Origin of the sequence: Aeromonas sp. (genome assembly GCF_051657805.1) — a bacterium.
Lineage (GTDB): Bacteria > Pseudomonadota > Gammaproteobacteria > Enterobacterales > Aeromonadaceae > Aeromonas.
In genome coordinates this window covers 1-113,941 of record NZ_JBOFLJ010000010.1, presented here as the reverse complement: position 1 = coordinate 113,941, position 113,941 = coordinate 1, and the positions used below count along the sequence as shown (strand labels likewise).

Annotated in this window: 104 protein-coding genes, 4 tRNA genes and 1 pseudogene (1 of these 109 cut by a window edge); 44 read left to right on the top strand and 65 right to left on the bottom strand. The window is 62.6% G+C overall.

Going from position 1 to position 113,941, the window contains the following annotated elements; genetic code table 11:
• The 39 genes from ACRCYW_RS03240 to befA form a co-directional block, all read right to left on the bottom strand.
• Positions 1–460: the 5' portion of a cytochrome c-type biogenesis protein gene (locus tag ACRCYW_RS03240; protein WP_438548742.1), read on the bottom strand. It extends 23 nt beyond the left edge of the window; 460 of the gene's 483 nt are visible here — the first part of the coding sequence; its start codon is at positions 458–460; its stop codon lies off the left edge, out of view.
• A gap of 11 nt (positions 461–471) precedes the next feature.
• Positions 472–1,002 carry a DsbE family thiol:disulfide interchange protein gene (locus ACRCYW_RS03235; protein WP_438548741.1) on the bottom strand — a complete coding sequence of 177 codons (531 nt, stop codon included), beginning with the start codon at positions 1,000–1,002 and terminating at the stop codon, positions 472–474.
• Complete coding sequence (locus ACRCYW_RS03230) at positions 999–2,954, bottom strand: heme lyase CcmF/NrfE family subunit (protein WP_438548740.1); 1,956 nt, start codon at positions 2,952–2,954, stop codon at positions 999–1,001. Before ACRCYW_RS03230 ends, ACRCYW_RS03235 begins: the two co-directional genes overlap by 4 nt.
• An 82-nt stretch (positions 2,955–3,036) precedes the next feature.
• Positions 3,037–3,528, bottom strand: a complete 492-nt coding sequence (gene ccmE / locus ACRCYW_RS03225) for a cytochrome c maturation protein CcmE (protein ID WP_438548739.1) — start codon at positions 3,526–3,528, stop codon at positions 3,037–3,039.
• Positions 3,525–3,731 (bottom strand): heme exporter protein CcmD, encoded by a 207-nt coding sequence (ccmD, locus tag ACRCYW_RS03220; protein WP_438548738.1) that lies wholly within the window; start codon positions 3,729–3,731, stop codon positions 3,525–3,527. Before ccmD ends, ccmE begins: the two co-directional genes overlap by 4 nt.
• A gap of 2 nt (positions 3,732–3,733) precedes the next feature.
• Positions 3,734–4,474 (bottom strand): heme ABC transporter permease, encoded by a 741-nt coding sequence (locus ACRCYW_RS03215; protein WP_438548737.1) that lies wholly within the window; start codon positions 4,472–4,474, stop codon positions 3,734–3,736.
• A 164-nt stretch (positions 4,475–4,638) separates the two neighbouring features.
• Entirely contained in the window at positions 4,639–5,307 is a 669-nt protein-coding gene (ccmB, locus tag ACRCYW_RS03210; RefSeq protein WP_438548736.1) for a heme exporter protein CcmB, read from the bottom strand.
• A gap of 3 nt (positions 5,308–5,310) precedes the next feature.
• Complete coding sequence (gene ccmA, locus ACRCYW_RS03205; protein ID WP_438548735.1) at positions 5,311–5,946, bottom strand: cytochrome c biogenesis heme-transporting ATPase CcmA; 636 nt, start codon at positions 5,944–5,946, stop codon at positions 5,311–5,313.
• 164 nt (positions 5,947–6,110) lie between these two features.
• Positions 6,111–6,497: a DUF2802 domain-containing protein gene (locus ACRCYW_RS03200; RefSeq protein ID WP_438548734.1), complete on the bottom strand. Its 387-nt coding sequence runs from the start codon at positions 6,495–6,497 to the stop codon at positions 6,111–6,113.
• Positions 6,498–6,559: 62 nt separating this feature from the next.
• Positions 6,560–7,048 carry a chemotaxis protein CheW gene (locus ACRCYW_RS03195; protein WP_349918831.1) on the bottom strand — a complete coding sequence of 163 codons (489 nt, stop codon included), beginning with the start codon at positions 7,046–7,048 and terminating at the stop codon, positions 6,560–6,562.
• Between the two features lie 69 nt (positions 7,049–7,117).
• A complete protein-coding gene (locus tag ACRCYW_RS03190; RefSeq protein WP_438548733.1) occupies positions 7,118–7,987 on the bottom strand; it encodes a chemotaxis protein CheW in 870 nt (289 codons plus the stop codon).
• On the bottom strand, positions 7,984–8,778 hold the full coding sequence (locus ACRCYW_RS03185) for a ParA family protein (RefSeq protein ID WP_438548732.1): 795 nt from the start codon (positions 8,776–8,778) through the stop codon (positions 7,984–7,986). The genes ACRCYW_RS03190 and ACRCYW_RS03185 overlap by 4 nt, the downstream gene beginning before the upstream one ends.
• A 4-nt stretch (positions 8,779–8,782) precedes the next feature.
• Positions 8,783–9,691: a flagellar motor protein MotB gene (locus ACRCYW_RS03180; RefSeq protein ID WP_438548731.1), complete on the bottom strand. Its 909-nt coding sequence runs from the start codon at positions 9,689–9,691 to the stop codon at positions 8,783–8,785.
• A 2-nt stretch (positions 9,692–9,693) separates the two neighbouring features.
• Positions 9,694–10,431: a flagellar motor protein gene (locus ACRCYW_RS03175; RefSeq protein WP_438548730.1), complete on the bottom strand. Its 738-nt coding sequence runs from the start codon at positions 10,429–10,431 to the stop codon at positions 9,694–9,696.
• 2 nt (positions 10,432–10,433) lie between these two features.
• Positions 10,434–11,567 (bottom strand): protein-glutamate methylesterase/protein-glutamine glutaminase, encoded by a 1,134-nt coding sequence (locus tag ACRCYW_RS03170; protein ID WP_438548729.1) that lies wholly within the window; start codon positions 11,565–11,567, stop codon positions 10,434–10,436.
• A 32-nt stretch (positions 11,568–11,599) separates the two neighbouring features.
• Positions 11,600–13,759, bottom strand: coding sequence for a chemotaxis protein CheA (locus tag ACRCYW_RS03165; protein ID WP_438548728.1), 2,160 nt, complete (start codon positions 13,757–13,759; stop codon positions 11,600–11,602).
• 11 nt (positions 13,760–13,770) lie between these two features.
• Positions 13,771–14,511, bottom strand: coding sequence for a protein phosphatase CheZ (locus ACRCYW_RS03160; RefSeq protein ID WP_438548727.1), 741 nt, complete (start codon positions 14,509–14,511; stop codon positions 13,771–13,773).
• A gap of 12 nt (positions 14,512–14,523) precedes the next feature.
• Positions 14,524–14,895, bottom strand: coding sequence for a chemotaxis response regulator CheY (gene cheY / locus ACRCYW_RS03155; RefSeq protein WP_425266319.1), 372 nt, complete (start codon positions 14,893–14,895; stop codon positions 14,524–14,526).
• Between the two features lie 123 nt (positions 14,896–15,018).
• Complete coding sequence (locus ACRCYW_RS03150) at positions 15,019–15,735, bottom strand: RNA polymerase sigma factor FliA (RefSeq protein ID WP_438548726.1); 717 nt, start codon at positions 15,733–15,735, stop codon at positions 15,019–15,021.
• The gene (locus ACRCYW_RS03145) at positions 15,728–16,603 is read right to left on the bottom strand and encodes a MinD/ParA family protein (RefSeq protein ID WP_438549020.1); all 876 of its coding nucleotides are present in this window, start codon (positions 16,601–16,603) and stop codon (positions 15,728–15,730) included. The genes ACRCYW_RS03150 and ACRCYW_RS03145 overlap by 8 nt, the downstream gene beginning before the upstream one ends.
• Position 16,604: 1 nt before the next feature.
• Positions 16,605–18,023 carry a flagellar biosynthesis protein FlhF gene (gene flhF, locus ACRCYW_RS03140; RefSeq protein ID WP_438548725.1) on the bottom strand — a complete coding sequence of 473 codons (1,419 nt, stop codon included), beginning with the start codon at positions 18,021–18,023 and terminating at the stop codon, positions 16,605–16,607.
• 16 nt (positions 18,024–18,039) lie between these two features.
• Entirely contained in the window at positions 18,040–20,142 is a 2,103-nt protein-coding gene (gene flhA / locus ACRCYW_RS03135) for a flagellar biosynthesis protein FlhA (RefSeq protein ID WP_438548724.1), read from the bottom strand.
• Positions 20,143–20,566: 424 nt separating this feature from the next.
• Positions 20,567–21,697, bottom strand: coding sequence for a flagellar biosynthesis protein FlhB (flhB, locus tag ACRCYW_RS03130; RefSeq protein ID WP_438548723.1), 1,131 nt, complete (start codon positions 21,695–21,697; stop codon positions 20,567–20,569).
• A gap of 186 nt (positions 21,698–21,883) precedes the next feature.
• Positions 21,884–22,681, bottom strand: a complete 798-nt coding sequence (gene fliR / locus ACRCYW_RS03125) for a flagellar biosynthetic protein FliR (protein WP_438548722.1) — start codon at positions 22,679–22,681, stop codon at positions 21,884–21,886.
• Between the two features lie 13 nt (positions 22,682–22,694).
• A complete protein-coding gene (gene fliQ, locus ACRCYW_RS03120; protein ID WP_438548721.1) occupies positions 22,695–22,964 on the bottom strand; it encodes a flagellar biosynthesis protein FliQ in 270 nt (89 codons plus the stop codon).
• Between the two features lie 26 nt (positions 22,965–22,990).
• Positions 22,991–23,737, bottom strand: a complete 747-nt coding sequence (fliP, locus tag ACRCYW_RS03115; RefSeq protein WP_438548720.1) for a flagellar type III secretion system pore protein FliP — start codon at positions 23,735–23,737, stop codon at positions 22,991–22,993.
• Entirely contained in the window at positions 23,724–24,098 is a 375-nt protein-coding gene (fliO, locus tag ACRCYW_RS03110; RefSeq protein WP_438548719.1) for a flagellar biosynthetic protein FliO, read from the bottom strand. Before fliO ends, fliP begins: the two co-directional genes overlap by 14 nt.
• On the bottom strand, positions 24,095–24,490 hold the full coding sequence (gene fliN, locus ACRCYW_RS03105) for a flagellar motor switch protein FliN (protein WP_025326247.1): 396 nt from the start codon (positions 24,488–24,490) through the stop codon (positions 24,095–24,097). The genes fliO and fliN overlap by 4 nt, the downstream gene beginning before the upstream one ends.
• Before the next feature lie 67 nt (positions 24,491–24,557).
• Positions 24,558–25,628: a flagellar motor switch protein FliM gene (gene fliM / locus ACRCYW_RS03100; protein WP_438548718.1), complete on the bottom strand. Its 1,071-nt coding sequence runs from the start codon at positions 25,626–25,628 to the stop codon at positions 24,558–24,560.
• Between the two features lie 32 nt (positions 25,629–25,660).
• Positions 25,661–26,167, bottom strand: a complete 507-nt coding sequence (gene fliL, locus ACRCYW_RS03095; RefSeq protein ID WP_438548717.1) for a flagellar basal body-associated protein FliL — start codon at positions 26,165–26,167, stop codon at positions 25,661–25,663.
• 57 nt (positions 26,168–26,224) lie between these two features.
• The gene (locus ACRCYW_RS03090) at positions 26,225–28,234 is read right to left on the bottom strand and encodes a flagellar hook-length control protein FliK (RefSeq protein WP_438548716.1); all 2,010 of its coding nucleotides are present in this window, start codon (positions 28,232–28,234) and stop codon (positions 26,225–26,227) included.
• A gap of 90 nt (positions 28,235–28,324) precedes the next feature.
• Positions 28,325–28,765: a flagellar export protein FliJ gene (fliJ, locus tag ACRCYW_RS03085; protein WP_434663442.1), complete on the bottom strand. Its 441-nt coding sequence runs from the start codon at positions 28,763–28,765 to the stop codon at positions 28,325–28,327.
• A gap of 26 nt (positions 28,766–28,791) precedes the next feature.
• Entirely contained in the window at positions 28,792–30,123 is a 1,332-nt protein-coding gene (fliI, locus tag ACRCYW_RS03080; protein ID WP_438548715.1) for a flagellar protein export ATPase FliI, read from the bottom strand.
• Positions 30,124–30,232: 109 nt separating this feature from the next.
• A complete protein-coding gene (gene fliH, locus ACRCYW_RS03075; RefSeq protein ID WP_438548714.1) occupies positions 30,233–31,036 on the bottom strand; it encodes a flagellar assembly protein FliH in 804 nt (267 codons plus the stop codon).
• Between the two features lie 64 nt (positions 31,037–31,100).
• Complete coding sequence (fliG, locus tag ACRCYW_RS03070) at positions 31,101–32,162, bottom strand: flagellar motor switch protein FliG (RefSeq protein ID WP_438548713.1); 1,062 nt, start codon at positions 32,160–32,162, stop codon at positions 31,101–31,103.
• The gene (gene fliF / locus ACRCYW_RS03065; protein ID WP_438548712.1) at positions 32,155–33,861 is read right to left on the bottom strand and encodes a flagellar basal-body MS-ring/collar protein FliF; all 1,707 of its coding nucleotides are present in this window, start codon (positions 33,859–33,861) and stop codon (positions 32,155–32,157) included. The genes fliG and fliF overlap by 8 nt, the downstream gene beginning before the upstream one ends.
• A 53-nt stretch (positions 33,862–33,914) precedes the next feature.
• Positions 33,915–34,232 (bottom strand): flagellar hook-basal body complex protein FliE, encoded by a 318-nt coding sequence (gene fliE / locus ACRCYW_RS03060; protein WP_349918868.1) that lies wholly within the window; start codon positions 34,230–34,232, stop codon positions 33,915–33,917.
• Positions 34,233–34,361: 129 nt separating this feature from the next.
• Positions 34,362–34,748 (bottom strand): hypothetical protein, encoded by a 387-nt coding sequence (locus ACRCYW_RS03055; RefSeq protein ID WP_438548711.1) that lies wholly within the window; start codon positions 34,746–34,748, stop codon positions 34,362–34,364.
• Between the two features lie 146 nt (positions 34,749–34,894).
• Positions 34,895–35,671 (bottom strand): beta cell expansion factor BefA, encoded by a 777-nt coding sequence (gene befA, locus ACRCYW_RS03050; protein WP_438548710.1) that lies wholly within the window; start codon positions 35,669–35,671, stop codon positions 34,895–34,897.
• 354 nt (positions 35,672–36,025) lie between these two features.
• Here befA and rimO point away from each other — a divergent pair, with 354 nt between their 5' ends.
• From rimO to ACRCYW_RS02995, 11 genes are all read left to right on the top strand, one after another.
• Complete coding sequence (gene rimO / locus ACRCYW_RS03045; protein ID WP_438548709.1) at positions 36,026–37,354, top strand: 30S ribosomal protein S12 methylthiotransferase RimO; 1,329 nt, start codon at positions 36,026–36,028, stop codon at positions 37,352–37,354.
• 605 nt (positions 37,355–37,959) lie between these two features.
• Positions 37,960–39,642, top strand: coding sequence for an ABC transporter substrate-binding protein (locus ACRCYW_RS03040; protein ID WP_438548708.1), 1,683 nt, complete (start codon positions 37,960–37,962; stop codon positions 39,640–39,642).
• A gap of 116 nt (positions 39,643–39,758) precedes the next feature.
• A complete protein-coding gene (locus tag ACRCYW_RS03035) occupies positions 39,759–40,742 on the top strand; it encodes an ABC transporter permease (protein ID WP_438548707.1) in 984 nt (327 codons plus the stop codon).
• Between the two features lies 1 nt (position 40,743).
• On the top strand, positions 40,744–41,664 hold the full coding sequence (locus ACRCYW_RS03030; RefSeq protein ID WP_438548706.1) for an ABC transporter permease: 921 nt from the start codon (positions 40,744–40,746) through the stop codon (positions 41,662–41,664).
• Entirely contained in the window at positions 41,661–42,683 is a 1,023-nt protein-coding gene (locus ACRCYW_RS03025) for an ABC transporter ATP-binding protein (RefSeq protein ID WP_438548705.1), read from the top strand. The genes ACRCYW_RS03030 and ACRCYW_RS03025 overlap by 4 nt, the downstream gene beginning before the upstream one ends.
• 11 nt (positions 42,684–42,694) lie before the next feature.
• A complete protein-coding gene (locus ACRCYW_RS03020; RefSeq protein WP_438548704.1) occupies positions 42,695–43,687 on the top strand; it encodes an ABC transporter ATP-binding protein in 993 nt (330 codons plus the stop codon).
• 82 nt (positions 43,688–43,769) lie between these two features.
• Entirely contained in the window at positions 43,770–45,503 is a 1,734-nt protein-coding gene (locus tag ACRCYW_RS03015) for a glycoside hydrolase family 9 protein (protein ID WP_438548703.1), read from the top strand.
• Complete coding sequence (locus ACRCYW_RS03010) at positions 45,496–46,368, top strand: BadF/BadG/BcrA/BcrD ATPase family protein (RefSeq protein ID WP_438548702.1); 873 nt, start codon at positions 45,496–45,498, stop codon at positions 46,366–46,368. The genes ACRCYW_RS03015 and ACRCYW_RS03010 overlap by 8 nt, the downstream gene beginning before the upstream one ends.
• The gene (locus ACRCYW_RS03005) at positions 46,353–48,218 is read left to right on the top strand and encodes a beta-N-acetylhexosaminidase (RefSeq protein WP_438548701.1); all 1,866 of its coding nucleotides are present in this window, start codon (positions 46,353–46,355) and stop codon (positions 48,216–48,218) included. The genes ACRCYW_RS03010 and ACRCYW_RS03005 overlap by 16 nt, the downstream gene beginning before the upstream one ends.
• Before the next feature lie 199 nt (positions 48,219–48,417).
• A complete protein-coding gene (locus tag ACRCYW_RS03000; RefSeq protein ID WP_438548700.1) occupies positions 48,418–49,971 on the top strand; it encodes a methyl-accepting chemotaxis protein in 1,554 nt (517 codons plus the stop codon).
• A gap of 67 nt (positions 49,972–50,038) precedes the next feature.
• The gene (locus ACRCYW_RS02995) at positions 50,039–50,395 is read left to right on the top strand and encodes an MGMT family protein (protein ID WP_438549019.1); all 357 of its coding nucleotides are present in this window, start codon (positions 50,039–50,041) and stop codon (positions 50,393–50,395) included.
• Between the two features lie 9 nt (positions 50,396–50,404).
• On the opposite strand, the gene ACRCYW_RS02990 is transcribed toward ACRCYW_RS02995, so the two are convergent.
• Both ACRCYW_RS02990 and topA read right to left on the bottom strand, forming a co-directional pair.
• Positions 50,405–50,575 carry a hypothetical protein gene (locus tag ACRCYW_RS02990; RefSeq protein WP_438548699.1) on the bottom strand — a complete coding sequence of 57 codons (171 nt, stop codon included), beginning with the start codon at positions 50,573–50,575 and terminating at the stop codon, positions 50,405–50,407.
• A 114-nt stretch (positions 50,576–50,689) separates the two neighbouring features.
• Entirely contained in the window at positions 50,690–53,314 is a 2,625-nt protein-coding gene (gene topA / locus ACRCYW_RS02985) for a type I DNA topoisomerase (RefSeq protein WP_438548698.1), read from the bottom strand.
• Between the two features lie 361 nt (positions 53,315–53,675).
• Here topA and astB point away from each other — a divergent pair, with 361 nt between their 5' ends.
• Positions 53,676–55,013 (top strand): N-succinylarginine dihydrolase, encoded by a 1,338-nt coding sequence (astB, locus tag ACRCYW_RS02980; RefSeq protein WP_438548697.1) that lies wholly within the window; start codon positions 53,676–53,678, stop codon positions 55,011–55,013.
• Between the two features lie 64 nt (positions 55,014–55,077).
• Here astB and sohB read toward each other — a convergent pair whose 3' ends face one another.
• Positions 55,078–56,085, bottom strand: coding sequence for a protease SohB (gene sohB, locus ACRCYW_RS02975; protein ID WP_438548696.1), 1,008 nt, complete (start codon positions 56,083–56,085; stop codon positions 55,078–55,080).
• Between the two features lie 220 nt (positions 56,086–56,305).
• Here sohB and ACRCYW_RS02970 point away from each other — a divergent pair, with 220 nt between their 5' ends.
• Positions 56,306–57,061: a YciK family oxidoreductase gene (locus ACRCYW_RS02970; protein ID WP_438548695.1), complete on the top strand. Its 756-nt coding sequence runs from the start codon at positions 56,306–56,308 to the stop codon at positions 57,059–57,061.
• 89 nt (positions 57,062–57,150) lie between these two features.
• Positions 57,151–58,038: a LysR family transcriptional regulator gene (locus ACRCYW_RS02965; RefSeq protein ID WP_438548694.1), complete on the top strand. Its 888-nt coding sequence runs from the start codon at positions 57,151–57,153 to the stop codon at positions 58,036–58,038.
• A 3-nt stretch (positions 58,039–58,041) separates the two neighbouring features.
• Here the strand turns inward: ACRCYW_RS02965 and ACRCYW_RS02960 are convergent, their stop codons facing one another.
• The gene (locus ACRCYW_RS02960) at positions 58,042–59,214 is read right to left on the bottom strand and encodes an MFS transporter (RefSeq protein ID WP_438548693.1); all 1,173 of its coding nucleotides are present in this window, start codon (positions 59,212–59,214) and stop codon (positions 58,042–58,044) included.
• A 161-nt stretch (positions 59,215–59,375) separates the two neighbouring features.
• Between ACRCYW_RS02960 and ACRCYW_RS02955 the strand changes: the two genes are divergently transcribed.
• Positions 59,376–60,518, top strand: coding sequence for a MalY/PatB family protein (locus ACRCYW_RS02955; RefSeq protein ID WP_438548692.1), 1,143 nt, complete (start codon positions 59,376–59,378; stop codon positions 60,516–60,518).
• A gap of 125 nt (positions 60,519–60,643) precedes the next feature.
• Positions 60,644–62,008: a TAXI family TRAP transporter solute-binding subunit gene (locus ACRCYW_RS02950; RefSeq protein WP_438548691.1), complete on the top strand. Its 1,365-nt coding sequence runs from the start codon at positions 60,644–60,646 to the stop codon at positions 62,006–62,008.
• Between the two features lie 54 nt (positions 62,009–62,062).
• On the opposite strand, the gene ACRCYW_RS02945 is transcribed toward ACRCYW_RS02950, so the two are convergent.
• Complete coding sequence (locus tag ACRCYW_RS02945; RefSeq protein ID WP_438548690.1) at positions 62,063–62,971, bottom strand: LysR family transcriptional regulator; 909 nt, start codon at positions 62,969–62,971, stop codon at positions 62,063–62,065.
• Between the two features lie 167 nt (positions 62,972–63,138).
• On the opposite strand from ACRCYW_RS02945, the gene ACRCYW_RS02940 reads away from it, so the two are divergent.
• From ACRCYW_RS02940 to ygjK, 4 genes are all read left to right on the top strand, one after another.
• Positions 63,139–64,395 (top strand): adenylosuccinate synthetase, encoded by a 1,257-nt coding sequence (locus tag ACRCYW_RS02940; RefSeq protein WP_349918911.1) that lies wholly within the window; start codon positions 63,139–63,141, stop codon positions 64,393–64,395.
• A 219-nt stretch (positions 64,396–64,614) separates the two neighbouring features.
• A complete protein-coding gene (locus ACRCYW_RS02935) occupies positions 64,615–65,157 on the top strand; it encodes a YbhB/YbcL family Raf kinase inhibitor-like protein (RefSeq protein WP_438548689.1) in 543 nt (180 codons plus the stop codon).
• A 4-nt stretch (positions 65,158–65,161) separates the two neighbouring features.
• A complete protein-coding gene (locus tag ACRCYW_RS02930; RefSeq protein WP_438548688.1) occupies positions 65,162–65,965 on the top strand; it encodes a helix-turn-helix transcriptional regulator in 804 nt (267 codons plus the stop codon).
• A 184-nt stretch (positions 65,966–66,149) separates the two neighbouring features.
• The gene (ygjK, locus tag ACRCYW_RS02925) at positions 66,150–68,630 is read left to right on the top strand and encodes an alpha-glucosidase (RefSeq protein ID WP_438548687.1); all 2,481 of its coding nucleotides are present in this window, start codon (positions 66,150–66,152) and stop codon (positions 68,628–68,630) included.
• Positions 68,631–68,697: 67 nt separating this feature from the next.
• Here ygjK and tyrS read toward each other — a convergent pair whose 3' ends face one another.
• Positions 68,698–69,897, bottom strand: coding sequence for a tyrosine--tRNA ligase (gene tyrS / locus ACRCYW_RS02920; RefSeq protein ID WP_438548686.1), 1,200 nt, complete (start codon positions 69,895–69,897; stop codon positions 68,698–68,700).
• A gap of 113 nt (positions 69,898–70,010) precedes the next feature.
• Between tyrS and ACRCYW_RS02915 the strand changes: the two genes are divergently transcribed.
• Together ACRCYW_RS02915 and ACRCYW_RS02910 are read left to right on the top strand one after the other, a co-directional pair.
• The gene (locus tag ACRCYW_RS02915) at positions 70,011–71,318 is read left to right on the top strand and encodes a peptidoglycan DD-metalloendopeptidase family protein (protein WP_438548685.1); all 1,308 of its coding nucleotides are present in this window, start codon (positions 70,011–70,013) and stop codon (positions 71,316–71,318) included.
• 21 nt (positions 71,319–71,339) lie between these two features.
• Positions 71,340–72,449, top strand: coding sequence for an anhydro-N-acetylmuramic acid kinase (locus tag ACRCYW_RS02910; protein ID WP_438548684.1), 1,110 nt, complete (start codon positions 71,340–71,342; stop codon positions 72,447–72,449).
• Positions 72,450–72,623: 174 nt separating this feature from the next.
• Here the strand turns inward: ACRCYW_RS02910 and ACRCYW_RS02905 are convergent, their stop codons facing one another.
• The 4 genes from ACRCYW_RS02905 to ACRCYW_RS02890 all read right to left on the bottom strand — a co-directional run bounded on the left by ACRCYW_RS02905 (position 72,624) and on the right by ACRCYW_RS02890 (position 76,497).
• Positions 72,624–73,487, bottom strand: a complete 864-nt coding sequence (locus ACRCYW_RS02905) for a patatin-like phospholipase family protein (RefSeq protein WP_438548683.1) — start codon at positions 73,485–73,487, stop codon at positions 72,624–72,626.
• 391 nt (positions 73,488–73,878) lie between these two features.
• Positions 73,879–74,337, bottom strand: coding sequence for a hypothetical protein (locus tag ACRCYW_RS02900; RefSeq protein ID WP_438548682.1), 459 nt, complete (start codon positions 74,335–74,337; stop codon positions 73,879–73,881).
• Between the two features lie 437 nt (positions 74,338–74,774).
• The gene (locus ACRCYW_RS02895) at positions 74,775–75,647 is read right to left on the bottom strand and encodes a hypothetical protein (protein ID WP_438548681.1); all 873 of its coding nucleotides are present in this window, start codon (positions 75,645–75,647) and stop codon (positions 74,775–74,777) included.
• Positions 75,648–76,038: 391 nt separating this feature from the next.
• Entirely contained in the window at positions 76,039–76,497 is a 459-nt protein-coding gene (locus ACRCYW_RS02890) for a GNAT family N-acetyltransferase (RefSeq protein WP_438548680.1), read from the bottom strand.
• 819 nt (positions 76,498–77,316) lie between these two features.
• Here ACRCYW_RS02890 and ACRCYW_RS02885 point away from each other — a divergent pair.
• Complete coding sequence (locus tag ACRCYW_RS02885) at positions 77,317–78,582, top strand: Rid family detoxifying hydrolase (RefSeq protein ID WP_438548679.1); 1,266 nt, start codon at positions 77,317–77,319, stop codon at positions 78,580–78,582.
• A 190-nt stretch (positions 78,583–78,772) separates the two neighbouring features.
• Here ACRCYW_RS02885 and ACRCYW_RS02880 read toward each other — a convergent pair whose 3' ends face one another.
• Together ACRCYW_RS02880 and tkt are read right to left on the bottom strand one after the other, a co-directional pair.
• Positions 78,773–79,219, bottom strand: a complete 447-nt coding sequence (locus tag ACRCYW_RS02880) for a hypothetical protein (protein WP_438548678.1) — start codon at positions 79,217–79,219, stop codon at positions 78,773–78,775.
• 356 nt (positions 79,220–79,575) lie between these two features.
• A complete protein-coding gene (gene tkt, locus ACRCYW_RS02875) occupies positions 79,576–81,567 on the bottom strand; it encodes a transketolase (RefSeq protein ID WP_434663503.1) in 1,992 nt (663 codons plus the stop codon).
• A 329-nt stretch (positions 81,568–81,896) separates the two neighbouring features.
• Between tkt and metK the strand changes: the two genes are divergently transcribed.
• From metK to ruvX, 8 genes and pseudogenes are all read left to right on the top strand, one after another.
• The gene (metK, locus tag ACRCYW_RS02870) at positions 81,897–83,048 is read left to right on the top strand and encodes a methionine adenosyltransferase (RefSeq protein ID WP_438548677.1); all 1,152 of its coding nucleotides are present in this window, start codon (positions 81,897–81,899) and stop codon (positions 83,046–83,048) included.
• 77 nt (positions 83,049–83,125) lie between these two features.
• Positions 83,126–83,644 carry a SprT family zinc-dependent metalloprotease gene (locus ACRCYW_RS02865; protein WP_438548676.1) on the top strand — a complete coding sequence of 173 codons (519 nt, stop codon included), beginning with the start codon at positions 83,126–83,128 and terminating at the stop codon, positions 83,642–83,644.
• 70 nt (positions 83,645–83,714) lie between these two features.
• Positions 83,715–84,422 (top strand): endonuclease, encoded by a 708-nt coding sequence (locus tag ACRCYW_RS02860; RefSeq protein WP_438548675.1) that lies wholly within the window; start codon positions 83,715–83,717, stop codon positions 84,420–84,422.
• A 61-nt stretch (positions 84,423–84,483) separates the two neighbouring features.
• A complete protein-coding gene (gene rsmE, locus ACRCYW_RS02855) occupies positions 84,484–85,215 on the top strand; it encodes a 16S rRNA (uracil(1498)-N(3))-methyltransferase (protein ID WP_438548674.1) in 732 nt (243 codons plus the stop codon).
• A gap of 124 nt (positions 85,216–85,339) precedes the next feature.
• Entirely contained in the window at positions 85,340–86,290 is a 951-nt protein-coding gene (gene gshB, locus ACRCYW_RS02850; RefSeq protein WP_438548673.1) for a glutathione synthase, read from the top strand.
• A gap of 205 nt (positions 86,291–86,495) precedes the next feature.
• The gene (locus ACRCYW_RS02845) at positions 86,496–87,050 is read left to right on the top strand and encodes a YqgE/AlgH family protein (RefSeq protein WP_438548672.1); all 555 of its coding nucleotides are present in this window, start codon (positions 86,496–86,498) and stop codon (positions 87,048–87,050) included.
• A 115-nt stretch (positions 87,051–87,165) separates the two neighbouring features.
• Positions 87,166–87,252, top strand: a pseudogene (locus ACRCYW_RS02840) (YqgE/AlgH family protein); the annotation flags it as partial.
• 53 nt (positions 87,253–87,305) lie between these two features.
• Positions 87,306–87,728, top strand: coding sequence for a Holliday junction resolvase RuvX (gene ruvX, locus ACRCYW_RS02835; RefSeq protein ID WP_438548671.1), 423 nt, complete (start codon positions 87,306–87,308; stop codon positions 87,726–87,728).
• 51 nt (positions 87,729–87,779) lie between these two features.
• On the opposite strand, the gene yidZ is transcribed toward ruvX, so the two are convergent.
• The 4 genes from yidZ to ACRCYW_RS02815 all read right to left on the bottom strand — a co-directional run bounded on the left by yidZ (position 87,780) and on the right by ACRCYW_RS02815 (position 93,044).
• Positions 87,780–88,787 carry an HTH-type transcriptional regulator YidZ gene (gene yidZ / locus ACRCYW_RS02830; protein WP_438548670.1) on the bottom strand — a complete coding sequence of 336 codons (1,008 nt, stop codon included), beginning with the start codon at positions 88,785–88,787 and terminating at the stop codon, positions 87,780–87,782.
• A gap of 12 nt (positions 88,788–88,799) precedes the next feature.
• The gene (locus ACRCYW_RS02825; protein WP_438548669.1) at positions 88,800–89,972 is read right to left on the bottom strand and encodes an MdtL family multidrug efflux MFS transporter; all 1,173 of its coding nucleotides are present in this window, start codon (positions 89,970–89,972) and stop codon (positions 88,800–88,802) included.
• 264 nt (positions 89,973–90,236) lie between these two features.
• On the bottom strand, positions 90,237–91,418 hold the full coding sequence (gene ampC / locus ACRCYW_RS02820) for a class C beta-lactamase (RefSeq protein ID WP_438548668.1): 1,182 nt from the start codon (positions 91,416–91,418) through the stop codon (positions 90,237–90,239).
• 186 nt (positions 91,419–91,604) lie between these two features.
• Positions 91,605–93,044: an alanine/glycine:cation symporter family protein gene (locus ACRCYW_RS02815; RefSeq protein ID WP_438548667.1), complete on the bottom strand. Its 1,440-nt coding sequence runs from the start codon at positions 93,042–93,044 to the stop codon at positions 91,605–91,607.
• A 732-nt stretch (positions 93,045–93,776) separates the two neighbouring features.
• Here ACRCYW_RS02815 and tal point away from each other — a divergent pair.
• A complete protein-coding gene (gene tal / locus ACRCYW_RS02810) occupies positions 93,777–94,727 on the top strand; it encodes a transaldolase (RefSeq protein ID WP_438548666.1) in 951 nt (316 codons plus the stop codon).
• Between the two features lie 236 nt (positions 94,728–94,963).
• Positions 94,964–95,143, top strand: coding sequence for a DUF3545 family protein (locus ACRCYW_RS02805; protein ID WP_438548665.1), 180 nt, complete (start codon positions 94,964–94,966; stop codon positions 95,141–95,143).
• Between the two features lie 89 nt (positions 95,144–95,232).
• On the opposite strand, the gene ACRCYW_RS02800 is transcribed toward ACRCYW_RS02805, so the two are convergent.
• Both ACRCYW_RS02800 and ung read right to left on the bottom strand, forming a co-directional pair.
• Entirely contained in the window at positions 95,233–95,781 is a 549-nt protein-coding gene (locus tag ACRCYW_RS02800; protein ID WP_438548664.1) for a hemerythrin domain-containing protein, read from the bottom strand.
• Between the two features lie 196 nt (positions 95,782–95,977).
• Positions 95,978–96,661 carry a uracil-DNA glycosylase gene (gene ung, locus ACRCYW_RS02795; RefSeq protein ID WP_438548663.1) on the bottom strand — a complete coding sequence of 228 codons (684 nt, stop codon included), beginning with the start codon at positions 96,659–96,661 and terminating at the stop codon, positions 95,978–95,980.
• A gap of 646 nt (positions 96,662–97,307) precedes the next feature.
• Here ung and grcA point away from each other — a divergent pair.
• Positions 97,308–97,688, top strand: a complete 381-nt coding sequence (gene grcA, locus ACRCYW_RS02790) for an autonomous glycyl radical cofactor GrcA (RefSeq protein WP_438548662.1) — start codon at positions 97,308–97,310, stop codon at positions 97,686–97,688.
• A 75-nt stretch (positions 97,689–97,763) separates the two neighbouring features.
• Here the strand turns inward: grcA and ACRCYW_RS02785 are convergent, their stop codons facing one another.
• The 7 genes from ACRCYW_RS02785 to hemA form a co-directional block, all read right to left on the bottom strand.
• Positions 97,764–99,047 (bottom strand): dicarboxylate/amino acid:cation symporter, encoded by a 1,284-nt coding sequence (locus ACRCYW_RS02785; RefSeq protein ID WP_438548661.1) that lies wholly within the window; start codon positions 99,045–99,047, stop codon positions 97,764–97,766.
• Positions 99,048–99,371: 324 nt separating this feature from the next.
• The gene (gene kdsA, locus ACRCYW_RS02780; protein ID WP_438548660.1) at positions 99,372–100,226 is read right to left on the bottom strand and encodes a 3-deoxy-8-phosphooctulonate synthase; all 855 of its coding nucleotides are present in this window, start codon (positions 100,224–100,226) and stop codon (positions 99,372–99,374) included.
• Positions 100,227–100,263: 37 nt separating this feature from the next.
• Complete coding sequence (locus ACRCYW_RS02775; protein WP_438548659.1) at positions 100,264–101,064, bottom strand: SirB1 family protein; 801 nt, start codon at positions 101,062–101,064, stop codon at positions 100,264–100,266.
• 11 nt (positions 101,065–101,075) lie between these two features.
• Positions 101,076–101,459, bottom strand: a complete 384-nt coding sequence (locus ACRCYW_RS02770; protein ID WP_438548658.1) for a SirB2 family protein — start codon at positions 101,457–101,459, stop codon at positions 101,076–101,078.
• Entirely contained in the window at positions 101,459–102,331 is an 873-nt protein-coding gene (gene prmC / locus ACRCYW_RS02765) for a peptide chain release factor N(5)-glutamine methyltransferase (protein ID WP_438548657.1), read from the bottom strand. Before prmC ends, ACRCYW_RS02770 begins: the two co-directional genes overlap by 1 nt.
• Positions 102,331–103,419 carry a peptide chain release factor 1 gene (prfA, locus tag ACRCYW_RS02760; RefSeq protein ID WP_438548656.1) on the bottom strand — a complete coding sequence of 363 codons (1,089 nt, stop codon included), beginning with the start codon at positions 103,417–103,419 and terminating at the stop codon, positions 102,331–102,333. The genes prmC and prfA overlap by 1 nt, the downstream gene beginning before the upstream one ends.
• Positions 103,420–103,486: 67 nt before the next feature.
• Positions 103,487–104,746, bottom strand: coding sequence for a glutamyl-tRNA reductase (gene hemA, locus ACRCYW_RS02755; RefSeq protein ID WP_438548655.1), 1,260 nt, complete (start codon positions 104,744–104,746; stop codon positions 103,487–103,489).
• A 119-nt stretch (positions 104,747–104,865) separates the two neighbouring features.
• Here hemA and lolB point away from each other — a divergent pair, with 119 nt between their 5' ends.
• From lolB to ychF, 7 genes are all read left to right on the top strand, one after another.
• Entirely contained in the window at positions 104,866–105,450 is a 585-nt protein-coding gene (gene lolB, locus ACRCYW_RS02750; RefSeq protein WP_438549018.1) for a lipoprotein insertase outer membrane protein LolB, read from the top strand.
• A 23-nt stretch (positions 105,451–105,473) separates the two neighbouring features.
• The gene (ispE, locus tag ACRCYW_RS02745; protein ID WP_438549017.1) at positions 105,474–106,343 is read left to right on the top strand and encodes a 4-(cytidine 5'-diphospho)-2-C-methyl-D-erythritol kinase; all 870 of its coding nucleotides are present in this window, start codon (positions 105,474–105,476) and stop codon (positions 106,341–106,343) included.
• Positions 106,323–106,397: transfer RNA gene (locus ACRCYW_RS02740), tRNA-Gln, on the top strand. The genes ispE and ACRCYW_RS02740 overlap by 21 nt, the downstream gene beginning before the upstream one ends.
• A gap of 230 nt (positions 106,398–106,627) precedes the next feature.
• Positions 106,628–107,575, top strand: a complete 948-nt coding sequence (locus ACRCYW_RS02735) for a ribose-phosphate pyrophosphokinase (protein ID WP_349918973.1) — start codon at positions 106,628–106,630, stop codon at positions 107,573–107,575.
• Positions 107,576–107,667: 92 nt separating this feature from the next.
• On the top strand, positions 107,668–109,653 hold the full coding sequence (locus ACRCYW_RS02730; RefSeq protein ID WP_438548654.1) for a bifunctional metallophosphatase/5'-nucleotidase: 1,986 nt from the start codon (positions 107,668–107,670) through the stop codon (positions 109,651–109,653).
• A 203-nt stretch (positions 109,654–109,856) separates the two neighbouring features.
• Positions 109,857–110,453: an aminoacyl-tRNA hydrolase gene (gene pth / locus ACRCYW_RS02725; RefSeq protein WP_438548653.1), complete on the top strand. Its 597-nt coding sequence runs from the start codon at positions 109,857–109,859 to the stop codon at positions 110,451–110,453.
• Between the two features lie 79 nt (positions 110,454–110,532).
• Positions 110,533–111,624, top strand: a complete 1,092-nt coding sequence (gene ychF, locus ACRCYW_RS02720) for a redox-regulated ATPase YchF (RefSeq protein ID WP_438548652.1) — start codon at positions 110,533–110,535, stop codon at positions 111,622–111,624.
• A 228-nt stretch (positions 111,625–111,852) separates the two neighbouring features.
• Here the strand turns inward: ychF and ACRCYW_RS02715 are convergent, their stop codons facing one another.
• A complete protein-coding gene (locus tag ACRCYW_RS02715) occupies positions 111,853–113,103 on the bottom strand; it encodes a BamA/TamA family outer membrane protein (RefSeq protein ID WP_438548651.1) in 1,251 nt (416 codons plus the stop codon).
• A 502-nt stretch (positions 113,104–113,605) separates the two neighbouring features.
• On the opposite strand from ACRCYW_RS02715, the gene ACRCYW_RS02710 reads away from it, so the two are divergent.
• The 3 genes from ACRCYW_RS02710 (at position 113,606) to ACRCYW_RS02700 (ending at position 113,880) form a co-directional block, all read left to right on the top strand.
• Positions 113,606–113,682 (top strand) — tRNA-Met (locus ACRCYW_RS02710).
• An 8-nt stretch (positions 113,683–113,690) separates the two neighbouring features.
• Positions 113,691–113,765: transfer RNA gene (locus ACRCYW_RS02705), tRNA-Gln, on the top strand.
• Between the two features lie 40 nt (positions 113,766–113,805).
• Positions 113,806–113,880 (top strand) — tRNA-Gln (locus ACRCYW_RS02700).
• The last annotated feature ends 61 nt before the right edge of the window (positions 113,881–113,941 follow it).

The window sequence follows — 113,941 nt, the reverse complement described above, 5'->3', positions numbered from 1 at the left end:
GCAGGGCGGCCAGCCGGGCCTGCTCCTCTGGGCTCAGGGTAGGCTCGGGCCGTTGTTCGGTGGCGGGAACACGGCGGCGGCTTCGCACCACCACGGTAGCGGTGCCGATGACGATGACCAGCAATGGGCCGAGCCAGAGGATCAGGGTCGAGGCCATCAGAGGGGGATCGTAGAGGATGAAGTTGCCGTAACGGGCCACCATGTAATCTACCACCTCCTCCTTGCTCTTGCCGTCCCGCACCATCTGGTAGGTCTTGTCACGCAGGTCCTTGGCGAGCCCGGCGTTGGAGTCGGCGATGTCCTGGTTCTGACACTTGGGGCAACGCAGCTCCTTGGTCAGCTCGCGGAAGGTCTGCTCCTGGGCGTCGCTGTCGAAGGTGTAGACATCGATGGCGGCGCGGGCCTGACCGGCGCCAAACAGTCCCGCCATCAGCAGCAAGGACGCAATAAGCGTTTTCATCGGTCGCTCCCTTATTTCATGGCGTTATAGATGGGTTTGAGGGTCGAGGCCCAGATCTCGGGATTGACGTCCCCCACGTGGCGGTAGCGGATGATGCCCTGGCTGTCGATGAAGAAGGTCTCGGGGGCGCCGTAGACCCCGAGATCCAACCCCAGCATGCCATCGGGATCGTAGAGGTTGATCTGATACGGGTTGCCGAGCTCCGCCAGCCACTTGATGGCCTTGTCCCGCTCGTCCTTGTAGTTCATGCCGACGATGTAGATCCCCTGCCCCGCCAACTGCTTGAGGTAGGTGTGCTCCCCGTAGCAGGTCGGGCACCAGGTGGCCCAGACGTTGAGCAGCATGGGGCGCCCCTTGAGGATGCTCCTGTCGTGCTGCTTGTCGAGATCATAGATGTCCTGCAGGGTGAACACGGGCACCTCCTTGTCCACCATCACGGATTCCAGCTTGGTCGGATCGGAGTAGAGCCCCTTGAACAGGAAGACGGCCCCCATCAGGAAGATGATGAACGGCAGCAGAAACAACCAGGTTTTACGGCTCATGGCTTGGATTCCTCTTCACGACGACCGAACCGGTAGCGTTTGTCCAGCATCGCCAGCACGCCGCCGATGGCCATGAAGACGCCGCCGAACCAGATCCAGCGCACGAACGGCTTGTAGTAGATGCGCACCGCCCAGGCGCCGTTGTCGAGCTGCTCGCCGAGCGCCGCATAGAGATCCCGGGTGATGCCCGCATCGATGGCGGCCTCGGTCATCGGCATGCGGCTGACGGTGTACATCCGCTTCTCGGGCTTGAGAGTGGCCACCTGCTTGCCATCCCTGTGCACCTCCAGCACGCCCTTGAAGCCGTCGTAGTTGGGGCCGTTCTTCTCGGCTATCCCGGTGAAGACGAACTCGTAGTCCGCAAAGTGCACCCGATCGCCGGCCTGCATGCGTAGATCCTTCTCGATGCTGTAGTTCTGGGTGCAGGCGATGCCGATGATGCTGACCGCGAGCCCAACGTGACCCAGGATCATGGCCCAGTGGCTGTTGCCAAGTCTGCGCACCCCGGTAGTAAAGCTGTGCTTGTGGGTGGCGCGCACCCAGGTCTCCTGCACGCTGGTAACGATGATCCAGACACCGAGACCGATGCCCAGCGCCGCCCAGGGCTTGAACGCCTCGGCAAACAGATATGGCAACCCGATAGCGGCGGCCAGGCTCAACACCAGGGCCAATACCACCTTGCCCTTGAGCTCACCCAGCTCCTGGCGGCGCCAGCGGAACAGGGGGCCCAGCCCCAGCAGCAGGGCGAAGGGGATGATGAGCCAGCTGTAGATGTGGTTGAAGAAGGGGGTGCCGATGGAAATGCTGCCGAGACCCAGCTCCTTGTGCACTAGAGGCAACAGGGTGCCGAGCAGCACGGTCAACAGGCCCGCCACCAGCAGGATGTTGTTGCCGAGCAGCAGGGTCTCCCGGCTCCACAGTTCGTGCTTGCCGTGGCTCTTGACCTGGGAGCCCTTGAAGGCGAACAGCAGCAGGGAGCTGCCGATCACCGCCAGCAAGAAGCCGAGGATGAAGAGGCCGCGGGTCGGGTCGGAGGCAAACGCATGGACCGACACCAGCACGCCGGAGCGCACCAGGAAGGTGCCGAGCAGACTCAGGGAGAAGGCGGATAGCGCCAGCAGCACGGTCCAGGCCTTGAAGGTGGCGCGCTTCTCGCTCACCGAGAGCGAATGGAGCAGTGCCGTGCCCGCCAGCCAGGGCATGAAGGAGGCGTTTTCCACCGGATCCCAGAACCACCAGCCGCCCCAGCCGAGCTCATAATAGGCCCACCAGGAGCCGAGCACTATGCCCAGCGTCAGGAACACCCAGGCGGCCATGGTCCAGGGGCGGGACCAGCGCGCCCAGGTGGCGTCGAGGCGCCCCGTCATCAGGGAGGCGATGGCGAAGGCAAAGGCCACCGAGAAGCCCACATAGCCCATGTAGAGCATGGGCGGGTGGAAGATGAGGCCGGGATCCTGCAGCAGCGGATTGAGGTCACGCCCATCCACCGGGAAGTACGGCAGGGTCCGGGTGAAGGGATCGGAGGTGAACAGCACGAAGGCGGTGAAGCCCACCGAGATGAGGCCGAGCACCCCGAGCACCCTCGCCACCGCATCGAGCGGCAGGCTGCGGCTCAGCAGGGCCACCGCGGCGGTCCAGCCACCCAGGGTCAGCACCCACAGCAGCAAGGAGCCCTCGTGAGCCCCCCACACCGCCGAGATACGGTAAGCGAGCGGCAGCAAGCTGTTGGAGTTGGTGGCCACGTACTGCACCGTGAAGTCGTTGTCCACAAACGCCCAGGTCAGGCAGAGGAAGGAGAGCAGCAACAACAGGAACTGGGCATAGGCGAGCGGACGGGCCGCCGACATCATGCCAAGGCGCCCCCACTTGGCCCCGAGCAGCGGATAACTGCCCAGCAGCAGGGCGGTGGCGAAGGCCAGGATCAGGGCGAATTGCCCGAGTTCAGGGATCATGCTTGAGCTCCTTTCAATCGAGCCGCGACCTGAACCTGTTCACGGGCGAGAAACGGTGAAAACGACGCCAGGAAGGAGGGGGTCATTGCTTGGCTCCCTTCAACTGCGCCTCGGTGTACTCGGGTTTGAAGTGCATGCCGTTGGTGGCATCGGCCACCTCGGGCGGCATGTAGTTCTCGTCGTGCTTGGCCAGCACCTCGAAGGCGCTGACGGTGCTGGCATCCTTGAGATTACCCTGGGCGACTATGCCCTGCCCTTCGCGGAACAGATCCGGCAGTATGCCGTCAAACTCCACCGTCACCATGTGGCCGCCGTTGTCCACCAGCTTGAAGGAGACCTTGAGGCTCTGGGGATCCCGCACCACGGAACCCGGCACCACCAGGCCACCGATGCGCAGACGCTGTCCCTCTTCGGGCTTGATCTTGTCCGGCCCCTTGCCCTCTACCAATTCGCTCGGGGTATAGAAGAGGTCGATGTTCTGGCTGAGGGCGTAGAGCACCAGCCCGATCACGCTGGCGAGGCCGAGGCTGATCGCCAGTATGATGGTGAGGCGTTTCTTGCGTCTCGGGGTCATAGGGTGTTCTCCATCTGCTGGGCCGCCTTGCGGCGCTCCTCCCGTGCCTGCTTGTTGCGCAGTTCGCCGATCAGGGCGCGGGTTTTCATTCGGGTGGAAATGACGATGCCGACCAGGCAGAGCAAGGTCAGACCGAAAGAGAGCCAGACGTAGAAGGCGTAGCCCCCCATGGCCAGGAAGTCACTGAACGAGGCAAAGTGCATGCTTACTTCTCCTGCTCGGCAATCTCTTTGACCCAGGGGCGATGCCACTCCCGCATCAAGAGTTCATTGCGAAAACGCATCAGGGTCAGGGCGCCGAGGAAGGCCGAAAACGCCAGTATCATGATGAGCAGCGGCCACAGCATCTCGGGGGAGATGGAGGGTTTGTCGAACTTGGTGATGGTGGCCCCTTGGTGCAGGGTGTTCCACCACTCCACCGAGTAGTGGATGATGGGCAGGTTGATCACCCCCACCAGCGCCAGTATGCCGGCGGCACGACCCGCCACCACCTTGTCGCTGAAGGCGTTGTAGAGCGCGATGACGCCCAGATAGAGGAACAGCAGGATGAGCTCGGAGGTGAGACGGGCATCCCAGACCCACCAGGTGCCCCACATGGGTTTGCCCCAGGCGGCGCCGGTAAAGAGCGCGATGAAGGTGAACACAGCGCCGACCGGGGCGATGGCTGCCACCGTCATGTCGGCCATGCGCAGCTGCCACACCAGGCCGATGAAGGCGGCCACCGCCATGGTGGAATAAGCCCCCATGGAGAGGATGGCGGAGGGCACGTGGATATAGATGATCCGGAAGGAGTCACCCTGCTGGTAATCCGAGGGGGCAAACGCCAGCCCCCAGACGGTGCCTATGATGAAGGCGAGCAGACTCGTCACCGCAAACCAGGGCAGCAGTGTCCCCGCCAGCCGATAGGCTCGCTCGGGTTTTGCATAAGGATGCAACCATTTCCACATAGCTCACAAAACCTTTCAGTTATTAATTTTTTAGTGGCGAGGCCTACCATACCCACTGCCGGGAAACATCATATCCCCCGAAAGCGATAAGCAGCCATCCCCTTGATCTATCTCAACTATAGGTTCTCAAAACAGGCCTCAAAGAAGCCTTTTTCAGTAATTAATCAGTTGACGCTGACCCGCAGTGCCGCCGAGATCGCCAGGGGCGTCAGGGTCAGGGCCCCCACCAGCATGGCCCCCAGGATCGCGAGTTGTCCGGCATAGGGCATGCCCATGCTGGCCGCGTCGATGGCGGAGGTGGCGAAGATCAGCACAGGGATATAGAGCGGCAGCAGCAGCAGGCTGAGCAATACCCCGCCCTTGCGCAGTCCCGCCGTCAGCGCCACCCCGACCGCCCCGAGCAGACTCAGCACCGGGGTGCCCAGGGCCAGGGTCGCCACCACGGACAGATAGGTCTTCATGTCCAGGGAGAGCAGGATGGCGAGCAGCGGGGAGACCAGCAGCAGGGGCAGACCGGTCAGCAACCAGTGAGCGATCACTTTCGCCAGCGCCAGCAACCCGAGCGGATGGGGCATCAGCATCATCTGTTCGAGGGCGCCGTCGCTGAAGTCGTCCCGAAACAGTCGCTCCAGGGAGAGCATGGCGGCCAGCAAGGCCGCCACCCAGATGATGCCGGGGGCGATGCGGGCCAGCAACTGGGGCTCGGGCCCTATGCCGAGGGGAAACAGTGTGATGACGATGAGGAAGAACCAGAGCGGGTTGAAGATGTCGGCGCGCTGGCGCAGGGCCATCAGCAGCTCCCGCTGGATCAGGGTGAATACGGCGCTGAGCATCCTTCAGTCCTGCAGCAAGGGGGTAAGGGAGAGGGTCTTCAGGCGCCCCTGCATCAGGGTCAGATCCTGATGGGTGGTGAGCACCACTATGCCACCCCGATCCGCGTGGGCCAGGAACAGGCGTTCGAGCACCTTGACCCCCTGCTTGTCGATGGCGGTGAAGGGTTCATCCAGGATCCAGAGCGCCGGTTTGTCCGACAGCCAGAGCCGGGCCAGGGCCACGCGCCGCTGCTGACCGGCTGAGAGCTGACCGGCGGGATAATCCTCGAAACCGGCGAGACCGACCTGGGCCAGCACCTGCCACAAGTCCACGGAGGTGGCCTCTGTGCTGTGCAGCTTCTGGTAGAAGGCGAGGTTTTCGAGGGGGGTCAGGGTTGCCTTGACGCCGGGTTGATGACCCAGATAGAGCAGATTGGCATGGTATTCGTCGCGGCAGCGGCGGATATCCTCCCCGTTCCAGCACACCTCCCCCGCGAAAGGTTGGGAGAGTCCGGTCAGGAGCCGCAGCAGGCTGGTCTTGCCGACCCCGTTGGGGCCCTCGATCTGCACCAGATCGCCAGCCGTCACCCTGAAGGTGAGGTGTTCAAACAGGGTGCGATCTTCACGCACGCAGCTCAGATTGTTGGCTTGAAGCAGCATGAGGAGTCAATCATCGAGAATGAGGCGGCCTGCATATTAACACAGGATTGCTGAGCGTCTTTTCAAAGATGCCGATTATCAACAGGATTTGTGGGGAAGATCGCGCCATGGCGCGGGATTTTATGGCAGGGATAAAGGGGAAGCGGGCGCCTCCCCCTCTGGATTCAGGAGCGGCCCTTACGCAGGGAGATCAGCAGCTCGGCCTCTGCCTGCGGCAACTCGCATTCGCTCATCACCTCGTCGAGATCGGCGCCGAGCTCCACCATCTTGGCGGCGCGGCTGTAGAGGCGGCGTTCCGGATCCTGCAGGGTCAGTTCCTGCTGGCTGTCCTGGATCTTCTGCATGGCCCCTTCCGCCGACTGCAGGCGCTGACCCATGCCGATGGCGCCGGTGTGCAGCTCCATCATCTGCTTGCGCAGACTCTCGAGCTGCCCCTGCAGCGTCTCGACCCTGGCCTCGGACTCTTGCCGGGCTCGGCGCAGACCCAATACCCCGTAAAGGGCCAGCACCAGCGCCAGCAAAGACAACCCCAAGGCGGCAAATTCAATCATCAAACCATCACCTCTGTGTTAGAGGGAGCCAAAGTGGCTCACTCTCCTGCCCTCAGCCCCGATCAGAGGGAGCCGATGTCTTCCCACTCTTCGTCGGAGAGCAGCTTGTTGAGATCCACCAGGATCAGCAACTGGCCGTCGCGGTTGCTCACCCCCTGGATGAACTTGGCGCTCTCCTCGGTGCCCACCGCCGGGGCGGCATCGATCTCGGAGGAGCGCAGATAGACCACCTCGGCCACGCTGTCAACCATGATGCCGATCACCTGCTTCTCCGCCTCTATGATGACGATGCGGGAGTTCTCGCTCACGTCCCCGGCCGGCAGGCCGAAGCGGGAGCGGGTATCGATGACGGTCACCACGTTGCCGCGCAGGTTGATGATGCCGAGCACATAGTCGGGGGCACCGGGCACGGGGGCGATCTCGGTGTAGCGCAACACTTCCTGCACCTGCATCACGTTGATGCCATAGGTCTCGTTTTCCAACTGGAAGGTCACCCACTGCAGCACTTCGTCTTCCGCCAGATTCTGGGCGATATTGCGCTTGTCTGTCATGTTCCTGATCCTTTTATGAACCCGTCAACGGGTAAAATTAGCAATAAAATCACGCAAGTGCCGATGTTATCAGCGACCTTCAATGTTCACACCACGGCCGAGCAGCACCAGCAGCTCCCTGACGTGGAGCAAGGCACACATCTTCTCCTTGACCATGCCCGCCAGCCAGGGGCGCTTGCCCTCCTGATGGCGCCATTTTACCTGATCCCGGCGCAGCAACTCAGTGCCCTTGAGCTGATGGCAGGCCAGGCCCCAGGGGGATTCTCCCAGCATGATCAGATACTTGTATTCGGGGACCTCCAGCGTCTGCTCCGGCATCACCCAGAGCGCCGTGTCCACCACGTTCATCTTCTGCTCCCGGGACGCCATGATGCCGCGATACCAGGCCGGTTGGCCGAACAGGGAGGTCACCTCCCCCAGCTGATGGATGCCGCCGAGCTCGGTCAGAGGCACAGCGAAGGTCACCCCTGCCACATCGAAGAAGAGGGCCTGAAACTCGTTGCCTGTGTCCAGATTCTCCCATTGGGAGGGGGCCGGCGCCACCTCGGCCGCCAAAGCCACCTCGGGCTCGGTCACCAGCGCGGTGACGGGCTCTACTATGGCCGGAGTAATGGCGGGGATGAACTCGGGCTGGACCTCCTCCACCAGGGCCTGCTCGCTGGCCTCCAGCTGGAATGCCTCGACATGAGTCTCCTCATGGCTCAGCACCTCCATCTCGTCCTGCACCTGACCCACCTGGGCCAGCAACTCGCTCAACTGCTCCAGCCTGGCATCGGCCTCCCGATAGGGGGCCACCACCTCGCTGTGCACGACCGGCTGCCGCTGCAAGACCGGCGCGGCCGGCGCCTCATCCTCCAGGCTCTCCCGCAGCAGGGCATCGTCCAGCAGCAAGGAGTGGAAGTAATCATCCATGGCCCGAACCTGGGTGGTCTCTCTCATGCTGTCACCTCATGGGTCCGTTGACGCTCCAGCGCGTCGAGATAGTTGAGCAGGGTCTCATAGGCATAGGTGCCACGACTGCCCGGCGCATAGATGGAAGGGGGGATGTGCAGCAGGCTGGCATCCCGGAACTTGGTGTCGATGGGGATGACGGCATTCCACACCGCCTCGCCATACTGCTCCTTGATGGACTGCAGCGTCATCAGGGAGGCGCGAGTACGCTTGTCGAACATGGTCGGGATCACGGTGTAGCGGAACTTGTCCCGCTTGGAGCGCTGCATGATCTCGAAGGTCTTCATCATCCGCTCCAGTCCCTTCAGGGCCAGGAACTCGGTCTGCACCGGCACCAGGATGCGATCGCAGGCGGCCAGGGCGTTGACCATCATCACCCCCAGCACGGGCGGACAGTCGATGAGCACATAGTCATATTGATCCTGCACCCGCAGCAGCGCCCGCTTGAGCACCAGCCCCATGCCCTCCCGGTTGCCCATGACCCTGTCCAGGGTCGCCAGGGTGATGGAGGCCGGCAGCAGGCTGATGTTCTCGAACTTGGTCTTGAGGGTCATGCGATTGACCAGCTCGGCGCTCGGCTTGGCCGCCTGGAACAGCTCGTACAGGGTCCCCTCCAGCCTGTCCGAGTCAAAATCGAGATAGGAGGTCAGGGAGGCGTGAGGGTCGGTGTCGATCAGCAGCACGCGCTGGCCCTTCTGAGCCAGAATGCCCGCGAGGGAAACCACTGTGGTGGTTTTACCGACTCCACCTTTCTGATTGGCTACCGTCCAAACGATCAATGTATCAATCCTGTCTTGTTGTTATGCGTATGCCGCCACCAGGCAGCGTCACCACCCTGACATCTTCACTGTCCACCACAGCTGGTGTCGTCGTTGCCGGGGCCTGCGCCTGGGGAGCAACGGGGGCGGATGGTACCCAGGCGAACCTGGATATGGCGACCACCACCTTGCGATTCTGAAGTCGCCCCTGCTCGGTACTGTTATCGGCAAAGGGGGAGAATTCCCCATAGGCTTCGTAGGCGAGGCGCTGGGGCACTATCCCTTTTGTGATCAGGGCCCCGAGCACGGCCTCGGCTCGCGCCGCCGAGAGCGCCCAGTTGGAGCTGAACATCTCGTTGTGGATCGGCTCGTTGTCCGTATAGCCCCGCACCCTGACATAGTTATCGACCGGCTTCAAAATACCTGAAAGTGTATCGAGCACGGGGGCAGCGTTGGGGCCGAGGAAGGCGCTGCCACTGTTGAACAGCAGGCCGGCGCTGAGCTCCACCGTCAGCCAGTTGTCATCCTGGGTGATCTTGACGACCCCCGCCTCCACCAGAGAGCCCATGGTCTGCTGCAACTGTACGTCTATGGTGGCGAGGGAGGCCCCATCCTGCTGGATCGGGGTCCCGGTGATGGGGGCAAGGGACGGGGCGGGAGACGCCTGGCTCTCCAGCAGGCTGGGGGCCGCCGACACCGGCTGATCCAGCAAAGACTTGCCCTGCCCCTCCAGCAGGCCGTCGCTGCGCGGAACCTGGTTGAAGGCCTGGGTCATCCCCTCGATGACGGCGCGATACTGCTCCTTGTTGACGATGGCGACGGAGTAGAGCACCACGAAGAGGGCGAAGATGAGTGTCATGTAGTCGGCGTAGGAGACCAGCCAGCGGTCGAGATGCTCTCGTCCCTGCAGGTGCAAACGATAGCGCTTGCGCATGGCTACTCTCCCTTCAGGTAAGCCCGTAACCGCCGTTCAACCTGCAGGCCGTTCTCCCCGTGGGCGATGGCCAGCAGCCCCTCCAGCGTCATCTCCTGATAGAGACCGTAATGGTAGTGGAATGCCCGCAGACGATTGGCGATGGGCAGATAGATGAGGTTCGCAAACCCCACCCCGTAGATGGTCGCGACGAAGGCGATGGCGATGCCGGCGCCTAGGGTACCCGGCTCCTCCAGGTGGAACATGGCCTGGATGAGGCCGATCACCGCCCCTATGATGCCGATGGTGGGGCTGTAGCCCCCCATGGCCTCGAACACCCGGGCCGCATGCTCGTTGCGCTCCTGTTCGATGTCGATGTCCGCCTCCAGCAGGCGGCGCAGATCCTCGATGGCAACCCCGTCCACTATCATGGTGAGCCCCTGGCGGGTGAAGGGCTCCAGCTCCTCCTCCGCCTGGTTCTCCAGCGCCAGCAGGCCTTGCTGGCGGGCGAACTGTGCCCAGGTCTGCAGCCGCTCGGCCTGCTGTGCCAGATCCCACTGGGGCGGGAACAGCATCCAGCGGGCCTGCTTGAGGGCCGCCAGCATGTACTTGCGGGGGGTCTGCAGGATCACCGCCCCCCAGGTACCGCCGACCACGATGACGAAGGCCGGGCCATCCAGCAGGGTCAGCAGGCTGCCCCCGTGCCACCACTGGGCGATCGCCAGGGCAGCCAATGCCAGCACCAGGCCGAGCATGCCCATGCTCAGCGGCCCAACTCGACCAGGATACGCTGGGCGACCCTGTCCAGTGGCAGGGATTCACTCGCTATGCCCGCCTTGGCGACCGCCTGGGGCATGCCGTAGACGACGCAGGAGGCTTCATCCTGCGCCCAGATGGTGGCCCCCTGTTCCTTGAGCAGGCGGGCCCCATCCCGACCATCGGCACCCATGCCGGTCAGCACTATGGCCAGCACCTTGTCCCCGTAGATCTTGGCGGCGGAGGCGAAGGTGATGTCGACGCAGGGTTTGTAGTTGACCTTGTCATTGCCCTCCAGGATGCGGATCCGCGAGCCGGGACCGCGCCCCTCCAGCAGCATCTGCTTGCCGCCGGGAGCCAGGTAGGCGTGACCGGGTTTGAGCACGTCACCGTCTTCGGCCTCCTTGACGCCTATCTGGCACAGGCCGTTGAGGCGAGCGGCGAAGGCGGCGGTGAAGGTCGCCGGCATATGCTGGATGAGCAGGATCGGGTGCGGGAAATCCCCCGGCAACTTGGTCAGCACGTTTTGCAGGGCCACGGGCCCGCCGGTGGAGGTGCCAATAGCCACCAGCTGATAACTCTTGCCGCTGCGCTTGAAGCTGGCGGGCACACCCGGCGCCCGCGGCTCAGCCATCCGCTCGGCGGGACGCCCGGCAGCAGTAGCGGCGCTAGAACTGACGGTACCACCAACCAGGGGGCGCGCCACGGGCTCGGGGGCCCTGGGTTTGGCCGCCATCAGAAAGCGCTTGCGGGATATCTCCCTGACCCGCTGCTGCAGCAGGCTGACCGCCTCGTCCTTGTCACGGGCGATGTCTTCAAATTTCTTGGGCAGAAAATCGAGGGCACCGGCATCCAGGGCATCCAGGGTCGCCTTGGCGCCGTCGTGGGTCAGGGAGGAGAACATCAGTATGGGGGTCGGGCACTTGGCCATGATCTCGCGCACGGCGCTGATGCCATCGAGCACCGGCATCTCTATGTCCATGGTGATGACATCGGGCCGCAGCTGCTGCGCCTTGTCTACCGCCTCCCGCCCGTTCTGGGCCGTGTCGATCACCGTCATCAGGGGATCCTGATTGATGATCTCGCTCACCCTGCGGCGGAAGAAACTCGAATCGTCGACCACTAATACCTTGACTGCCATCGTGCTTTTTCTAACTCCTTGGGCCAAACCGATCAGTGACGACGTGCATAGGCCTTGAGCAGGCTGGGCACATCCAGAATGAGGGCGATACCACCATCGCTGGTGATGGTGGCACCCGCCATGCCTGGGGTCCCCTGCAGCAGGTTGTCCAGGGGCTTGATCACCACCTCTTCCTGGCCGATGAGGTTATCCACCACGAAGCCCACCTGCTGGGTGCCAATCTGGACGATGACCACGTGGCCTGTGTCCTGGCGTGCAGACTTGGCGCCACGCACCAGCCACTTGTGCAGATAGAACAGCGGGATGGCCTTGTCGCGCACTATGATGGTGAGCTGGCCGTCCACCATGTTGGCCTTCTTCAGATCCAGGTGGAAAATTTCGTTCACGCAACCGAGCGGCAGGGCGAAGGTCTGCTGACCCACCTCCACCATCAGGGTCGGCAAGATGGCCAGGGTGAGCGGCACCTTGATCTCCAGCCGGGTACCCTTGCCCCAGGTGGAATCGATGTGTACGGAACCGTTCAGGCTGACGATGCTGGTTTTCACCACATCCATGCCGACGCCACGGCCGGAAATATCGGAAATCTCCGATTTGGTAGAGAAACCGGGGGCAAAGATCAGGTTGTAGGCGTCGTTATCGCTCATGCGCGCCGCGCTGTCGGCATCCAGCACGCCCCGGCTGATGGCGATGGACTTCAGCTTCTCCGGATCCATGCCGGCGCCGTCGTCCTCGATGCAGAGCAGGATGTGATCCCCCTGCTGAGAGGCGCTCAGGGTGATGGTGCCCTGACGGGGCTTGCCCGCCTTCTCCCGTACATCCGGCATCTCGACGCCGTGATCGCAGGAGTTGCGCACCAGGTGAACCAGGGGATCGGCCAGGGCCTCCACCAGGTTCTTGTCGAGATCCGTGTCCTCACCCACCATGATGAGTTCGATATCTTTCTTGAGGGTACGGGCTAGATCGCGCACCACCCGGGGGAAGCGGCCGAACACCTTCTTGATAGGCTGCATGCGGGTCTTCATCACCGCCCCTTGCAGGTCGGCAGTCACCACATCCAGGTTCGCCACCGCCTTGGACATCTCTTCGTCGTTGCTGGCGATGCCGAGGCTCACCAGACGGTTACGCACCAGCACCAGCTCACCCACCATGTTCATGATGACGTCCAGTGTCTTGGTATCCACCCGCACCGTGGTGTCGCTCTGCACCGCGTTACTCTCGGCGGGAGCGGCGGGCTTGGCCGCCCCGGGGGCGGCAGCTGGCTTGGCAACGGGGGCCGATTTGGCCGCCTGGACCGGGGCCGCAGCCGGTTGCGAGGTGGTCGCGACCGGGGCTGCCGGGGCTGCCGGGGCTGCCGGGGCTGCCGGGGCTGCCGGGGCTGCCGGGGCTGCCATGCTATGTTGCGGGCTCTGACCGCGGCCGTGCAACTCGTCCAGCAGGCGTTCGAACTCGTCGTCACCGATGAGATCGTCCACTTCCTGCTGAACCGATTGCAGCGGGGCGAGATCCGGCTTGCCGCCGTGCTGACCCTGACCGTGCAGTTGGTCGAGCAGGGCCTCGAATTCGTCGTCCGTGATATCGCCGGAGTCGCTCAGCACGGGTGAGGCCGAGATGGTCGGCGCCTTGCCCACACCGTGCAGCTCATCGAGCAGCCGCTCGAACTCATCGGCGGAGATCTCGTCGATTGAGCCGCCACCGTTGACCGCGGCAGGCGTGACCGGCGCAGCCACGACGGGCTCGGGTATGGGTTCTGGTTCAGGCTGCTGCACGGCGGCGGCGCGGGCAGTCAGCAACTGCTCCTGGCCCTCGGGTTTGCACAGCTCGTGCAAGTCGTGCAGCAGATCGGCGGAGGCCGGGCTGGTCGGCTCCCGGTTCTGTACCTGGGCGAACATGACGTTGATGGCATCCAGCGCCTGCAGGATCACATCCATCAGCTCGGCGGTGACGCTTCGCTTGCCATTGCGCAGGATATCGAAGATGTTCTCGGCGCCGTGGCAGACGTCCACCAGCTCGGTCAGGGAGAGGAAACCGGCCCCCCCCTTGACGGTATGGAAGCCGCGGAAGATGGCATTCAACAGATTCTTGTCATCGGGTCGCTTTTCCAAGTCGACCAGTTGTTCAGACAACTGTTCCAATATTTCTGATGCTTCGACCAAAAAGTCTTGCAGTATGTCTTCATCAACTTCGAAGGCCATGCGTCACTCCATTAAAATCCCAGGCTAGACAGCAGATCGTCCACATCATCTTGACCATTGACCACATCGGACCGCGTCTCTGGGTTCATGATGGGGCCTTCTGCCTCGATGCCACTCATGGGCTGGCTGCGGGCGACATGTTCGCCGGCGGCCTCACCAAACATGGTCAGCATCTCTATCAATTTCGTTTCCACTTCCTGCACCAGCTTGATCACCTTGCGGATCATCTGACCGGTCAGATCCTGGAAATCCTGTGCCATCAGAATTTCCGTCAGCAGTTGCCGTAACTTATCGGCATCTGACTCCGAAGCCTTAATGAAATCATTCAGTTGATGGCAGAGCGCCTTGAATTGGCCCACTTCCAATTCCCGGCTCATCAAGGCATTCCAATTGGGCATCACCAGCTGGATGTTGTCATTGAGGCGATCGGCGATGGGCAGGCTGGCCTCCACCGCGTCCATGGTGCGGTTGGCCGCCTTGTCCGTCATGTCGATGACGTAGCTCAGGCGCTCCCGGGCATCGGGGATCTCGTGGGTGGCGAGATCCGGGATCCGGGGATCCAGACGAAAGTCCTGCAAAGAGTTGTGCAACTGGCGAGTCAGCTGCCCCACCTTGTCGAACAGGGCCGCCGCATTGGGGGCACACACATCGGCGAGAATGGTATCGGCCTGTTCAAACTCCTCGCGCTCCAGATGGGCAACCAGCATCCTTGCCTGCTCGAGGGAGATCATGGCACTCGTTTTGGCCTTCATCCCTGCCACTCCTTAGCCGATTCGTTCGAAGATTTTATCGAGCTTCTCTTTGAGGGTGGCGGCGGTGAACGGCTTGACGATGTAGCCATTGACCCCTGCCTGAGCGGCTTCGATGATCTGCTCGCGCTTGGCTTCGGCAGTGACCATCAGGACCGGCAGGTGCTTGAGTTTGTCATCCAGGCGAATAGCCTTGAGCAGGTCGATGCCCTGCATGCCCGGCATGTTCCAGTCGGTGACCACGAACTGGTAATCGCCGTTCTTGAGCATCGGCAGCGCCGTGTTGCCGTCGTCTGCCTCGTGGGTGTTGTTGTACCCAAGATCACGCAGCAAGTTCTTGATAATCCGGCGCATCGTTGAAAAATCATCGACGATGAGGATTTTCATGTTCTTGTCCAAAATTCCCTCCTAAAGAGCCGTCAAGACGGCTCACTTACATGATGCTGAACGTAGCTTTAATGGTGCGGATTATGCCTTAGAGTTGGGTTTCAGTGTAGCCAGTACAACCACTTATAAGTTCCAATCTCTCAGGCGGGCCCGCAATCTGTGCATGGCCTGACTGTGGATCTGGCTCACGCGAGACTCGCTCACGCTCAATACCTCACCGATCTCACGCAAGTTCAATTCTTCGTCGTAATACAGGGAGAGCACCAGGGCCTCCCGCTCGGGCAGGCGGGCGATGTGCTCCGCCAGCGCCCCCTGGAAGCGCTCGGCCGCCAGATCGTCGTAGCCGCCGTGGCTGACGTCGTCGGGGTGACCGATCACATCCTCGCTGACCCCCAGATCCTCGATGCCGATGATCTTGCCGCAGGAGACGTCCTGCAGCATGGCGTGGTAGTCACCGAGGGAGACCCCCATCTGGGACGCCACTTCCGTGTCTCTGGCATCGCGACCGTGGGCCTGCTCCACGTTCTCGATGGCCTCGGCGATGGCACGGCTGTTGCGGTGCACCGAGCGCGGCACCCAGTCGCCGCGGCGAATTTCGTCCAGCATGGCACCACGGATGCGGATGCCCGCATAGGTCTCAAAGCTGGCGCCCTTGCTGCCGTCAAAGTTGCGGGAGGCTTCGAGCAGCCCAATCATACCTGCCTGGATCAGGTCATCCAGCAAGACACTGCTTGGCAGGCGAGCCAATAGATGCTGGGCGATCCGCTTCACCAGCGGAGCATGGCGCTCCACCAGCACGTAGGAATCCTGATGACGCAAGTATGCTTGGGCTTTATTCACGGGAGTCTTCCTGTGCTATGACCGGCTTTTGCAATAAGTTCTCGAGGAAAAACTCGAGGTGACCACCCGGCTGGTTCGGGATGGGCCAGCTCGCCGCCTTATTCGCCAGGGCGCGGAACGCCAGGGCCGCCGGAGACTTGGGGAAGGCCTCGACGATCAGCTTCTGCTTGCGCACGGCGGCGCGCAGGTTGGTGTCATAGGGCACGCAGGCCACCAGCTCCAGAGAGGTGTCGAGGAAGCGATCGGTCACCCGGGTCAGCTTGGCGTAGAGCTCCTGCCCTTCGCGCAGGGAGCGCACCATGTTCGCCACCACCTTGAAGCGGAACACCCCGTGATCCTTGGAGAGGATCTTGATGAGGGCGTAGGCATCCGTGATGGAGGTGGGTTCGTCGCAAACCACTACCATGATGTCCTGGGCGGCGCGGGTGAAGCTCAGCACCATGTCGGAGATCCCCGCCGCGGTGTCCACCAGCAGCACGTCCACCTGGGTTTTCATCTCCCCGAAGGCGCGGATGAGCTCGGCGTGCTGCACCGGCGATAGCTCCACCATGGACTGGGTACCCGAGGTGGCCGGCACTATCATCATGCCGTAGGGTCCCTCGACGATGATGTCGTCTATGGTGCACTCCCCGGCCAGCACGTGGGAGAGGTTACGGTGTACCCGCAGCCCCAGCATGACGTCGACGTTGGCCAGACCCAGGTCGGCATCCAGTACCATCACCCGCTTGCCCTGGGCGGCCATGGCGCCTGCCACGTTCAGGGTGACGTTGGTCTTGCCCACGCCCCCCTTGCCTCCGGACACGGCGATCACTTTCACTCTATTGTTTTGACGCATTTTGCGCAGACCACTCGCCTGATCCATATACATGTTACTCATAAAACTCCGAATCCTCGGTCTCGCCAAAGCCCGCCCCCCAGAAATAGGGGTCTTCCGCTTCCCGCTCCAGCGAACCCATGGCGGCGCCGACCAGCAGCGCCGCATTGGCAACTTGAATATCTTCCGGCACCCGCTGCCCGTCGGTGATGTAGCTGATGGGCAGCGCATTTTGAATGCATACGTTGATCACCTCCCCCAGATTCAGGCTCTCGTCGAGCTTGGTCAGGATGCAACCGGAGAGCGGAATGCGCCGGAAGTGATCCACCGCCTCCTGCATCACCCGGCGCTGGGAGGTGGCGGACATCACCAGATAGCTGCGAATGCGTACCTTGGCATTCTTGACCAGGGTATCGAGCTGCTCGGTCAGGCGAATATCCCGCTGCCCCACACCGGCGGTGTCGATGAGCACCAGCCGGCGATGGCGGAACTGGTAGAGCGCACTGGCCAGCTCCTCGGCATCCCGCACCTGGCGCACCGGGCAGCCCATGATGCGACCATAGGTCTGCAGCTGCTCGTGAGCCCCTATCCGGTAGTTGTCCGTAGTGATGAGGGCCACCTGCTCGGCGCCGTACTTCATGGCGAAGCGGGCGGCCAGCTTGGCGATGGTGGTGGTCTTGCCGACCCCGGTCGGGCCGAGCAGCGCCACGGCACCACCCTGACGCAGGATGTCATCTTCGCTGATCTTGAGCTGGGCCGTCAGCACCTCGGCCAGCTGGGCCATGGCCTGATGGATGGGCATGTCTTCCGGGATGAGGCCCGCCAGCTGATCGGCGAAGGCATCGTCGAAGCCCATCTTCTTGAGCTCCTTGATGAGCAGGGCCCGCATCGGCTCGCGGCGCTCCACCTCCTGCCACATCAGGCCTGAGATCTGGTGCTCCAGCAGCTTGCGGATACTGGCCATCTCCTTGCGCATCCCTTCCATCTCCTGATCCCGCTGGGGGGCCTGAGCCGGACGTGACGGGGAGGCGGGACGGGGCCTCGGCTTGGCGGGCTCGGGGGCGGTCCCCCACTGGCCCTGTTCCGCCAGGGTTTTGGGGGCGGCGCTCGCCGACACCAGACCGGCAGACTGATTGCTGCCCCTCTCCCCTGCCGGATTGGCGGGGTTGAGCTTCTGCTGGCGCGCCAACAGGGCGGCCAGGGTGTCGGCGTAATATTCGTTCTGCTCCTTGGGAGCCTGGCGCGTCATCTGCTTGCCCGCAGACGAGATATTGACGCTCTCATCGTTCAACTGACGGCGAACCGGCGCATCTTTAGGCCCGGGTACCTGGGACTGATAATCGACAGCGGCGACTATCTCCACCCCACCGGTGACCTTCTTGTTGGACATGATGACAGCATCCGGCCCGAGAGTCTCCTTGACCTCGGCCAGCGCAGTACGCATGTCTTTGGCAAAAAACCGCTTAATCTTCACCCGTCATCTCCGCTAACTAGCCCTGTCCTACCGCACTGACGATGCGGATTTGCTTGTCATCAGGGACTTCCTGATAGGACAGGACGCGCAATCCAGGAATGGCATTCTTGACAAATTTCGCCAGGGTATTGCGCAGTATCCCCGATGTCAGAAGCACGGCCGGTTGGCCTTCCAGTTCTTGTCGTTGAGTGGCTTCCACCAGGGAGCGCTGCATCCGCTCCGCCAGTCCCGGCTCTATGCCGGCGCCATCTCCCCCACCTGCTTGCAGGGATTGATGCAATATACGTTCCAATTCTGGTGATAGTGTGATCACCGGCAACTCGGGTTCGGGGCCGGCGATCTCCTGCACGATGAGCCGGCGCAGGGCGATACGGCAGGCGGCCGTCAGCACTTCCGGATCCGGGCTGCGGGGCGCATATTCCACGAGGGTCTGCAGGATAGTGCGCATATCGCGAATTGGCACGCCTTCATTGAGGAGATTTTGCAATACCTTGACCAGGTTGCCCATGCTGATCACCTCAGGAACCAGGCCTTCCACCAGCTTGCTCTGGTGCTTCCCTATCATGTCCAGCAGCTGTTGCACCTCGTCGTGGCCCAGCAGCAAGGCCGCGTGGTTGGAGAGGATCTGACTCATGTGGGTGGCGACCACAGTCGCGGCGTCCACCACCGTGTAGCCCAGGGTCTGGGCCTGGGAGACCTGCTCCTTGGCGACCCAGACCGCCTCCAGCCCGAAGGCGGGATCCTGGGTGGCGATGCCCTGGATCTGGCCAAACACCTGACCCGGGTTGATGGCCATCTCCTTGTCGTGATAGACGGTGGCCTCGCCCGTGCTCACCCCCATCAGGGTGATGCGGTACTGGTTCGGGGCGAGATCCAGGTTGTCCCGGATGTGCACGGCGGGCACCAGGAAGCCGAACTCCTGGGAGAGCTTCTTGCGCACCCCCTTGATCCGGTTGAGCAGCTCGCCCCCCTGGCTCTTGTCCACCAGCGGGATGAGCTGATAACCCACCTCGAGGCCGATCACATCCACCGGCATGACGTCATCCCAGCTCAGATCCTTCTGCTCATGGGGCTGATCCGCCGCCTGTGGCAACAACTCGCCACTGGCTACCTTGGCGGCACGCAGCTTATCACGGCGCAGCAGCCACCAGGCACCGACCGCGGCGATGCCGCCGAGGCTCAGGAAGGCCAGATGGGGCATGCCGGGCACTATCCCCATCAGCAGCAGGATGCCGGCGGAGATCACCAGGGCCTTGGGATTCTCGAACAGCTGGCCGAGTACCGCCGTGCCCATGTCCTGATCCGTGTTCTGGCGGGTCACTATGATGGCGGCGGCGATGGAGAGCAGCAGGGAGGGGATCTGGGCCACCAGGCCGTCACCGATGGCGAGCAGGGTGTAGACCTGAGCCGCCTCGCCGAAGGTGAGCTGGTGCTGCACCATGCCGATGATGAAGCCGCCGATAATGTTGATGAAGAGGATCATGATGCCGGCGATGGCATCCCCCTTCACGAATTTGGAGGCACCATCCATGGAGCCGTAGAAGTCCGCTTCCTGGGTCACATCCTGACGGCGCTTCTTGGCCTCTTCCTGATTGATGAGGCCGGCGTTCAAGTCCGCATCGATGGCCATCTGCTTGCCGGGCATGGCATCCAGGGTGAAGCGGGCGCTCACCTCGGAGATCCGGCCCGCACCCTTGGTGACCACCACGAAGTTGATGATCACCAGGATCATGAAGACGATGATGCCGACCGCATAGTTGCCACCGATCACCACGTTGCCGAAGGCCTCGATCACGTGACCGGCGGCCGCGGTGCCGTTGTGGCCTTCCAGCAGCACCACCCGGGTGGAGGCGACGTTGAGGGCGAGACGTAGCAGGGTCGCTATCAGCAAGACGGTGGGGAAGGCGGCGAACTCCAGAGGGCGTCGGGTATAGACGGCCACCAGCAGCACCACGATGGAGAGGGCGATGTTGAAGGAAAACAGGATATCCAGCATCAGGGGCGGGATGGGCAGCACCACCATGCCGAGGGAGGCGAGCACCAGCAACGGGGTCCCCACCCCCTTGCCAAGCAACCACCTGTACTCTTTTAAACGGCCCAATCCTGCCTTGAATCCCATCGTTGTTCTCAACTATCGACTGCCAGTTGGCGGATTAAAGCAAACATCAAGCCAAAAGTTCAATCAATTGATATATAAGGATTTTATTTTAAAGCTGTCAGAAGTTCGACGTTGGTGAAATATGCAGCACGGGAAGGGCCGAGACGGGCAGGTGCAGATATTGGCAATCCGAAAGACAGGCCGGCAGCCCCATGGTGGCTCATCTGCGGCGCCACAAGGCAATCCCGGCACAGCAATGAGGGTGATGGCGGCGTCAGCGTCGACACGCCAGGGGGATCGGCAACCCTTCGGCGATCGGGAACGGGCGGAAATCGCGGCCAAAGCGGAACCTCTGGAGCTGAGGGATGCGAACCTCTAGACCCTGACGGCACAGGGTGACAGTGACCCTGGATGCTCGTTCGACACACCGCCAGAAAGGCTGGCGCTACTTGCGAAACTCCGGCGGGATCGGCAGATCCTTGGCGATGGGGGTCGGGCGGCGACCGCGGCCACGGCGGAACTTCTTGAGCTGATAGACGTAGGCCAGCACCTGGGCCACGGCGGCGAACAGCCCCTCCGGGATCTCCTGCCCTATCTCGGTGGCATGGAAGATGGCGCGGGTGAGCGGCGGCGAGGCCATGATGGGAATATCGTACTCCCGGGCGATCTCCCTTATCTTCATCGCCACCTCGTCCGTGCCCTTGGCCAGCACCTTGGGGGCCGCCCCCGGCTTGCTCGCATCGTATTTCAGCGCCACCGAGTAGTGGGTCGGGTTGGTGATCACCACGTCCGCCTTGGGCACATCCCCCATCATGCGGCGCATCGCCATCTGCATCTGCAACTGGCGGATCTTGCCCTTGACCTCGGGCTTGCCCTCGCTGTCCTTGAACTCGTCCTTGATCTCCTGCTTGGTCATCTTGAGCTGACGAGTGTGGTTCCAGGTCTGGAAGGGTACGTCGATGGCGACGATGGGGATGAGGGCGCAGCAGAGGATGATCAGCATCCAGAGCAGCAGATCCAGGGCGTCTATGATGCCGCCGGGAAAGCCCTCGAGGGAGAGATTCAGCAGATGGTTGAACTGACTGGATAGCATCCACCAGGCGAACAGGCTGATGAAGACCACCTTGGCGATGGATTTGAGCAGCTCCACCAGGGATTGCACCCCGAACATCCGCTTGAGGCCGCTCAAGGGGCTCAGCTTGCTCCACTTGGGCATCATGGCCTCGGAGGAGAAGTTCATCCCCCCGAGCAGGGTGTTGCCGACGAAGGCGGCGATGGCCACCAGCAGAAACAGCAGGCCCAGCGGCTGCGCCAGCTCCCACAGCAGGGTCGGCAGCATGACCCCCATGGCATTGGGATCGAACACCTGCTCCCGCTCCAGGGTGAAGCCGGTGGTGAGCACCTTGACCATGGCCCCCGCCAGACTCTCCTTGATCATCAGGAGACCAAAGACGGTGGCCAGCAGGACGCTGGCGGTACCCAGCTCCTTGGAGCGCGCAATCTGCCCTTTTTCCCGGGCTTGTTGCAGTCGTTTGCCCGTGGGTTGTTCGGTACGTTCCTGATCGGTATCAGCCATGCTGACCTCCGACTGGCGGGAGGCAGAGGCTCATCCGGCCAAAGGCCAGGCATGGAGGCACCTGACCGGGTTGTTCGGTACCATATGCCTGATCGGTATCAGCCATGCTGACCTCCGAGGCAGGCCGCACTTGGCGGCATGTCGCCCAGGCCGGCCATCAGGACCAAGGGGATGCCCTCAGTGCGCTCAGCCATTCTGGCCCCCGAAACAGCGCACATCGATCAGCTCGCAGCTGGTCTCCTGCACCCGCTCCCAGATGGCTTCGAAGTGCCCCATGAAGCCGCCGATGGTGAGCCAGAGGATGAAGAGACCGGACATCATGCTGACCGCGAAGCCGATGCTGAAGATGTTGAGCTGGGGGGCGGCCCGGGTCATGACCCCGAACGCGAAGTTGATGAGCAGCAGCGCGACTATGGCCGACAGGGCCATCACCAGGGAGGCCTGGTACATGACCCCGAGGAAGCTTATCAGGCTGCGGATGGCGGGCAGGGAGAGCCCGCTGTCCGACACCGGCAGGGTCTCGAAGCTCAGCACCACCATCTTGATCATCAGCAGGTGGCCATCCACCGCCAGAAACACCAGGGTCGCCAGCATCAGGTAGAACTGGCCCACCACGGGGGCGGACTGGCCGTTCATGGGATCCACCAGGGTGGCGAAACCCAGGCTGGTCTGCATGGCGATCACCTGACCCGCCATCACGAAGGTTTCCAGCAGGAACTGGGTCATCAGACCCAACGCGATGCCAATAAGCAGCTGCTGACCCAGCACCAGGAAGCTGCCGACGGAGAAGAGTTCGACCTTGGGCATGGGGGACAAGAGGGGGGCGATGATGAAGGTGATGGCGAGCGCCAGGCCCATGCGCACCCGGGCGGGGGCCAGGCGGCTGCCAAACACCGCCATCACCATCAGCAGGCTGCTGATGCGGGCAAGGGGCCAGACGATGGACGCCAGCCACTCCATGATCACCGCCGTGGTGTAGGTCATAGGGACCCCTGACTCACCCCACCACCTCGGGGATCTGGCTCACCATCAGCTGGAAGAAGTCCATCAGGCTCTGCAGCCCCCAGTGGGCGCCGAGTCCCAGGGCCAGCAGGGTCACCACCAGACGGGGCAAGAAGCTCAGGGTCTGCTCGTTGATGGAGGTCGCCGCCTGGAAGATGGCGACGACCAGGCCCACCATCAGGCTCGGCAGGATCACGGCGCAGACCATGATGGTCACCAGCCAGAGCGCCTCGCGAAACACGTCGACAAAGGTTTCAGGACTCATCGTCTCGGCTCCTCTCTATGGACCGGCTAGCCGGCACCCAGCCCGAAGCTGTTGGCCAGCGACCCCAGGATCAGGTTCCAGCCGTCTACCATGACGAACAGCATCAGCTTGAACGGCAGCGACACCAGCATGGGTGAGAGCATCATCATCCCCATGGCCATCAGGATACTCGCCACCACCAGGTCTATCACCAGGAAGGGCAGGAACAGCATGAAGCCTATCTGGAAGGCGGTCTTGAGCTCGCTGGTGACGAAGGCCGGGATCAGCACCCGCAGGGGCACGTCGGCGGGCTTGTCCACCTGCACGTTCGCTATCTCCATGAAGGTGTTGAGATCCTTGACCCGGGTCTGGGCCAGCATGAACTGGTGGATGGGCAGCTCGGCCTTCGCCAGCGCCTCCTTGGGCCCTATGGTCTCCGCCAGATAGGGCTGCAGTGCCTCCTCGTTGATGCGATCCAGCACCGGCGACATGATGAAGAACGACATGAAGAGGGCGATGCCGATCAGCACCTGGTTGGAGGGGCTCTGCTGCAGGCCGATGGCCTGACGCAGGATGCCGAGCACCACTATGATGCGGGTGAAGGAGGTCATCATGATGACCATGGCCGGCAGGAAGGAGAGCGCGGTCATCAGCGCCAGCACCTGCAGGGTCAGGCTGTACTCCTGACTGCCATCCGCCATGGTCTTGACGGTCAGCGCCGACATGCCGTCCTGGGCCAGGGCCAGGGGGGCAAGCAGGCCGAGGGACAACCAGATCCAGTTAGCTTTTTTCATGCTTGCCCATCAATTTGCCGAGCTGCTGGGAGAAGGCCTGGGGCTGGCTCTCATCCAGGGGCTCCTCCAGGCGGTAGAGAAAGTTGACCTGCTGGGGGGTCACCCCGATGAGCAGCTGCTGCTCCCCCACCTTGACCACCATCAGCTTCTCCTTGTAGCCGAGCGGCAGGGTGGCGATCACCCTCATCTGGCCGCCCCCCATGACGCTGGTGAGCTTGCTCTTCTTGAGCAGGAAGCCCAGCATCAGGATGAGGCCGATGACCATCAGGCTGGAGAGCAGCCAGGAGGTGATGCTGGGGGGATTGACCCCCTCCGCCAGCGCCGGAGAGGCGAACAGCATCAGCGCGAGGAAACGGGTCATTTGAGTTTCTTGATCCGCTCTATCTGGCTGATGACATCGGTCAACCGGATGCCGAACTTGTCGTTCACCACCACCACCTCGCCGTGGGCGATCAGGGTGCCGTTGACCAGCACGTCCAGGGGCTCGCCGGCCACCCGATCCAGCTCCACCACCGAGCCCTGGTTCAGTTGCAGCAGGTTGCGGATGCTGATCTGGCTGCGGCCCACCTCCATGGCGATGGTCACCGGAATGTCCAGAATGGTATCCAGCTTGCGCCGCTCCTCGGCACTGATGGGGGCGTCGTCTTTGAGCTCCTCCAGGGGCGCAGGCTTGGCCTCGGCCGTCACCTGCTCTTCCAGCGCGGCCGCCCAGGCGTCAGCCATCAGATCCTGCTCGTCATCGGTTCCGCTCATCTCGAATTCCTTATGCTGCTTGTTGCTGCTTAATAGTGCTTTCATGCCCGTAGTGACGGGCCGTCAATCAGGAGTGTTTATCGGCGATGCTACGCTCGAGCTCTTCCAGCTCGGCTTCGCCATCGATACGCACACCGCCGCGGGTCACCAGATGCATCTCTGTCTTGACCCCGTCAGGGCGCTTGATTTTGTCGGTGATCTTGAGCGCCACGTTCTCCTTGGTGCGCCCCATCTTGGCGTGGAAGGTGGGCAGGTCCTCCACATAGACCAGCAGGTTCTCCGGCATCTCCACCGGGATGATGTCGCCGGGTTTGAGCTCCATCAGATCCCGCAGGGTCAGCTCGGTTTCCAGCAGCTTGGCCTTGAGCTCCACCTTGACGTCCATGATCTCGTCCCGCAGCGCCTTGCTCCAGCGCACGTCCGTGTCCCCCTTGTCGCTCTGCACCCCCGCATCCAGCAGTTCGCGGATGGGTTCGAGCATGGAGTAGGGCATGGCCACGTGGAAATCGCCGCCGCCACCGTCCAACTCGATGTGGAAGGAGCTCACGACGATCACCTCGGTGGGGCTGACGATGTTCGCCATGGCCGGGTTCACCTCGGAGTCGAGGTACTCGAAGCCCACGTCCATCACGGGGGCCCAGGCATCCTTGTAATCCTCGAACACCAGCTTGAGCAGCATCTGTATGATGCGCCGCTCCGTGGGGGTGAATTCGCGCCCCTCGATCTTGGCGTGGTAACGGCCGTCACCGCCGAAGAAGTTCTCCACCAGGATGAAGACGAGGCGCGCCTCCATGGTGATGAGGGCAGTGCCCTTCAAGGGACGGAAACGCACCATGTTCAGGCTGGTGGGCACGAACAGGGTGTGTACGTACTCACCGAACTTCAGCATCTGCACGCCGTTGATGGAGACCTCGGCGGTGCGTCGCATCATGTTGAACAGGCTGATGCGCATGTGACGGGCGAAGCGCTCGTTCACCAGCTCCAGGGTCGGCATGCGGCCACGGACGATGCGGTCCTGGGAGGAGAAGTCAAACTGGGCGATGCCGGGATCCCCGGCCGCCCCTAACTCTTCCTCTTCGACATCATCGACACCGTGCAAGAGGGCATCAATTTCGTCCTGACTTAACAGATCGCTCACGCTTCACCTTTATCCATGACTATGTCGGCTCGTTACTGCATCACGAAGCCGGTAAACAACACTTGTTCTATGACGGGAGTGGCGACCAGGTCGTTGAGCACCCGGCGACACTCCTCCAGTGAATCCTTGCGCAGCTTCTCCTTGCCCTCGAAGGTCATGAGCTGCTCGGCGCTGGCGGCGCTGAAGACGCGTAGCAGGGTCCCCTCGATCAGGGGAATGTTCTGCTTGGCCAGGGTCTCGTCGGCGGCGCCCCGCACCATCAGCTGGATCTTGATCTGCACCAGTCGATCCCGCTGGCCACCCGCCACGTTGAACACGAAGGGGCGAGGCATGCCCACGTAGAGCGAGGGCTGGGGCACATTCTCTGCGGGTGTGGCCTCGGCGGCTTGTGGCGCTGGCTTGTCATCCCCGGACAGCATGAACCAGGCGCCGGCTCCCCCGCCCCCCAGCAACACAATGGCCAGGGCGATAATCATGATCAGCTTCTTTTTCTTGGCTGCCGCCGGGTCCTTCAGCGTCAGTTCGTTATCGTCTGCCATCCCTCGTCCACCCTAGTCTCAAACTTGTTCGGTATCATAAACTTACTTAAGAATGCATCAAGCATAGAAATCAATTCCGGCATCGTTTGCCGATTCCACCAGCAGACTCAGGGTGTGAGTCGTCCCCTCGGCCTCTCCCTGGCCTCGGCCACCGAAGGCACCGCTCCCCTGCTGGCCCTGCCCCCCCAGGTTCGATTGTCCCTGGGATTGCTGCTGCGCCAGTTGCCCCTGCTGCTGGGACTGTTGTTGCGACTGTTGCTGTACCTGGGTCTGACCGAGCTGGATCCCCTGCCCCGCCAGCATGTCCCGCAGGCGCGGCATGGCCTGCTCCAGCATCTCCCGGGTCTGGCCATGCTGGACCACGAAGTTGACGTTGGCCTGGCTGTCCGCCCCCATCTGGATCTGGATTTTCATCTTGCCGAGCCCAAGGGGATCGAGCTGGATCTCCGCCTGCTGCAGCTTGTCCGTCAGCATCAAGTTCACCTTCTGATGCAGCTGAACAGGGGTCTCGGGCGTGGCCAGCTTGAGGTGCGGCAGGCTCTGGGCCTCCCGTCTCGCGCCTGTCTCGGCGACGGATTTTTGCTCGGCGCTCCCCTGGGAGGCCAGCTGCTGCTGGGTGGCTGAACTCGATTCGGCCTGCTGGGCGGGCTTGGCCTCAAGCCCCGCGCTCTTGCCAACCTCGTCCAGAGACCCCTTCAATTCGGTTTTCTTGAGCTCGCTGCCGGCCTTGACCACCACGGTCGGGGTGCTCTCCATCTGCTGGATGCCGGCCGACAGGGCGGCCAGTGAGGCTTGCGGTCCCTGGGATTCGTGGCGGGCCAGGATCTGCTGCGGTGCCGCCAGCTCGGGCTCTGGGGTCGAGGTGTCAGGCACAGGCGCCGCACTGGCTTGAGCCACCGGGGTCTGACCGCTTGTGGCTCCCTCGCCCTTGGCCCCCTCCCCCTTGGCCATGGGGGCCTGGGCTGGGCCGCTCTCCCGAGTCTTGGCCCCAGGGCGCGCCTCGCCTGTCTCATAGCTACCTGCAGCAGCGGCGGTGGCACCACTCTGAGAGACCTGTGCCCCTGGCAATGCTCGGCTTTCTGCCTTGCCATCAACCCGGGCGCCCTGGCTGTCCGCCCCCAGGGTGGCGCTGGCCACCCCCTCGCCAAAAACCCTGGCAGCCTTGGCCTGCACGGCCTGCTTGCCATCGACAGTCTGTTCGGCAGAGTCGCCCTTCTCGGCAATCACACCGGCATCCCCGGCCGCCATCTTGGCCAGCTGTGCGGCTCGCTCGGGACCAGACAGGGGCTGAGTCTCAGGCTTGGACCCGGTCTCTTTGCCAGCTACCGCTTTGTCGGCGACCTGCTTGCCCGAAGCGCCCAGATCTGGGGCCTCTTCATCGGGGTTGACCCCGCCCGCCTGCGAGGGGGCGGCCGGCTTGCCGGCCAGAGCGACATCGGCGTCAGAGCCGGCGGCGCTGCCAATGCCCAGGGCCGCCGCGCTCTTTGCCGCACGGCTTGCGGCGCCGCTCTCACTGGCCGGATCGCCGGATTGTGCCAAGCCCGCCCCTATCTCGGAGCCCTGGGCCAAACCGCTTCGGGGCGAGGTCCCCTGCTGCCCGGTGCTGGCGGTGACCGGTTTGTCGGTACTGCCTTCGATGGATGGCGACTCGGGCGGCAAGTCATTGCCGTCCGGCTGGGTGGCGGGGGTCAGGTGCTGGGATGTGATCCCCTGGGGCACCACCAGGCTGGTGTCCTGGCCCAATGATGCCTGCAACTGCTGCAGGAAATCGTCGGGGGGAAGCTCGGCCTCGTCGGCCTTCTCTGACTTCTGGGAGGCGGTCTGGCTGGTCTCGTCGGCCGCCAAAGATTTGGCATCCGCGGGGGCCGCCGGTGCGCCATCCTGGCGGGCGGTCTCCTGCTGCCCGAGCTGGCGGGCCATGGCGTCGGCAAAGACGGCCTGACCCTCCCCCGGTAGCTGCAGATCCCCTTCGCTACCCAGGCGGCTTGCGGCCGGGAGCACCGAGGTGGCGGCGCCATCGACCGGTTTGGCCTGAGGGGAGGCTGTAAGCAACTGGGTCTGTATCATGCTGGGATCCCTGACGACAATCCGGTGATGACCGTTCGGCCAGAAGCTGAGACGGTCGATGAGTCGAGTTATTGACCGAAGAGAAGCAAATTACAGGCCAGAATGGTGATAGCGCCGCTGGATGGCGTAATCATCCAGCATCTTCTGCTCCTGGCGCTGGGCCTTGAGACGCAGCTTGTCCGCCTGTTTCTCCAGCAGAAGCTCGACGGCCTTGCGCCGCTGCTGCGCCTCCAGCCACTGGGTGCGGCACTGGGCCAACGCCTCGCGTACCTGCAGCACCCCCTCGTATTGCTGGGTCGCCGCATTCTCCAGCTTGTTGATGAAAGCGTGATACTGGCTGTTCTGTTGAGGGCTGATCCCCTGCAGGCCGCGATCCGTCCACTGCTGGTGATAGATCTGGCGGTACTGGTTCAACGCATTCTGCTGATCCATGAACAGCTTCAGGTCCTGCTGGGCCTTGGCCAGCGCCATGGCCGCCTGATTTTCGGCCTCCACCAATCGGGTCGCCAACAGCTCCAATCCTTTACTCATCACGGCACTCCAGCGGGGTTATCGGCTCAACGCATCAATGGCATGGCGACCATGTGCAGGGATTGCAGGCCTTCGTCATAGGGAATGACCTCGCGCATCTTCTGCTGCAAGAACTGATCCAGATAGGGTTTCTGGATGATGGCCCGATCGATGCGGGGATCCGAACCCTGGCTGTAGGCGCCTATGGTGATGAGATCCCGGTTCTGCTGGTAGAGGGAGTAGAACTGCTTGAAGGTGCGCGCCAGCTCCATGTGCTCCGGCGAGGTGACCATGGGCATGACCCGGCTGATGGACTTCTCGATGTCGATGGCCGGGTAGTGGCCCGCATCCGCCAGCTCCCGCGCCAGCACTATGTGGCCGTCGAGGATGGCCCGCGCCGCGTCGGCGATGGGATCCTGCAGATCGTCCCCCTCCGTCAGCACGGTGAAGAACGCCGTGATGGAGCCCTGGCCGTCGCTGCCGTTGCCGGCCCGCTCCACCAGCGCCGGTAATTTGGCAAACACAGAGGGCGGGTAGCCCTTGGTGGCGGGCGGCTCCCCCACCGCTAGGGCTATCTCCCGCTGGGCCTGGGCGTAACGGGTGAGGGAGTCCATCAGCAGCAGCACGTTGAGCCCCTGATCCCGGAAGTACTCGGCGATGGCCAGCGCCGTCTCGCACCCCTTGAGCCGCATCAGCGGCGAGGCATCGGCGGGCGCCGCCACCACCACGGCGCGCTCGCGCCCCTCGGCCCCGAGGATCTCCTCGATGAACTCCTTCACCTCCCGGCCCCGTTCGCCGATGAGACCCACCACCACCACATCCGCCACCGAGCCTCGGGTCATCATGCCGAGCAGCACGGATTTACCGACGCCGGAACCGGCGAACAGCCCCATGCGCTGGCCCTGACCCACGGTGAGCACGGCGTTGATGGCGCGCACTCCCACGTCCATCGGCTGATGGATGGGGCGGCGAGCGAGCGGATTGATGCGGTGCTGGGCGAACTGCACCGTCTGGGAGGAGAGGATGGGGCCGAGCCCGTCCAGGGGCTGGCCGATGCCGTCGATGACCCGGCCGAGCAGGTTCATCCCCACCGGGATGCCGTGCTCCTCGGTGATGGGCACCACCCGGGCACCCGGGATGACCCCCTTGAGCTGTTCGCTCGGCATCAGGAAGAGGCGATCGCCGGAGAAGCCGACCACCTCGGCCTCCAGGGCCCCCTCCTGGGTATCGATGCGGCACAGGGCACCGATGGCGGCACGGCAGCCTATGGCCTCCAGGGTCAGCCCCACCACCCGGGTCAGCTTGCCCGCCACCGGCGGCGTGGGGCCGACCTCGCGCACCCGGTAGGCTTGCAGTCGATTGAGCAGGGACGCAGTCATGAGGCCTCCGAAGGGATGAAAATAGATGACCAGAGGGAGGCTGACATCACCTCATCATCCCTCACCTGAAATACTGTGGGGTCAGCCGGCACCGGGTAGCGAGGGGACATCAGTCGGCGTTGTCCCGCAGGAAGCTGCGCAGCAGCTGTTCGATGCGCCCCGCCAGGGTCAGATCGATGCTGGAGAGTTCGGTGGCCAATTGCAGATCCCCGGGGGAGAGGGTGGGTTCACCCAGCAGCCGCCAATGGCGTCTGGCGCACTCCTCGGCGCCGAAGGCCTCCTCGACCCGGGCCACGTCGTCCGGGTGCAGCATCAGGGTGACGCCGTGCTCGGCGGCAGGCAGCAGGGAGAGCCCCTGCTTGAGCGCCTCCAGCAACAGCCTGGGGGAGGTTTCGGCCTCGTGACGGATGAGGGCGCGGGCGAGCTGCTGCACCAGGCTGATGAGCTGCTGCTCCACGGCGGCGTCCAGCTCGCTCAGGGGGTTGGCGAGGCGATCCGCCAGCCCCTGCCAGTGGGCAATCTGCTGCTCCACCTGCTCGCGGCCCATGGCGAGCCCCTCTTCCCTGCCCTGCTCGAGCCCCGCCTGATGGCCCTGCTGCAAGCCTTCCAGCTTGCCCTCCTCCAGCCCCTTGGCAAAACCGGCCTCGCGTCCCTCGGCCATCCCCTCCTCCCAGGCGGCCTGGCTAATGGCTTCCAGCTCCTCGGCCGTGATGCTGGGAGCGGGTTCTTCCTCGGGCTCGGGGTCTGGGGTCTCGACTTCCTGCTCCTGCCGATACCAATCCGGGCTGAGCCCCAGGGCGTTGCTCTGGATCTCGGACTCGACCTCCATCTCGGGCCAGCCCCAGGCCTGCGCCGGCAACTCGTCCGGCTCGGGCCTGACGTAACCGCGCAGCTTGTTATTCTTGTTATTCATGCTCTGGCAGCACTCCTCACCGGGATGATATGGCGTGACAATTCAAGGGTGACAGGCCAGGACATCATAGGAACTCTTCGCCACCACCGGCCCCCAGCATGATCTCCCCCGCATCCGCCAGACGACGGGCGATGGAGAGGATCTCCTTCTGGGCGGCCTCCACTTCGGAGACCCGGATCGGCCCCATGGCCTCCAGATCGTCCGCCAGCATCTCGGCGGCCCGCTTGGACATGTTCTTGAACACCTTCTCCCGCATCTGATCGTCGGAGCCCTTGAGGGCCCGTTGCAGCAGATCCCCCGGCACTTCCCGCAGCAGGGTCTGGATACCGCGATCGTCCACGTCGATGAGGTTCTCGAACACGAACATCAGATCCTGGATCTGCTGGCTCATCTCCTCGTCCGAGTCGCGGATGGAGTCCATCAGCTGACCCTCGATGTTGGTGTCGAGGTAGTTCATGATGTTGGCGGCAGCCTTGAGGCCACCCATCTTGGCGGCCTGAGCCCCGGCCGCACCGGCGAACTGCTTCTCCATGATGTCGTTCAACTCTTGCAGGGCCGCCGGTTGCACCTCTTCCAGGTTGGCGATACGCATCACCAGATCCAGGCGCACCTGCTCCGGGAACTGGCTCAGGATCTCCGCCGACTGCTCCGGCTCCAGGTAGGACAACACGATCGTCTGGATCTGCGGGTGTTCGTTCTGGATGATGCTGGCCACCTGGCGCGCATCCATCCACTTGAGGGAGTCGAGGCCACGGGCCCCTGACCCCAGGATGATCTGATCCACCAGGTTGCTGGCCTTATCCTCCCCGAGCGCCGCCACCAGGGCCTTGCGCACGAAGTCTTCGCTGCCGATGCCGATGTTGGTGTACTTCTGGATATCGTCGATAAATTGACGATGCACCGCCGCCACCCGGTCGTGACTGAAATCCGACATGGAGGCCATGGACATGCCGAGCCGCTGCACCTGCTTGGGCTCGAGGTGGCGGAAGATCTGGGCCGCGTCCTCTTCGTTGAGGCTCAGCATCAGTACGGCCGCCATCTCCATCCCGCTCATCTGATCCAGGATCAGGCGCTGGCTGTCGGTAATCTCGTTACCGGTGACTTGGTTCTTGTTCTCTTCAGGCATCTCGGTTCGTTACCCATTCTTTAATGACCTGAGCGGCCAGATCCGGTTCATTCGCCACCAGCGCACGCACCGCCTTGAGCAAGTCTTCATCCTTGTGCAGATCCGGCAGCTTCAGGTGGCCATCGCGCACCCCGAAGATGGGCTCGGCTTCCGCCTGGGCCGCCAGCAGGCTGAGCTCGTCATCCCCGCCCAGCACTATGCTGTTGTCCAGATCCAGCTCCCCTTCCGGTCTCGCATCCGGGTAGAGCAGGCGTTTGAGCATGGGCCTGACCACGGTGACGATCAGCACTATGATGACCAGCACAGAGGCGGCGATGCGCACCGCACGCCAGAACCAGGGCTGCTCGTAGAGCGGGATGTCGGCCACGGCCTCGAGTTCGGGGCGGTTGAACGGGATGGCGACCACCTCCAGGGTATCCCCCCGGGTCACGTCGAAGCCGAGGCCGCCGCTCAGCAGCCGGCGCAGGGTATCGAGCTCGGCCTGGGTGCGGGGCTCCCGGGTGACGGCACCCTCGGCACCCGGGGTCGCCTTGTAATCCACCGCCACCGACACTGTCATGCGGCGGATGCCGCCCTGCTGGCGCCGGATGTGGCTGATAGTGCTGTCCAGTTCGAAGTTGCGGGTCGCCTCCTTGCGGGAGCGGCCGCTCGACGCGGCGCTGCCGTCCGCGGCGGTCGCCTCCTGGGGAATGCTGGAGGCCGCCGGGGGCTGGTTGGAGAGGGCGCCGGGCACGCCGCCATTGCTGCCGCCCGAGCTGTTCTCCTCCACCGTCATCTCGGAACGCACCGCGGGCAAGTCCGGGTTGAAGGTCTTGCGGGTCTGCTCCTGCTGGGAGAAGTCGAGGGAGAGATCCACCTCGGCGGTGTAGTTGTCCGCCCCGAGCACCGGGATCAGGATGGCGTCAATTTTTTGTTTGTACTCCAGCTCCTGCTTCTGCTGCATCGCAAACTCTTTGCGGGTCTGGGCGGAGAGGGGATCCTGGGAGCCGGAGTTGAGCAGGCGGCCGTTCTGGTCCGTGACCGTGACCCGGGTCGGCTCGAGGCCGTGGACGGCGGAGGCCACCATGTCGACGATGGAGTCCACCTCACCCTGGCCGAGGGCGCTGCCCCGCAGGCTCAGCACCACGGTCGCACTCGGCTTGCGCTCGTTGCGGGCGAACACGTTGTCTTTGGGAATGGCCAGCAGCACCTGGGCCTTGGCCACGTTCTGGAACTGCTCGATGGCGCTCGCCAGCTGGCGCTCGCGGCTGAGCTTGAGACGCTCCCCCTCCATGCGCTGGCTGACGCCGAAGCTGGAGTCCTTGAGCAGGATGGACTCGCCGTCGTTGCTCACGTCGTTGCTGCTGGCGAGGCCGGCCCGGGTGAGGCGCAGGCGGATGTCCGCATAGTTCTCGGCGCTGACCAGCACGCTCTTGCCATCCACCTGATAGGGGATCTTCTGCTGATCGAGGTAGTCGAGGGTGGAGACCAGCTCCTGGGTGTTGAAGGTGCCGAGGGGACGCATCTCCGGCTCCTTGCCCCACAGCAGGATGAAGACGGCGATGGCCAGACAGATGGTCAGCCCCAGGATCAGGGTGATCTGGCGCAGCACGTCCGTGTTGGAGAGGAACCCCAGCGCCGAGCTCTTCTGCTCTTGCTCATCCAGGGTCGCCGCCCCTTCGTTGTTGATCAGCAGATCGCCGTTTTGATCGTTAGCCACGGTTTATGTCCTTATTGCTGACATGTTCATGATGCTCAGTCGCCATGGGCCGCTTATACCGGCATGTTCATGATGGTCTTATAGGCATCGACCATCTTGTTGCGCACCTGGACCGTCGCCTCGAAGGCGATGGAGGATTTCTGGCCGGCGATCATCACCTCGGAGAGATCCACCGACTTGTCGCCGAGATCGAAGCGGGTGCGCAGATCGTTGGCGCTGCCTTGCAACTCGTTGACGTTGTCGAGGGCCAGCTTGAGCATCTGGCCGAAATCAGAGCTGACCGGGCGACCGGGCTGGGCCAGCGGGGTCGCCCCCGCCTCGACCTTGAGTGCCTGCATCTCTTGCATCAGGCTGCTTGCACTTATTTCCATCTTTCATCCCCAGACAAATCATTGACGCTGACAGGCTTGAAGCAATAAGGGTGCCAACCAGGGCGATTCGCTGGGATCAAGAGTGAAAGCGGCGGGGTGAGCAGGCCGGTGGTGACCGGCCATCGGGGATCAGATCGCGGGCCAGGGCTGCTTGCCCAGCAGCAGCAGCAGGTAACTCAGGTGCAGATCGTAGTGTTCGCCGGCGGGCAACTTGGCCAGCACCTCATCGCGCAGATAATGCGCCTTGGCATTCGCCTCCTCGGGAGCCACCAGTCCCACGGCCACCAGCTTGACCATGATGGCGTGGGAGAGGGCCAGGCTGGCCTCATCGGCCTCTCCCCAGCCGAACCGACCCTGGTGGCCAGCGGGCGTCACGCAAGGCTCGAGCGGAGCAACCCTATCCCCCCACACCCAGAAGGCCGTGGGGATCCCATCCTGCAACCGCAGAGAGATGCTCTGCTTGTCCCACTCCCGGCTCTGGGCCGCCATCACATCCTGTTCGGGCTCATGGGCCATATCCTCTCCTTGTCCTGGGACCTTGTCAGCATGCGCCCATAAAAAGAGGGCCGAAGGCCCCCTTTTTACTGCAAGTCCGCGGATTTAAAAAGACGTTGCCGCACTGTGATCGCAGAAAAACCTGCACCCGCTCAAGGGCTGCACCATCACTTGTTCAGATCATCGTCCAGCCAGTACTTGGAGCCGGAGATATTGGCGTCAAGCAGCAGCCCCTTCTCCCCAATCTGGTAGATGGCCATGCCGCCATTGTACTTGGCGGTGAGCTCGGCACTCTCCTTGCCCGCCACGGCCCCTACCTCCGAGGTGGCCTCCCAGCCCTGATTGACGAAGGCATCGAAGCGGGTCTTGTCCTCAAACAGGATCACCTGCTGATAGAACTTGCCGCCGAGTCCGGCCGCCAGACCCGCACCGAACATCTTCATATAGGTGTGCTTGCCGGTTTTGCGGTTGACCGCCACCCCCGCGCCCTGGTTCGTGTGGATCATCAGGGAGAACTTGCGAGAGTCGAACACCGCATAGCCATAAGCCTTGTCAAACAGCAGCTTGGCGGAGGGTTGTTCGTTGAACAGCCGCACCAGGGCGGTGTCGGCCATGGTATCCAGGGCGGTACGCGCCTCGGCGGGGGTCTTGGGCTCCAGCATGGTGTCGAGCTTCTTGTCGGCGGTGTTCAGCCACTCCTTGCCGGTGGCCGCGCTCTCTTCGGTCCAAGCCCCCGCCTTGTTATAGGCATCGGATCCCCAGGTGGAGACGGACTCCCAGGTCGCCTTGGAGAAGTCGGTGATCCCCTTCCACGCCTCCTTGCTGGTGTCGCTCACCGCGGTGCCGAGCTCGGAGGCGGCCTCCTTCAACTTGGCCCAGTCGGCGTGGCTGGGGGGGGATGCCAGCACCAGGGCGGCGGCAATCAGCCAGGTTTGGCTCTTCATGGTCTACTCCTTCTGCTCGTCAGCGAGTCATTACCCTATCAGATTTAATCCTACGTCAAAACGCATCCCGTTCACGACTATGCCTTGTGGCTCAATCACCTGCGCCGCTCGCCCACCAGCGCATCATGGCGACCCTGGCGTTTCCCACCGCCCTCCCCGGGAGGAAGTGAGGCTGCCGTCATCGGACGATAACTGTCACCGGCGCCAGCGGAGATCTCCCTCTTCATGGCCGGTGCAGGGGGGAGGAAGCCGTAAATATTGTTCGGCCAGAGACCCCCGGTTGTATAGTTTTTGGTTAGCCATTCCGGTAAAATCCGCGCCCTTATAATAGAGCCACCTAAGAGTGATTGAGCGATGTCCAACACAAAACAGGCCCCCAAAGTAGGATTCGTCTCCTTGGGTTGCCCCAAAAACCTGGTCGATTCCGAGCGCATCCTGACCCAGCTGCGTACCGAAGGGTACGATGTGGTGCCCAGCTATGAAGATGCGGAGCTGGTGGTGGTCAACACCTGCGGTTTCATCGACAGTGCGGTACAGGAATCCCTGGAAGCCATCGGCGAGGCCCTGGCCGAGAACGGCAAGGTGATCGTCACCGGTTGCCTCGGCGCCAAAGAGAACCAGATCCGCGAGATCCACCCCAAGGTGCTCGAGATCACCGGTCCCCACGCCTATGAAGAGGTGCTGGGCCACGTCCACAAGTACGTGGAAAAACCGACTCACAACCCCTTCACCAGCCTGGTGCCGGCCCATGGGGTCAAGCTGACCCCCCGTCACTACGCCTATCTGAAAATTTCCGAAGGCTGCAACCACCGCTGCACCTTCTGCATCATTCCCTCCATGCGCGGGGATCTGGTGAGCCGCCCCATCGGCGAGGTGCTGGCCGAGGCCAAGCGCCTGAAAGAGGCCGGCGTGAAGGAGATCCTGGTGATCTCCCAGGACACCTCAGCCTACGGCGTGGACGTCAAGCACCGTACCGGTTTCTACGACGGCATGCCGGTCAAGACCAGCATGGTGGCCCTGTGCGAGGAGCTGGCCAAGCTCGGCATGTGGGTGCGCCTGCACTACGTCTACCCCTACCCACACGTGGATGACGTCATCCCGCTGATGCGCGACGGCAAGGTACTGCCCTACCTGGACATCCCGCTGCAGCACGCCAGCCCGCGCATCCTGAAACTGATGAAGCGCCCGGGCACGGTCGAGCGCACCCTGGAGCGCATCCAGAAGTGGCGCGAGATCTGCCCCGAGATCACATTGCGTTCCACCTTCATCGTCGGCTTCCCCGGCGAGACCGAGGAAGAGTTCCAGATGCTGCTGGACTTCATCGACAAGGCGGAGCTGGATCGGGTCGGCTGCTTCAAGTACAGCCCGGTCGAGGGTGCCAAGGCCAACGAGCTGCCGGACCCGGTGCCGGCAGAGATCCAGGAAGAGCGCTTCCAGCGCTTCATGGAGCTGCAGCAGCAGGTTTCCATCCGCAAGCTGGCCCGCAAGGTGGGTCAGGAGATGACAGTCCTCATCGACGAGGTGGACGAAGAGGGCGCCACCGGCCGATCCTTCGCCGATGCCCCCGAGATCGACGGCCTGGTCTACCTGAACGGTGAGACCGACCTCAAGCCCGGCGACATGGTCAAGGTTCGCATCGACGAGGCGGACGAGTACGACCTCTGGGCCAGCCTGATCGACTAAGGCGAGCCGCCTCGGCAGCCATGCCGCTGCCAACAAGCCAGTCAGTCCTGCTGACTGGCTTTTTTATTGCCCGCCGACGTCCAGTCCCTGGGGTCACCCCTACCGCTTGCGGTCAGCCCGACCACACGTCCTCTCAATCCGTTTCACTCCATTCCAATCTGCTCGACTCGACCCCTGAAGGGGGATGGGATGACCTTCTGCCCCCTCCGTGACCCAGCGCACAATCTCGAAGTGCTTTGCGGCTTGCTTGTTTCATGCTCAAAAAAAAGCCACCAACCAGGGGGAAAAACGAGCACGATCCAGTTCACAGTATCGTCTTTGAACTGTCATAAAGGGTGACTTGGTGTTTCTTGAGAATTAATGTAACCATATAATTTTAAAAGCTTAAAAGCACAGTTTGACGATATTGACGAGCCGTCTTGGGTTTTTACGATATCGACGAAATGAAGAGTTGTTGTTTTCCTGTTAATTCTGCTTTTCTAAGGGCGTTGGACGACACAACTACAAGGGTGCAAAACCTGACCAACATAGAGGGCCGATGTCCAAGCATGCGATATCGGTGCTCCATTCCAAAACCATGGAAGACCAATAAGAAAGGAAAAAATATGCTTGCCAAAGTATCCAAAATCGCTACCTCAGTCATGCTGGGGACCCTGCTCGCCGGCATGACCGGCACAGCCATGGCCGCCGAGAACAAGACGGTGCTGACCCTGGTTGCCCAGCAGGAAACCGCATGGGTGAAAAACTTCAACCCCTTCCTGCAGGCCGGTCTGCTGCACACTACCCGTCACTTCATCTATGAGCCGCTGGTGATCTTCAACGATATGCAGGGTGGCAAACCCGTCTATCGTCTGGCCACCAACTATGCCTTCAGCGATGATCTGAAGTCCGTCACCTTCGATCTGCGCGAAGGGGTCAAGTGGTCCGATGGTGAAGCCTTCACCGCCGACGACATCCTCTTCTCCTTCAACCTGGTCAAGGCCAACAAGGCGCTGGATGAGCGCTCCATCTGGACTCAGATCAAGGGTGTCGAGAAGCTGGGGGATCACAAGGTCAAGTTCGACCTGGCCGAGGTGAACACCAACGTGGTGAACGACCTGGTACTGGTGCCCATAGTGCCGGAGCACCAGTGGAAGTCCGTCAAGGATCCGGTGGCCTTCACCAACGACAAGCCGGTCGGTACCGGTCCCTTCACCGAAGTGGACAACTTCTCCGCCCAGCTCTATACCCAGTGCCGCAACCCGCACTACTGGGATAACGCCAGCCTCTCCATCGACTGCCTGCGCATGCCGCAGATGGCCACCAACGACCAGGTGCTGGCCGCCGTGATGAAGGGTGACGTGGACTGGTTCGGTTCCTTCGTGCCGGACATCGAGCGCCTCTACGTCGGCAACGATCCGAAGAACAACAAGTACTGGTTCCCCGCCTCCGGCACAGTGGCGTTCAACGTCAACTTCCAGAGCAAGAATCCGGGCAACCACGAAGCCTTCAACGACATCAACTTCCGTCGCGCCTTCTCCATGGCCATGGACCGTCAGTCCATGGTGGACATCGCGGGCTACGGCTACCCGACCGTCAACGAGTATCCGTCCGGCCTCGGCAAGGCGTTCGCCTCCTGGGACAACCCGGACGTCGAGAAGAAGTACGGCAAGTACAACAAATTCGACCTGGAAGGTGCCAAGGCACTGCTGAAAGAGGCGGGCTACAAGGACTGTGACGGCGACAAGTTCCTCGACACCCCGAGCTGCAAGAAGATCGAGTTCAAGGTGCTGGTACCGAACGGCTGGACCGACTGGGTCAACACCGTCCAGATCGGGGTCGAAGGCCTGCAGGCCCTGGGCCTGAACGCCAAGACCTCCACCCCGGAAGCCACCGTCTGGACCGAGAACCTGATCACCGGTGACTTCGACGTCGCCCTGCAGGGTTACTTCGCCGGTGCCAACCCGCACAAGTACTTCGAGACCGCCTTCCACTCCCGCAACATGGGTGAGCGCGGCAACCGCTTCGCGGCGCCTCGCTACAAAGATCCGGCGCTGGACAAGCTGATCGACGACTTCACCCAGACCGCCGATGCGGCCAAGCAGAAAGAGATCATGTTTGCCATCCAGGAGCGTGTCGGGGCCAACCAGACCATCATCCCTGTGTTCAACAACCCGACCTGGTACGAGTACAGCACCAAGCGCTTCAATGGCTGGTTCAGTGCCGACAACCCGGTTGCCAAGCCGCAGGTACACCCGGATACCCCGGAGCGTCTGCTGCACGTGTTGTCACTCAAGCCAAACAGCTAATCTCCCCGGCCCCCTGCGGGGGGCCCTCTTCCCCGCCCTCACTTCATCCCCCGGCTCTCGCGGGGTTGGGGTAGCTTTGCCCGGCGCGGGGCAGGCTTGCAGTAAAAGGTATCACCATGGGATTTATACTCAGACGTTTCTCCTTCTATCTGGTCGCCTTCCTGGTGGCCGCTACCATCAACTTCCTGTTGCCCAGAGCCATGCCGGGGGATCCCGTCTCCGTCATGTTCGCCCGGGCCGGCGCCATGATGGAACCCGCCGCCCTGGAAGCCCTCAAAGCCACCTTCGGCTTCGTTGATGGCCCCATCGGCACCCAATTTCTCACCTATGTGAAGAGCGTCTTCACCTGGGATCTCGGCACCTCGGTGCGCTACTACCCGCAACCGGTCGCCGACGTGCTCGGCCGCGCCATCGGCTGGACCCTGTTCCTGGTGGGCACCTCCACCATTCTGAGCTTCTCCATCGGCTCCATCGTCGGCATCTTCGCCGCCTGGTACCGGGGGGGACGCATGGACAGCATCCTCTCCCCGCTCACCCTGGTGATGCAGGCCATCCCCCCCGTGGTGGTCTCCCTGCTCGCCCTCTTCCTGTTCGGGGTCAGCCTCGGCTGGCTGCCCATCGGCTACGCCTACAGCCCGGAGATCAAGGCCGATTTTGGCTGGGAGCACATCAAGAGCATCATGCTGCACGCCATCATGCCGGTCGGCACCCTGGCCATGGTGCAGGTGGGGGGCTTCCTCATCACCATGCGCAACAACATGATCAACCTGCTGGGTGAGGACTACATCACCATGGCCAAGGCCAAGGGGCTCTCCAGCAACCGGGTGATCTTCAACTACGGCGCCCGCAACGCCGTGCTGCCGAGCGTCACCGCCCTCTCCATGGCGCTGGGGTTCGTCATCGGCGGCTCCCTCATCACCGAGGTGATCTTCAACTACCCCGGTCTCGGCCTGACGCTCTATCAGGGCATTCTCGCCCGCGACTACCCCCTCATCCAGGGCCAGTTGCTCATCATGACCATCACCATGCTCAGCTTCAACTTCCTGGCGGACGTGCTCTATGTCTTCCTGGATCCCCGTCTGCGTACAGGAGGCAAATAAGATGCGTATGCCGACTATTTTAAAAATCCTGCTGGGCAACAAGAAGGCGGCCTTCGGCCTCGCCATCGTCGTCACCTTCGTGTTGATGGCGCTGTTCGCCCCGCTGCTCGCCAGCAACGAGCCCACCAAGCGGGTCGCCCGCCCGCACCAGCCCCCCAGCGTGGAGCTGGTGATGGGCTCCAACCGCATGGGCCACGATCTCTGGTCCCAGTTCACCCACGGCGCCCGCATCTCCCTGCTGGTGGGCTTCGGGGCCGGCCTGCTGGTCTGCGCCCTCGCCATCACGGTGGGGATCACCGCCGGTTACTTCGGCGGCGTAGTGGACGAGTGCCTCACCTTCCTGATGAACGTGGTGCTGGTGATCCCGAACCTTCCGTTGTTACTGGTGCTCGCGAGCTTTATCGGGGAGGCGTCACCGACGGTGATTGCCCTCATCATAGGCTTTACCTCCTGGGCCTACGGCGCCCGGGTGATCCGTGCCCAGACCCTGGCGCTGCGGGAGAAGGAGTTCGTCATCGCCGCCGAGGTGCTGGGTGAGCCGGCCTGGCGCATCATTTTGGTGGAGATACTGCCGAACCTCATCTCCATCATCGGCGTGAGCTTCATCGGCTCCATCATCTACGCCATCGTCACCGAGGCGACCCTGGAATTCCTGGGTCTCGGCGATCCGACCGTGGTGAGCTGGGGCATCATGCTCTACAACGCCCAGACCTCGAGCGCCATCCTGGTAGGCGCCTGGTGGGAGATCCTGGCCCCCTGCTTCGCCATCGCGACCCTGGGCGCCGGCCTCGCCATGCTCAACTTCGCCATCGACGAGATAGCGAACCCCCAGCTGCGCTCCCACAAGGGCCTCAATCGCTGGAAGAAACTCGCCGCCCCAGCCCCAGTCACCGCTACGGCCGTACAGGAGAAGACAGCATGACCTCGCAACAACCCCTGCTGTCGGTGCGCCAGCTCTGCGTCGACTACATCACCGAGAACGGCGACGTGCGCGCCGTCAACTCGGTCAGCTTTGACATCATGCCAGGGGAGGTGTTCGGCCTCGCCGGCGAGTCCGGCTGCGGCAAGTCCACGGTCGCCTTCTCGGTGGCCAGGCTGCACAAGCCGCCCGCCTACATCAGCGGCGGCGAGATCCTGTTCAAGGGGGAAAACATCCTGCACTTTGGCGACGAGCGGCTGCGCAGCTACCGCTGGCGCCAGGCGAGCGTGGTGTTCCAGTCTGCCATGAATGCGCTCAACCCCGTGCTGCGCATGGAGGAGCAGTTCTGCGACGTGCTGCTGGCCCACAACCCCGGCCTGACCCGCTACGAGGCGATCAAGCGCGCGAAAGAGTTGCTGGAGATCGTCGACATCCATCCGAGCCGGCTCAAGGACTACCCGCACCAGTTCTCCGGCGGCATGCGCCAGCGACTGGTGATCGCCATCGCCATGGCCCTCAACCCGGAGCTACTGATCATGGACGAGCCCACCACGGCGCTGGACGTGGTGGTGCAGCGGGAGATCCTGCAGAAGGTCTATGCCCTGAAGGAGAAGTTCAACTTCTCCATCCTCTTCATCACCCACGACCTGTCCCTCATGGTCGAGTTCTGCGATCGCATCGGCATCATGTACGCCGGCGAGCTCATCGAGATAGCGCCCTCCAAGGCGATCCTGAGCGCGCCCCTGCACCCCTACACCCGGGGGCTCGGCAACTCCTTCCCGCCCCTGCACGGCCCGAAGACCGTGCTGGAGGGGATCCCGGGCACGCCGCTCAACCTGCTGGAGGTGCCGGTCGGCTGCCGCTTCCAGGCCCGCTGCAACCGGGTACACGAGCGCTGCCGCCAGGAATACACTCGACTGGCCGAGATCCGGCCGGGACAACAGACCGCCTGCCACCTCTATGATGCGGCGGAGCAACAACAGGATCTTCCGATCTATCTGGACAAGGCCGCTGGCTGTTAAGGATGTCTGTCATGCAAATCGCCCAAACCGACGCCCCCATCATCGAGGTCCAGCATCTCTACAAGGACTTCCCCGTCAACTCCAATGCCATCAAGAGTGGCAAGATGCGGGCCCTGTCCGACATCACCTTCAACCTGCACCGGGGCCGCGCCCTGGCCGTGGTGGGTGAGTCCGGCTCTGGCAAGAGCACCATCGCCAAGATCATCGCCAAGATGTACAAGCTCTCCAGCGGCCGCATCCTCTATCGCGGCCGGGATCTGGAGGAGTTCGACAAGGGCACTGCCCTGCTCGACTACCGCCAGAGCGTGCAGATGGTGTGGCAGGATCCCTTCGGTTCGCTCAACCCGACCCACACCATCTACCACCACATCGCCCGCCCCCTGCTGCTGCACAGCAAGGTGCTCGACAAGAAAGACCTGCCGGACATGGTCTACACCCTGCTGGAGAAGGTGGGGCTGACCCCTGCCAAGGCGACGGCGGCCAAGTACCCGCACCAGCTCTCCGGCGGCCAGCGCCAGCGGGTCAATATCGCCCGTAACCTGGCGGTGGAGGCGGAAGTGGTGCTGGCGGACGAGCCCACCTCCATGCTCGACGTCTCCATTCGCATCGGCATCCTCAACCTGATGGAGCAGATGAAGAACGAGCTCGGCGTCTCCATGCTCTACATCACCCACGACATCGCCACCGCCCGCTATGTGGCGGAAGATCTCGCGGTCATGTACGTGGGCCACATGGTGGAGTGGGGGGAGGTAGACGAGATCCTGCACCACCCCCAGCACCCCTACACCCAGCTGCTCATCTCGGCGGTACCGGATCCGGAGAAGAGCATCCACGCCGAGCTGGAGGGGGGCCGCAAGGGGGAGATCCCGCTCTGGACCCCGCACTCTCGCGGCTGCCCCTTCGCCGGTCGCTGCCACCAGGCCATGGCTCGCTGCAAGGAGAGCCTGCCGCCGGTGACTAGGCTCGCCGACAACCACTTCGTGCGCTGCTACCTGTACGACTGAGCCAGCCTACCGTTTCACCGCGGGCCTGTGAGGCCCGCCAACCGCCTCGCCTGCTGCGGCAGGCCAGGGGAGTCAATCTTCGATGGAACTCTTGATCAATCAGGTGGGCTACGACTGCGACGGTCACAAGGTGGCTCTGCTGCAGGGCTCCCCGGAGCAGGCCCTCGGCGGCCGGGTGCGGCTGCTGCGTCTGGACGATGGCCAGATCCTGTTCGAGACCGAGCTGCAGGCCGCGGGCCAGGTCCCCGGCTGGCAGGGCCGCCGCTTCTGGCGCGCCGACTTCAGCGCCTTCAGGGAGCCCGGTCACTACCGGCTGGAGGCCGTCACCCTGAGCGAGGGGGAGGCGGCCCCCTCCGTCACCCGCTCCCCCCGCTTCGCCATCGGCCCCCAGCTGCTGAGCCGTGCCTGCCTCTCCGATGTGGTGCACTACTTCAAGGGCCAGCGGGCCAGCGGCGCCTTCGACAGGGCCGACCGCCAGGCCCGCCTGTTTGGCAGCGATCAGCGCCGGGATGTGCGCGGCGGCTGGTTCGATGCCAGCGGCGACATGAGCAAGTACTTAAGCCACCTCTCCTACGCAAACTTCCTCAACCCCCAGCAGACCCCATTGGTGGTCTGGGCCCTGCTCAAGTGCCGGGAGCTGCTCTCAGGGCGCACCGACATCGACGGCCTGAACCTGTGCAAACGGCTCGGCGACGAGGCCCTGCACGGGGCGGACTTCCTCTGCCGGATGCAGGACGAGAGCGGCTTCTTCTACATGACCCTGTTCGACAAGTGGAGCAAGGATCCCGAGCAGCGCGAATTGTGCGCCTACGCCACCCAGCAGGGGCTCAAGTCGAAGGAGTGGCAGGCGGGGTTCCGGCAAGGGGGGGGGCTCGCCATCGCCGCCCTGGCCCGGGCCGCCCGGGAGTCTGCGGTCGGTGATTTCGATGCCAGCCACTACGCCGAGGCCGCCAGCCGTGGCTACCTGCACCTGCGCGAGCACAACCTCGCCTATCTGGACGATGGCTGCGAGAACATCATAGATGACTACTGCGCCCTGCTCGCCGCCATCGAACTGACCCGCACCCTGGGCCAGGGCTGGCTGGGAGAGGCCAGGGAGAGGGTCGGCAAGCTGTGCCAGCGCCAGCGTCCGCACTCGGAGCTCGGTCACTACTGGTCAGCCAACGAGGATGGCACGCGCCCCTACTATCACGCCGCCGAGGCAGGCCTGCCGGTGCTGGCCCTGCTGGAATATCTGGAGATTGAGCCGGATCCCGAGCGCAAGGCCAGGGTGCAAACCGTGGTGCAGCAGGCGCTGGCGGCCGAGCTGGCGCTGGCCGCTCAAGCGGGCAATCCCTTCGCCCTCGCCCGCCAATATGTGAAGGGCGTCGACGAGGCGGCGCGCATCAGCTTCTTTATGCCCCACCACAACGAATCCGGTTACTGGTGGCAGGGGGAGAACGCCCGCCTGGCCTCCCTGGCCGCCATGACATTTGCCGCTGCCCGCGTGCTGCCGCAGCAGCGCAAGCCCCTGATGACTTTCGGCCAGCGACAGCTCGACTGGATTTTGGGGCAAAACCCCTTCAACGCCTGCATGCTGGCGGGGCACGGCATCAACAACCCGAGCTACACCGCCGGCTATCCCAATGCCCTCGGCGGGATCTGCAACGGCATCACCGCCGGGTTCGACGACGAGGCGGATGTGGCCTTCATCCCGGATGCCTACAAGGAGAGGCTGGATCAGAACTGGCGCTGGGGAGAGCAGTGGATCCCTCACGCCGCCTGGTTCGCCCTGGCCATCAGCTGGCAGAGCACCCTCGGAGGCCTGCATGATTGAGTACTGGGTCGGTGTGGACGGGGGCGGCACCCACACCCGGGCCCGTATCCGCAGCAAGACGGGAACACTGTTGGGTGAGGGCCGGGCGGCGGGCTCCAATCTAGAGCTCGGCATCGAGCTCGCCCACGCCAACGTGCTGGCCGCCATCGATCAGGCCCGCGCCGAGGCAGGCCTCGGCGCGGAGGCCGAGCAGCAGATGGGGGTAGGCCTGGCGCTCGCCTCCGCCGAGCTCGCAGACTGCTACCACGCCCTCCTGGCCATGCCCTTCCCCTATGCCAGCGTGAGACTCACCTCGGATGCCTTCGGCGCCTGCCTCGGCGCCTTTGGCGGCCGGGAGGGAGCCATCCTCATCGCCGGCACCGGCTCGGCCGGGCTCATCTATCGGGAGGGGCGGCTGCGCACCTGCTCGGGACGGGGTTTCCCCATCTCGGATCTCGGCAGCGGCGCCTGGCTCGGGCTGCGCGCCCTGCAGCAGGCCCTGCTCTGCCACGATGGCATCTTGCCCCCCAGCCTGCTCGCCGTGCGCCTGCTGGATCACTTCAAGCGGGATCAGGCCGAGGTGGTGCGCTGGGCGAGTCGAGCCATCCCGGCGGATTACGGCCGCTTCACCCCCTGGGTGTTCGATGCCGCCTGCGACGGGGACGAGCTCGCCTGCCAGCTGCTGGACGAGACCTGCGCCCAGCTCGACACCCTGCTCATGGGGATGCGGCAGCTGGGTGCCAGACAGATAGCCCTGCTCGGCGGCGTCGGCACTCGCCTGGCCCCCCGTCTGGCCCACCTCCACCTGGCTCCCCCCAAGGCAGATGCCCTCGAGGGAGCCATCCTGTTCGCCCAATCAGAGGAATTCCCATGTCTGCACCCCTGATCCATACCCAAGTCGACCGACGCGACGGTGATGATGTCTGGTTCCGTTTCACCCTGAGCCAGCTGCCGAGCGGCCCCTGGAAGCTGCACTTCTGCCTGCCGCGGCAGATCGATGCCAGCTCGGTCGAAGGTGGCACCCTGGAGCGCCAGAGCGGCAGCTACAAGGTGCTCGTCCCCCAGGAGGGGGGCAGCGAGCTGCGTTTTTGCTGTCGCAGCACCCCCATCAAGCGTGATTCGGATCTGCCCCAGGGCTTCTTCCTGAGCCTCAGCGACACGGCCCCCGGTCCCCGGTTGCTGCCGGTGACCCTGGCAAGCCAGGCCCTCGGCCTGCCGCCACAGCCCGCCGCCGCCCCCGAGCTGCCCGAGGTGGAGCCCGCCAATGGCATAGTGCCCCAGCCCGCCCATCTGCTGCTGCCGGAGGGCAACTTCCGGCTGGCGGAGCGGGCCCATGTAAGCGGCCCCCTGCCCCTCGCCCCCCTGCTTGCCCACTTCAACGAGCTGACGGGGCTGGCCCTCAGCCAGGATCACGATGCCGAGATCCACCTCGTCGAGTCCCCCCTAGCCCCCGAGGCCTACAAGCTCTCCATCAGCCCCCGTGAGGTGGTGATCCAGGCGGCGGGTGAGGCGGGCTGGCGCCACGGCCTGGTGAGCCTGGCCCAGTGGACGCTGCAGCACGGGGAGAGCCTGCCCTGCCTCGAGCTCGTCGACGAGCCCCGCTTCGGTTTTCGCGGCATCTTCCTCGACTGCTCCCGCCACTTCCATTCCATCTCCACCATCAAGCGGCTGCTCAAGCAGATGAGCCTCTACAAGTTCAACCGCTTCCACTGGCACCTGACCGATGACGAGGGCTGGCGCCTCGAGATCAAGGCCTTCCCGCAACTGACCGAGGTGGCGGCCTGGCGCGGTCACGGCCTGGCGGTGGATCCCCAGCTGAGTGGCGGGCCGGATCCTTACGGCGGTTACTACACCCAGAGCGAGGTGCGTGAGCTGGTGGCCTATGCCGCCGGACTGGGCATCACCATCATCCCGGAGATCGACATCCCCGGTCACTGCCACGCCGCCATCAAGGCGCTGCCCGAGCTGCTGCGGGAAGAGGCGGACCACTCCCGCTACCTGTCGGTGCAGTTCTTCGATGACAACGTGCTCAACCCGGCGCTGCCCGGCACCTACGAGTTCCTGGACAAGGTGATGGACGAGGTGTGTGCCCTCTTCCCCGGGGAGCAGATCCACATGGGGGGGGACGAAGTGCCCCACGGGGTCTGGACCGACAGCCCGGCCTGCCAGCAGCTGATGCAGCGAGAGGGCTATCAGGATTGCCGCGAGCTGCAGGGCCATGTGCTGCGCCACTGCCAGCAATACCTGGCCACCAGGGGCAAGAAGATGCTGGGATGGGAGGAGATGCTGCACGGGGACAAGGTGAGCCGGGATGCCACCGTCTTCGCCTGGACCAACTTCCAGGCGGGGCTGGATGCCGCCACCCAGGGCTATCCCGTGGTGATGGCCCCCGCCCAGCAGCTCTATCTGGATCAGGCCTACAGCCATGATTATCAGGAACCGGGCCTCTACTGGGCCGGCCCCGTCAGCCTGGAGCAGGTCTACACCTGTGACCCGGCCCCTGTCGATTTCCATGCCAACGATAACATCCTGGGGGTGCTGAGCCCCTTATGGTCCGAGCAGATCATCTCGCGGGATAGGCTCGACTATATGTTGTTCCCACGCCTGCTGGCCACGGCCGAGGTGGCCTGGAGTGCCCCTGCCCACAAGTCATGGGAGCACTTCGTCGCCCGCCTGCCCGGCCAGTTGCAGATCCTCGATCAGTTGCAGGTGCGTTACCGGGTGCCACAGAGGTAGTGTTATCTTTCTCTTTTCGGCGACCTTTTGGTCGCCGTTTTTTTACTACCAATCAACAAAAATCCAACCTAGCCCCTACTCTTCATCCGCCTTTATTGGCAAAATAAGGCCCCTGATGAAGCCAGACGAAGCGCACAACGTCCAGCTCATTCGGCTCAAACCACAATAACAATCAGCACGAACATCGGAGCTTATCCTTATGGCCCGCAGAGACGTCCCGACAGTGGACAGCGAAGTGGAGTTTCCTGCCGACGTACAGCTCGTCTCCACCACGGACTTGCGCGGCGTCATCACCTACGCCAATCCCGCCTTCTGCCGCATCGCCGGCTACCAGGTCGATGAGCTGGTCGGCCAGAACCACAACCTGGTTCGCCATCCCGACATGCCCAAGGCCGCCTTCGCCGATCTCTGGGATCGCCTCAAGGAGGGCAACCCCTGGCGCGGCGTAGTGAAGAACCGCTGCAAGGATGGCCGCTACTACTGGGTCGATGCCTATGTGACCCCCATCTACGAGCAGGGCCAGATAAGCGGCTACCAGTCCGTGCGCTGCAAACCCGAGCCCCAGCTCAAGCAGGTGGCGAGCCAGGCCTATCAGGCCCTGCTCAAGGCCGAGCGGGGGGAAACCCGCAAGCTCCCCTCCCTGCAACCCTTCAGGCCCATACTGCTCGCCGGGTTGATGCTGGGGTTGCTGGGCTGGGCCGGCGCGACCCGGGGCGTGATGACGGCGCTGCTGATGCTGCTGCCCCTGCTGCTCGTCACCGGCGCTTACTGGCGCGAGCTCATCGCGCTGCCGCGCTACCTCAAGCAGCTTGGCCAGCAATATGACAGCCTGACCCGACTGGTCTACTCGGGGGATGCACCGGGGGCCATCGCCGATTTTCACCTCAAGATGCTGCAGGCCCGCATCCGCACCGTGCTCGGGCGGGTCAACGACGCCACTCACCCGCTGCAGACCCTGGCCACCGATCTCAAGGACTCCTCCCATCAGGCCTTCCTCGACATCAACGAGCAGGACGCCCAGACCCAGCAGATGGCGGCGGCCATGACCCAGATGGCCAGCACGGCCCACGAGATAGCCCGCAACATCCAGGACACCAACGGTCAGGTGACCGAGGCCCGCAGCAGCTGTGAACACACGGTGCGGCAGCTGGATCAGACCGAGCGGCAGATGGAGCAGCTGGCACACCAGGCGGAGCAGGCCTTCCACTCCGCGGTGGAGCTCGCCAGCGAGTCCCAGCGGATCGGCAGCGTCATGGGGGAAATTCAGGGCATCGCCGAACAGACCAACCTGCTGGCCCTCAATGCCGCCATCGAGGCGGCCCGCGCCGGCGAGCAGGGCCGCGGCTTCGCCGTGGTGGCGGACGAGGTGCGCACCCTCTCCACCCGCACCCACAAGGCCACGGAGCAGATCCAGGGCAGCATCAGCCAGATCCAGCAGACCCTGGGGCGCTGGCAGGGCATGATGCAGGACAACCTGGCCCAGACCCGGGAGTGCGCCGAGATGACCCGCCAGGGCTCGGGCAACCTGCATCTGGTGCTGGGGGAGATAGAACAGGTCACCGAGTTCTCGACCCAGATAGCGGCCGCCGCCGAGCAACAGCAGGCGGTGGTGGAGGAGATCAGCCGCAACATCCATCAGATCTCCCAATACTCCCGCGCCAACAGCCAGAAGATGCAGGCGGTGGACGACTCCAGCCAGGAGCTGCTCCAGCGCGCCCGCGAGCTTCGCGGGCTGAGCCAGACCTTCGGCTAGCCCTTGCCCCGCAGACGACGGAAGCGCCACAATGGCGCTTCTATTTTTTCAGGAGACGGCCAGACCCATGATGATGGATCCCCCCAAATCCAGCTTGAACAAGGTGGCCCGTATCGAGGCGATCCTGGCCCTGATCCCCGCCGGTCGCGTGGTGAGCTATGGCCAGGTTGCCGATCTCGCTGGTCTGCCGGGGCGTGCCCGCCTGGTGGGCAAGGTGCTGCGGGAGACCGACAAGGTGCTGCCCTGGCATCGCGTGCTGGGAGCCGGGGGGACCATCTCGCTGCCAAAGGGTTCGGCAGGCTTCGATGAGCAGACGGGGCGATTGCAGGAAGAGGGGGTGGTGGTGGTCGGAGGAAGGGTCAGGATGCGGGAGTGGCAGTGGCAGCCCGACCTGGCCGAGCTGCTCTTTCTCATCCCCTTCTAGGGATCCCGTTCAGTCACTGGCGAGAGGGCCCAGGATCTCGTCGCTGCGCACCTGCACCGGGATGGTTTCATCTTCCCGTTGCAGCAACACCAGCAGACTCTGTCTGTCCACTTCCAGCACGTAGGCCGTTCCTTCACGGGTCAGGCAGGTCATGCCCGGCCGGATTTCGTGTATCTCCATGACAACCTCCGTGTCTTGCGCTGCCATCCATGCAGCCAATTCAGTATATCCCCTTCTCCCAATAAAAAGGCCCCTGGGAGGGGCCTCTTTCGTCAATGTGTGAACCACAACGCGTCAGGATTTCTTCGCCTTGGCGAGACTCTCCTGCCATTTCCCGTTGTCGTAATGGGCCGTCCAGCCTGTCGCCTTGCCGTTGACCTCGGTCATCACGTACTGCTCCTTGCTCTTGCGGCTGAAGCGTACCACGGACGCGTTACCGTCAGGATCTGACGCCGGTGCATCCGCCAGATACTGGTGCTTGGGCGAGAGGCGGTCACGGAAGCGCTTGAGCTCCTCAACCAGAGGCGCACGAGTCTCACGGGATTTCGGGAAGTTGCTGGCGGCGAGGAAGAGGCCGGCGGCACCGTCCCGCAACACGAAGTGCGCATCGGACTGGGTGCATTTCAGCTCGGGCAGCGGCACAGGATCTTCCTTCGGCGGCGCTATGTCACCGTTTTTCAGGATCTTGCGGGTGTTCTTGCAAGTCTCGTTGGTGCAGCCCATGTACTTGCCGAAGCGGCCGTTCTTGAGCTGCATCTCGGATCCGCAGCGGTCACACTCTATGCTCGGCCCTTCGTAGCCCTTGAGCTTGAACTGGCCCTGCTCGATCTCGTAGCCGTCGCAGTCCGGGTTGCGACCACAGACGTGCAGCTTGCGGCTGTCGTCGATGATGTAGGCATCCATGGCGGTGCCACAGACGTTGCAGCGGTGCTTGGCACGCAGCGCCTCGGTTTCCGCCTCGTCACCGTCATCGGTGGCGGAGACGAACTCGTCGGCACTGACCAGGTTGATGGTCTTCTTGCAGCGCTCTTTGGGCGGCAGCGCATAGCCGGAGCAGCCGAGGAAGACCCCAGTGGTGGCGGTCCGGATCCCCATCTTGCGGCCGCAGTCCGGGCAGTCGATGTCGGTCAGCACCATCTGGTTGGCGCGCATGCCCCCCTCTTCATGGGGCTTGTCGGCCTGCTCCAGCTCCTGGGTGAACTCGGCGTAGAAGGCGTCGAGCACCTTCTTCCACTCCAGGCTCCCCTCGGCGATGCCATCGAGCTTGTCTTCCATCTTGGCGGTGAACTCGTAGTTCATCAGCTCGACGAAGTTCTCCACCAGGCGGTCGGTGACGATCTCACCCATCTTCTCGGCGAAGAAACGGCGGCTCTCGACCCGCACATAGCCGCGATCGACGATGGTAGAGATGATGGAGGCATAGGTGGACGGACGGCCGATGCCGCGCTTCTCCAGCTCACGCACCAGGGCCGCTTCGGTGAAGCGGGCGGGCGGCTTGGTGAAGTGCTGACGGGGATCCAGCTTGACCAGTTTCAGGATCTCGCCGACGGTCACCGCCGGCAGCTGGCTGTCTTCCCCCTTGCGACCCATGGGAGGCAGGGCCTTGGTCCAACCGGCGAAGCGCAGGGTACGGCCACGGGCCTTGAGCTCGAACTCACCGGCCTTGACGGTCAGGGTGGAGGAGTCGTATTGCGCCGGGGTCATCTGGCAGGCGACGAACTGACGCCAGATGAGGTCATAGAGACGCATCGCGTCCGGCTCCATGCCTTCGAGCATCTCGGCGGTGACCTGGACGCTGGAGGGACGGATCGCCTCGTGGGCCTCCTGGGCGTTGGCCTTGGCGCCGTAGAGGTTCGGCTCGCTCGGCAGATAGGCTTCGCCATACTGCTCGCCGATGTACTCCCGCACTGCCTCCACGGCCTCCTTGCTGAGGTTGGTGGAGTCGGTACGCATATAGGTGATGTAACCCGCTTCATAGAGACGCTGGGCCATCATCATGGTCTTCTTCACACCGAAGCTCAGACGGGTAGAGGCCGCCTGCTGCAGGGTGGAGGTGATGAAGGGGGCGGAGGGCTTGGAGCCGGTCGGCTTGTCTTCCCGGTTCACCACCTTGTAGTCGACCCCTTCCAGGGCAGCGACGGCGGCGAAGGTCTCGGCCTGGGTGACCGGCTTGAAGTCGGCCCCGTTGCGGCTGACCACTTCCATCCGCAGGTCGGCGTTGTCACCGGTCAGCAGGTCTGCGTTGAGATCCCAGAACTCCACCGGCACGAAGGCCTTGATCTCGCGCTCCTTGTCGACGATGAGGCGCACCGCGACGGACTGCACCCGGCCGGCGGAGAGGCCGCGAGCCAGCTTCTTCCACAAGAGCGGGGAGACCATGTAGCCCACCACCCGGTCGAGGAAACGACGGGCCTGCTGGGCGTTGACGCGATGGATGTTCAGCTCGGATGGCTGGGCGAAGGCCTCCTGGATGGCAGTCTTGGTGATCTCGTTGAACACCACCCGCTTGTAGCGGTCCTCGTCACCGCCGATGATCTCCCGCAGGTGCCAGGCGATCGCCTCCCCTTCTCTATCCAAGTCGGTTGCGAGATAGATGGTGTCAGCCTTGGCGGCCAGACTCTGCAACTCGCTGACTACTTTTTCCTTGCCGGGCAAAATCTGGTAGTTGGCCTGCCAGCCTGCGGTCGGATTGATCCCCATCCGTGCGAACAGGGCATTGCGATCCTTGGCAGCCTTCTCGGATTCGCTGAGCTTGATGCCGCGAATGACAGGTTTTTTGGGTTCCGTGCTGGCGCTGCCGCTGGTCGGCAGATCCCGCACATGACCTACGCTGGATTTGACCACGTAGTCCTTGCCCAAATATTTGTTGATGGTCTTGGCCTTGGCCGGAGACTCCACGATGACCAGTGATTTGCCCATGCTGTAACTATTATCCTCATTGCACCCGACGGGGTTGGCGTGCGGTTTTGTGGGGCTGTATAAGAGATTTGACAGGAAAAAGCAATCTTGGCGACAAATTTGCTTGACCCATACGCCCCCTACCGACTCTTTATTTATTAATGCGAAGCCGACGCGAGGGAAGCAACCGCTTTTTTGTTTTTATGCCATATACCCCCCTTTTTTAGATTGGAAATGACATATCCAGCCACCCTTGTTACATAAAAAACCACCAGAGTTATCAGCTTGTTACAAAGGATGAAATCTCTTTATAATGGCCACTCGCCGCAGCTTTGTGCGCGGAAGGACTCGCAACCCATATAAAAATCGAAAGGATGTCATCATGAAGCACTTCGAGGTCAACTTCGACGGCCTGGTCGGCCCCACCCACAACTATGCCGGCCTCTCTTACGGCAACGTGGCTTCCCAGAGCAACGCATCGGCGGCATCCAATCCGAAGGAGGCGGCCAAGCAGGGACTGCGCAAGATGAAGGCGCTGACCGAACTCGGCATGGTGCAGGGGATACTGGCCCCCCAGGAGCGACCGGATCTCGCCACCCTGCGCCGGCTGGGCTTTAGCGGATCAGATGCCAGCGTGCTGGCCCAGGCGGCGAAACAGGCCCCCGCCGTGCTGGCCGCCTGTTATTCCGCCTCCAGCATGTGGACCGCCAACGCCGCCACCGTCTCGCCGAGTGCCGACACCCAGGATGGCCGCATTCACTTCACCCCCGCCAACCTGACCAACAAGTTCCACCGCTCCCTCGAGCCCGAGGTAACGGGGCGCATTCTGCGCGCCGTGTTCAACAACGATCGCCACTTCTATCACCACCCCCATCTGCCGGAGAACGATCACTTCGGTGACGAGGGGGCCGCGAACCACACCCGGCTGTGCTGCGCCTATGGCGAGGCCGGGGTCGAGCTGTTCGTCTATGGCCGCAGCGCCTTCGACGCCTCCCAGCCCGCACCCAAACGCTACCCGGCCCGCCAGACTCTGGAGGCGAGCCAAGCCATCGCCCGTTTGCACGGGCTCGGCGACGAGAGCGCCGTCTTTATCCAGCAGAACCCGGACGTGATCGATCAGGGGGTGTTCCACAACGACGTGATCGCCGTGGGCAACCAGAACGTGCTCTTCTTCCACCAGCAGGCCTTCCTCAACACCGCCTCGGCCCTGGCCGAGGTGCGCGCCAAGTTCGGTGAAGGGGATCTGCACTTCATCGAGGTGCCGACCGCCGAGGTGTCTGTGCAGGATGCGGTGAAGTCCTATCTGTTCAACACCCAGATCCTGACCCTGCCGTCCGGCGAGATGGCGATCATCGCCCCCACCGAGTGCCGCGACAATCCGGCCGTCTCCGCCTATCTGGCCAAGCTGGTGACGCTTGGCACCCCGATCAAGGGTGTGCATTTCATGGATGTGAAGCAGAGCATGCGCAACGGCGGTGGCCCCGCCTGCCTGCGGCTGCGAGTCGCCATGAACGATACCGAGCTGGCGGCGGTCAACCCGGCCTGTCTTATCAACGACGCGCAGTTTGCCCGCCTCGACAACTGGGTCGATCGCCACTACCGCGACAGCCTGGCCCTGGACGACTTGCGGGATCCGGCCCTGGTGCTGGAGAGCCGCACCGCCCTGGACGAGCTGACCCAGATCCTGAAACTCGGCTCCGTCTACCCCTTCCAGCGCTGAGGTGCAGGCAACAAAAAAGCCGGGCAAGTGCCCGGCTTTTTTGTTAGGTTTTTGTTGTCGTGACTCAGCGCCAGGGGGTCTGCTGCCACAGCCGCCCCAGCCCCGCCTCCAGCGCCTGGGCACCCTGCTGACCCAGCTTCTGGGTCAGACTCCTGGGTCTGCGATAGCTGATGCCGATCACCTTGTGGTGGCTGGCCTGGGCCAGCAGGTAGTCGTCGCTGGTACAGAGGGTATCCACCAGCCCGAGCTGCCGGGCCTCGCTCGCCAGCCAGTGCTCACCGGTCGTCACCTTGTCGATGTCGAGGGCCGGTCTGTGCTCGGCCACGAACGTCTTGAAACGCTCGTGGATGGCGCCGAGCTCCTCGCGAAACTTCTCCCGCCCCAGATCGTCGTTCTCGCCGAACATGGTGATGGTGCGCTTGTACTGCCCCGCGGTGTGCATCTCGAACTCGATGTCGTGTTTCTTGAGCAGCTTGTTGAAGTTCGGCATCTGGGCGATCACGCCGATGGAGCCGACGATGGCGAACGGGGCCGCCAGGATCTGATCCGCCACGCAGGCCATCATGTAGCCGCCGCTCGCCGCCACCTTGTCGATGGCCACGGTCAGCTTGATGTCCCGATCCCGCAGGCGCTGCAACTGGGAGGCCGCGAGGCCATAGCCGTGCACCACGCCGCCGCCGGACTCGAGGCGCAGCAGCACCTCGTCACCGGGCTGGGCGACGCCGATCACGGCGCTCACCTCTTCCCGCAGGGAGGCCACTTCCTTGGCATCCATGCTGCCGTGGAAGTCGATGACGAACAGCCGGCTGCGCTCATCATCGGCCTTGGCACGGGCCTTCTGCTCGGCCTTGCGCGCCTTCTCGAGCTGCTTGCGCTGCCCCTTGTCCGCCAGGGCCGCTTGCAACTGGTGACGCCCCTGCTCCAGTTCGCTGGAGAGATCGGTCACCACCAGCTCCCCCTTGCGCGCCTTGGGCTGGCGGCTGCTCACCACCATCATGATGACGGCGGCGATGGCCAGCAGTAAGGTGAGAGTCTTGGCCAGAAACAGGCCGTATTCGGTCAAAAATGCCACTTGGTACTCCGCTCGGTGTTCGGTTTTTTCACATAGTAAGGAGTTTGGCTACAGGGTGCAAAAACTCTGCCATGCGGGCTCCCATTTGCCGATAAATTGCCACAACCCCGCTGTTTTATTCACATTTTTAGCCTCTCATACTGGCCAAACGCGGGGCCGCCTCAGTACACTCCCCTCCATTGCTGCCCCCGGGCCGATCACATTGTTAACAGGAGTCCACATGCTCGACTATCAGGCCCCCAAGGCACTGCTCAAGGACAAGGTCATTCTGGTGACCGGCGCCGGTGACGGCATCGGCCGGGAAGCGGCTCTCACCTACGCGGCCCACGGCGCCACCGTGATCCTGCTCGGGCGCACCAGCGCCAAGCTCGAGGCCGTGTACGACCAGATCGAGGCGGCCGGACATCCCCTGCCCGCCATAGTGCCGGTGGATCTGAAAGGGGCGACCAGGAGTCACTACCTCGGCATGGCCGAGACCTTCGCCCAGCAGTTCGGCCGCCTCGACGGCGTGCTGTTCAACGCCGGCCTGCTTGGCACCCTGTCGCCGTTCGAGCACATCCAGGAGCAGGAGTGGGACGAGGTGATGCAGGTCAACGTCAAGTCCGAGTTCCTGCTGACCCAGGCGCTGCTACCCCTGCTGCGCCAGACCGCCAAGGCGCACGGCGATGCTTCCATCGTCTACACCTCGTCCAGCGTGGGCCGCAAGGGGCGCGCCTACTGGGGCACCTACGCCATCTCCAAGTTTGCCATCGAGGGGATGATGGAAGTGCTGGCGGACGAGCTGGAGAACACCAAGGTGCGGGTCAACACCCTGAACCCGGGCGGCACCCGTACCAAGATGCGAGCCAGCGCCTTCCCGGCGGAGGATCCCCAGACCCTGAAGACCCCCGCCGACCTGATGCCGCTCTACCTCTATCTGATGGGGAGCGACAGCCAGGGGCAGACCGGTCGAACCTTTGTTGCTCAACCTAAATAAAATCAACAAACTAACCAGATAGGGTTAAATTGAATAGGGGTGCCAGCAGCGCCCTGTTGAATCCCATCGGCCCCCTGACAGGTTGAACTATGTTTCGTCCCAAGAGCACCTTTGAGCAATGGCGGATCTTTCAGGCCGTGGTGGACTGTGGTGGTTATGCCCAGGCCGCCGAGGCGCTGAACAAGAGCCAATCCTCCCTCAATCATGCGGTGGCCAAGCTGCAGCAGAGTCTGGGGGTGGCCCTGCTGGAGGTGCGGGGGCGCAAGGCCGTGCTGACGCCGTCCGGGGAGATCTTCCTCAAGCGGGCCCGTCAGCTCAGCCAGCAGGTGGAAGAGCTGGAGAATCTGGCCAACAACCTGGAGCGGCAGTGGGAGCCGCAGATCAACCTCTATGTCTCGGTGCTGCAACCGCGGGAGCGCCTCTACCGGGCCCTGGCCAACTTCTATCCCCGCAGCCGGGGTTGCCGCATCAATCTGCACGAACGGATCCACTGCCACTTCAACGCGCTGCAGGTGGGGGATCTGATGCTCTCCGAGCACCTGCCCCAGGATCGCACCGGCCTGCCCCTCGACGAAGTCTGCCTGCTGCCCCTGTGCGCAGCCACACACCCCCTCGCCAGCCATGAGGCTCCCATCACAGCCGAGCAGCTCGGCAACCACAACCAGATCAGCCTGCATCCCCCCATCCACCGCTCGGTGGACTGGAACGATGCGGACGACACCGGCTGGAAGGCGACCCACTATCACGAGGTGCTCGCCATGCTGAATCTGGGTCTCGGTTACGCCTGGGTGCCGCGCCACCTGGTGCGCAGGGAGCTCGCCGACGGCAGCCTCAGGCAGCTCAATCTGGAAGGGGGCAGCGAGCGCTACCTCTACACCTACCTGCTCACCCCCTCGGCCGACGCCCTAGGGCCGGCGGCCGAGCTGCTGCTGCGCTGCCTGCGCAACGAATACCAGCAGGGCGAGCGCGGCAAGTAAGCCTTATACGTTCGGCACCCGCCAGCAGGCCGCCAGCGCCATCAAGGCCAACCCGGTGGCCACCATAAAGACCCCGTGGAAACTCCAGATCTCCGCCACAGTCCCGGCGATGGCCCCCGCCATGATGGAACCGGTGCGTATGCTGTTGGCAAACAGCGTGGTCGCCACCCCGGCCCGACCCGGCATCAGATCCTGGAAATAGGACATGCCGATGCCGGCGACGATGCCGATGAAGATGGCGTTGAGCAGTTGCAGCGCGATCAGCGCCGTCTGGCTCGACAGTGTCACCAGCCCCACGTAGAAACCTACCCCGGCCAGCACCGCCAGCAGCATCATGGGCCGCTTGCCGAAGCGCCGGGTGTAGTAGCCCGCCAGCAGCATGAAGGGGATCTCGAGGGCCGCCGCCGTGCCCATCAGGATGCCCGCCAGCTTCTCCTCCAACCCCAGCTCGCGGGTGATATAGAGCGGCATGTTGATGAGATACATGCTGTTACAGGTCCACATCAGGGTGGAGGCGATGAAGAGCGCCCGCACCGAGGGCATTCGCCAACTGCTGATCCGTTCCTGCTCTCCCCCCGACTTGGGCAACGGCAGGGAGGGCAGCCAGCGCCAGACCACGAAGGCACAGACCAGGTAGGCGAAGGCGGAGGCCAGATACATCACCTCGAAGCCATAGCCGATGGCCAGCGCGAAGGCCGCCGGCGGCCCGATGACCCAGGCCAGGGAGAACTGGGCCCGCAGCACCGAGCTGAACATGTCGGCCCGCTTGTTGCGGCTGTCGGCATACTCCCGCGCCAGGGCGAACAACTGGGGGCTGGCGGTGGCGGTGAGGCTCGCCAGCACCACCCCCAGGCTCACCAGCAGCCAGTATTGCCGATTCCAGGCGAACAGCAGGGAGAGCACTATGCCGGCGAAGCAGCAGCGCAGGATCAGTTGCTTGCGATCCCCCTTGCTGTCGGAGCGGTGGCCGAGCCACTGGCTGATGAGGATGCCGATGACGGCGTTGATCGTATAGAAGAGCCCCACCAGGAAGGGGCGCACCTGCACCTCTTCGGCGAGAAACAGGCTCAGGGTCGGCACCTGCAGTGCCACCGCCACCCCGGTCATGAAGGTCACCGCCAGGAACGAGAGGGAGACGGGATCCGGCCTCTGGCGGACAGCTGTCAGCAAACGCATAGAGATACCATTGATATGGAAGAGAAAAAGGCGCCAGAGAGCGGCGGGAGCATAAAATGACGGCAGCTATCTTATGTCATTATCAACAACTACCTCAAGGCTTGCGAGGCCGCGCCCGAGCCCGTACATTGAAAGCCCATTGGCCAGCACAAGGATTTCACATGTTTGATTTTGACCGGGAGATAGATCGCAGCGGCACCATGAGCCTGAAATGGGACAAGTACAAGGGACAGGACGTGCTGCCCATGTGGGTGGCCGATACCGACTTCGCCTCTCCCCCCGCCGTCATCGAGGCGCTCACCCAGCGGGTGGCCCACGGCGTCTTCGGCTACTCCCGCCCCTCTCCCCGGTTGATCGAACTCATCCAGACCCGGCTGCAGCAGCGCCATGGCTGGGACGTCAAGCCCGAGTGGATCGTCTTCCTGCCGGGGGTAGTTCCTGGCCTGAACCTCGCCTGCAAGGCCTGGAGCCAGCATGGCCGTGGCATCATCACCCCCAAGCCGGTCTATTACCCCTTCCTGCAGGCCCCGGGCTTCAACGATCGGCCCCTGCTCACCGTGCCCATGGTGGAAGAGGCGGGTCGCTGGGTGCTGGATCTGGAGGAGCTGGAGCGTCAGGCCCCTTCGGCCGATCTGCTGCTCTTGTGCAACCCGCACAACCCGGGCGGCACCGTCTTCACCCGTGAGGAGCTGCTCGTCATCGACGCCATCGCAGAGCGCCACAACCTGGTGATCTGCTCCGACGAGATCCACTGCGATCTGCTGCTGGACAAGGATGCCCGCCACATCCCCTACGGCGCCCTCAGCCCGGCGGCGGCCGAGCGCAGCGCCGTCATGATGGCGCCGAGCAAGACCTTCAACATCGCAGGGCTCTGCTGCTCCTTCGCGGTGATCCCGAACGCCAGGCTGCGCCTCAAGCTGCAACAGGCCATGCGCGGCATCAGCGCAGACGTCAACCTGCTGGGCTTCGTCGCCGCGGAGGCGGCCTACGAGGGGGGCGATCAGTGGCTCGTCGAGCAACTCGACTACCTGAGAGCCAATCTGGCGTTGATAGAAGAGGCGGTGGCCCGCTGGCCCGGCGTCACACTGGCCCACCATCAGGCGACCTACCTCGCCTGGATCGACGTGAGCGGCCTCGGGCTGGACGATCCCATCGCCTTCTTCGAGCAGGCCGGTGTCGGCCTCTCACCGGGTGCCCAGTTTGGGGATGGCCAGTTCGTGCGCCTCAACTTCGGCTGCACCCGGGCAACCCTCGTCGAGGCGCTGGCCCGCATGGAGAAGGCCATACTCCAGCGCGGTCGCTGACGGGCGAGGCGCCAGCGCATTCATGGCGAAAGCCATTTTGACCCACATCTGGTATAGATAAGATGTGACTCATGACGGGATGAGCCGGGCTCATCCCTTTTTATCCGCCATTGACCCGGTTTCCTATGCACCCACGACCCCCGCGCCGCCTACTGACACTGTCCCGCCTCGCTCTGCCCTGGCTGGCGGCCATATTGGCATTCCCGCTCTCTGCCGCTCCCGCCTATGTCACCATAGGCACGGGGGCCCTCAATGGCGTCTACTACCCCACCGGGGGGGCTATCTGCCGGCTGCTCAACGAGAACAGCGGGCAGCACGGGGTGCACTGCACGGTGCAGAGCACCTCTGGCTCCCTCGCCAACCTGGCGGATCTCGCCAAGGGCGAGGTCCAGCTCGCCCTGGTCCAGTCGGATGTGCTCTATCACGCTGTCCACGGCACTGGCCCCTTCACGGGGCAGGCCCCCGACGAGACGCTGCGCAGCCTGTTCCGGCTCCATCAGGAGTCCCTGACCCTGCTGGCCAGCGCCACCAGCAACATCAACACCCTGGCCGACATCGAGGGCAAGCGGGTGGATCTCGGTGCCCCCGACTCCGGGGACAGGGTCACCAGCCGGGCGCTGCTGGAGGCCATGGGCTGGCAGGAGAGCAGCTTCGCGCCGCCCCCTGCGGCCGCCCCGGGCAACCGACTGGAGGGGCTGTGCAACGGCACCCTGGATGCCGCCCTGCTGGTCGCCGGCCACCCCAATCAGGGGATAGGGGATCTGACCGGTCGCTGCAAGGCACGCCTCATTCCCATCGAAGGGGAACAGATAGACAGGCTGCTCAAGCAGTACCCCTATTATCAGCGCAGCCGCATCGGCGCCAACCTCTATCCCGGCCAGACCGGCGGGGTCAACACCTTCGCCGTGACCGCAGAACTCGTGGCCGAGGCCAGCCTGCCCGAGGAGACGGTGCGCACGGTGCGCGACGTGCTCACCAGCAACCTCAAGCAGTTCACCCGCTTGCACCCGGCCCTGACCACCCTCACCCCGGAGTCCATGCAGGCGGGGGCCATGATCCCGCTCCACCCGGGCATGCAGGATGCTCCGCCGGCCCCGACCCTGGCCCCGGAGTCCCTGACTCCATCAGGCGAAGCGACCACGGCTGCGTCCGCGGCCGTCCCGACGGGCGAGCCCCAGGCCCCCTCACCGGAAGGCTCTCCCGCCACCGCCCATGAGCAGGCAGCCGGAGCCACCCTGCCCGCGGCATCGGGGGCGACAGGCACGGACCCCGACGCGGCCAAGGTACTGGAAGGGGCCGCCGTGGGTCAGGCACCGCTGACCGATGGGAACCTGGCTTCCCCCTCGGCGGCCCAGGGTACAGGGCAAGAGGCGCCACCGGCACTGCCTGCTGTCCCTTCATCTGCAGAGGCGGCCCCCGCAACGCCAACGCTTGCCTCCCCCGCCAGTGGTGCCGCCATCAGCCCGGAGCACAACGCACCCGCCCAATGATCCAGACCCATAACGCAAAAAGGCCACCCGAAGGTGGCCTTTTTCATGGCGGGCTCACTCCCGGGGTTCCGGCGCCAGCTCAGGTCCCTGTATCGCCTCCTCCACCCAGTGCAGCAGCTGCTTGATGGCCCGGGACAACACCTGATTCTGGCGTACCACGTAGCCCAAGCTGGTACCGGGAAAGTCGGTCAGCCGGGTGACCGGGGCACTCAGCTTGAGGCGGGGGTGGAGGGAGAAGTCCGGCACTATGGCCACACCGAATCCCGCCTCCGCCCAGTCCAGCTGGGCGTCCACGCTGCCCACCTCCATGATGCGGCAACTCGGCAGCCCCAGCAGGGGCAGTGAGGGGTCGATCAGCGCCCGGGTACGGGTGTCGTGGCCCAGCAGGATGAGGGTGGGCTCGTCCTGAGGGTCGCTCTCACCGGCCTGGCTGCGGGCCTGCCAACGCGCTAGCCCATGCCCAAGGGCGCACCAGGTCACCTGCTGCAGCTCTGTGTAGGAGAGCGGCTCGCTGTGCTTTTGCGCCATCACGAAGCCGAGATCCGCCCGCCCCATCTTGACCAGCTCGGCGGCCTGATCCGAGGTGGTGTTGAACAGGGTGAGGTCGATGCCGGGGAAGGTCTGCTTGAAGCGCTGGAACGGCTGGATCAGCAGGAGCCGCGACAATATGTCGCTGGCGGCGATGGCGAGCGTCCCCTGACTGTGCTGGTTGAGGGCGTTGAGGTCGGACTGGCACAACTGCAGCTCGTTGATGGCGCGCTCGGCACTTTGCAGCAACCGCTCCCCCGCCTGGGTGAGGCGAAAGGGACTGCGCTCGATGAGCTTGACCCGAGTCGCCTGCTCCAAGTTCTTGAGGTGCAGGCTGACATTGGGCTGGGTCATATGCAGCTCGGTGGCGGTCTGGCCGAAGTGCCGCAGGCGGGCCAGGGTGACGAAGGTATTCAACCAGTGGATGTCCAGCATGGGTCGCTCTCGCTCGCCGTTGACGCTAGATGACGCGTCGTGACGGGGGTTGCCGATAAAGTGACCGATATTATATGCCTTCCTTATTGGAACTATAAAGATAATTAATTTTTCTAATCCACCCCAGGCTCCTAGGATGAACGCCTAACGTCTTAGGAGAATGAGTCATGTCGTCTATCGTAGTCGTAGGTGCTAACTGGGGTGATGAAGGCAAGGGCCGCATCGTCGATTATCTGGCAGGTGAGTCCGCCGCCAGCATCCGCTTCCAGGGCGGCAACAACGCCGGCCACACCGTGGTCAACGATCTCGGCACCTTCAAGCTGCACCAGTTGCCGAGCGGCGTCTTCAACCCGGATTGCCTGGTCGTACTCGGCCCTGGCATGGTCATCAGCCCGGAGCCCCTCACTAAGGAGCTGGCCGAAGTGAAGGCCGCCGGCGTGACTCCCAAGCTCGCCATCTCCGATCGCGCCACCTTCTGCCTGCCGATCCACGCGCTGGAAGATACCCTGGAAGAAGTGCGTCTGGGCGACGGCGCCTACGGCTCCACCCGTCAGGGCATTGCCCCGGCTTACGGTGATCGGGTCATGAAAAAGGCGATCCTGGTCGGCTGGCTGAAACAGCCGGACGTGCTGGTCGAGCGCATCCAATTCTTCCTCGACTGGAAACTGCCGCAGCTGAAAGCCCTCTACCCGAGCTTCGAGTTCAAGCAGACCGCCCAGGAGATGGCCGACTGGCTGCTGGAAGTGTCCGCCTCCTGGCGCGATGCCATCTGCAACGTCAGCGAGCCCCTCAAGGCGATCCAGGCCCAGAACGGTACCCTGTTGTTCGAAGCCCAGCTGGGTGCCGGCCGTGACCTCATCTACGGCGAATACCCCTGGGTGACCTCCTCCCACGTCTCCGGCGCCTACGCCGGCATCGGTGGCGGCCTGCCGGCCCTGCGCCCGGAGCGCGTCATCGCCGTGGCCAAGGCATTCAGTACCTCTGTCGGTACCGGCACCCTGATCACCGCCATGGAGAATCAGGAAGAGTTCCGCAAGTTTGCCAACGAGTTCGGCGCCACAACCGGCCGTCCCCGTGACATCGGCTACTTCGATGCGGTCGCCACCAAGCAGGGTCTGGAGATCCAGGCCGCCAACGAGATCGCCCTGACCAAGCTGGACTGCCTCTCCGGCATGCCGGATCTGAAGATCTGCGTGGCCTACGAAGGGGCTCACACCGAGAACCCGATCTGGCCGCAGACCGCCGGTCTCAAGCCGGTGTACGAGTCCATGGAAGCCTGGAGCGAAGACATCTCCCACATCCGCAAGTTCGAAGACCTGCCCAAGGCTGCCCAGCACTATGTGCTGCGTATCGAAGCCCTGCTGGGTGTGCCTGTGCCCATGGTCTCCGTCGGCCCGGGTCGCGATCAGATGATCCTGCGCTAAGCAGCAGGATCTGCTCGCAGCAAGGTGTCAGAACCGGCCTCCTCGAGGCCGGTTTTTTTATGGGCGTTCGGCCCGCTCATCGACCCTCTTTCCCCTCATCCCGCCAATATACAGATCGGCTCAGCATTGGCCTCTTATGGCACAAGGTTGAGCCTTTCTGTGAATATCTGCTCGGCCCCCCTCGCTACACTGGTCCCTCATCCATCGAGGAGCACCACCATGAAGATTGCCACCCGATCCACCCTGGCAGCCCTGCTGTGCGCCGCCGCCCTGCCCGCCGGCGCCATGACCCTGAGCAGCACCGACATCCACGAAGGTCAGTTGATGGACAAATCCTTCAGCTTCAACGGCTTCGGCTGCAAGGGGGAGAACCGCTCACCCCAGCTGAGCTGGCGGGATCTGCCCGCCGGCACCCAGAGCCTGGCCGTCACCGCCTATGATCCCGATGCCCCCACCGGCAGCGGCTGGTGGCACTGGCTGGTGGTCAACCTGCCCGCCAGCCAGAGCTCCCTGACCAGCAACGCCTCCGGCACGCTCAAGCAGGGGCTGGAGCTTGGCACCGACTTCGGCAGCCAGGGCTATGGCGGCCCCTGTCCCCCCGCCGGTCACGGCATGCACCGCTACCAGTTCACCGTCTGGGCCCTGCCCCAGGCCCTGGATGTCAAGGCGGACACCCCGCCCGCCATGGTAGGCTACATGCTCAACGCCATGGCGCTCGGCAAGGCGACCCTGACCGCCACCTTCTTCACCCCCAAGGAGTAAGCCGATGAGCACCCCCTTGTTGCAGCAGAGCCGTTATCGCGGGATCCGCCAGCAGCCCCTGCACAGGGTGCTCATCTATGCGCCGACCGTCATCTGGGTGCAGCAGGGGCACAAGCAGCTATGGTGGCAGGATCGGCGCCTCTCCTTTGACAAGGAGAGCTGGCTGCTGATCCCCGCCGGCCACCAGCTCACCTTCGTCAACCAGCCGGAGCAGGGCAAGTTCAGCTCCCACGCCCTGACCCTGCTGGCCCCGCCACCGGCGAAGTGGCTGGCGGATACCGGCACACCCCTCCCCCCGGATCCCAGGCAGGAGGTCACCCCCGGGCTCGCTTATTGCCACGAGCTCATCTGCGCCATGGGGGAGCGTCGCCTCAGTCGCGCCACCGAGATCCAGCTGCTGCACGGCTTCTACGCGGAGCTTCAGGCAGAAGGGGCCCTTGGCCTGCTGTTTCCCGCCGGCACCATGACGCTCGGGGAACGGCTGGCCCGTTTTCTCAGCGTGGAGCCCGGCGCCGATCACAGCCTGGAGGGGCTGGCCCCCCATTTTTCCATGAGCCGCGCCTCCCTCGTACGCAAGCTGGCCGCCGAGGGGCGCAGCTTCCGGCAGTTGCTGACCCAGGTACGCATGAGCCATGCCCTCACCCTGCTGCAGCGGGGACTGAGCCCGCTGGAGGCCGCCCTCGCCTGCGGCTACGATGCTCCCAGCCGCTTCGCCGCCCGCTTCAAGCAGGAGTTCGGAATGACGCCCCATCAGTACCTGCGCACCTGCCCCAGGCCCGAGTCACCACAAAAAGTAAATAGTTACTAAAAATAACTTGGATGTAACCCCGTGTAACCGGGTGACGCACCTCACATATCCCCGCCGCCATTGTGTGACACAGCTCCAATCTTTCCCGTTCTCTTGCCATACAATGGCATCCGCAAACGCTTTCACTAAAAACAAAATAAAAAAACACCTTCCTTAACCTACAAGATCGCAATTGGAGCGAGATATGTTTCGTAAAAATTTACTCCCCATCGCCCTCGGCGTCGCCCTGTTTGGCCTCACCGCCTGCAACGGCAATGATTCCAGCACCCCGACCACAGCCACCCCGACCCTGGCGAGCCAGTATCAGGATGTGATCGATCGCAGCGGCACCCCGCTCCAGTTCCGAGACTTTGACAGCTACTCCAACCTCAAATACAACCCGCTGCTGGATCTCGGCGCCTGGCACGGCTTCCTGCTGCCCGCCGGCGAGAACGAATGGGGCGGCTTCACCGGCCCCATGGTGATCGCAGAGGAGTACAGCCTCTTCTTCGCCAGCGAATTGGACAAGCTGACCCTGAGCGATGAGCGCGGTCGCCAATACCCGCTCACCGCCGCCAGCAAGCACGACATCCACGCCATCCCGGGGGCACTCATCCAGCGCTTCGAGTTCGAGCCCTTCACCCTGGAGCTGGAGCTGCGCTACGGCGATGCCCGCACGGCGCTGGTGCGTACCCGCCTCATCAACAACCAGGACGCGCCGCTCACCTTGAATCTCAGCTGGCAGGGCGAGCTGCTCCAGCAGTGGGACGCCAAGAAGACGGTGGCCGAGCAGTACCCGGACTGGACTCGCACCATCAGCCAAAACGAGCAAGGCATAGAATTCCAGTTCGGCGAGCTGCGCAGCACCTGGAACATGATGCAGAGCGGCAGCGCCCGCTATCGCATCGATCGCACCCTGCCGACCCGTACCACGCTGGATGAGAAGGAACTCGGCTATGTGAGCGAGGCTAGCCTCACCCTGGCCGCCAAGGGCCAGCAGGATGTGTATACCCTGCAGAGCTATGTGCACTCGAGCGATGAGGCGAGCCGCTTCGAGCCGAGCCGCCAGGCCCTCCTGGCCAATCCCGCCGGCTATTTCGACAACTCCATCCGCCGCTGGGAGGGCTATCTGGAGCGCGGTCTCTCCAATCAGGGGATAAGCGAATCCGAGCGGCGCATCGCGGTCAAGGCGATGGAGACCCTCAACGGCAACTGGCGCTCCCCGGCAGGCAACATACTCCACGACGGGGTGACCCCGTCCAACACCGCCCGCTGGTTCGACGGTGTCTGGGCCTGGGACAGCTGGAAGCACGCCTACGCCATGGCTCACTTCAACCCCGAGGTAGCCAAGAACAACGTGCGCGCCATGTATGACTACCAAATTCAGCCCAATGATCCTGTGCGCCCCCAGGACGCCGGCATGGTCATCGATGCCGTCTTCTACAACAAGCTCTCCGATCGGGGCGGTGATGGCGGCAACTGGAACGAGCGGGACACCAAGCCGCCTCTCTCCGCCTGGGCCATCTGGGAAATTTACAGCGCGACCAAGGACAAGGCCTTCATCGCCGAGATGTATCCCAAACTCCAGGCCTACCACGACTGGTGGTACCGAGCGCGGGACAACAACCGCAACGGCATCATCGAGTACGGCGCCACCCGCCACGTCGAGCACAACGACGAGTTCGGCAATATCACCTTCAAGGTGCAGTACGCGAACGGCGTACCGCCAGCTATCAGCATGAGCACCTGCACCGCCGAGGGGGATGACTGGTACGCCTGCGCGGGCATGCCGCTCTACCAGCAGGTACTGAGCGTCGGTGGCTACAGCGACATGGATATTGGTGCCCAGCACGGGGCCGGCTGGGAGTCCGGCATGGACAACGCCGCCCGCTTCGGCTTTATCGAACAGGATCAGCTCAAGCGCTACGCCGACAAGACCTATGGCGGGGATCTGGCCCGTGCACGCCAGGACTGGAACGTCGCCTTCTTCGAGAACCACGAGGACGACGGCAGCCTCATCGGCTTCTCCATCGATCAGGAGTCGGTGGAGCTCAACGCCTTCCTCGCCAAGGAGAAGCGCATCCTAGCGGACATGGCCGGCTTGCTCGGCAAGCCGGACGAGGCGAGCCGCTATCGCGAGGGCGCGACCCAGCTCGCCAGTTACATCAACACCTGCCTGTTCGATGAGGCCTCCGGCTTCTATTACGATCGCCAGATCCACCAGGGGGACGTGGCGGACGCCAACGGCTGCGTCGGCAAGCTGCTGACCGCCCGTGGCCGCGGCCCGGAAGGCTGGAGCCCGCTCTGGGCCGAGGTAGCGGACAAGGAGAAGGCGGCGCGGGTACGCGAGGTGATGCTGAGCAGTAACGAGTTCAACACCAAGGTGCCGCTCGGCACGGCGGCCCTGACCAACCCCGCCTATGACCCCAACATCTACTGGCGCGGCCGGGTCTGGCTGGATCAGTTCTACTTCGGGGTGAAGGGGCTGGAGAACTACGGCTATCGCAACGATGCCCAGGCGCTGGTCAACAAGCTGTTTGCCAACGCCGAGGGGCTGGCGGGCAGCGGCCCCATCCGCGAGAACTACAACCCGGAGACCGGCGCCATGCAGGGGGCCAGCAACTTCAGCTGGAGCTCGGCCCACCTCTATATGCTCTATCGCAACTTCCTGAAGAAAGAGGGCTAATCCCCAGCGGCAATGAGCCAACAAAAAGGCCTCCAGATGGAGGCCTTCTTTATCAGGAGGGTCGTCCTTACTTGACGGTGACCCGGGCAAACTTGCGCTTGCCGACCTGATAGACGGCGGTACCGGCACCGATAAGCGCCTTGCCATCGTCCAGCTTGTCGCCGTCAACTTTGACCGCGCCCTGCTTGATCATGCGCAGCGCCTCCGAGGTGGTCTCCACCAGGCCGGCATCCTTGAGCAGGTTGGCGATCGGCAGGCCTTCCCCTTCCAGGGCCAGCTCAACCTCCGGCATCTCGTCCGGGATGGCGTTCTTGGAGAAGCGCTGGGTGAAGTCTTCGTGGGCCGCCTCGGCCGCCGCCTCGTCGTGATAGCGGGTGATGATCTCTTTGGCCAGCCAGATCTTCACGTCGCGCGGGTTGAGGGTACCGGCAGCGATGCCGGCCTTGAAGCCGTCGATCTCGGTCAGCGGGCGGAAGGAGAGCAGCTCGTAGTAGTTCCACATCAGATCGTCGGTGATGGACATGATCTTGCCGAACATCTCGCCCGGGGCATCGTGCACGCCTATGTAGTTGGCGGCGGACTTGGACATCTTCTTGACGCCGTCCAGACCCACCAGCAGCGGCATCATCAGCACGCACTGGGTGGCCATGCCGGCGTCTTTTTGCAGCTCGCGGCCCATCAGCAGGTTGAACTTCTGATCGGTACCGCCGAGCTCCACGTCCGCCTTCAGCGCGACCGAGTCATAGCCTTGCAGCAGCGGGTAGAGGAATTCGTGAATGGCGATGGACTGGCCGCCGGAGTAGCGCTTCTTGAAGTCGTCGCGCTCCATCATGCGGGCCACTGTCTGCTTGGCCGCCAGCTTGATCATGCCGGTCGCGCCGAGCTCGCTCAGCCAGGTGGAGTTGTACTCGATGCGGGTCTTCGCGGGATCCAGAATCTTGAACGCCTGCTCCGCATAGGTGAGGGCGTTGTGCTTGATGGCCTCTTCGGAGAGCGGCGGACGGGTGGCGTTCTTGCCGGAGGGATCCCCCACCATGGCGGTGAAGTCGCCGATCAGCAGGATGATCTCGTGCCCCAGATCCTGGAAGGTCTTCAGCTTGTTGAGGATCACGGTGTGGCCGAGGTGAATGTCGGGAGCCGTCGGGTCCATCCCCAGCTTGATGCGCAGCGGGCGCCCTTCCTTCAACTTGGCGACCAGTTCTTCTTCCACCAGAATTTCTTCCGCTCCGCGCTTGATCTCGGCTAGCGCCACCTCGAGCTGGGACATTTTTTGACTCTCCAATCACGATTCCACAGGGCCAAACATATTACTGGAATGGCGGGCCAATTGGAAAGGCTGTAAAATCCGACACTCTTTCTCTTCTCGACTCGTCCGCCTCGATGATTATTTGGAACGCCTTCAACTCTCTTCCTACCTGGCACCGCAAGATGGTGCTGATCCTGAGCATCATGGTGATGATGCTGGCGGCCTGGCCAAGCGAACAGGCGGTGGCCACCCGGGTCAATGACGACCAACCCCTCGCCGATGCCTCCCCCCTCGATGACGGTGAGGCCCAGCCCCAAGCCCTGGCGCAGCAGAGCGCCAAGCCGAGCTATGTCACCAGACAGGTGAAGGTGCGTGCCGGCGACAACATGCAGGTCATCTTCCAGCGCCTCGGCCTCAGCGCCAGCGATCTCTACCTCATCGCCCAGTTGGAAGAGACCAACCCGCTGCGCACCCTGCAGCCGGGTCAGGAGCTCACCTTCAAGCTCACCAAGGGCGGCGATCTGCAGAGCCTCTATTACCCCCACAGCCTGGAGCAGGCCCTGAAAGTCAGCCGCAAGTCCGAAGGCTTCGTCGCCAGACCGGTCAAGCTGGAGCTCGACACCCGCGAGCAGGTCGCCAAGGGCGAGATCCGCTCCAGCTTCTGGGGCGCCGCCGCCGAGGCCGGCATGACGGAGGATCAGATCATGGACCTCGCCGCCATCTTCGGCTGGGACATCGACTTTGCCCAGGACTTGCAGCCGGGGGACAGCTTCCGGGTGGTCTATCAGGACAAGTATCAGGACGACGAGCGGGTCGCCTCCGGCGACATTCTGGCCGCCGAGTTCATCAACCAGGGTGCCATCTACCGCGCCGTGCTGAACGACGACGGCAACTACTACACGCCGGAGGGCAAGGCGATGCGCAAGAGCTTCCTGCGCGCGCCGGTCAACTTCAAATACATCAGCTCCAACTTCAACCCGCGCCGCCTGCACCCGGTCACCGGCAAGGTGCGTCCCCACAACGGCATCGACTATGTGGCGCCGGTGGGCACCCCCATCATGGCGGCGGGCGGCGGCAGCGTGGTGGCGGCCGGTTACAACCAGTTCAACGGCAACTACGTCTTCATCAAGCACGCCGGCAACTTTGTGACCAAGTACCTGCACCTCTCCAAGCGCACGGTGAACAAGGGCCAGCGGGTCAAGCAGGGCCAGACCATAGGTCTCCTGGGCGGCACCGGCCGAGTCACCGGGCCCCATCTGCACTATGAATTCGTGGTAGGGGGCGTACACAAGAACCCGCGAACCCTGGATCTGCCCCAGGCGGAGACCCTGACCGGGCGGGAGCTGGCCAGCTTCAGGGCCCAGGCCAGGCCCCAGCTAGCCAAGCTCGACGGCAACGAGCTGCAGTTGGCGCAGCATAAACAGGACAGTGGCGGCATCTAACCCGCCACCAGGGAGTGTGGGATGAAAGAGCGCTATATCGGATTGATGTCGGGGACCAGCCTGGATGGCATAGACGCCGTGCTGATCGAAGCGGACGGGGATGCGCTGCGGGTCGAGGCAGCCCTCTGCCACCCCTGGCCGAGCGATACCGCCCGCGAGCTGCATGCCCTCTGCACCCCGGGTGAGAACGAGATCGACCGCCTAGGCGTCGCCGACAACCTGGTGGCGCGGGAGTTTGCCGCCGCCACCCAGGCGTTGCTCGCCAAGGCCGGGCTTGGCCCCGCCGACATTCGCGCCATCGGCTCCCACGGTCAGACCATCCGCCATCGCCCCCACCTTAATTTCACCCTGCAGATAGGCAACGCAGCCCTGCTGGCGGCCCTGACCGGCATCGACGTGATCAGCGACTTTCGCACCATGGACATGGCCCTCGGTGGCCAGGGGGCGCCGCTGGTGCCCGCCTTCCATCAGGCCCTGTTCGCCAAACCGGACGCCCTGCGGGTGGTGTTGAACCTCGGCGGCATCGCCAATATCTCTGTGCTGCCGGGCCACTCAGATGGGGTTTATGGCTTCGACACCGGTCCCGCCAACACCCTGCTCGACGGTTGGTATCGCCGCCATCACCCCCAGGGGGGCGACTACGATGCGGGCGGCAACTGGGCTACCAGCGGCACCCTCGTCCCTGAACTGCTTGCCAAGCTGCTGGCCCACCCCTACTTCGCCGCCCCCTGGCCCAAGAGCACCGGGCGGGAGATGTTTACCCTCGAGTGGCTGGACGGTGAGCTGGCAAGCGACGCCTATGCCCCGGTGGATGTGCAGCGCACCCTGCAGGCGCTGACCTGCCACAGCATAGCCCGCCAATTGCCTGCGCTGGACAAGGCCCATGGTCAGGCCGAGCTCTTCGCCTGCGGTGGCGGCGCCCATAATCTCCCCCTGCTGGCGGAACTCGCCGCCCTGCTGCCCCGGTGGCGCCTCGCCAGCACGGCAGAGCTCGGGCTCGCCCCCGACTGGGTGGAAGGGGCCGCCTTTGCCTGGCTGGCTGCGCGCTTCATCCACCGCCAGCCGGGCAACCTGCCCGCGGTCACAGGTGCAAGCCGCCCCGCGGTATTGGGCGCCCTCTATCCTGCCTGAGCAATATTTGCCTCTGCCTCAATAAGGGGGGCGCAGAGCCCTCCCTATTCTCTCAACGCCAGTGCCAGCCGTCCTGCCATTGATTTCTCGGCAAGTGGATCGGCCGCCTCTCCGAGCCGCATCACCTGATGATCCCGGTTTGAGCAAATTCGCCGCACAGCTCGCCAATCTGGCTCAGGCCACCACCTTCTCCCTGTCACCCGCCCGCAGCAGGCTCTGACGACCGAGCCAATAGCCCTGCAGATAGCCGGATTCCAGCTTGGAGAGATCCTGGGTAAAGCGGGAGACCGGAAAATCGGTCGGCGGCGCTATCACCTCGATCTCGCAATCGGCGGGGGGATGGGCGATGAAGTCGAGGGCACGGTTGTAGGAGCGATCCCGCTCCAGCATGGCCTGCGCCAGTGCCGGCTGGGTTTTCAGCAGCGCCTTCACCATCCAGCAGAATTTGGGGGGCTTCTTGCGATAGCCATAGGGCTCGGATAACACCACAGTCATCCTACGCACACCGCGGCGATAGGCCTCTATCACAGGGATGGAGTCGCTGATCCCCCCATCGGCCATGGGGCGGCCATCGACGCAGGGAGTGCCGTGCTGCACCACAGGCAGCGCGCAGGTGGCGGTCAGTACCTGGTCCATATTATCGGGTCGTACCCTCAGGTAGGCGGCGGCCCCCGTGTTCACGTCGGTGGCGACCGCATAGAAGGCGATATCGCGGGCGCAGAAGGTCTCGAGATCCAGCGGGAAGCGATGGCGACTGGTGTGCCAGAGCCAGCCGATGTCCACCAGATCCCCCCCTTTCACGAAGCGCAGGGGATCGAGGAAGTCGCTGCTGCAGGCCAGCTCTGTGATGATGTGGTGGTTGCGGCGCGGCTGCTCGCTCAGGTAGGAGACCAGATTGGTGGCGCCTGCCGACACCCCCATGACCAGATCAAAGGGGTAGTAACGGCTTTCGACGAAGGCATCGAGTACGCCGCTGGCAAAGATGCCGCGCATCGCGCCGCCCTCGACAATCAGGGCGGCAGAGTGGGAACTGAACATGGCAAGGCTCCGTCAGCGGTAATGGGCGCAGGGACTGGCCCTGCCCAGTGATGGACGCCTTTATGCAGAACACCAAGACGCCGCAGCGGGGCGGCTCAGGTAAGCTGTTGACGAGGAGAGACCAGGCCGCTGCCAACCCGAGAACCTGAAGCAGGTCACAGTATATGAAGCGCAACAACCTTCCAAAAATGAATTTAAATAATAAAAAACATGCAATTTTGGAATGATTTATGGCGCAGGTGCTTGGCTAACGAGCCTTATCAGCCAAGCTGGCCCGCGAGGCTCAGGCCCGGTCTGAAGGTCATTGAGGGTGCACAGCGAGCATGGCTGGCGGCCAATCCCCCGGCACGGACTGCGGCCCAGAACCCTGGCCGCCCATACGCTCCGCCGCTCACCCTCTGATGATGCCCTTGAGCTCCATCGCCTGCGTTTTGAAAAGCCCGTAGTCAACGGCATGGCGGCTCCTGGCCACCGTGATCCACTGCACGCCGGTTTCATCCGCGTGGGCAAACTCGATGCGAAACTCATATTTCGCGCAGGACAGCAGCCCCATCAAGGCCCCCGCCAGGAAAGCGACCATGGGCAGAAAGAGCACGATCAGCAGACTGCTGGCCTGCTCTTCAGAGGGCATGAAATAGAAGAGCGCGCTGGAGGTCACCAGGCCCAGCAAGACCATCCTCAGCAGATGATCCCTCCATCCGAGGACCTTGACCTGTACATCGGTAATCTTGTTCAGGTCGTAGGTGTCGTCGTTGATCTGCAGTCTTCTGTCCGACTGCCGGATTGAAATCGCACAAGCCATTGAATGTTTCATCCCGCTGGAAAGCGTGGTAAGGGGAATTGCCGCCACGACAGATCCGTACGATCCGGAGCGGCGCTTCATTGATACGTATCGATGCGGCTGAAGGCTGCCGGGTTCTCCGGACGGATGCCGAGCCAGGCATCAACACCCATACGGGTCGCACGTGACGAATGGTACCGGATGGCACTAAATGACAAAGGGGAATGCAGAAGAAAGGCGAGGTCGATCACCTTCCGCACCGCGACCACCGCATATGGGGAGTAAGTCCGACACCACAGGTGGCCGAGAGGCAGATGCCTGAGGACCTCAGCTCCTGCCATAGGGAGGCTGCACCCCATCGGGTGCCATCACTAAGCGCAAGGGATGGCTATGGTGGCGAGCCCATCATCGAGCCAAGGGGTTGGCTGACAAGGAGTACAAGGTGCAGGGGTAGTGAGGGCCGATGCTATCGCTGCACCGGCCCTTCTCAACTCCCCCAGCCCTGGCTAGAAGGCCCACCTCAGGAAGCGGCTCACCTGCCGCTTGACCGGTGCACACAGGGGGGGCTTGGGGGGCACCAGGTTGATCTGGGAGCGGCCGACCCTGGCCTCACAGCGCTGCAAGATCTGCAGGTAATGGGGATGGTGGCGCTGGATAAACAGGGAGACCTGATAGGCCCAGGGTTTGGGTACGCCCCAGAGGGTGCTGGCGATGGCGCCGATGATGCAGAAGAAGGCGGGTTCGCGCAGCCCCATCCTGATGCCATTCTCCAGCGCCTCCCTGAGGGATCCCGAATGGGCGATGCAGGTCATGATATTGACCATGAAGGCCACGTAGTCCTCCTCTCCCCCGCCGCCGACCCGGGCCACCAGCTCGGACTCGGGTTTGTAGCCGAACTGATGGCCTATGTTCTCCAGCACCGCATTGCGCTGTCGGATCACCTTGGCGTAGAACATCAGCATGGCGGTGCAATCGAGCACCTGGCAGAGCACATCGTGATGAGGATGGGTCTTGGTGGGACGCGGTGTGGTCAGCAGCGCTATCTCCTCCGAGATGGCGATCAGGCCGATGGGCACCGCCGTGCTGATGAAGGAGAGATCGACGGACAACTCCAGATCCTGGCTGCTCTCCATCTGGGCGATGACCACGTGCTCCGCAAACAGGCGGCGCTGGCGTTCGATGAAGGCCCCGTAGACCAGATCCCTGAACTTCTTCTGGGGATAGGGGGTATCGAGCAGAGTCTCTATGGTCATGATGGCGGCGCCGGCGCGGCCACGCAGCTGATAATCCGGCGCCAGGGGGAAGTGTTTGCCAAGACGGGGGGGCGGCCTGAAGGTACAGGTTCGACAGTACATATCACCCAATATATAGCCCAGCATAAATCCTCCAACAGTCAGCTCATGATGATCACGGGCGCCGCCTCTGGAGAGTCTCTTGCCTGTGCGTCCAGTCCCCCAACGGGGTGCCAGCGGCACAGTTAATCTTATGATTAATAACAGATTCAAAAAGCGACTCCCCTCCCATTCGAGCCACTTATTAACTTTTTAATCAAAAACTGTGAGCTGGATGGCCCCTGGTCCGCTTCCGGCATCCATATCCCCGGAACAGATCAGTGACCCTGTCTTGGCGGGGAGCAGCGCCGCAGGAGGCGCGCTAGAAAATAGGCCGCCGCGAGCAAGAGACTGAAGGTTAGCCACTGCCCCGGGATCAGCCACAGATACCCACTGCCAACACTGGAACTGGTGGAATATAGGAGATGCAAAACCTCAATCACTCGATAGTCAGTTCCATGAAGAGGCTGTTGGGGTCGGGCTTGTACTCCCCAAACGGCTCGCAATCCACGAAGCCGTGCTTGCGATAGAGGGCATGGGCCGGGGTGAAGAAGGCCATGGCACCCGTCTCCAGCTTCAGGGTGCGATAGCCCCGCCCCCGCGCTATGGTGATGAGGTGCTGCAAGATGGCCGAGCCCACTCCCCTGCCCCTGGCGGCGCCGTGCACCCGCATGGATTTGATCTCCCCGCCATCGGGGGTCAGCTCCTTGATGGCGCCGCAACCCACCAGGGTCTGCTCGTCGTAGGCGGACCAGAAGGTGATGGCCGGTGCCTTGAGCCCCTCGAGATCCAGCGCATGCTTGCTCTCCGGCGGCGAGACGGCACGCATGTCATCCAGGTGAGCCTGCAGGAAGGCGGCTATCTCGGGGCCGTCTAGGCGGTCGATGACTATCTCCATTTGGGCGATCTCCTTGAAAAGGGGTAGCAAGGGCTCCGGTGGCCGGCGCCGGCCCCCTGGAGTCAGCCCTTATTGATACGCCATCGAGCACGCCAGATCCAGTCAGCACAATTGCCCTTCCCGAGGGAACACTCGCCCGGGTAGCTATTCCGTTCCTATCCTGGGCAATATCAAACCGGCCGGAAAATATATGCCATAAGGGACGACGAATATCGAGGGCTGACGGGGCATGAAGAGAGCCATCATTCAGAAGCGGTGAATCATATTTCATGGCATATATCGATAAAGGCGGAATCAAGAACCGCTAGCATATTTTTAGCCGGCGAGATAGCCCCTCCTTTTAGCCAAGATTGCATATTCACTCACAATAAAATCCATTTTCTGCAAGATGGCGCATAATGTTAACCCTTTATTCACACTCCGCCTTGCCCCAGCCTCGGTGAAAGGCCTGTCCCGGCGGCCTTGTCACGAGAAAAGTGCTGTTTGAATCGTCTTTTGCCCGCCTTTATCGTGAATCTAAGTGCAATTTGGCGATATTTCAGAGCATTGAGCCATCTCATAGAAATGAGATCCCGGTTTGCATCGCGGCCAAAGGCGCTCCTAGAATCCTCCCGTCTGAAATAATCCAAACCATACCCCAGTTATCCAATCCCTCTGCCTGGTGGATTGCCGCAATAACCGAGGAGAGGTTGTCGTTGATGGTTGTTCATCGAAACGGGCTCGCCAGTATGCCAGGCGACCCTGAGTGGCAGCCATTCGGCAACCCCTGGTCAGGACCCTACCTATATCAATAATGAATATTTAGAAGAGGAACATCCTATGAGTGGCACCATTATCAAGGCGGCAAGAAATACCGAACTCGCTCCCCAGCAGCTGGGTCCCTACACCCAGACTGTGGCCTTCTCTCACTACAACAATATCTCCGCTCAGCTGCCCGTCGATCCCAAGACCGGCAAGATGATCGGTGGTGATATCAAGGATCAGGCCAGACAGTGCCTCACCAATATCAAAGCCATCGTCGAGAGCATCGGCCATGTGATGGACGACACTGTGAAAGTCACCGTCTTCCTCAAGGAGATCGCCGATCTGGACGCGGTCAATGCCGTGTATGCGGAATTCTTCCCGAGCTATGTGCCGACCCGCACCGTGCTCGCCGTGGCCGCCCTGCCGATGAATGCCCTGGTACAGATGGACGCCATCATCTCCAACGGGGAAGGCACCTTCCCCCAAGATCCCTGCCCCCTGGTCAAACTCGCCCGTAACAGCGACAAGGCACCGCGCAGCGCCCTCTCCACCCAGACCGTCGCCTTCTCTCACTACAACAATATCGGCGCCCAGCTGCCCATCGATATGGCATCGGGTAAGCTGGTCGAGGGTGGCATCAAGGCGCAGGCGGCCCAGTGCCTGGCCCATATCAAGGCCGTGCTTGAAGGCATCGACGTGCCGTTCGACGACATCGTCAAGGTCACCGTCTATCTGCAGAACCTCGCGGATCTCGAGGTGGTCGACGAGGTCTACCGCACCTTCTTCCCGGACTCCGCCATCGCCCGCGCCGTCGCCTATCTGCCGGCCCGCTCGGTGATCGCCGCCGCCGCCCTGCCCATGGGCGCCCTGGTGCAGATGGATGCGGTCATCTCCCACGGTGACGGCACCCCGCCGCAACTGGTGGAAGACAGACACAACCTGGTGATCCGCGCCCGCAACACCGACAAGGCGCCGCGCAGTTCCCTGCACACCCAGACCGTCGCCTTCTCTCACTACAACCATATCGCGGGCCAGCTGCCGCTGGATATGGCCACCGGCAAGGTGCTGACCGGCTGCATCCGTGAGCAGACTGCCCAGTGCCTCAGTCATATCAAGGCCATCGTCGAGAGCATCAACCATGTGATGGACGACATCGTCAAGGTCAATATCCAGGTGAAGAACATCGAGGATCTGGAGGCGGTCAACGCCATCTATACCCAGTACTTCCCGAGCTACCACCCCGCCCGCACCGTGATTGGCGTAAGCGAGCTGCCCGCCGGTGCCCTGGTGCAAATGGATGCCGTGATGTCCAATGCGGAAAGCACCCCGCCGCAGGTTTAAGAGATTGTTTTAGCAATAAAGAGACACCGGCTTAGGCCGGTGTCTCTTTACATAAATTGAAGCAGCATTACTTCTTAAAATCATCATATAAAACAAGTTAGCATCCGACTTAGTTGTGCCATTTCTTTAGCGTCACGAAAGCTAGGTCACTCTTCACCAATCCAAAAAGTGAATAATCTACGTTAAAAAATCATGGCGCGTCGATGCAATGCAAAGTGTTTTGGACGATGCGTTTTGTTTTCGTGTCGTATTCAAACTTCAAAAATCTATCCCAACTTTCCACTTTTGAATTGTCTCCGTATGACCAAGTGCATTGCTTAACACTTGCTCCATCACAGTCTAGTCTTCCCCTCCCTTGCTCTTGAAGAGACCATGCTAGATAAGATGTGATGAAGTCACCGACTAATGTTACATCGCCACCGCCGACATCACGATTATATGTTCCACCTGTCAATTCACAGGCCACAGACTCTTCAGGAATATGCATTTCTGAAATCTCCATTAGTGCTTGGAAGATCTCATGAGCATCAGGCGAGATTGGTTGATCACGCACTGGCATTCTGGCCAACAGAAAGCCAATAATAATACCGCAGCCCAGAATGCACCCGGTACAAAGGGCTATAGGAATAGGCTTCATGGTATCCACCGTATGTAATACGTCTTCTCAATACTCGACATGCCGTAGCCATGATTTCCCATATCCAAAACCGCTTAGGAATTTTATATGTTTATCCACTACGAACGGATGTGAAAAACGAATCGTATCTTGGAAAAAGCCATGTTACACCACTTAGCTTTCAATGTTTTCCCTATTGTCAAAAAACATTTAGTGACACCAAAAATGAGAAGTTAACATTGCCTTGAAAAGGTTAAATCATTCAGCCTTTTTCATTCAATCACTTTCCTTCAACCAATAAAAAACGCCCCCCATCTTACGATGGAGGGCGTTTTATCGTTCTGGCTATTGGGTCAAATTGACCCAACGGTCAGGAATTACAGGGATTCAGCGGTCGCAACCACGTTTTCCACGGTAAAGCCGAATTCCTTGAACAGCAGCTCGGCCGGTGCGGACTCACCGAAGGTGTGCATGCCGATGATCTTGCCGTTCAGGCCCACGTACTTATACCAGTAGTCGGCGATGCCCGCTTCGATGGCGACGCGCTTGGTCACGGAGGACGGCAGCACGGATTCCTTGTACTCGGCGGATTGGGCGTCGAACACGTCGGTGGCCGGCAGGGAGACCACGCGCACGGCACGGCCCTTGGCGGTCAGCTCAACGTAGGCAGCCACGGCCAGCTCCACTTCGGAACCGGTGGCGATCAGGATGATCTCCGGGGTACCGGCACAATCCTTCAGCACATAACCACCCTTGGCGACGTCGGCCAGCTGCTGAGCAGTCCGGTCCATCTGGGCCAGGTTCTGACGGGAGAAGATCAGGGAAGTCGGGCCGTCGGTGCGCTCGATGGCGTGCTTCCAGGCGATGGCGGATTCCACCTGATCGCACGGACGCCAGGTGCTCATGTTCGGGGTCAGACGCAGGGAGGCGATCTGCTCGACCGGCTGGTGAGTCGGGCCATCTTCACCCAGACCGATGGAGTCGTGGGTGTAAACGAAGATGGCGCGCTGCTTCATCAGGGCGGCCATGCGCAGGGCGTTGCGAGCGTATTCCATGAACATCAGGAAGGTCGCGCCGTAAGGAATGAAGCCACCGTGCAGGGCGATGCCGTTCATGATGGCGGACATGCCGAACTCACGCACACCGTAGTGGATGTAGTTGCCGGAGGCGTCGTCGTTGGTCAGGGACTTAGAACCGGACCACATGGTCAGGTTGGACGGCGCCAGATCCGCGGAGCCGCCCATGAACTCGGGCAGCAGCTTGCCGAAGGCTTCCAGCGCATTCTGGGACGCTTTACGGGTGGCGATCTTGGCCGGGTTCGCCTGCAGGGCTTCGATGATCTTGGCGGATTCTGCGGCCCAGTTGGCCGGCAGCTCGCCAGTGGTGCGACGCTTGAACTCGGCAGCCAGGGTCGGGTGCGCGGCTTCATAGGCGGCAAACTTGGCAGCCCAGTCGGCTTCCAGCTTGGTGCCTTTCTCCTGGGCATTCCACTCGGCGGCGATGTCAGACGGGATGACGAACGGCGCGTGGTCCCACTTCAGGAAGGCACGGGCGGCGGCGATCTCGTCGTTGCCGAGCGGTGAGCCGTGGCAATCGTGGGAGCCAGACTTGTTCGGGGAACCGTAGCCGATGATGGTGCGGCAGCAGATCAGGGTCGGCTTGCCGGTCTCGGCCTTGGCGGCTTCGATGGCGGCATTGATGGCTTCCGGGCTGTGACCGTCCACGGCCGGGATGACGTGCCAGCCGTAGGCTTCGAAGCGCTTGGGGGTGTCATCGGTGAACCAGCCTTCGACGTGACCGTCGATGGAGATGCCGTTGTCATCCCAGAAGGCAATCAGCTTGCCGAGCTGCAGGGTACCGGCCAGGGAGCAAGCCTCGTGGGAGATACCTTCCATCAGGCAGCCGTCGCCCATGAAGGCGTAGGTGTAGTGGTCGACGATGTCGTGACCCGGCTGGTTGAACTGCTCGGCCATGGCCTTCTCGGCGATCGCCATGCCCACGGCATTGGTGATGCCCTGACCCAGCGGGCCAGTGGTGGTTTCGATGCCAGGAGCATAACCATACTCCGGGTGACCCGGGGTGCGAGAGTGCAGTTGGCGGAAGTTCTTCAGGTCATCGATGGAGAGATCGTAACCGGAGAGGTGCAGCAGGGAGTACAGCAGCATGGAGCCGTGGCCGTTGGAGAGGATGAAACGGTCGCGGTCGGCCCACTTGGGGTTGTTCGGGTTGTGCTTGAGGTGGCCGCGCCACAGCACTTCGGCGATGTCTGCCATTCCCATGGGGGCGCCCGGGTGACCGGAGTTGGCTTTTTGAACGGCATCCATACTCAATGCGCGAATGGCATTGGCAAGCTCTTTACGAGAAGGCATCTGTATCTCCTGCGATTGCTTCATTTGATGGCCAAGAATAAGGCGCGTTATTGTCCCAGCAGGGGGCGTGGCGTGCAAATGTTATCTGGGCGAATAAAGCCGCTTTGGGAGCACAATCGCTTTTCTTGGACAGGAAAACGATTCAATTCGGCCCTCCCCTCACCCCAAATGGGGTAGATGCCGACTCGGGCGGCGCCAAACCAAAATAGTGCTGGCAATCACCCATGGGGCTAATTAAAATAGACGTCCAGATGTAGATACCTCTACAGTCATCCTGTCATTATCCGGTTATGGCCGCGGCGATAACCCCACACGATTGAGAACCAAACATGGCAAAGCTGTTTACTTCCGAGTCGGTCTCCGAAGGCCATCCCGATAAAATCGCCGACCAGATCTCCGATGCGGTCCTGGACGCCATCCTGGTACAGGACACCAAGGCGCGCGTCGCCTGCGAGACCCTGGTCAAGACCGGCATGGTGATGGTCGCCGGTGAAGTGACCACCTCTGCCTGGGTCGATATCGAGCAGATCGTGCGCGATACCGTGCGCGAGATCGGTTACACCCACTCCGACATGGGCTTCGACGCCGACTCCTGCGCCGTGCTGAACGCCATCGGCAAGCAGTCCCCGGACATCAACCAGGGCGTCGACCGTACCGATCCGTACGAGCAGGGCGCCGGTGACCAGGGCCTGATGTTCGGCTACGCCACCAACGAAACCGACGTGCTGATGCCAGCCCCCATCACCTACTCCCACCTGCTGGTAAAACGCCAGGCCGAAGTGCGCAAGAACGGCACCCTGCCGTGGCTGCGCCCGGATGCCAAGAGCCAGCTGACCTTCGCCTACGACAACGAAGGCAAGATCCTGGGTGTGGATGCCGTGGTGCTCTCCACTCAGCATTGCGACTCCGTCAGCCACAGCGACCTGGTGGAAGCGGTTCGCGAGGAGATCATCAAGCCGGTGCTGCCGACCGAGTGGATCACCAAGGACACCAAGTACTTCATCAACCCGACCGGCCGTTTCGTCATCGGCGGCCCCATGGGTGACTGCGGTCTGACCGGTCGCAAGATCATCGTCGACACCTACGGCGGCATGGCCCGTCACGGTGGTGGCGCCTTCTCCGGCAAGGATCCGTCCAAGGTGGACCGCTCCGCCGCCTACGCCGCCCGCTACGTGGCCAAGAACATAGTCGCCGCCGGCCTGGCGGATCGCTGTGAAGTGCAGGTCTCCTACGCCATCGGCGTGGCCGAGCCCACCTCCATCAGCGTCGAAACCTTCGGCACCGGCAAGGTCGCCGAGGAGCTGCTGGTCAAGCTGGTGCGCGAGTTCTTCGAGCTGCGCCCCTACGGCCTGATCGAGATGCTGGATCTCAAGCGTCCCATCTACCAGGCGACCGCCGCCTATGGCCACTTCGGTCGCGACGAGTTCCCCTGGGAGAAGACCGACAAGGCCGCCCTGCTGCGCGACGCCGCCGGTCTGTAATGTCCCAAGGCATGTGCCTGTGATAAAAGGGGAGCCTGGCTCCCCTTTTGCTTATCCGCCGACCGACAGGATTGCCCATGACGGCCCTCCCCTCTCCCTCTGCCCTGCTCACCGAGCGGGTCGAGGCCTGTTTCTCGCAGGCCGAGGCACGACTCGGTCGCGCCTTCCCGCGCCCGCGCATCCAGCTGAACATGCGTGGCCGGGCAGCGGGATCGGCGAGGCTGCAAACCTGGGAGCTGCGCTTCAACCCCGCGCTCTATGAGGCCAATCAGCAGGCCTTCATGGAGGAGGTGGTGCCCCACGAGGTGGCACACCTGCTGGTCTATGCCCTCTGGGGCGAGGGGCGCGGCAGGAACCGGGTGCTGCCCCATGGCCGCCAGTGGCAGTCGGTGATGCGGGAGGTGTTCAACCTCGAACCCAGAACCACCCACAGCTTCGATCTCGCCGTGCTGGGGGAGCGCACCCAGCCCTATGCCTGCGACTGCCAGCAACATCGGCTCTCCATTCGTCGTCACAACAAGGTGATGCGCGGGGAGGCCCGCTACCACTGCCGCCGCTGTCGCCAGCCTCTGGTGCATCAACCGGATACGGATTGAGTCAGGTTATGGCGCCAGCCTGTGGTAGGGTGCCCGACGTCGTTTCATCGTTTCATTTTCAAGGATCCCCATGTCTCGCCCCCAGTTCGCTTATCCCCTGCTCTCCCTCGGCCTGACCCTGCTGATCAGTGTCCCGCTCCAGGCCCAGGAGGCCCAGACCTTCCGCGCCGCCAAGCAGGATCTCGTCAAGCTCTATCAGAGCCACCCCACCACCTTCTACTGCGGCTGCAACATCAAGTTCAACGGCAAGAAAATGGCCCCGGACTGGGAGAGCTGTGGCTACCTGCCCCGCAAACAGGCCAATCGCGCCGCCCGCATCGAGTGGGAGCACGTGGTGCCCGCCTGGGAATTCGGCCACCAGCTGCAGTGCTGGCAGGAAGGGGGTCGCAAGAACTGCGGCAAGAGCGCCGAGTTCAACAAGATGGAGGGAGACATGCACAACCTCTTCCCCGCCATCGGCGAGGTGAACGGCGATCGCGCGAACTACCGCTTCTCCGACTGGAACGGCAAGCCGAACCAGTACGGCAAGTGCCAGATGCTGGTGGACTTCAAGGATCAGCGGGTGCAGCCCCCCAAGGGGCCGGTACGTGGCCAGATCGCCCGCGCCTACCTCTACATGGGGGAACAGTACGGGCTGCGCCTGGCGGCGCAACAGCGTAAACTGTTCGAGGCCTGGGACAGGCAGTACCCGGCGGATCGCTGGGAGTGCGAGCGCAACCGCCGCATCGGCAAGCTGCAGGGCAATACCAACCCCTTCATTGAAAAGCAGTGCCAGTAGCCCAATCTATGAAAGAAGGGATTTAACATCCCTTCCCTTGAGCAAGAGACAGAATTCATCCATGCGCATTCCACGTATCTATGAGCCGGCCTCCCTGCAGGTCGGCCAGACCCTGGCTCTGTCGGAAGACGGCGCCAACCACATCGGCCGGGTGCTGCGCATGCAGCCGGGCCAGCAGCTCGAGCTGTTCAACGGCGATGGCAACCAGTACCCCGCCACCATAGCGAGCGTCGGCAAGAAGTCGGTGGAAGTGCACATCGACAGTTGTGATGCCCAGTCGGTGGAGTCGCCGCTCGCCATCCACCTCGGCCAGGTCATCAGCCGCGGCGACAAGATGGACTTCACCATCCAGAAATCCGTGGAGCTCGGCGTCACCTGCATCACCCCGCTCTTCTCCGAGCGCTGCGGCGTCAAGCTGCCGGCGGATCGGCTGGAGAAGAAGCGCGAGCAGTGGCAGAAGGTGGTGATCAGCGCCTGCGAGCAGTGCGGTCGCAATACCGTGCCCGAGGTGCGCATGCCCATGGAGCTGGATGCCTGGCTGGCGGAAGAGACCAAGGAGCTCAAGCTCAATCTGCACCCCCGCGCCGAGTACAGTATCAACACTCTGCCGGTGCCGGAACACGGCGTGCGCCTGCTGATAGGCCCGGAAGGGGGCTTGTCCAGCGACGAGATCGCCCGTACCGTGCAGGAAGATTTCAAGGAGATGTTGCTCGGGCCCAGGGTGCTGCGTACCGAAACCGCCGCCCTGACCGCCATCACGGCGCTCCAGTGCCGCTTTGGCGATCTGGCCTGACACCTGTCCAACGCCTTGCTACGAGACCCTGAACAAGGCCTCTGCGCCGTTCGCGGCCTCTCGCGGCAGACCTTGAACAAGTTCTGATAATCTCAACCCTATCGAGCCACAGAAGGAATTTCGGATGACCATCAAACTCGGCATCGTGATGGACCCCATCTCGGCCATCAACATCAAGAAAGACTCCAGCTTCGCCATGCTCGAAGAGGCGCAGAAGCGCGGCTACGAGCTCTTCTACCTGGAGATGTCGGATCTCTACATGGAGGCGGGTCGCGCCTTCGGCACCATGCGCCCCCTCAAGGTGCAGTACGACTACGCCAACTGGTTCGAACTGGGTGAGGTTGTCGATCAGCCCCTCTCCACCCTGGACGTGATCCTGATGCGCAAGGATCCGCCGTTTGACACCGAATTCATCTACGCCACCTATATGCTGGAGCGAGCCGAGGATGAGGGCACCCTCATCGTCAACAAGCCCCAGAGCCTGCGCGACGCCAACGAGAAGCTCTACACCGCCTGGTTTGCCGAGCACACCCCCACCACCCTCGTCACTCGCAGAGCCGACAAGCTTCGCGCCTTCCACGCCGAGCACAAGGACGTGATCCTCAAACCCCTGGACGGCATGGGCGGCGCCTCCATCTTCCGCATGAAGGCGGACGATGCCAACATCGGTGTGATCATCGAGACCCTCACCGAGCACGGCAGCCAGTACTGCATGGCCCAGACCTATCTGCCCGCCATCAAGGACGGTGACAAGCGGGTACTGGTGGTGGACGGAGAACCCGTGCCCTATTGCCTGGCCCGCATCCCGGCCCAGGGGGAGACCCGCGGCAACCTGGCGGCCGGTGGCCGCGGCGAGGCGCGCCCCTTGAGCGAGGCGGACTGGGCCATCGCCCGCGCGGTGGGTCCGACCCTGAAGGAGAAAGGCCTCATCTTCGTCGGCCTCGACATCATCGGCGATCGGCTGACTGAGATTAACGTCACCAGCCCCACCTGCATCCGCGAGATCGAAGCGGCCTTCGACGTCTCCATCACCGGCATGCTGATGGACGCCATCGAGCGGCGTCTGGGGCGCTGACAGCCCTATGGGTCGGCTCCTGCCTCTTATCTGGCGGCACCGACTCGGTAGCCAAGTACCACAGGGGCCCTCGCGGCCCCTGTGGTTTTTGCGCCAGGGCTCCCGCCGCCTTCCGGACTTGTGTCCCAAGCCGTGAAAAAGCGGTTTTGCCCGCCGTCCCTAACTGCCATAATCACCCCAAATACCTTTGCACTATTTGATGTCTATGCAAACACTGCAAAATCACTATCTGCTCGCCATGCCGAGCCTGACGGACGCCTACTTCGAGCGCTCTCTTGTCTATCTGTGCGAGCACAGCAGCGAGGGGGCCATGGGGCTGGTGGTCAATATCCCGGTCGACATGTCCCTGGATGCCATGCTGGCCAAGCTCAAGCTCAATCCCCCCGACACCGCCCAGATGAAGCAGCCGGTGCTGCAGGGTGGCCCGGTCCACGCGGATCGCGGCTTCGTGCTGCACAGCTTCCGCCCAGGGTTCAACTCCACCCTGCAGGTGAGCGACGAGATGATGGTCACCACCTCCAAGGACATTCTGGAGACACTCGGCACCGACGAGGCCCCCAGCCACTGGCTGGTGGCGCTCGGCTACGCCGGCTGGAGCGCGGGCCAGCTCGAGCAGGAGCTGGTGGACGGTGCCTGGCTGGTGATCCCCCCCAACGCGGATCTGGTGTTCAACACCCCCATTCACCAGCGTTGGCAACAGGCCGCCGCCAGCATAGGGGTCAACCCCTTGCACCTCTCCAGCCAGGTGGGACACAGCTGATGCGGTTCAACACCACTCAGTTCCACCAGCGCTGGCAACAGGCCGCCGCCAGCATAGGGGTCAACCCCTTGCACCTCTCCAGCCAGGTGGGGCACAGCTGATGCGGTTCAACACCACTCAGTCCCACCAGCGCTGGCAGCAGGCCGCCGCCAGCATAGGGGTCAACCCCTTGCACCTCTCCAGCCAGGTGGGGCACAGCTGACCTCCCAGAGGGCCTTTGCGGCCCCTATTACTTATTTCGTTTTAAGGAATTCCATGTCATCACGCAGCATCATGGGCTTTGACTACGGCACCAAGAGCATAGGTGTCGCCATCGGTCAGGAGATCACCGGCACAGCCCGCCCCCTGCGCTCCCTCAAGGCCAACGACGGCGTGCCCAACTGGGATGAAATCGAGAAGCTGCTCAAGGAGTGGCAGCCGGATCTGCTGGTGGTGGGCCTGCCGCTCAATATGGATGGCACGGATCAGGAGATCACGGTACGCGCCCGCAAGTTCGGCAATCGCCTGCACGGTCGCTTCGGCAAGCCGGTGGAGTTCAAGGACGAGCGCCTGACCACCACGGACGCCCGCGCCCGCCTGTTCGAGCGCGGCGGCTACAAGGCACTGGACAAGGGTAGCGTGGACGGGGTCTCCGCCCAGCTGATCCTGGAAGCCTGGATGGAAGAGCAGTACGGCTGAGCCCCGGGGCCAGCCATTTCCTGGCCCTTGCGGCTAGGGATGTTTCACCGCTCAGCCCTCATCAACCGCCACACCACCCCATGGAAAGCGGGCGCCTCCCCTCTCCGATGCAAGGCCATAGAGCCGCCTTATCTCGTTGCGCAGCCACATCACCTTGGCATCCTGGTTATGGCGCTTGTGCCACAACAGGATGAAAGAGATCTCCAACTGCACGTAGAGTGCCTCGGTCAGAGGCAGCGGCATGGCGATCAGATTGGCGTGCTGTCTGGCGGCATAACCCGCGCAATAGGAAGGCGCCACCGCGATCAGCTCGTGGCTCGACTGGGAGGCGATATGCAGTGCCTGCTCGAAGCTCGCGACCATGATGGGGACCTGACGATGCAGCCCCTGGTCCTCCAGCAGATCATCGAGGGCCCAGCTGTCGCTGGCCTCCCACACCACGCTGATCTGAGGGCAGGCGAGAAAATGCTCCAGCGACCACTTCTGCTCGAGCAACGGGTGGTCCTTGCGCAGGAACACCACGGGTCTGTCTCTGAACAGCACCTCGTGATCGATGTAGTAGGGCAGCCGGTTGACCCTGGCCTGGGAGCGACCATGGGTCTCCCGGGCACAGAAGCCGAGATCTGCATCCCCGTTGACGATGTCGTTGAGGGAGTGGTGATCCCACCCCAGCATCCTGACCACCGAATTGGGGTATTTCTCATAGATGGTCATGGGCAGTTCGCTCAGGAAACTGATGCCAAAGGGGGACTCCATCGCCAGACTGAAGCGGGCCCCTTCGGGGATCGCCTCGCTGCTCCGGGAGGTGATGCTGTCGGTGAGCTGGAACCAGGCTCTGAGTTCCTCCTCCAGCGTCAGGGAGAGGTTGGTCGGCTGTAGCCCCTGCCGCACCCGCACGAACAAGGGATCCTCAAACCAGTCCCTCAACTTGCCGAGCGACTTGCTCACCGCCGAGGGGGTGACGCAGAGCTTCTTCGCCGCCCCCGCCACGCTGCGCTCCTGCATCAGGTGCTTGAAAACCACCAGCAGGTTCAAATCCAGTTCACCCAGGTTACGCATGTTTCCTCTCACTTATCCCCGCAACCGCGCTTCGCGCACCGCAAGCCATGGTAACAGCACCCTGACGGCCAGGTAACTGAACAGGGCCAGCAACAGGGAGCCGAGCAGCATCTCGGACGGGGTCAATCCCAGATGTCCCGTCAACCAGATATAGAGACCGGAGAGGCTGATCTGCATGATACAGAGCACCGAGCTGGCGAACGCCACATGGTGCTGGCAACCATCCAGCGCCTCCCCCACCGCCACTCCGAAACCGCAGGAGAAACCGACGCAGACCATCGCAAACCCAGGCAGCAGCAACCGGATATCGCCCCCCAGCTGCCAGCAACCGAGCAGCAAAACCATCGCCAACAGATAGGCAAGGTGGGAGAGCGCCAACACCCCGTGCTTGCCGAGCCGGCGCAACAGCAGCGGTGTCAGGAAGGAGGTGGACATGCTCACCCCGGCCATCACCATCATCACGATGGAGTACTGCTCCGCGGTGAAGCCGAATTCCTTCATCAGGATCAGCGGCGAGACACTGACATAGACCAGGATGGCGGTCACGCCAGCACTGGTCAGCAAGGAGAACAACATGAAGTGCGGGGAGCGCAGCAGGGCAAATGGCACAGCCCCACCATTCCCCGGTTGGCGGGCCGGGCGGGTCTCCTTGAGCAGCAGCAGGTTGACCAGGCCGCTGCAGGCGGCCACCAGCGCCATCGCCACGAAGATGCCGCGCCACTCGAAGCGGGCGAGGATGAGGTAGCCGAGCACCGGCGCCAGCACAGGGATGACGCAGATCACCCCGTTGATCATGGAGAGCGCCGTCGCCAGCCGCTCCTGGCTCAGCACATCCCGCAGCACGGTAAAGGTCATGGCGTAGAGCGCGCCGGCCCCGACTCCCTGCCAGAAACGCCCCAGATAGAAGCCGTCGATGCTGGCCGCATTGGCCGCCACCAGCGAGGCGATGACAAAGATGAGGGCGCCCCCCAGCACCACCCGGCGCCGGCCGTAACGATCCGCAATCATGCCTCCCAGCAGCACGGTGGCCGCCATGCCGAACAGATAGATGGAAAAGGCGGTATGGATCTGCGCCTCGCTCGCCTGCAGGGCATCGGCTATCCGGGGCACCGCCACCAGATAGAGGTCGATCCCGACCGGATAGAGGATGATCATCAGGAAACTGCACAGCAGGAAGATACCCATGAATGCTCCATTGAAGAGGGCCCCACCGGCGAAGACGACTTATCGACGACGCAAGGAGGCGAGACCAGGTGAGGATGGGGAGGACTATAGGGGTGAGAGCCGCTCGCACCTAGTGAAGAGATGGCGATCGGTAGATTCCTATTTGGAAATGTTGCGCCTGTCTGGCAATGTTTGCGTGCTGGGTGAGGGTGCAGAGGGCGGGGTCATCGACAGGCACGCCAGTGACCCGGCGTACCTGACTTCATCAAAACAACAACCTCCTCCTTAGTCGGTCAGCTGACTCAGGATGGTGTAAGCCGTTTTGATGCGCACCTCGTTGGGATAGTTGCGATTGGCCAGCATGACGATGCCTATCCCCTTGGCGGGCACAAAGGCCGCGTAGGCGCCAAAGCCATTGGTGGAACCCGTCTTGTTGAACAGGGTGCTGGCCTTGGCCGGGGCGGGCTTGGGCACAGGGGTCACCGGATGGGGCTTTAACACCATGTCGGTGCTGTTGCCGGCCTGCAGGGTCTCGAGGCTGAGCGGGTAGTCATACATCTCCCACCCCAGCCCCTGGGTCATGGCTCCCACCGAATAGAGGCCGGTGTGCGTCAGGGAGATGGCAGCCTGCAGCCGCTCGTTCGGCTGCTTGCCCTTGCTCGCCCCGCTCCTGTTTGCCTCGGCCATATTCGCCTCGACGAACCTGAGCAGATCCCGCGCCGAGGTCTTGATGCCATAGGCCTCGGCGGCCAGCATGCCCGGATTGACCCGGATGGCCTTGTCGCTCTTGTCATAGCCAAAGGCATAGTGCGCCATGGCCGCCTCGGGCACGCTGATATAGGTGTGCGCCAGGCCGAGCTGGGGCAGCAGGGTCTGCTCCATCAGCTGCTCGAAGGAGCGACCCTGACTGCGGGCCGCCAGATGGCCGAACAGCCCTATGCTGGGGTTCGAATACTGGCGATGGGTGCCGGCCGCATAGGCGGGCGACCACTGCCGGTAGTAGGCCTGCATCTTGTCGGCGGTATCCACCTCATCCGGGAACTGCAGGGGCAGGCCGCCGGCGCTGTAGGTCGCGAGCTGCCCCATGGTCACCCGATCAAACGCACTGCCCTTGAGGGCGGGATCCAGCGTGCTCACCCTGTCATCCAGGCGAAAATGGCCGCCGGCGACCCCATAGGCCCCAAGCGTCGCGGTGAGCGTCTTGCTGACCGAGCCTATCTCGAACAGGGTCTGCTCATCGACCCGGACGCCCGCCTCCTTGTTGGCGAGGCCGTAGTGGAAGAGATGGGCCTTGCCATCCTTGAGCAGGGCCACCGCCATCCCCGGGATCCGGTACTGCGCGAGCACGGGCTCTATGGCCGCATCCACCGAGGCCTTGAGCGCCTCCGGCTCGGTGCCGGCCTGGGCCAGACCGGCCCACAGCAACGTGGTCAGGGCCAGCCAGTTCATCCCCTGTCGTTGTTCCATGATCTTCTCCTCATCTATCGGTTTGGATTGCCGCCTCGGCGGCAGGCAGGGCGCCATCCTAAACCGGCTGAGTGTGCTCAATGTGAAGTCCGGATGAAAGGCGATTAGAAACCGCCGCCAGCCATCCGCCAAAAGAAGAGGGGAGCAAACGCTCCCCTCTTTCATTCACACCGAACCCAGCCGCACTCAGGCCTGCTTGTTCTTCGGCGGATTGTCCCAGATCCCCTCTTCCAGCTGGCTGCGCAGCTCGGGATACTTGTTGGCATCGAAGGTGGGCACCCGGCCCAGCTTGAGCTGATCGTTGTAATCCTTGGCCAGCTTGATGGCGACCCCGGAGAGCAGCAGTATGGCCACCAGGTTGACGATGGCCATCATCCCCATGGAGACGTCCGCCAGCGCCCACACGGTCGGCAGCTCGCCCACGGAGCCGAACATCACCATGCCCAGCACGAACATGCGGAACAGCATCAGGCCGCCCTTGTGGTTGTGCTCGAGGAACACCAGGTTGGTCTCAGCGTAGGAGTAGTTCGCGACGATGGAGGTAAAGGCGAAGAAGAAGATGGCCGCGGCGATGAAGATGTTGCCACCGCCCCCGATCTGGGAGGAGAGCGCACGTTGGGTCAGCTCCACGCCGGTCACCCCTGAACCCGGTTCGAACTGGCCGGACATCAGGATAATGGCCGCGGTACAGGTACAGATGACTATGGTGTCGAGGAAGACCCCCAGCATCTGCACATAACCCTGGGAGGCCGGGTGCGGCGGATAAGGCGTGGCGGTGGCGGCGGCGTTCGGGGCCGAGCCCATGCCCGCCTCGTTGGAGAAGAGGCCACGCTTGATGCCGTTGATCATCGCCTGGGAGATGGCATAGCCCATGGCGCCGGAACCCGCCTGCTCGATGCCAAACGCCGACTTGATGATGAGGGAGAACACATGGGGCAGCTCGCCGATGTTCATGATCACCACGAACAGCGCCATCAGGATATAGGCCATCGCCATGAAGGGCACCACCAGCTCGGCGAAGCGGGCGATGCCGCGAATGCCGCCGAAGATGATGAGACCGGAGAGCACCACCAGGGCCAGGCCGCTCACCCAGTCGGGGATGCCGAAGGCCACGTTCATGGCCAGGCTGATGGAGTTCGCCTGCACCGCGTTGAACACCAGACCGAACGCCAGCAGCAGGCAGAGGGAGAAGACCACCCCCATCCAGCGCATGCCGAGGCCGCGCTCCATGTAGTAGGCCGGGCCGCCGCGGTAGTTGCCGTCCTCGTCCTTCACCTTGTAGAGCTGGGCCAGGGTGCTCTCCACGAAGGCGGTGGCCATGCCGATAAAGGCGATCAGCCACATCCAGAAGATGGCGCCAGGGCCACCGAGATAGATGGCAACGGCGACGCCCGCCAGGTTGCCGGTGCCCACACGGGCCGCCAGACTGGTGCACAGTGCCTGGAAGGAGGAGATGCCGGCCTGGTCGGATTTACGGCTGTTGCGCAGTACCGAGAACATGTGGCCGAAGTGGCGAAGCTGGATAAACCCCAGGCGGAACGTGAAGAAGATCCCGACCCCGATGAGCAGGTAGATGAGCACGGCTCCCCACATCAGGTCGTTAATCATTGCGATCAAGGTGTCCATAATTCTCTCGTTGTTGTTATCACATCCATGGCCAGTCTGCGCTGACCGCTCTCTGTCGATTTTGGGTTTAGCTTTTCGCTAAAGGGGCGGAATCTAGCATAGGGAGGCCGCCGGGAATAGTGATTCAGTTCACTACAAAGACAAAAAACGAACGATTTGACCCAATAAAGCTTCATTTAGCACGCAAACTTTCAACAAATTTTGGTGTGCAATCCATCGGCCGACAAATTAGCGCCAAAGGAATACTGGCTGGTCGCAATTCCCCCTTCGGGAGAGACAAATGGAAATGAGGTCTGGAGCGAGGGAGGCAAGCGTTTACCTGTTGGACTGTGGTCGGCGCAAGCTGTAACGCAAAACGTTTTACACGTAATTAAATTTCAAGTGGCTGATGAAAGTATTTATGTGACGGGCTGCACAGATTTGATAATCAACTAAAAAATTTGTATTTATCTGGGCCGGAGCCAGCCGGGATAGTCCCCATTAAAATCACTACTAATCAACTAGTTACCACCTGTTACCCCCTCCCCTTTTCGCAACTGGATGAGAAGCATACACCCCCCCCTATTGCAGGATGCGCCACATCCGTATTAATTAGGCAGGCAATGGCGATGGGCCCCGCCCGTCATGCTTTTCTGAGCCTGAGCCGCCGAGTTCCTGTAATTTTATTTCAGAACGCCCGTCTCACGCCCGCAACCCCTGGGATTGCTCCCGCATAAAGAGATGATATTTGCTATGGCCGATAAATTGACCCAGCTGAAAGCCCTGACCACGGTAGTTGCCGACACCGGCGACATCGAAGCCATCAAGCGCTACCAGCCCATCGATGCCACCACCAACCCCTCCCTGGTGTTGAAGGCATCCGAGATCCCCGAGTATGCGGCACTGATCGACGACGCCATCAGCTGGGCCAAATCCCAGAGCCAGGACAAGGCACAGCAAATCATCGACGCGGGCGACAAGCTGGCGGTCAACATCGGTCTGGAAGTGCTGAAGATAGTTCCGGGTCGCATCTCCACCGAGGTGGACGCCCGTCTCTCCTTCGACACCGCCGCCAGCATCGCCAAGGCCCGCAAGCTGATCCGTCTCTACAACGAAGCCGGCATCACCAACGATCGTATCCTGATCAAGCTGGCCTCCACCTGGGAAGGGATCCGCGCCGCCGAGGTGCTGGAGAAGGAAGGCATCCAATGCAACCTGACCCTGCTGTTCTCCTTCGCCCAGGCCCGCGCCTGTGCCGAAGCCGGCGCTTTCCTGATCTCCCCCTTCGTCGGTCGCATCCTCGACTGGTACAAGGCCAAGCACAACCGTGACTACACCGCGAGCGAAGATCCGGGCGTGGTCTCCGTCACCGCCATCTACGACTACTACAAGCAGCACGACTACCCGACCGTGGTGATGGGTGCGAGCTTCCGCAACACCGGCGAGATCCTGGAACTGGCCGGCTGCGATCGCCTGACCATTGGCCCTGCCCTGCTGGAAGAGCTGAGCAAGGCCGAAGGCACCGTAGTGCGCAAGCTGAACTACACCGGCGAGCGCAAGGCCAAACCGACCCCCATGACCGAAGCCGAGTTCCGCTGGGAGCTGAACCAGGACGCCATGGCCGTCGAGAAGCTGGGCGAAGGCATCCGCATGTTTGCCGTCGATCAGGGCAAGCTGGAAACCATGCTGGCCGGTCGTCTGTAACCAGGGCGGCATCCGGCCCAGCACTCGCCGCCAGACCGCTGTTTTCACACCGAAAACAGAGACCGGCGCCTCGAGACCAGGGGCCGAGCATCCCCGATAAGAACCGGGCTCCCGCGAGGGGGCCCGGTTTTTTTATGGGCCCTTTCCGGTTGTCACGAGCTCGTCACAAAAACGTTTTATTTTCAAAGCCACCGTGTTATACGGATGGTGACAACCATAAAACCAAGGAGGGAGCCATGGACATGTTCAACTTCGATTTTGACGAGGTCGTTGAGCTGGGTTCACGTAGCCGCGGGACATCGGGAAAGAAGCGTAAATGGCGCGAGATCGAGGCGCTCAAAGACAAGCACCGCCTGCAGAAGGAGCTGCAATCCATCGATATCGCCTACGAAGGCTCGGACGAGCTGGAGCTCTGAGCCACGAGCCACGAGCCACCAGACTGGGCCCTAAAACCCCATAACAAAACGCCCCGAACCTGTCGGGGCGTTGTCGTTTCTGGCGGGGATCAGGAGGAGAGGGGCAGTGAGAGCTGCCTGGCCAGGGCCTGGAAGTGCTGGCTCACCTCGGCCCCGAACAGGGGATCGTTTTCCGCCCTGTTGTGCCAGAGCTGCTCCAAGTGGCGCCAGTCATCCTCGGTCAGGGAGTCCCTCAGATGGGGGAAGATCACCCCCTCCTCATAGTTCATGTGAGCCTCCTGCTGCTCGATGAACTGCTCCAGCCGCGCGGTGAACTGATCCAGCGGGATGACCGCATCCATCAGGATCATCTCCACCATCTCCTTGAGCTCGGTGCCCGCTTCCAGCAGTTTGGCGTGCTCCTCATGCAGGCGGTTCGCCACCTCCCCCTCCACCACCCGGTATTTCAGGTAGTAGTCGTAGATCATGTCTTCCTTGGGATGGTGATACTTGTCGGACACCTCCCGCAGATAATCCACCACGTCCCGGATCAGGAAGTAACTGATGGGCTGTTCGCCGCGAATGGCGACCAGCTTGTACTTCAACAGCTGCAGCAGCTTGGCGATGTTGAGGTGATCCTTGTGCAAACTGGATAACATGGGCACTCCTTGCGCTCGGTAGATAAAGGTTCTGTCTCGAGTATACGGTCATTTATTGCGCCAACTTTGCACTCAATCAAATCTGGCGCAGACAGTTTTCCCTCCTTTACCTCAACACCAAGCCCGGATCCCGGCACCCAACCCGCCAGAAATGGGCCGCCACGGGCCCGCGGATGCAATCATCCGGCGAGCGCCATCAGCCCGCGGTGGACGCATCGCAGACCGAGAGCCAGTCGATGGGTTCCTTGCCCTGACCCGCCAGCAGCCGGTTGGTCTCGGAGAAGTGGCCGCAGCCGATGAAGCCGCGGTGGGCGGAAAGCGGGCTCGGGTGCGGCGCGCTCAGCACGTGGTGACGCTGGCGGTCGATGAAGCGCCCCTTCTTCTGGGCATGGGCCCCCCACAACAGGAAGACCACCCCCTCGCAGCTGGCGTTGACCTGCTCGATGACCCTGTCGGTGAAGGTCTCCCAACCGAGATGCGCATGGGAGTGGGCCATGCCCGCCTGCACCGTCAGCACCGTATTGAGCAGGAGCACCCCCTGTGTGGCCCAGGACTCCAGGAAGCCGTGGTTTGGCGTGACAAATCCTGGCAAGTCCCGCTGCATCTCCTTGTAGATGTTGACCAGAGAGGGGGGCGTGCGCACCCCGGGCAGCACGGAGAAACAGAGACCGTGGGCCTGGTTCGGGCCGTGATAGGGATCCTGGCCCAGGATCACCACCTTGACCCTATCCAGCTCGGTCAGCTTGAAGGCGTTGAACACCTCGGTGGCGGGGGGATAGATCACCTTGCCCGCCTCCCGCTCACTCCTGACGGTCGCCAGGGTGGCCTTGAAATAGTCCTGCTCCTTCTCGGATCCAATCACATCTGTCCAGGTCAGCACACCACTCTCCTCTTGAATACCCCAATACCAGATCCCCGCCCTCGGGGTCGAATTCCACAACGCACGGGCGCAGGGTTCGCCCCAGAGGCAACGAGGGGCCCAGAATAGGGGCCAAGGCAGGCGGACGCAACCGTGCCCGAGCCGTAGAGACCCCGATCAGGCGGGACAGCCCCCTCTACACCGGAATCCATCTGCCCGAATCCACCTGATTAAACGATGCATTAACCATGAACTTATCCTTTTTATCGATGCATCCTGGCCCCGATACGTCCTCTCACCCAGGTTTCGGCCGCCTCGCCGGCCATTCTAGCCATCGCAGGCCTCATCCCGGCAGCGGCAAAGCTGAAAGATGTAGTTAAATCACTAGATTTACCGATTATAAAATGCATAATTTATATATCTTACGAAATCATGAAAATGAGAGATTTTTGATTAACCTCAATAATTTAATCCTCTCAAGACTCATCTATCCGACTATTTTTTGATTTAGATCAATTTTCGTATTATTACACTCGTGATATATATGACCCCAACGAAGCAAAGGTGTAAGGCAAGGCCCCTTTAAATCATCCATTCAACGAGGTGGTTTAAAAACATCAGGGGTATCTCCTTACCAATGAAATCCCTTCCTATGAGGAGTCATACCATGATCAAGGGCATCCAAATCACCCAGTCCGCCAACGCCGCTCTGCTGAACTCTTTCTGGCTGCTGGACGAAGAGAAACAACAGGCTCGCTGCATCTGCGCCAAGGGCGACAGCTTCGCCGCCGACCAGGAAGTAGCCCTGTCTGATCTGGGTCAGTTCGAATACCGTGAGCTGCCGGTTCAGCAAGAACCCGTGGTGGAAGGTGGTCAGCACCTGAACGTCAACGTGCTGCGCCGCGAGACCCTGGAAGACGCCATCGCCAATCCGGAAAAATACCCGCAGCTGACCATCCGCGTCTCCGGTTACGCAGTGCGCTTCAACGCCCTGACCCCGGAACAGCAGCGTGACGTGGTCACCCGCACCTTCACCCAGAGCCTGTAATCGCCTCTGCAGTGACAACAAAAAACGGCCCACGAGGGCCGTTTTTTTATGGGTGATGACCAGCGCGCCATCTCCCTAGCCGTGCTGCTCGACGCTCTGCACGGCGGTAGGCTTGGCCAGCGCCGCCTGCATCTGCCCCTCGTCCAGCTGATCGCAGTAGCGGGCCACCACCAGGGTCGCCACCCCGTTGCCGATGAGGTTGGTCAGGGCCCGTGCCTCCGACATGAAGCGATCGATCCCCAGGATCAGCGCCAGCCCGGCCAGCGGCAGGTGCCCCACCGCCGAGATGGTGGCCGCCAGCACGATGAAGCCGCTGCCGGTGACCCCGGCCGCCCCCTTGGAGGAGATGAGCAGCACCACCAGCAGGGTGATCTGGTGGAACAGATCCAACGGGGTATTGGTGGCCTGGGCGATGAAGACGGCGGCCATGGTCAGGTAGATGGAGGTACCGTCCAGGTTGAAGGAGTAACCGGTCGGGATCACCAGGCCCACCACCGACTTCTTGCAGCCGAGCGCCTCCATCTTCACCAGCATGCGCGGCAGGACGGACTCTGACGAGGAGGTTCCGAGCACAATCAAGAGCTCCTCCCGGATATAGGCAATAAAGCGCAAGATACTGAAACCATTGGCCTTGGCGATGCTACCGAGCACCAGGAATATAAACAGCAAGCAGGTCAGATAGAAGCTGGCAATAAGTTGTCCGAGCTGGACCAGGGAGCCGATTCCATATTTCCCTATGGTGAAGGCCATGGCACCGAATGCACCCACAGGCGCCAATTTCATGATCATGTTGATGATCCCGAAAATAACCTGGGAGAAGCTGTCCACCATATTGAAGATCAGTTTTCCCTTCTCGCCGATATGGTGCAAAGAGAAGCCAAACAGCACCGCAAATAACAGCACCTGCAGAATATTGCCGCTGGCGAAGGCGCCGATCACGCTGGCCGGGATCACGTCCAGCAGGAAGGGGATGATGCCCTGTGACTTCGCCTGTTCCGCATAGGCCGAGATGGCGCTGGCATCCAGGGAGGCGGGATCCACATTCATGCCGGCCCCGGGTTGCAGCAGGTTCACCACGCACAGGCCGATGACCAGCGCCAGGGTGCTCACCACCTCGAAGTAGACCAGGGCGATGGCCCCCGTCTTGCCCACCGCCTTCATGCTCTCCATGCCGGCGATACCGGTCACCACGGTGCAGAAAATAACGGGGGCGATGATCATCTTGATTAATTTCACGAAGCCATCGCCAAGGGGTTTCATATCGGCACCCAGGCTCGGATAGAAGTGTCCCAACAATACCCCTATGGTGATGGCCAATATCACCTGAAAGTAGAGGCTGCTTAATATTTTCTTGTGCATGCTCAACGTCCTGTTAATTAATTGACACGGGCGATGGCAAAAAACGCGTGCAGGAATCCGCGGCGAGATAGTTAACTCATCTCACCCGGTTCATGCCATTTCGCCATTCCAACGGCGGCACTTTCACACGTTATAAGAATCAATTTAGCGACATCAATCACACAACATATTTAACATCATTAACACCACGACAACCTCGGTATAGTTGGTCAATGATTTATTTGGGGCTTTATTGAGGACCTATTAGATATAAAGACAAATATAAAGGCGGATATAAAAATGCCCCGCATGGCGGGGCATTGTTAAGCAAGGGACCCCTTGGGATCAGGCCGAGGTATCCAGCGGCTCGAACCCCTTGATGAGATCGTCGATGGCCTTCATCTGCTTGAGGAAGCCTTCCAGCTTGTCCAGGGGCAGGGCGCTCGGACCGTCGCAGCGGGCCACTTTCGGATCCGGGTGGGATTCGATAAACAGGCCCGCCAGGCCCACCGCCATGCCGGCACGGGCCAGCTCGGTCACCTGATCACGGCGACCACCGGAGGCGGCCCCCAGGGGATCCCGGCACTGCAGGGAGTGGGTCACATCGAAGATGACGGGATAGCCACCCGTGGTCTTCTTCATCACCCCCAGACCCAGCATGTCCACCACCAGGTTGTCGTAACCGAAGTTGGCACCGCGCTCGCACAGGATCAGGCGATCGTTGCCGCACTCCTCGAACTTGTCGGTGATGTTCTTCATCTGGCTCGGGCTCAGGAACTGGGGCTTCTTGATGTTGATGACGTTGCCGGTGCGGGCCATGGCCTCCACCAGATCGGTCTGGCGCGCCAGGAAGGCGGGCAGCTGGATGACGTCGACCACCTCGGCCACCGGCTTGGCCTGGTGTACCTCGTGCAGATCCGAGATGACCGGCATGCCGAAGGTCGCCTTCAGCTCCTGGAAGATCTTCATCCCCTCTTCCAGACCCGGCCCACGGTAGGAGTGGATGGAGGAGCGGTTCGCCTTGTCCCAGCTCGCCTTGAACACGAAGGGAATGCCAAGCTTGGTGGTCACCTCGACATACTTCTCGCACACGGCCATCGCCATGTCGCGAGACTCCAGCACATTCATGCCGCCAAACAGCACGAAGGGCTTGTCGTTGGCCACATTGATGTCGTTGATCTTGATATTTTTCTGTTCCATCTCAGCATCCTTAAGTGAAGGGGCTTCCCCGGGTCCCTCAATGGAGGGGCTTGGGGCTCAGATCCAGGGCGGCCAGCTGTGTCTTCAACACGTCCGCCACAGGATCGTCCGGGCATTGTTCAATAAAGTATTCGAAATCGTCGGCCGCGAAGCGGGGGCAGTCCAGCTGCTCGTAGATGAAGCCCCGATCCCGTGTCTCCAGGGGATCCCCGGGCTTCATGCGCAGCAACAGCTCGCTGCAGCGCAGCGCCTCCGTCATCCGCTCCTCCCGCAGCAAGGCGCCCTTGCTGACGTTGAGCAGTCGCTCGATGATCTCCCACTGGCCGGAAGGCTGCAGCAGATCGTCGCTCAGGGTCGCGAGGTTGCCGAGGGCACCGCGCAGCAGCAGCTCGATGCGGTGCAGGCTCAGCTCGTCGCCGTTGAAGGGGTCCACATAGACCTCTCCCTCGCTGCCGGCGAAGCTCACCAGGAAGTGGCCAGGGAAGCATATCCCCTCCACGTCCAGGCCAATCTTGCGGCCCAGCTGGATGATGAGGATGCCCAGGCTCACCGGGATGCCCTTGCGGCGCGTCAGCACCTGGGCGAGATCGCAGTTCGCGCTCGAGAAGTAATCCTGCCAGTCCCCCTTGAACCCCAGGGTCTGGTAGAAACCGGCAAGCAACTGGCGGCGCACCTCGTCGCAGTTGCCTTCGACAATCGCCTCGTCCAGCCAGCCATCGAGCCAGGCCAGCTGTGCCTCACCGCCCCGGCTGCCCCCCTGGATCTCGTCGCTGACGCACAGCGCCAGCTCGGCCAGATCATGAGCCTCGAAGTCGGTCCATTCATCCACACGCATCATCTTCGTCATTCCTAGCCGAACAGGCTGGCCTGTTTCAGGACAGCGAGCTTGGCGATAAAGAAGATCCACCCCAGGGCCCCCAGGAAGGCAAACCAGCGGATGGCATTGCTGCGCGCCAGACGCAGCGCCATCATGGCCAGAAACGCCACCACTAGGATGGCGGTCAGCTTCTCGCTGAGCCAGGGGGTACCATTGTTGAGGGGATTGAGATCCAGCACCATGCACAGCAGCACGCCAGAGAGTATGACCAGGCCGTTCAACCAGCCCGTCAGCTTCATGATCTGGCCGCTGTAGGCACGGCCGGAACCGGTCTGCACCCAGTAAAACCGCAGCATAAACATCAGCACCGCCGCCGCGATCAGCACCAGGTGCAGGTGTTTGAGAGCAAAATACATCACTTGTCCTTACCAATGTGTGAATCGGGCGCCGGCTCCCCGGGCCATTGCCCCAGGCTCACCCTGTCGTTATCCCCGTAATCCCGTACCGTGGCTACCTGAAGGTAGCCCTGTTGCAGCAGGAGTTGACGCACCGCGTCCCCCTGCTCCCAACCGTGCTCCAGCAGGAGCCAGCCACCGGGCAGCAGATGGGCCGGCGCCTGCCCTACGATAAGCCGGATGTCCGCCAGCCCCTGCTCGTCCGCCACCAGGGCGGAGCGGGGTTCGAAGCGCACGTCCCCCTCATCAAGATGGGGATCCGCCCCGTCGATATAGGGGGGATTGGAGACGATCATCGCAAAGCGCGGCGCCCCCTCTCGCAGGGGCTCGAACCAGCTGCCGTCCCGCACCTCGATGGGCAACCCCAGGGCTGCGCTGTTGTGGCGCGCCAGGGCGGCCGCCGCCGGCATCCTGTCCACCGCCCAGACATCGGTATCGGGCCGCTCCGACTTGAGCGCCAGGGCGATGGCCCCGGTACCCGTACCGAGATCCAGCAGGGCGCAAGGGCCGACTGGCAGGCGTGCCAGCGCCTGCTCCACCAGCACTTCTGTGTCCGGGCGCGGGATCAGGGTCGCCGGGCTCACCTTGAGGGGCAGGGACCAGAACTCCCGCTCACCGACGAGGTGGGCGATGGGCTCCCCCGCGAGGCGGCGTTCGAGCCAGCCTTGCAGGGTGGCTTGCTGGCCCGCATCGAGCTCGCGCTCCGGCCAGGTCATCAGGTAGCTGCGTCGGCAGTCCAGCAGGTGGCAGAGCAGGGCGTCGGCATCGGCGCGGGGGGACTCCCCCCCGGCCAAGACCGTCATGATATGGGTTCGAGCCTGCTGAATCTGCATCAGCCGTTGTCTGCCAGGGAGGCGAGCTGATCCGCCTGGTATTCCTGCACCAGCGGCGTGATCACGCAGTCCAGATCCCCCTCCAGGATCTCGCCGAGGCGATAGAGGGTGAGGTTGATGCGGTGCTCGGAGAGGCGTCCCTGGGGATAGTTGTAGGTGCGGATGCGCTCGGAGCGGTCGCCGGAGCCCACCAGGTTGCGGCGGGTGCTCTGCTCGGCGGCGCGGTGGCGCTCATCCTCGGCCGCCTGCAGGCGGGCGGAGAGCACGGACATCGCCTTGGCGCGGTTCTTGTGCTGGGAGCGCTCGTCCTGACACTCCACCACCAGACCGGTGGGCAGGTGGGTGATGCGGATGGCGGAGTCCGTCTTGTTGACGTGCTGACCACCGGCCCCGGAGGCGCGGAAGGTGTCTATCTTCAGCTCGGACGGGTTGATCTCGATCTGCTCGGCCTCCGGCACTTCCGGCAGCACGGCCACGGTACAGGCTGAGGTGTGCACCCGGCCCTGGGATTCGGTCTCCGGTACCCGCTGCACCCGGTGGCCGCCGGACTCGAACTTGAGGCGGCCGTAGACGCGCTCGCCGTCCACCTTGGCGATCACCTCCTTGTAGCCACCGTGCTCGCCATCGTTGCAGCTGACGATGGAGACGCGCCAGCCCTGGCGCTCGGCGTAGCGGGAATACATGCGGAACAGGTCCCCCGCGAAGATGGCCGCCTCGTCGCCACCGGCGCCGGCGCGGATCTCCAGATAGCAGTTGTTGTCATCCTTGGGATCCTTGGGCAGCAGCATCACCTGCAGTGCCTGCTCCTGCTCCTCGAAGGCGGCCTTGGCGAGCGGCAGCTCCTCCTGGGCCATCTCCCGCAGATCGGCGTCATCCTCCTCCAGCATCAGCCGAGTGGTCTCCAGGTCCCCTTCGGCCTGGCGGAAGCGCTGGAAGGCCTGGACTATGTCTTCGAGCTGGGCATATTCCCGGGTCAGGGCACGGTATCTGTCCTGATCCGAGGCCACGCCGGGTTCGCCGAGCAGGGCCTGTACTTCTTCGTGGCGCTCGATGAGGCCTTCCAGCTTTCTGATCAATGACGGGTTCATGACTCTTGTTTCTCGATAATTCGGGTTCTGGATGGGGGAAGGGACGGCAGACGGGCCAGCCCCTGAGCTATGACTCTTGTGACAATCCCAGTACCTGGCGCAACTGGGACAGCTTGTGGGCATCCCCCTGAGAAGCGGCCTGACGCAGGGCCTGGGTCGGTGCGTGGATCAACTTGTTGGTGAGGCGGTGCGCCATGGCCTTGAGCGCCTGCTCGGCGCTCTCGCCCTGCTGCAGGGCCAGCAAGGCCCGTTGCAGCTCCTCGTCGGCCACCTGTTGGGACTGGTGGCGATAATCGCGGATGAGGTCCACCGAGTGCAGGCTGCGATACCAGCCCATGAAGTCGTCGCGCTCTTCCTGCACGATGAGCTCGGCCTCGGCGGCGGCCCGTTTACGGGTCTCGAGGTTCTGCTCGATGATCCCCTGCAGATCGTCCACCGTGTAGAGGTAGGCGTCCGGCAGCTCGTCCACTTCGGCCTCGATGTCCCGCGGCACGGCGATGTCCACCAGGAACATGGGCTTGAAGCGGCGCGCCTTGAGGGCCCGCTCCACCATGCCCTTGCCGATGATGGGCAATGGGCTCGCGGTGGAGCTGATGACGATGTCCGCCTCGTGCAGGTAGTCCGGGATCTCCTCCAGAGTCATCACCTGGGCACCGAACTCCTCGGCCAGCAGCTGGGCCCGCTGCAGGGTACGGTTTGCCACCATCATCTGGGTGACGTTCTGCTCCCGCAGATGACGGGCCACGAGTTCGATGGTCTCACCGGCACCCACCAGCAGCACCTTGGTCTGGGAGAGATCGGAGAAGATGCGCCGCCCCAGGCTCACGGCGGCGAAGGCCACCGACACGGCGCTGGCGCCGATCTCGGTGTCGGTACGCACCCGCTTGGCCACGGAGAAGGATTTCTGGAACAGTCGCTCCAGCGAACCTTTGACCGCCTCGGCCTGCTGGGCATGGGCGTAGGACTGCTTGATCTGCCCCAGGATCTGGGGCTCCCCCAACACCAGGGAGTCCAGGCCGCAGGCGACCCGCATCAGGTGACGTACTGCCTCCTCGTCCTGGTGCCGGTAGATGGCGGAGACCACCTCGGTCGCATCCAGCTTGTGGAAGCGCTGCAGCCAATGCAGCACCTGCTCCCCCTCCCCCTGCTCCAGGCTGCAGTACAGCTCGGTTCGGTTGCAGGTGGAGACGATCACCGCCTCGCTGACGCCGGGCTGCTCCACCAGCTCACGCAGGGCGCGATCGATGCAGTCCGGGCCAAAGGCGACCCGTTCCCGCAAGGCGACACTGGCGGTGTTGTGGTTGATTCCGAGGGCAAGCAGACTCATGAGTGGGTGGCGATCATTTCGTGCACAGGGTGTAGAGGCCGTCAATTGTACGAGAAAGGGTAAGTCTTTAAAAGCGATACGGCCGCCCCTTATACTGTGGCAAATTCCTTCTCCGGAGCCTGACCTTGTTCTTGCGCATCTTCTCTCTCGCCTGCCTGCTGGTGCTGGCCGGCTGTACCACCACCTCCCCCCAGCGGGATCAGGTCAACTGGCAACAGGAGCGAGCCCGCCTCGAGCGCCTCGATCACTGGCAGCTATCGGGCAAGATGGCCATCATCACCGCCCAGCAGAAGGGCAGCGCCCGCCTCAACTGGCAGCAGGACGGTGACGACTATCGCCTCAACCTCACCAGCCTCATCGGCACCCATATCCTGGAGCTCTCCCGCACCAGGGGCGAGGTCACGCTCATAGACAATGAGGGCAAGACCCACCAGAGCCAAGACGCCGAGGCACTCATCTACCAGCTCACCGGCTGGAACATCCCGGTGCAGGGGCTGCCCGAATGGATCAAGGGCCTGCCCGGCCAGGCCAAGTTCGAGCTCAACCCCGACGCCAGCCTGGCCAGCGTGCGAGACGGCCAGTGGCAGATCGTCTACGGCGACTACCGGGATCAGGCCGGCTATCGCCTGCCCCACCTGCTGACCATGACCGGCCAGGGTAGCCGCCTCAAGCTGCAGATCAACCAGTGGAACCTGATGCCATGATGGCCGGCTCAGCGCAGGCGCAGCTGCCGACCCTCCGCTGGCCCGCCCCGGCCAAGCTGAACCTCTTCCTGCACGTCAATGGCCGCCGCCCGGACGGTTATCACGAGCTGCAGACTCTGTTCATCTTCCTCGACCACGGCGACTGGCTGGAGTTCGAGCCGCTCGAAGGCACGGATTTGCTCACCCTGAGCCCCGCCATCCCGGGGGTGCCCGACGAGCAGAACCTCATCATCCGCGCCGCCCGCCTGCTGCAGGCCTGGCTGCCGAGCCCGCAAGGTGCTCATATCCGGCTGGAGAAGGTGCTGCCCATGGGGGGCGGCATCGGTGGCGGCTCCTCGGATGCGGCCACCACCCTGGTGGCCCTGAATCATCTCTGGCAGGCGGGTTTGAGCGAAGATGAGCTGGCAGAGCTCGGGGTACAACTCGGCGCCGACGTGCCCGTGTTCGTGCGCGGACGGGCCGCCTTCGCGGAGGGGGTGGGTGAGCGGCTGCAGCCGGTCGAGGTGCCATCGGCCTGGTATCTGGTACTCAAGCCCGATTGCCATGTGGCGACGGCCGCCGTGTTCCAGGATCCGGATCTGCCGAGAAATACCCCCAAGATGGCATTGCACAACCTGCTGGACGGGGAGTGGAAAAACGATTGCGAGTCGCTGGTGAAAAAGCGCCACCCCGAGGTTGCCAATGCGCTCGGCTGGTTGCTAGAATACGCGCCGTCAAGAATGACGGGCACTGGAGCCTGCGTCTTTGCTCAATTTAAAGACGAAGTGGCTGCTCGGAAGGTGTTGGCAAAGGTGCCGGAAGGCTGGGATGGGTTTATCGCCAAGGGCGAGAACATATCACCACTCTTCGTCACTTTGCAACAAGTCAGTGATTGGGGTATCGCCAAGCGGTAAGGCAGCGGGTTTTGATCTCGCCATCCCTAGGTTCGAATCCTAGTACCCCAGCCATTCTCTTGGTGAATGAGACAGGCAATCGATGACGGTCCGGACAGTGTGAACAGACATTCTCCCCAAACCGCCCGCTTTTGCCCCTGCCCCATCACCAATGGCTGACTGCACCCCAGGCCGGTGACAGCCTGTGGCGACCTCGCCCGTCAACGCTATGAATCGTTTGCCAAAGAACGATATGGGTCCAAAAGACCCTCCACAAACTGGATGCAACCCCGAGGTTTCAAACCGTGCCTGACATGAAGCTGTTTGCTGGTAACGCAACGCCGGAACTAGCCCAGAAGATCGCAGATCGCCTGTTTATCAAACTCGGCAATGCTGCCGTAGGTCGCTTTAGCGACGGCGAGATCAGCGTACAGATCAACGAGAATGTACGTGGTGGCGATATCTTCATCATTCAATCCACCTGTGCCCCGACCAATGACAATCTGATGGAATTGATCGTCATGGTGGATGCACTGCGTCGTGCTTCAGCTGGCCGTATTACTGCCGTAATCCCCTACTTTGGTTATGCCCGTCAGGACCGCCGCGTCCGCTCCGCCCGTGTGCCCATCACCGCCAAGGTCGTCGCCGACTTCCTCTCCAGCGTGGGTGTGGACCGTGTGCTGACCGTTGACCTGCATGCCGAGCAGATCCAGGGCTTCTTCGACGTCCCGGTGGACAACGTGTTCGGCAGCCCAGTGCTGCTGGAAGACATGATGTCCAAAAATCTCGAATCCCCCGTGGTTGTATCGCCGGACATCGGCGGCGTGGTCCGTGCCCGTGCCATCGCCAAGCTGCTGGATGACACCGACATCGCCATCATCGACAAGCGTCGTCCCCGCCCGAACGTCTCCCAGGTCATGCACCTGATCGGTGACGTGGCCGGCCGCGACTGCATCATCGTCGATGACATGATTGATACCGGCGGCACCCTGTGCAAGGCGGCCGAAGCCCTGAAAGAGCGTGGCGCCAAGCGTGTGTTCGCCTATGCGACTCACCCCGTCTTCTCCGGCTCCGCCGTGGAAAACATCAAGAATTCGGTCATCGATGAGCTGATCATCACCGACTCCATCCCGCTCACCGCCGAGATGAAAGCCGTCGGCAAGGTCAAGCAACTGACCCTGTCCACCGTGCTGGCCGAAGCCATTCGCCGTATCAGCAACGAAGAGTCCATCTCTGCCATGTTTGAGCATTGATAGACCCCGTTGTGACAAAAACCGCCAACTGGCGGTTTTTGTCTTTTTAGCTCCCCCGGTATTGCCCTGCCCCGGCAGGTTAAGGATTGTCCATGAAGTGCCCCCGTCTTCTGCTTGTTTTCCCGCTCTGTGCCCTGCTCTCTGCCTGCCTGCCCGGCAAGGAGAGCTCTCCCTTCACCCTGACCCTAGCGCACATGAACGACACCCACTCCCAGTTCGATCCGGCCAACGCCGAGTTCAAGGGCACCATCTTCGACAAGTCGGAGAGCGACACTCTCTACACCCGCATCGGCGGCTACCCTCGCCTGCTCACCATGGCCAAGGCCTACCAGGCCGAGGCGCTGGCCAAGAATGAACCCCTGCTGCTGCTGCACGGTGGCGACGCCTGGCAGGGCAGCGGCTACTTCAAGCTCAACGAGGGGATGGCCAACGCCGAGCTGCTGAGCCAGTTCGGCCTCGACGCCATGGCCCTTGGCAACCACGAGTTCGATCTCGACAACCAGAAGCTGGCCCGCTTCATCCAGGGGGTGAACTTCCCTGTGCTCGCCGCCAACCTGGATGCCAGCAACGACGAGGATCTCGCCCGGGCCGACAACCTCAAGCCCTTCGTGGTCTACGCCTTCGAGGGCAACCAGAAGAGCCCGGTCCCGGATCTCAACCAGCTGCCCAAGGGCAAGCAGCTGGTCGCCGTCATGGGGCTAGTGCTGGAGGACATGGCCAACATCTCCCCCAACGTGGGTGAGCTCCATTTTCGCAAGGAGGTCGAAGCGGCCCAGGCCACGGTGGATCTGTTGCAGGCCAAGGGGATCAACCAGATCGTCGCCCTGACCCACATCGGCAACGCCCGGGATCTGGCCCTCGCCGCCGAGGTGAACGGGTTGGACGCCATCGTCGGCGGCCACTCCCACAGCCTGCTCGGCGACTTCACCAACGTCGGCTGGGGCAACACGGGGGAATACGCGGCCCTTATCACCAACCCGGACGGGGTCGGCCTCACCTGTGTGGTGCAGGCGGGCTCCTACGCCCAGGCCATCGGCCGCGCCCGCGTCAGCTTCGACGGCCATGGCCGGGTCATCGGCTGCAAGGGCAAGAACCAGCTGCTGGCGAGCCGCGACTTCTTCGCCGACCCCGCCCGTACCCAGCCGCTGGACAAGGCCCGCAGCCGACAGGCGAGCAAGTTTGTCGATGCCCAGCCGAATCTGGTGGCGGTGGATGAGGATCCGCGTCTGCGCGGCCTCATCGACAGCCACTTCAAGCCGGCCCTGGACAAGGCGTTCGGCCCCGTCATCGCCACCCTGCCGGCGGCGCTGCAAAACGCCCGCCGCCCGGGGGACAACGGCAGCGACAGCCACGGCTCGGACGTCGCTCCCCTGGTGGCCGAGGGACAATATTATTGGGCCAACACCCCGGCGGTGCAGGCCCTGACCGATGGCCCGGTGGACTTCGCCCTGCTGGCGGTGGGGGGCGTGCGCGCCGACCTGCCCGCCGGTGAGCTGCGGGAGGGGGATCCCGCCCTCACCCTGCTGCCGTTCAAGAATCCCCTCAGCGTGCTGACCCTCTCCGGTGCCGACGTGCGGAGCCTACTAACCGAGACCATCACCGCCACCCTGCCCGCCAGCGCCCACGCCGGCAAGTTCCCCTATGGCGGGCACCTGCGCTACCGCTTCACCGAGACGGTGGCGGGCAAGCGCGGCACCCTGAACCAGTTGCAATGGCAGGGGGTCGATGGGCAGTGGCAGGATGTCGTGGATAGCCAGCGCTACAAGGTGGTGACGAACGCCTACAGCGCCAACGGCAACGACGGCTGGCAGGCGCTGGCCCGCGCCCAGGCGCAGCACGCCGAGCGGGTGGACCTCGCCTGGGTCGATGGCAAGCTCACCGCCTTCCCTGTGCTAAAGGTGGAGCAGAACGGCGCCCAGCTGAACGCCCGCTACGCGGAAGGCCAGGCATTGGATTGCAAGGCCAAGGGCGTGGATTGCGGCACGGACGCGGCCTCCTTCGTGCAGTACGTGAAGGAACAGCGCCCGACCCTGACGGCCCTCGGCGAGGAGACGGTCACCCTGCTGCGAGCCCAGTGACGGGCGCCCGGGAGGATTACAGACACGGGCTCTGACAGGGCCCGTTTTTTCTCCTGTTTGCCGCCCTGTCAGCCCTAATTCCCCACCTGGCCTGCACTTTGGTTGAGTGATCGCCACTCGGCGGCTAGAATATTGCGTCCCATTGCCCTGGGCCATCGGTTGATGGCGCCCAGCAGTGCAACTAGCGAGTGAAGACATCAAGCGTGACGAATCAAATCAAACTGATTGTCGGGCTGGGTAATCCCGGCCCCGAATACGCCAAGACCCGCCACAACGCGGGGGCCTGGTATGTGGAGCAGCTGGCCCGCTGGCACAACGTCAGCCTGCGCGAAGAGCCCAAGTTCTTCGGCCACACCGCCCGCATCCTGGTGGAGGGGCAGGATGTGCGCCTGCTCATCCCGAATACCTATATGAATCTCTCCGGCAAGGCCGTGGCGGCGCTGGCGCGCTTCTACCAGATAGCCCCGGAAGAGATCCTGGTGGCCCACGATGAACTGGACCTGCCTCCCGGCATCGCCAAGTTCAAGCAAGGGGGCGGTCACGGCGGTCACAACGGCCTGAAAGACATCATCGCCAGGATGGGCAACAACAATAACTTCTTCCGCCTGCGTCTGGGGATAGGTCACCCCGGCGCCAAGGATCTGGTGGCCGGCTTCGTGCTGACCAAGGCCCCCAGCAGTGAACAGAGCCTGATCGAGGCCGCACTGGACGAGTCCCTGCGCGCCACCGACGTGTTGTTCAAGCAGGACATGACCAAGGCCATGAACCGGCTGCACAGCTTCAAGGCCGAGAAAGTCTGAATACGGATACCTGGCAAGTGTCAGGATCACACAATATGACAGGGTCGCCCCCGCGGCCCCCACAACAAGGTAACAATCCATGGGTTTTAAATGCGGTATCGTGGGCCTGCCCAATGTAGGCAAATCCACCCTGTTCAATGCGCTGACCAAGGCCGGCATCGAAGCCGCCAACTTCCCGTTCTGCACCATTGAACCGAACACGGGTGTGGTCCCCATGCCGGATCCCCGTCTCGACGCCCTGGCGGCCATCATCAACCCCCAGCGCGTGGTGCCGACCACCATGGAATTCGTGGACATCGCCGGCCTGGTGGCGGGCGCCTCCAAGGGTGAGGGTCTGGGCAACCAGTTCCTGGCCAATATCCGCGAGACCGAGGCCATCGGCCACGTGGTGCGCTGCTTCGAAGACGAGAACATCGTCCACGTCGCGGGCAAGGTCTCCCCGGCCGACGACATCGAGGTGATCAATACCGAGCTGGCCCTGTCGGATCTGGACGCCTGCGAGCGCGCCATCAACCGTCAGTCCAAGCGCGCCAAGGGCGGTGACAAGGACGCCAAGCTGGAAGTGGAAGTGCTGGAGAAGATCAAGGTGGCCCTGGAAAACGGCCAGATGATCCGTGGCATGAAGCTGGACAAGGACGAGCTGGCCGCCGTTGCCCACCTCAACTTCCTGACCTTGAAGCCCACCATGTACATCGCCAACGTGGCGGAAGACGGTTTCGAGAACAACCCCTTCCTGGACAAGGTGCGTGAGATCGCCGCCGCCGAGAACGCCGTCGTGGTCGTGGTCTGCTGCGCCATCGAGGCGGACATCGCCGAGCTGGACGACGAAGATCGCGCCGAGTTTATGGCAGATCTGGGCATCGAAGAGCCGGGTCTGAACCGGGTGATCCGCTCCGGTTACGAGCTGCTGAACCTGCAGACCTACTTCACCGCCGGGGTGAAGGAAGTGCGCGCCTGGACCATTCCGGTCGGTGCCACCGCGCCGCAGGCCGCCGGCAAGATCCACACCGACTTCGAGAAGGGCTTCATCCGTGCCCAGACCATCGCCTTCGACGACTTCATCACCTACAAGGGTGAGCAGGGCGCCAAGGAAGCGGGCAAGATGCGCGCCGAAGGGAAGGACTACATCGTCAAGGATGGCGATATCATGAACTTCCTGTTCAACGTCTAACGACGCCGCCATCTAGAGGGGTATCGCCAGCCGGCATGCCCCTCAGCGATGCAAAAAGCCCGTCCAATCCTGGACGGGCTTTTTATTGCAATCAAAAACGCGGCGAGATGGCTGCCTGAAAAGTCATACATAACGCAAATTCCACATTGGCAATATAAACGCCAACCAAAGACGCGCCATTTCGGTTCAAAACGCCGAGCCATTTATAGGAAACGCCCTCGCCCGCAATCAGGGGCGCATCCAGGCGCTGCCAAACTGCACATAGACGGCGGATCCCTCCCGGCTCCAGGCCAGATCCAGCCCCATGTGCAGGCCGTACTTGCGCGCTATCTCGTAACGCACGCCGACTCCCCCCGCCACCACGCTGCGCTCGTCGAACAGGGCGCTGCCCGAGTCGCCAAACCCCTTGCCCACCCCGCCAAAGCCCACCAGGCTGTAGCGATCCCAAACGGGCCACAGAAGCTCGGCTTCCAGTTGCGCCACCCTCTGCCCCTGATAACGCATGGCGGGTACCCCGCGCAGGGAGACATAGGGAGACATATAGAAGGGGGTATCGCCGGCGTTGCCGCTCAGGGAGCCGTTGATCCCGAGGCTGGCCCGGCGCGGCAGGGGCACGTACTGGATGCCGGTCAAGGCATAGCGGGTGAAATCGAGATCGCTGCCAAGACCCGGCGCGAAGAGGGTGGCGCTGGCCTCCAGATAACTGCCCGCCCTCGGGGTGAAGATGTTGTCGCGGCTGTCGTGGGTGAAACTGGCGCCGAGGCCGCTGATGCGCCGCTCCCGATCGCTCTGGGGCAACACCATGGGCGAGTCGAAGGTGGCCTTGGTATCGGCGAGCAGGTAACTCAGCCCCAGCCAGCTGTCGCTCTCCCCCAGCCGGTAGCGCCCCCGCACCAGGCCGCCGGTGAGATCCAGGGTATAGGAGTAAGCACGCGGCTCCCCGCCACCCAGCCCGCGCCCGTAATAGTCGAGGTTCAGGCTGGTCTTGATGGCCCCCAGATGGGTATTCAACCTGTTGTCGAGCCAGTAGCGCAGATCGCCGCCAAAGTAACCGCGCGTCCCGTTTTCCGTCCCCAGCCCGCCGACAAGGGTGATGTTGGGGCGGTTGAAGCCGCTGCCGGGATCCGGCCTGTCGATAAAGGCCAGGGCACCGACCGCCCCCAGCCCCAGGGCCGGCTCGGTGATGGGGATCACCACGGGCATGAAGCCATAGGCCTGGTCGATGAAGCGGCTCACATCCAGCCTGCCATCGTCACCGCGGATCAGGGAGGGAGCAGGCTGGCCCGCGCCGAGAGTACTGGCGTTGGCGGCGCTGGCAGTCTCTGTCCCCTCCTCCCGTGCCTCGTTCTTCTGCTCCTTGCCCACCACACTGGCGGTCTGGGTTGCTGGCGGGCTGGCGGCGGCCAGCGCCAGTCCGGACGTCAGCATCATCGCCAACAGGCGGATGAACAACACAGGCAGGCAGAGTCCCGCCTTCAACCAAGACTCATAGCCGGACGCCGGCAACAGAGCACCGGGCTTTTTCAATCCAGAGCTGTTTTTGTGCAACGGAAGACCTCTTCTTATGGGGATTTGGCCCCGTCGGGCCCGGCCCCTCGGCGTCATCAGCCGGGGCATGCCCAGAAAACCGTCGGGCGGCGCAGGAATATGGAGAGCAATCGCTCAAAAAATCGCTGCCGAATAAAGCAACAAGCTGATTTTAGATGATATTTAATGACCGGATTGCACCGATGTTCACCCTTTGGCCGCCCGCCAGGCCCTCTCTGAATGGGCACCTGTGCCCCCCGATTTTACGTTTGATCGGCCCTCGCCGGTCGCCAAGATCCGCGAATTGTTGGGGTTTTGTTCAATACGGGCGAAGAAGTCGCCAAACACACTGCTTTTGCGCTTTTCAGGGGAAAAAAGGGTTGACGCCCCAGAGCCAGATACGCATAATTCCGGCCGCACAGTGATGAGGCAACGACTCACTGGAAGCAAGGTTGGCTATGTAGCTCAGTTGGTTAGAGCATCGCACTCATAATGCGGGGGTCACAGGTTCGAATCCCGTCATAGCCACCATCTCAAGTTGGGGTATCGCCAAGCGGTAAGGCAGCGGGTTTTGATCTCGCCATCCCTAGGTTCGAATCCTAGTACCCCAGCCATTTTTAAAGATGTTGGACAGTCTCTGTCGGGCATCGCTGTTGGGGTATCGCCAAGCGGTAAGGCAGCGGGTTTTGATCTCGCCATCCCTAGGTTCGAATCCTAGTACCCCAGCCATTTTTCTGTTCTCTTCCACTCAGGTGGTCGATAACAACGGCTATGTAGCTCAGTTGGTTAG

What these genes read in the sequence shown, in the direction of transcription:
- fliR (WP_438548722.1), bottom strand. Translation starts at nt 22,681, where the DNA reads ATGACCTACACCACGGCGGTGATCATGGAGTGGCTGGCGTCCATCGTC.
- fliH (WP_438548714.1), bottom strand. Translation starts at nt 31,036, where the DNA reads ATGAATAACAAGAATAACAAGCTGCGCGGTTACGTCAGGCCCGAGCCG.
- ACRCYW_RS02935 (WP_438548689.1), top strand. Translation starts at nt 64,615, where the DNA reads ATGAAGATTGCCACCCGATCCACCCTGGCAGCCCTGCTGTGCGCCGCC.
- ACRCYW_RS02970 (WP_438548695.1), top strand. Translation starts at nt 56,306, where the DNA reads ATGCTCGACTATCAGGCCCCCAAGGCACTGCTCAAGGACAAGGTCATT.
- flhB (WP_438548723.1), bottom strand. Translation starts at nt 21,697, where the DNA reads ATGGCTGATACCGATCAGGAACGTACCGAACAACCCACGGGCAAACGA.
- topA (WP_438548698.1), bottom strand. Translation starts at nt 53,314, where the DNA reads ATGGGCAAATCACTGGTCATCGTGGAGTCTCCGGCCAAGGCCAAGACC.
- ACRCYW_RS03035 (WP_438548707.1), top strand. Translation starts at nt 39,759, where the DNA reads ATGGGATTTATACTCAGACGTTTCTCCTTCTATCTGGTCGCCTTCCTG.
- prmC (WP_438548657.1), bottom strand. Translation starts at nt 102,331, where the DNA reads ATGCAGATTCAGCAGGCTCGAACCCATATCATGACGGTCTTGGCCGGG.
- rimO (WP_438548709.1), top strand. Translation starts at nt 36,026, where the DNA reads ATGTCCAACACAAAACAGGCCCCCAAAGTAGGATTCGTCTCCTTGGGT.
- ACRCYW_RS02940 (WP_349918911.1), top strand. Translation starts at nt 63,139, where the DNA reads ATGTCGTCTATCGTAGTCGTAGGTGCTAACTGGGGTGATGAAGGCAAG.
- ACRCYW_RS03235 (WP_438548741.1), bottom strand. Translation starts at nt 1,002, where the DNA reads ATGAGCCGTAAAACCTGGTTGTTTCTGCTGCCGTTCATCATCTTCCTG.
- gshB (WP_438548673.1), top strand. Translation starts at nt 85,340, where the DNA reads ATGACCATCAAACTCGGCATCGTGATGGACCCCATCTCGGCCATCAAC.
- ACRCYW_RS02965 (WP_438548694.1), top strand. Translation starts at nt 57,151, where the DNA reads ATGTTTCGTCCCAAGAGCACCTTTGAGCAATGGCGGATCTTTCAGGCC.
- ACRCYW_RS02990 (WP_438548699.1), bottom strand. Translation starts at nt 50,575, where the DNA reads ATGGAGATACACGAAATCCGGCCGGGCATGACCTGCCTGACCCGTGAA.
- metK (WP_438548677.1), top strand. Translation starts at nt 81,897, where the DNA reads ATGGCAAAGCTGTTTACTTCCGAGTCGGTCTCCGAAGGCCATCCCGAT.
- ACRCYW_RS03040 (WP_438548708.1), top strand. Translation starts at nt 37,960, where the DNA reads ATGCTTGCCAAAGTATCCAAAATCGCTACCTCAGTCATGCTGGGGACC.
- ACRCYW_RS03010 (WP_438548702.1), top strand. Translation starts at nt 45,496, where the DNA reads ATGATTGAGTACTGGGTCGGTGTGGACGGGGGCGGCACCCACACCCGG.
- fliG (WP_438548713.1), bottom strand. Translation starts at nt 32,162, where the DNA reads ATGCCTGAAGAGAACAAGAACCAAGTCACCGGTAACGAGATTACCGAC.
- ACRCYW_RS03180 (WP_438548731.1), bottom strand. Translation starts at nt 9,691, where the DNA reads ATGCGCAAGCGCTATCGTTTGCACCTGCAGGGACGAGAGCATCTCGAC.
- ACRCYW_RS02955 (WP_438548692.1), top strand. Translation starts at nt 59,376, where the DNA reads ATGTTTGATTTTGACCGGGAGATAGATCGCAGCGGCACCATGAGCCTG.
- ACRCYW_RS03170 (WP_438548729.1), bottom strand. Translation starts at nt 11,567, where the DNA reads ATGGCAGTCAAGGTATTAGTGGTCGACGATTCGAGTTTCTTCCGCCGC.
- tal (WP_438548666.1), top strand. Translation starts at nt 93,777, where the DNA reads ATGGCCGATAAATTGACCCAGCTGAAAGCCCTGACCACGGTAGTTGCC.
- ACRCYW_RS02960 (WP_438548693.1), bottom strand. Translation starts at nt 59,214, where the DNA reads ATGCGTTTGCTGACAGCTGTCCGCCAGAGGCCGGATCCCGTCTCCCTC.
- ACRCYW_RS02945 (WP_438548690.1), bottom strand. Translation starts at nt 62,971, where the DNA reads ATGCTGGACATCCACTGGTTGAATACCTTCGTCACCCTGGCCCGCCTG.
- ACRCYW_RS03230 (WP_438548740.1), bottom strand. Translation starts at nt 2,954, where the DNA reads ATGATCCCTGAACTCGGGCAATTCGCCCTGATCCTGGCCTTCGCCACC.
- ACRCYW_RS03000 (WP_438548700.1), top strand. Translation starts at nt 48,418, where the DNA reads ATGGCCCGCAGAGACGTCCCGACAGTGGACAGCGAAGTGGAGTTTCCT.
- ACRCYW_RS02890 (WP_438548680.1), bottom strand. Translation starts at nt 76,497, where the DNA reads ATGGAGATAGTCATCGACCGCCTAGACGGCCCCGAGATAGCCGCCTTC.
- ACRCYW_RS02910 (WP_438548684.1), top strand. Translation starts at nt 71,340, where the DNA reads ATGAAAGAGCGCTATATCGGATTGATGTCGGGGACCAGCCTGGATGGC.
- tyrS (WP_438548686.1), bottom strand. Translation starts at nt 69,897, where the DNA reads ATGTCCCAGCTCGAGGTGGCGCTAGCCGAGATCAAGCGCGGAGCGGAA.
- ACRCYW_RS03175 (WP_438548730.1), bottom strand. Translation starts at nt 10,431, where the DNA reads ATGGGCATGCTCGGCCTGGTGCTGGCATTGGCTGCCCTGGCGATCGCC.
- ACRCYW_RS03145 (WP_438549020.1), bottom strand. Translation starts at nt 16,603, where the DNA reads ATGTATATGGATCAGGCGAGTGGTCTGCGCAAAATGCGTCAAAACAAT.
- tkt (WP_434663503.1), bottom strand. Translation starts at nt 81,567, where the DNA reads ATGCCTTCTCGTAAAGAGCTTGCCAATGCCATTCGCGCATTGAGTATG.
- hemA (WP_438548655.1), bottom strand. Translation starts at nt 104,746, where the DNA reads ATGAGTCTGCTTGCCCTCGGAATCAACCACAACACCGCCAGTGTCGCC.
- ACRCYW_RS03005 (WP_438548701.1), top strand. Translation starts at nt 46,353, where the DNA reads ATGTCTGCACCCCTGATCCATACCCAAGTCGACCGACGCGACGGTGAT.
- ACRCYW_RS02895 (WP_438548681.1), bottom strand. Translation starts at nt 75,647, where the DNA reads ATGCTGGGCTATATATTGGGTGATATGTACTGTCGAACCTGTACCTTC.
- cheY (WP_425266319.1), bottom strand. Translation starts at nt 14,895, where the DNA reads ATGAAAATCCTCATCGTCGATGATTTTTCAACGATGCGCCGGATTATC.
- ruvX (WP_438548671.1), top strand. Translation starts at nt 87,306, where the DNA reads ATGTCATCACGCAGCATCATGGGCTTTGACTACGGCACCAAGAGCATA.
- ygjK (WP_438548687.1), top strand. Translation starts at nt 66,150, where the DNA reads ATGTTTCGTAAAAATTTACTCCCCATCGCCCTCGGCGTCGCCCTGTTT.
- fliI (WP_438548715.1), bottom strand. Translation starts at nt 30,123, where the DNA reads ATGACTGCGTCCCTGCTCAATCGACTGCAAGCCTACCGGGTGCGCGAG.
- ACRCYW_RS02930 (WP_438548688.1), top strand. Translation starts at nt 65,162, where the DNA reads ATGAGCACCCCCTTGTTGCAGCAGAGCCGTTATCGCGGGATCCGCCAG.
- ACRCYW_RS02860 (WP_438548675.1), top strand. Translation starts at nt 83,715, where the DNA reads ATGTCTCGCCCCCAGTTCGCTTATCCCCTGCTCTCCCTCGGCCTGACC.
- fliL (WP_438548717.1), bottom strand. Translation starts at nt 26,167, where the DNA reads ATGGCAGACGATAACGAACTGACGCTGAAGGACCCGGCGGCAGCCAAG.
- ccmB (WP_438548736.1), bottom strand. Translation starts at nt 5,307, where the DNA reads ATGCTCAGCGCCGTATTCACCCTGATCCAGCGGGAGCTGCTGATGGCC.
- ACRCYW_RS03190 (WP_438548733.1), bottom strand. Translation starts at nt 7,987, where the DNA reads ATGAGAGAGACCACCCAGGTTCGGGCCATGGATGATTACTTCCACTCC.
- ACRCYW_RS03160 (WP_438548727.1), bottom strand. Translation starts at nt 14,511, where the DNA reads ATGAAGGCCAAAACGAGTGCCATGATCTCCCTCGAGCAGGCAAGGATG.
- ACRCYW_RS03165 (WP_438548728.1), bottom strand. Translation starts at nt 13,759, where the DNA reads ATGGCCTTCGAAGTTGATGAAGACATACTGCAAGACTTTTTGGTCGAA.
- ACRCYW_RS03200 (WP_438548734.1), bottom strand. Translation starts at nt 6,497, where the DNA reads ATGATTGAATTTGCCGCCTTGGGGTTGTCTTTGCTGGCGCTGGTGCTG.
- ACRCYW_RS03055 (WP_438548711.1), bottom strand. Translation starts at nt 34,748, where the DNA reads ATGGCCCATGAGCCCGAACAGGATGTGATGGCGGCCCAGAGCCGGGAG.
- ACRCYW_RS02885 (WP_438548679.1), top strand. Translation starts at nt 77,317, where the DNA reads ATGAGTGGCACCATTATCAAGGCGGCAAGAAATACCGAACTCGCTCCC.
- ACRCYW_RS02805 (WP_438548665.1), top strand. Translation starts at nt 94,964, where the DNA reads ATGGACATGTTCAACTTCGATTTTGACGAGGTCGTTGAGCTGGGTTCA.
- ACRCYW_RS03030 (WP_438548706.1), top strand. Translation starts at nt 40,744, where the DNA reads ATGCGTATGCCGACTATTTTAAAAATCCTGCTGGGCAACAAGAAGGCG.
- ACRCYW_RS02730 (WP_438548654.1), top strand. Translation starts at nt 107,668, where the DNA reads ATGAAGTGCCCCCGTCTTCTGCTTGTTTTCCCGCTCTGTGCCCTGCTC.
- fliQ (WP_438548721.1), bottom strand. Translation starts at nt 22,964, where the DNA reads ATGAGTCCTGAAACCTTTGTCGACGTGTTTCGCGAGGCGCTCTGGCTG.
- ccmA (WP_438548735.1), bottom strand. Translation starts at nt 5,946, where the DNA reads ATGCTGCTTCAAGCCAACAATCTGAGCTGCGTGCGTGAAGATCGCACC.
- ACRCYW_RS03090 (WP_438548716.1), bottom strand. Translation starts at nt 28,234, where the DNA reads ATGATACAGACCCAGTTGCTTACAGCCTCCCCTCAGGCCAAACCGGTC.
- ACRCYW_RS02775 (WP_438548659.1), bottom strand. Translation starts at nt 101,064, where the DNA reads ATGATGCGTGTGGATGAATGGACCGACTTCGAGGCTCATGATCTGGCC.
- ACRCYW_RS02865 (WP_438548676.1), top strand. Translation starts at nt 83,126, where the DNA reads ATGACGGCCCTCCCCTCTCCCTCTGCCCTGCTCACCGAGCGGGTCGAG.
- ACRCYW_RS02995 (WP_438549019.1), top strand. Translation starts at nt 50,039, where the DNA reads ATGATGATGGATCCCCCCAAATCCAGCTTGAACAAGGTGGCCCGTATC.
- ACRCYW_RS02905 (WP_438548683.1), bottom strand. Translation starts at nt 73,487, where the DNA reads ATGTTCAGTTCCCACTCTGCCGCCCTGATTGTCGAGGGCGGCGCGATG.
- astB (WP_438548697.1), top strand. Translation starts at nt 53,676, where the DNA reads ATGAAGCACTTCGAGGTCAACTTCGACGGCCTGGTCGGCCCCACCCAC.
- rsmE (WP_438548674.1), top strand. Translation starts at nt 84,484, where the DNA reads ATGCGCATTCCACGTATCTATGAGCCGGCCTCCCTGCAGGTCGGCCAG.
- ACRCYW_RS02825 (WP_438548669.1), bottom strand. Translation starts at nt 89,972, where the DNA reads ATGGGTATCTTCCTGCTGTGCAGTTTCCTGATGATCATCCTCTATCCG.
- yidZ (WP_438548670.1), bottom strand. Translation starts at nt 88,787, where the DNA reads ATGCGTAACCTGGGTGAACTGGATTTGAACCTGCTGGTGGTTTTCAAG.
- ACRCYW_RS02800 (WP_438548664.1), bottom strand. Translation starts at nt 95,781, where the DNA reads ATGTTATCCAGTTTGCACAAGGATCACCTCAACATCGCCAAGCTGCTG.
- fliN (WP_025326247.1), bottom strand. Translation starts at nt 24,490, where the DNA reads ATGAGCGGAACCGATGACGAGCAGGATCTGATGGCTGACGCCTGGGCG.
- ACRCYW_RS03215 (WP_438548737.1), bottom strand. Translation starts at nt 4,474, where the DNA reads ATGTGGAAATGGTTGCATCCTTATGCAAAACCCGAGCGAGCCTATCGG.
- ACRCYW_RS03025 (WP_438548705.1), top strand. Translation starts at nt 41,661, where the DNA reads ATGACCTCGCAACAACCCCTGCTGTCGGTGCGCCAGCTCTGCGTCGAC.
- ccmD (WP_438548738.1), bottom strand. Translation starts at nt 3,731, where the DNA reads ATGCACTTTGCCTCGTTCAGTGACTTCCTGGCCATGGGGGGCTACGCC.
- kdsA (WP_438548660.1), bottom strand. Translation starts at nt 100,226, where the DNA reads ATGGAACAGAAAAATATCAAGATCAACGACATCAATGTGGCCAACGAC.
- fliO (WP_438548719.1), bottom strand. Translation starts at nt 24,098, where the DNA reads ATGACCCGTTTCCTCGCGCTGATGCTGTTCGCCTCTCCGGCGCTGGCG.
- ACRCYW_RS02950 (WP_438548691.1), top strand. Translation starts at nt 60,644, where the DNA reads ATGCACCCACGACCCCCGCGCCGCCTACTGACACTGTCCCGCCTCGCT.
- ACRCYW_RS02845 (WP_438548672.1), top strand. Translation starts at nt 86,496, where the DNA reads ATGCAAACACTGCAAAATCACTATCTGCTCGCCATGCCGAGCCTGACG.
- fliE (WP_349918868.1), bottom strand. Translation starts at nt 34,232, where the DNA reads ATGGAAATAAGTGCAAGCAGCCTGATGCAAGAGATGCAGGCACTCAAG.
- fliJ (WP_434663442.1), bottom strand. Translation starts at nt 28,765, where the DNA reads ATGAGTAAAGGATTGGAGCTGTTGGCGACCCGATTGGTGGAGGCCGAA.
- ACRCYW_RS02815 (WP_438548667.1), bottom strand. Translation starts at nt 93,044, where the DNA reads ATGGACACCTTGATCGCAATGATTAACGACCTGATGTGGGGAGCCGTG.
- ACRCYW_RS02770 (WP_438548658.1), bottom strand. Translation starts at nt 101,459, where the DNA reads ATGTATTTTGCTCTCAAACACCTGCACCTGGTGCTGATCGCGGCGGCG.
- ACRCYW_RS03020 (WP_438548704.1), top strand. Translation starts at nt 42,695, where the DNA reads ATGCAAATCGCCCAAACCGACGCCCCCATCATCGAGGTCCAGCATCTC.
- prfA (WP_438548656.1), bottom strand. Translation starts at nt 103,419, where the DNA reads ATGAACCCGTCATTGATCAGAAAGCTGGAAGGCCTCATCGAGCGCCAC.
- grcA (WP_438548662.1), top strand. Translation starts at nt 97,308, where the DNA reads ATGATCAAGGGCATCCAAATCACCCAGTCCGCCAACGCCGCTCTGCTG.
- ychF (WP_438548652.1), top strand. Translation starts at nt 110,533, where the DNA reads ATGGGTTTTAAATGCGGTATCGTGGGCCTGCCCAATGTAGGCAAATCC.
- ampC (WP_438548668.1), bottom strand. Translation starts at nt 91,418, where the DNA reads ATGGAACAACGACAGGGGATGAACTGGCTGGCCCTGACCACGTTGCTG.
- fliP (WP_438548720.1), bottom strand. Translation starts at nt 23,737, where the DNA reads ATGAAAAAAGCTAACTGGATCTGGTTGTCCCTCGGCCTGCTTGCCCCC.
- ACRCYW_RS02915 (WP_438548685.1), top strand. Translation starts at nt 70,011, where the DNA reads ATGATTATTTGGAACGCCTTCAACTCTCTTCCTACCTGGCACCGCAAG.
- ccmE (WP_438548739.1), bottom strand. Translation starts at nt 3,528, where the DNA reads ATGACCCCGAGACGCAAGAAACGCCTCACCATCATACTGGCGATCAGC.
- flhA (WP_438548724.1), bottom strand. Translation starts at nt 20,142, where the DNA reads ATGGGATTCAAGGCAGGATTGGGCCGTTTAAAAGAGTACAGGTGGTTG.
- ACRCYW_RS03015 (WP_438548703.1), top strand. Translation starts at nt 43,770, where the DNA reads ATGGAACTCTTGATCAATCAGGTGGGCTACGACTGCGACGGTCACAAG.
- ACRCYW_RS02880 (WP_438548678.1), bottom strand. Translation starts at nt 79,219, where the DNA reads ATGAAGCCTATTCCTATAGCCCTTTGTACCGGGTGCATTCTGGGCTGC.
- ACRCYW_RS02785 (WP_438548661.1), bottom strand. Translation starts at nt 99,047, where the DNA reads ATGCACAAGAAAATATTAAGCAGCCTCTACTTTCAGGTGATATTGGCC.
- befA (WP_438548710.1), bottom strand. Translation starts at nt 35,671, where the DNA reads ATGAAGAGCCAAACCTGGCTGATTGCCGCCGCCCTGGTGCTGGCATCC.
- ACRCYW_RS03195 (WP_349918831.1), bottom strand. Translation starts at nt 7,048, where the DNA reads ATGACAGACAAGCGCAATATCGCCCAGAATCTGGCGGAAGACGAAGTG.